This is a genomic window from Plantactinospora sp. WMMB782 (assembly GCF_049179135.1).
In the GTDB taxonomy this organism is placed as follows: Bacteria; Actinomycetota; Actinomycetes; order Mycobacteriales; family Micromonosporaceae; genus Plantactinospora.
The window spans coordinates 625,793-739,725 of record NZ_JBMHMC010000007.1 but is presented as its reverse complement, the minus strand read 5'-3'; the positions used below and the strand labels follow the sequence as shown (position 1 = coordinate 739,725).

General features: G+C 72.0%; 104 protein-coding genes, 7 pseudogenes and 1 riboswitch. Of the genes and pseudogenes, 62 read left to right on the top strand and 49 right to left on the bottom strand.

Annotated elements, in window-relative coordinates; all coding sequences use genetic code 11:
• Positions 1-32 precede the first annotated feature (32 nt).
• From ACN28A_RS05260 to ACN28A_RS05230, 7 genes are all read right to left on the bottom strand, one after another.
• Complete coding sequence (locus tag ACN28A_RS05260) at positions 33-1,157, bottom strand: hypothetical protein (protein WP_421392909.1); 1,125 nt, start codon at positions 1,155-1,157, stop codon at positions 33-35.
• 80 nt (positions 1,158-1,237) lie between these two features.
• A complete protein-coding gene (locus ACN28A_RS05255) occupies positions 1,238-1,672 on the bottom strand; it encodes a hypothetical protein (protein WP_421392906.1) in 435 nt (144 codons plus the stop codon).
• Positions 1,672-1,905 (bottom strand): hypothetical protein, encoded by a 234-nt coding sequence (locus ACN28A_RS05250; protein ID WP_421392905.1) that lies wholly within the window; start codon positions 1,903-1,905, stop codon positions 1,672-1,674. The genes ACN28A_RS05255 and ACN28A_RS05250 overlap by 1 nt, the downstream gene beginning before the upstream one ends.
• 288 nt (positions 1,906-2,193) lie before the next feature.
• Positions 2,194-2,871 carry a hypothetical protein gene (locus ACN28A_RS05245; RefSeq protein WP_421392903.1) on the bottom strand — a complete coding sequence of 226 codons (678 nt, stop codon included), beginning with the start codon at positions 2,869-2,871 and terminating at the stop codon, positions 2,194-2,196.
• The gene (locus ACN28A_RS05240) at positions 2,868-3,017 is read right to left on the bottom strand and encodes a hypothetical protein (protein WP_421392901.1); all 150 of its coding nucleotides are present in this window, start codon (positions 3,015-3,017) and stop codon (positions 2,868-2,870) included. The genes ACN28A_RS05245 and ACN28A_RS05240 overlap by 4 nt, the downstream gene beginning before the upstream one ends.
• Before the next feature lie 364 nt (positions 3,018-3,381).
• Positions 3,382-3,570: a hypothetical protein gene (locus tag ACN28A_RS05235; protein ID WP_421392898.1), complete on the bottom strand. Its 189-nt coding sequence runs from the start codon at positions 3,568-3,570 to the stop codon at positions 3,382-3,384.
• A gap of 555 nt (positions 3,571-4,125) precedes the next feature.
• Entirely contained in the window at positions 4,126-4,503 is a 378-nt protein-coding gene (locus ACN28A_RS05230; RefSeq protein ID WP_421392895.1) for a hypothetical protein, read from the bottom strand.
• Between the two features lie 83 nt (positions 4,504-4,586).
• Here ACN28A_RS05230 and ACN28A_RS05225 point away from each other — a divergent pair, with 83 nt between their 5' ends.
• Positions 4,587-4,754 (top strand): hypothetical protein, encoded by a 168-nt coding sequence (locus tag ACN28A_RS05225; RefSeq protein WP_421392893.1) that lies wholly within the window; start codon positions 4,587-4,589, stop codon positions 4,752-4,754.
• Positions 4,755-4,811: 57 nt separating this feature from the next.
• Here ACN28A_RS05225 and ACN28A_RS05220 read toward each other — a convergent pair whose 3' ends face one another.
• From ACN28A_RS05220 to ACN28A_RS05200, 5 genes are read right to left on the bottom strand one after another with little or no spacing between them, the layout of a single operon-like run.
• The gene (locus ACN28A_RS05220; RefSeq protein ID WP_421392890.1) at positions 4,812-5,390 is read right to left on the bottom strand and encodes an endonuclease domain-containing protein; all 579 of its coding nucleotides are present in this window, start codon (positions 5,388-5,390) and stop codon (positions 4,812-4,814) included.
• The gene (locus tag ACN28A_RS05215; protein WP_421392887.1) at positions 5,372-7,114 is read right to left on the bottom strand and encodes a helicase HerA domain-containing protein; all 1,743 of its coding nucleotides are present in this window, start codon (positions 7,112-7,114) and stop codon (positions 5,372-5,374) included. Before ACN28A_RS05215 ends, ACN28A_RS05220 begins: the two co-directional genes overlap by 19 nt.
• The gene (locus ACN28A_RS05210) at positions 7,111-7,845 is read right to left on the bottom strand and encodes a DUF2637 domain-containing protein (RefSeq protein ID WP_421392885.1); all 735 of its coding nucleotides are present in this window, start codon (positions 7,843-7,845) and stop codon (positions 7,111-7,113) included. Before ACN28A_RS05210 ends, ACN28A_RS05215 begins: the two co-directional genes overlap by 4 nt.
• A gap of 12 nt (positions 7,846-7,857) precedes the next feature.
• Complete coding sequence (locus ACN28A_RS05205) at positions 7,858-8,025, bottom strand: hypothetical protein (RefSeq protein ID WP_421392882.1); 168 nt, start codon at positions 8,023-8,025, stop codon at positions 7,858-7,860.
• Complete coding sequence (locus ACN28A_RS05200; protein ID WP_421392880.1) at positions 8,022-8,753, bottom strand: helix-turn-helix domain-containing protein; 732 nt, start codon at positions 8,751-8,753, stop codon at positions 8,022-8,024. The genes ACN28A_RS05205 and ACN28A_RS05200 overlap by 4 nt, the downstream gene beginning before the upstream one ends.
• 91 nt (positions 8,754-8,844) lie before the next feature.
• Between ACN28A_RS05200 and ACN28A_RS05195 the strand changes: the two are divergent.
• The 3 genes and pseudogenes from ACN28A_RS05195 to ACN28A_RS05185 all read left to right on the top strand — a co-directional run.
• Positions 8,845-10,449 (top strand): annotated as a pseudogene (locus tag ACN28A_RS05195) (ComEC/Rec2 family competence protein); the annotation flags it as partial.
• 233 nt (positions 10,450-10,682) lie between these two features.
• Positions 10,683-11,657: a DNA polymerase III subunit delta gene (holA, locus tag ACN28A_RS05190; RefSeq protein ID WP_421404161.1), complete on the top strand. Its 975-nt coding sequence runs from the start codon at positions 10,683-10,685 to the stop codon at positions 11,655-11,657.
• Positions 11,654-11,972, top strand: a pseudogene (locus ACN28A_RS05185) (hypothetical protein); the annotation flags it as partial. The gene holA and the pseudogene ACN28A_RS05185, both read left to right, overlap by 4 nt.
• 729 nt (positions 11,973-12,701) lie before the next feature.
• Here the strand turns inward: ACN28A_RS05185 and rpsT are convergent.
• The gene (rpsT, locus tag ACN28A_RS05180) at positions 12,702-12,968 is read right to left on the bottom strand and encodes a 30S ribosomal protein S20 (protein WP_278063644.1); all 267 of its coding nucleotides are present in this window, start codon (positions 12,966-12,968) and stop codon (positions 12,702-12,704) included.
• 133 nt (positions 12,969-13,101) lie between these two features.
• On the bottom strand, positions 13,102-14,091 hold the full coding sequence (locus ACN28A_RS05175; RefSeq protein WP_421392877.1) for a phosphotransferase family protein: 990 nt from the start codon (positions 14,089-14,091) through the stop codon (positions 13,102-13,104).
• A 261-nt stretch (positions 14,092-14,352) separates the two neighbouring features.
• Here ACN28A_RS05175 and lepA point away from each other — a divergent pair, with 261 nt between their 5' ends.
• From lepA to ACN28A_RS05155, 4 genes are all read left to right on the top strand, one after another.
• On the top strand, positions 14,353-16,233 hold the full coding sequence (lepA, locus tag ACN28A_RS05170; RefSeq protein WP_421392875.1) for a translation elongation factor 4: 1,881 nt from the start codon (positions 14,353-14,355) through the stop codon (positions 16,231-16,233).
• Positions 16,230-16,772, top strand: a complete 543-nt coding sequence (locus ACN28A_RS05165; protein WP_421392874.1) for an NUDIX domain-containing protein — start codon at positions 16,230-16,232, stop codon at positions 16,770-16,772. Before lepA ends, ACN28A_RS05165 begins: the two co-directional genes overlap by 4 nt.
• Positions 16,773-16,849: 77 nt before the next feature.
• Positions 16,850-17,137 carry a GlsB/YeaQ/YmgE family stress response membrane protein gene (locus ACN28A_RS05160; RefSeq protein WP_421392871.1) on the top strand — a complete coding sequence of 96 codons (288 nt, stop codon included), beginning with the start codon at positions 16,850-16,852 and terminating at the stop codon, positions 17,135-17,137.
• Between the two features lie 234 nt (positions 17,138-17,371).
• A complete protein-coding gene (locus ACN28A_RS05155; RefSeq protein ID WP_421392869.1) occupies positions 17,372-18,175 on the top strand; it encodes a hypothetical protein in 804 nt (267 codons plus the stop codon).
• 399 nt (positions 18,176-18,574) lie between these two features.
• Here the strand turns inward: ACN28A_RS05155 and ACN28A_RS05150 are convergent, their stop codons facing one another.
• From ACN28A_RS05150 to ACN28A_RS05140, 3 genes are all read right to left on the bottom strand, one after another.
• Entirely contained in the window at positions 18,575-19,477 is a 903-nt protein-coding gene (locus tag ACN28A_RS05150) for a phytanoyl-CoA dioxygenase family protein (RefSeq protein WP_421392867.1), read from the bottom strand.
• 223 nt (positions 19,478-19,700) lie between these two features.
• Positions 19,701-20,561, bottom strand: a complete 861-nt coding sequence (locus tag ACN28A_RS05145) for a hypothetical protein (protein WP_421392866.1) — start codon at positions 20,559-20,561, stop codon at positions 19,701-19,703.
• 93 nt (positions 20,562-20,654) lie between these two features.
• Positions 20,655-21,440, bottom strand: a complete 786-nt coding sequence (locus ACN28A_RS05140) for an enoyl-CoA hydratase-related protein (protein WP_421392864.1) — start codon at positions 21,438-21,440, stop codon at positions 20,655-20,657.
• A gap of 17 nt (positions 21,441-21,457) precedes the next feature.
• Here ACN28A_RS05140 and hemW point away from each other — a divergent pair, with 17 nt between their 5' ends.
• Complete coding sequence (gene hemW / locus ACN28A_RS05135) at positions 21,458-22,681, top strand: radical SAM family heme chaperone HemW (RefSeq protein ID WP_421392862.1); 1,224 nt, start codon at positions 21,458-21,460, stop codon at positions 22,679-22,681.
• A 55-nt stretch (positions 22,682-22,736) separates the two neighbouring features.
• Here the strand turns inward: hemW and ACN28A_RS05130 are convergent, their stop codons facing one another.
• Positions 22,737-23,486 (bottom strand): DUF4870 domain-containing protein, encoded by a 750-nt coding sequence (locus tag ACN28A_RS05130; RefSeq protein WP_421392859.1) that lies wholly within the window; start codon positions 23,484-23,486, stop codon positions 22,737-22,739.
• Positions 23,487-23,829: 343 nt separating this feature from the next.
• Here ACN28A_RS05130 and hrcA point away from each other — a divergent pair, with 343 nt between their 5' ends.
• From hrcA to ACN28A_RS05115, 3 genes are all read left to right on the top strand, one after another.
• Positions 23,830-24,852, top strand: coding sequence for a heat-inducible transcriptional repressor HrcA (gene hrcA / locus ACN28A_RS05125; protein WP_421392858.1), 1,023 nt, complete (start codon positions 23,830-23,832; stop codon positions 24,850-24,852).
• Positions 24,853-24,922: 70 nt separating this feature from the next.
• Positions 24,923-26,059 (top strand): molecular chaperone DnaJ, encoded by a 1,137-nt coding sequence (gene dnaJ / locus ACN28A_RS05120; protein ID WP_421404159.1) that lies wholly within the window; start codon positions 24,923-24,925, stop codon positions 26,057-26,059.
• Between the two features lie 46 nt (positions 26,060-26,105).
• Entirely contained in the window at positions 26,106-26,849 is a 744-nt protein-coding gene (locus ACN28A_RS05115) for a 16S rRNA (uracil(1498)-N(3))-methyltransferase (RefSeq protein WP_421392856.1), read from the top strand.
• Positions 26,850-26,922: 73 nt separating this feature from the next.
• Here ACN28A_RS05115 and ACN28A_RS05110 read toward each other — a convergent pair whose 3' ends face one another.
• The gene (locus ACN28A_RS05110; protein ID WP_421392855.1) at positions 26,923-29,445 is read right to left on the bottom strand and encodes a glycoside hydrolase family 3 C-terminal domain-containing protein; all 2,523 of its coding nucleotides are present in this window, start codon (positions 29,443-29,445) and stop codon (positions 26,923-26,925) included.
• A 71-nt stretch (positions 29,446-29,516) separates the two neighbouring features.
• On the bottom strand, positions 29,517-30,278 hold the full coding sequence (locus ACN28A_RS05105) for an SDR family NAD(P)-dependent oxidoreductase (protein WP_421392853.1): 762 nt from the start codon (positions 30,276-30,278) through the stop codon (positions 29,517-29,519).
• A gap of 218 nt (positions 30,279-30,496) precedes the next feature.
• Here ACN28A_RS05105 and ACN28A_RS05100 point away from each other — a divergent pair, with 218 nt between their 5' ends.
• The 11 genes and pseudogenes from ACN28A_RS05100 (at position 30,497) to ACN28A_RS05050 (ending at position 41,483) form a co-directional block, all read left to right on the top strand.
• Positions 30,497-30,847: a histidine triad nucleotide-binding protein gene (locus ACN28A_RS05100; RefSeq protein ID WP_421392851.1), complete on the top strand. Its 351-nt coding sequence runs from the start codon at positions 30,497-30,499 to the stop codon at positions 30,845-30,847.
• Positions 30,848-31,073: 226 nt separating this feature from the next.
• Positions 31,074-32,158, top strand: a pseudogene (locus tag ACN28A_RS05095) (IS110 family transposase); the annotation flags it as partial.
• A 140-nt stretch (positions 32,159-32,298) separates the two neighbouring features.
• Entirely contained in the window at positions 32,299-33,690 is a 1,392-nt protein-coding gene (locus ACN28A_RS05090) for a serine hydrolase domain-containing protein (RefSeq protein ID WP_421392849.1), read from the top strand.
• A 366-nt stretch (positions 33,691-34,056) separates the two neighbouring features.
• Positions 34,057-35,121: a PhoH family protein gene (locus ACN28A_RS05085; RefSeq protein ID WP_421392846.1), complete on the top strand. Its 1,065-nt coding sequence runs from the start codon at positions 34,057-34,059 to the stop codon at positions 35,119-35,121.
• 67 nt (positions 35,122-35,188) lie between these two features.
• The gene (ybeY, locus tag ACN28A_RS05080) at positions 35,189-35,656 is read left to right on the top strand and encodes an rRNA maturation RNase YbeY (RefSeq protein WP_278066311.1); all 468 of its coding nucleotides are present in this window, start codon (positions 35,189-35,191) and stop codon (positions 35,654-35,656) included.
• The gene (locus ACN28A_RS05075) at positions 35,656-37,089 is read left to right on the top strand and encodes a hemolysin family protein (protein WP_421392844.1); all 1,434 of its coding nucleotides are present in this window, start codon (positions 35,656-35,658) and stop codon (positions 37,087-37,089) included. The genes ybeY and ACN28A_RS05075 overlap by 1 nt, the downstream gene beginning before the upstream one ends.
• Positions 37,082-37,480, top strand: coding sequence for a cytidine deaminase (locus ACN28A_RS05070; protein ID WP_421392842.1), 399 nt, complete (start codon positions 37,082-37,084; stop codon positions 37,478-37,480). The genes ACN28A_RS05075 and ACN28A_RS05070 overlap by 8 nt, the downstream gene beginning before the upstream one ends.
• The gene (gene era / locus ACN28A_RS05065; protein WP_421392840.1) at positions 37,477-38,445 is read left to right on the top strand and encodes a GTPase Era; all 969 of its coding nucleotides are present in this window, start codon (positions 37,477-37,479) and stop codon (positions 38,443-38,445) included. Before ACN28A_RS05070 ends, era begins: the two co-directional genes overlap by 4 nt.
• Positions 38,446-38,513: 68 nt before the next feature.
• The gene (locus tag ACN28A_RS05060) at positions 38,514-39,353 is read left to right on the top strand and encodes an NAD-dependent epimerase/dehydratase family protein (protein ID WP_421392837.1); all 840 of its coding nucleotides are present in this window, start codon (positions 38,514-38,516) and stop codon (positions 39,351-39,353) included.
• An 81-nt stretch (positions 39,354-39,434) separates the two neighbouring features.
• A complete protein-coding gene (locus ACN28A_RS05055; RefSeq protein WP_421392835.1) occupies positions 39,435-40,091 on the top strand; it encodes an MOSC domain-containing protein in 657 nt (218 codons plus the stop codon).
• Between the two features lie 180 nt (positions 40,092-40,271).
• The gene (locus ACN28A_RS05050) at positions 40,272-41,483 is read left to right on the top strand and encodes an acyltransferase family protein (protein ID WP_421392832.1); all 1,212 of its coding nucleotides are present in this window, start codon (positions 40,272-40,274) and stop codon (positions 41,481-41,483) included.
• On the opposite strand, the gene ACN28A_RS05045 is transcribed toward ACN28A_RS05050, so the two are convergent.
• A complete protein-coding gene (locus tag ACN28A_RS05045; RefSeq protein ID WP_421392829.1) occupies positions 41,464-42,249 on the bottom strand; it encodes a DUF4097 family beta strand repeat-containing protein in 786 nt (261 codons plus the stop codon). The two genes, ACN28A_RS05050 and ACN28A_RS05045, sit on opposite strands and share 20 nt — an antisense overlap.
• 114 nt (positions 42,250-42,363) lie before the next feature.
• On the opposite strand from ACN28A_RS05045, the gene recO reads away from it, so the two are divergent.
• From recO to ACN28A_RS05025, 4 genes are all read left to right on the top strand, one after another.
• On the top strand, positions 42,364-43,203 hold the full coding sequence (recO, locus tag ACN28A_RS05040; protein WP_421392828.1) for a DNA repair protein RecO: 840 nt from the start codon (positions 42,364-42,366) through the stop codon (positions 43,201-43,203).
• Positions 43,204-43,211: 8 nt separating this feature from the next.
• On the top strand, positions 43,212-44,024 hold the full coding sequence (locus ACN28A_RS05035; protein ID WP_421404157.1) for an isoprenyl transferase: 813 nt from the start codon (positions 43,212-43,214) through the stop codon (positions 44,022-44,024).
• Positions 44,025-44,329: 305 nt separating this feature from the next.
• Positions 44,330-44,584, top strand: a complete 255-nt coding sequence (locus ACN28A_RS05030; protein WP_421392825.1) for a hypothetical protein — start codon at positions 44,330-44,332, stop codon at positions 44,582-44,584.
• Between the two features lie 353 nt (positions 44,585-44,937).
• Complete coding sequence (locus ACN28A_RS05025; protein ID WP_421392822.1) at positions 44,938-46,941, top strand: serine/threonine protein kinase; 2,004 nt, start codon at positions 44,938-44,940, stop codon at positions 46,939-46,941.
• A 23-nt stretch (positions 46,942-46,964) separates the two neighbouring features.
• Here the strand turns inward: ACN28A_RS05025 and ACN28A_RS05020 are convergent, their stop codons facing one another.
• From ACN28A_RS05020 to ACN28A_RS05010, 3 genes are read right to left on the bottom strand one after another with little or no spacing between them, the layout of a single operon-like run.
• Positions 46,965-47,765: an energy-coupling factor transporter transmembrane component T family protein gene (locus ACN28A_RS05020; protein WP_421392820.1), complete on the bottom strand. Its 801-nt coding sequence runs from the start codon at positions 47,763-47,765 to the stop codon at positions 46,965-46,967.
• On the bottom strand, positions 47,762-49,207 hold the full coding sequence (locus tag ACN28A_RS05015) for an ABC transporter ATP-binding protein (RefSeq protein ID WP_421392817.1): 1,446 nt from the start codon (positions 49,205-49,207) through the stop codon (positions 47,762-47,764). The genes ACN28A_RS05020 and ACN28A_RS05015 overlap by 4 nt, the downstream gene beginning before the upstream one ends.
• A 16-nt stretch (positions 49,208-49,223) precedes the next feature.
• Positions 49,224-49,817, bottom strand: coding sequence for an ECF transporter S component (locus ACN28A_RS05010; RefSeq protein WP_421392816.1), 594 nt, complete (start codon positions 49,815-49,817; stop codon positions 49,224-49,226).
• 96 nt (positions 49,818-49,913) lie between these two features.
• A riboswitch (TPP riboswitch) is annotated at positions 49,914-50,022 on the bottom strand.
• 156 nt (positions 50,023-50,178) lie between these two features.
• Here ACN28A_RS05010 and ACN28A_RS05005 point away from each other — a divergent pair.
• The 7 genes from ACN28A_RS05005 to ACN28A_RS04975 all read left to right on the top strand — a co-directional run bounded on the left by ACN28A_RS05005 (position 50,179) and on the right by ACN28A_RS04975 (position 56,520).
• Positions 50,179-50,928, top strand: a complete 750-nt coding sequence (locus ACN28A_RS05005; RefSeq protein WP_421392814.1) for a sugar isomerase domain-containing protein — start codon at positions 50,179-50,181, stop codon at positions 50,926-50,928.
• Between the two features lie 146 nt (positions 50,929-51,074).
• The gene (locus tag ACN28A_RS05000) at positions 51,075-51,581 is read left to right on the top strand and encodes a DUF6328 family protein (protein ID WP_421392812.1); all 507 of its coding nucleotides are present in this window, start codon (positions 51,075-51,077) and stop codon (positions 51,579-51,581) included.
• A gap of 222 nt (positions 51,582-51,803) precedes the next feature.
• Entirely contained in the window at positions 51,804-51,929 is a 126-nt protein-coding gene (locus ACN28A_RS04995) for a hypothetical protein (protein ID WP_421392810.1), read from the top strand.
• Positions 51,926-52,507 (top strand): RNA polymerase sigma factor, encoded by a 582-nt coding sequence (locus ACN28A_RS04990; RefSeq protein ID WP_421392807.1) that lies wholly within the window; start codon positions 51,926-51,928, stop codon positions 52,505-52,507. Before ACN28A_RS04995 ends, ACN28A_RS04990 begins: the two co-directional genes overlap by 4 nt.
• On the top strand, positions 52,504-54,459 hold the full coding sequence (locus tag ACN28A_RS04985; protein WP_421392804.1) for an EAL domain-containing protein: 1,956 nt from the start codon (positions 52,504-52,506) through the stop codon (positions 54,457-54,459). Before ACN28A_RS04990 ends, ACN28A_RS04985 begins: the two co-directional genes overlap by 4 nt.
• Positions 54,460-54,875: 416 nt before the next feature.
• Complete coding sequence (locus ACN28A_RS04980; protein ID WP_421392803.1) at positions 54,876-55,553, top strand: hypothetical protein; 678 nt, start codon at positions 54,876-54,878, stop codon at positions 55,551-55,553.
• A gap of 43 nt (positions 55,554-55,596) precedes the next feature.
• Positions 55,597-56,520, top strand: coding sequence for a serine hydrolase (locus tag ACN28A_RS04975; RefSeq protein WP_421392800.1), 924 nt, complete (start codon positions 55,597-55,599; stop codon positions 56,518-56,520).
• Positions 56,521-56,732: 212 nt separating this feature from the next.
• On the opposite strand, the gene ACN28A_RS04970 is transcribed toward ACN28A_RS04975, so the two are convergent.
• Complete coding sequence (locus ACN28A_RS04970) at positions 56,733-57,728, bottom strand: threonine ammonia-lyase (RefSeq protein ID WP_421392797.1); 996 nt, start codon at positions 57,726-57,728, stop codon at positions 56,733-56,735.
• A 193-nt stretch (positions 57,729-57,921) separates the two neighbouring features.
• On the opposite strand from ACN28A_RS04970, the pseudogene ACN28A_RS04965 reads away from it, so the two are divergent.
• Positions 57,922-59,898: pseudogene (locus ACN28A_RS04965) on the top strand (acyl-CoA dehydrogenase family protein); the annotation flags it as partial.
• A gap of 181 nt (positions 59,899-60,079) precedes the next feature.
• Here the strand turns inward: ACN28A_RS04965 and ACN28A_RS04960 are convergent.
• The 7 genes from ACN28A_RS04960 to ACN28A_RS04930 form a co-directional block, all read right to left on the bottom strand.
• A complete protein-coding gene (locus ACN28A_RS04960) occupies positions 60,080-61,048 on the bottom strand; it encodes an aldo/keto reductase (protein ID WP_421392795.1) in 969 nt (322 codons plus the stop codon).
• 229 nt (positions 61,049-61,277) lie between these two features.
• Entirely contained in the window at positions 61,278-61,610 is a 333-nt protein-coding gene (locus ACN28A_RS04955; RefSeq protein WP_421392793.1) for a helix-turn-helix domain-containing protein, read from the bottom strand.
• A gap of 54 nt (positions 61,611-61,664) precedes the next feature.
• Positions 61,665-62,279 (bottom strand): hypothetical protein, encoded by a 615-nt coding sequence (locus tag ACN28A_RS04950; protein ID WP_421392790.1) that lies wholly within the window; start codon positions 62,277-62,279, stop codon positions 61,665-61,667.
• 173 nt (positions 62,280-62,452) lie between these two features.
• Positions 62,453-63,490: a hypothetical protein gene (locus ACN28A_RS04945; protein WP_421392787.1), complete on the bottom strand. Its 1,038-nt coding sequence runs from the start codon at positions 63,488-63,490 to the stop codon at positions 62,453-62,455.
• Between the two features lie 401 nt (positions 63,491-63,891).
• The gene (locus tag ACN28A_RS04940; protein ID WP_421404156.1) at positions 63,892-64,359 is read right to left on the bottom strand and encodes a hypothetical protein; all 468 of its coding nucleotides are present in this window, start codon (positions 64,357-64,359) and stop codon (positions 63,892-63,894) included.
• Entirely contained in the window at positions 64,334-65,074 is a 741-nt protein-coding gene (locus ACN28A_RS04935; RefSeq protein ID WP_421392784.1) for an RNA polymerase sigma factor, read from the bottom strand. Before ACN28A_RS04935 ends, ACN28A_RS04940 begins: the two co-directional genes overlap by 26 nt.
• Positions 65,067-66,386, bottom strand: a complete 1,320-nt coding sequence (locus tag ACN28A_RS04930; protein WP_421392781.1) for a S8 family peptidase — start codon at positions 66,384-66,386, stop codon at positions 65,067-65,069. Before ACN28A_RS04930 ends, ACN28A_RS04935 begins: the two co-directional genes overlap by 8 nt.
• Before the next feature lie 188 nt (positions 66,387-66,574).
• On the opposite strand from ACN28A_RS04930, the gene ACN28A_RS04925 reads away from it, so the two are divergent.
• A complete protein-coding gene (locus ACN28A_RS04925) occupies positions 66,575-69,184 on the top strand; it encodes a CHAT domain-containing protein (RefSeq protein ID WP_421392779.1) in 2,610 nt (869 codons plus the stop codon).
• A 97-nt stretch (positions 69,185-69,281) separates the two neighbouring features.
• Here ACN28A_RS04925 and ACN28A_RS04920 read toward each other — a convergent pair whose 3' ends face one another.
• From ACN28A_RS04920 to ACN28A_RS04895, 6 genes and pseudogenes are all read right to left on the bottom strand, one after another.
• Positions 69,282-69,689, bottom strand: coding sequence for a Fur family transcriptional regulator (locus ACN28A_RS04920; RefSeq protein ID WP_278063579.1), 408 nt, complete (start codon positions 69,687-69,689; stop codon positions 69,282-69,284).
• 47 nt (positions 69,690-69,736) lie between these two features.
• Complete coding sequence (locus ACN28A_RS04915) at positions 69,737-70,036, bottom strand: ArsR/SmtB family transcription factor (RefSeq protein ID WP_203860160.1); 300 nt, start codon at positions 70,034-70,036, stop codon at positions 69,737-69,739.
• 118 nt (positions 70,037-70,154) lie between these two features.
• Positions 70,155-71,021 (bottom strand): annotated as a pseudogene (locus tag ACN28A_RS04910) (metal ABC transporter permease); the annotation flags it as partial.
• A 7-nt stretch (positions 71,022-71,028) separates the two neighbouring features.
• Positions 71,029-71,790: a metal ABC transporter ATP-binding protein gene (locus ACN28A_RS04905; protein WP_421392775.1), complete on the bottom strand. Its 762-nt coding sequence runs from the start codon at positions 71,788-71,790 to the stop codon at positions 71,029-71,031.
• Complete coding sequence (locus ACN28A_RS04900; protein ID WP_421392772.1) at positions 71,787-72,779, bottom strand: metal ABC transporter substrate-binding protein; 993 nt, start codon at positions 72,777-72,779, stop codon at positions 71,787-71,789. The genes ACN28A_RS04905 and ACN28A_RS04900 overlap by 4 nt, the downstream gene beginning before the upstream one ends.
• Before the next feature lie 106 nt (positions 72,780-72,885).
• Entirely contained in the window at positions 72,886-73,146 is a 261-nt protein-coding gene (locus tag ACN28A_RS04895; protein WP_421392770.1) for a hypothetical protein, read from the bottom strand.
• A gap of 102 nt (positions 73,147-73,248) precedes the next feature.
• On the opposite strand from ACN28A_RS04895, the gene ACN28A_RS04890 reads away from it, so the two are divergent.
• From ACN28A_RS04890 to dusB, 4 genes are all read left to right on the top strand, one after another.
• Complete coding sequence (locus tag ACN28A_RS04890) at positions 73,249-73,590, top strand: antibiotic biosynthesis monooxygenase family protein (RefSeq protein ID WP_421392767.1); 342 nt, start codon at positions 73,249-73,251, stop codon at positions 73,588-73,590.
• 407 nt (positions 73,591-73,997) lie between these two features.
• Positions 73,998-74,474 (top strand): hypothetical protein, encoded by a 477-nt coding sequence (locus tag ACN28A_RS04885; RefSeq protein ID WP_421404154.1) that lies wholly within the window; start codon positions 73,998-74,000, stop codon positions 74,472-74,474.
• A 208-nt stretch (positions 74,475-74,682) separates the two neighbouring features.
• Positions 74,683-76,062, top strand: coding sequence for a glycine--tRNA ligase (locus tag ACN28A_RS04880; protein ID WP_421392765.1), 1,380 nt, complete (start codon positions 74,683-74,685; stop codon positions 76,060-76,062).
• 58 nt (positions 76,063-76,120) lie between these two features.
• Complete coding sequence (gene dusB / locus ACN28A_RS04875; RefSeq protein WP_421392762.1) at positions 76,121-77,296, top strand: tRNA dihydrouridine synthase DusB; 1,176 nt, start codon at positions 76,121-76,123, stop codon at positions 77,294-77,296.
• A gap of 141 nt (positions 77,297-77,437) precedes the next feature.
• On the opposite strand, the gene ACN28A_RS04870 is transcribed toward dusB, so the two are convergent.
• A complete protein-coding gene (locus tag ACN28A_RS04870) occupies positions 77,438-79,192 on the bottom strand; it encodes a beta-N-acetylhexosaminidase (protein ID WP_421392759.1) in 1,755 nt (584 codons plus the stop codon).
• Positions 79,193-79,653: 461 nt separating this feature from the next.
• Between ACN28A_RS04870 and ppdK the strand changes: the two genes are divergently transcribed.
• Positions 79,654-82,377: a pyruvate, phosphate dikinase gene (ppdK, locus tag ACN28A_RS04865; RefSeq protein WP_421392757.1), complete on the top strand. Its 2,724-nt coding sequence runs from the start codon at positions 79,654-79,656 to the stop codon at positions 82,375-82,377.
• Positions 82,378-82,536: 159 nt separating this feature from the next.
• On the opposite strand, the gene ACN28A_RS04860 is transcribed toward ppdK, so the two are convergent.
• Positions 82,537-83,181: an NADPH-dependent F420 reductase gene (locus tag ACN28A_RS04860; protein WP_421392756.1), complete on the bottom strand. Its 645-nt coding sequence runs from the start codon at positions 83,179-83,181 to the stop codon at positions 82,537-82,539.
• A 124-nt stretch (positions 83,182-83,305) separates the two neighbouring features.
• Here ACN28A_RS04860 and ACN28A_RS04855 point away from each other — a divergent pair, with 124 nt between their 5' ends.
• On the top strand, positions 83,306-83,725 hold the full coding sequence (locus tag ACN28A_RS04855; protein WP_421392753.1) for a winged helix-turn-helix transcriptional regulator: 420 nt from the start codon (positions 83,306-83,308) through the stop codon (positions 83,723-83,725).
• Positions 83,726-83,858: 133 nt separating this feature from the next.
• On the opposite strand, the gene ACN28A_RS04850 is transcribed toward ACN28A_RS04855, so the two are convergent.
• Both ACN28A_RS04850 and ACN28A_RS04845 read right to left on the bottom strand, forming a co-directional pair.
• Complete coding sequence (locus tag ACN28A_RS04850) at positions 83,859-84,305, bottom strand: hypothetical protein (protein ID WP_421392750.1); 447 nt, start codon at positions 84,303-84,305, stop codon at positions 83,859-83,861.
• A gap of 488 nt (positions 84,306-84,793) precedes the next feature.
• The gene (locus ACN28A_RS04845; protein WP_421392747.1) at positions 84,794-85,300 is read right to left on the bottom strand and encodes a hypothetical protein; all 507 of its coding nucleotides are present in this window, start codon (positions 85,298-85,300) and stop codon (positions 84,794-84,796) included.
• Positions 85,301-85,523: 223 nt separating this feature from the next.
• Between ACN28A_RS04845 and ACN28A_RS04840 the strand changes: the two genes are divergently transcribed.
• The 3 genes from ACN28A_RS04840 (at position 85,524) to ACN28A_RS04830 (ending at position 87,577) form a co-directional block, all read left to right on the top strand.
• Positions 85,524-86,462, top strand: a complete 939-nt coding sequence (locus tag ACN28A_RS04840; RefSeq protein WP_421392744.1) for a helix-turn-helix domain-containing protein — start codon at positions 85,524-85,526, stop codon at positions 86,460-86,462.
• 48 nt (positions 86,463-86,510) lie between these two features.
• Positions 86,511-86,888, top strand: a complete 378-nt coding sequence (locus tag ACN28A_RS04835; RefSeq protein ID WP_421392741.1) for a hypothetical protein — start codon at positions 86,511-86,513, stop codon at positions 86,886-86,888.
• A 437-nt stretch (positions 86,889-87,325) separates the two neighbouring features.
• Entirely contained in the window at positions 87,326-87,577 is a 252-nt protein-coding gene (locus ACN28A_RS04830) for a DUF397 domain-containing protein (RefSeq protein WP_421392738.1), read from the top strand.
• Between the two features lie 175 nt (positions 87,578-87,752).
• Here the strand turns inward: ACN28A_RS04830 and ACN28A_RS04825 are convergent, their stop codons facing one another.
• Both ACN28A_RS04825 and ACN28A_RS04820 read right to left on the bottom strand, forming a co-directional pair.
• Positions 87,753-87,929 carry a hypothetical protein gene (locus ACN28A_RS04825; RefSeq protein ID WP_421392736.1) on the bottom strand — a complete coding sequence of 59 codons (177 nt, stop codon included), beginning with the start codon at positions 87,927-87,929 and terminating at the stop codon, positions 87,753-87,755.
• 489 nt (positions 87,930-88,418) lie between these two features.
• A complete protein-coding gene (locus ACN28A_RS04820; protein ID WP_421392734.1) occupies positions 88,419-88,922 on the bottom strand; it encodes a roadblock/LC7 domain-containing protein in 504 nt (167 codons plus the stop codon).
• Positions 88,923-89,362: 440 nt separating this feature from the next.
• On the opposite strand from ACN28A_RS04820, the gene ACN28A_RS04815 reads away from it, so the two are divergent.
• Together ACN28A_RS04815 and ACN28A_RS04810 are read left to right on the top strand one after the other, a co-directional pair.
• Entirely contained in the window at positions 89,363-89,716 is a 354-nt protein-coding gene (locus ACN28A_RS04815) for a VOC family protein (RefSeq protein ID WP_421392732.1), read from the top strand.
• 34 nt (positions 89,717-89,750) lie between these two features.
• A complete protein-coding gene (locus ACN28A_RS04810; RefSeq protein WP_421392730.1) occupies positions 89,751-90,989 on the top strand; it encodes a deoxyguanosinetriphosphate triphosphohydrolase in 1,239 nt (412 codons plus the stop codon).
• Positions 90,990-91,079: 90 nt separating this feature from the next.
• On the opposite strand, the gene ACN28A_RS04805 is transcribed toward ACN28A_RS04810, so the two are convergent.
• The 3 genes from ACN28A_RS04805 to ACN28A_RS04795 are packed head-to-tail and all read right to left on the bottom strand — an operon-like array spanning position 91,080 to position 94,031.
• Positions 91,080-92,273: a hypothetical protein gene (locus ACN28A_RS04805; protein ID WP_421392727.1), complete on the bottom strand. Its 1,194-nt coding sequence runs from the start codon at positions 92,271-92,273 to the stop codon at positions 91,080-91,082.
• Positions 92,270-93,637, bottom strand: a complete 1,368-nt coding sequence (locus tag ACN28A_RS04800) for a hypothetical protein (protein WP_421392725.1) — start codon at positions 93,635-93,637, stop codon at positions 92,270-92,272. Before ACN28A_RS04800 ends, ACN28A_RS04805 begins: the two co-directional genes overlap by 4 nt.
• A 1-nt stretch (position 93,638) precedes the next feature.
• The gene (locus ACN28A_RS04795; protein ID WP_421392722.1) at positions 93,639-94,031 is read right to left on the bottom strand and encodes a hypothetical protein; all 393 of its coding nucleotides are present in this window, start codon (positions 94,029-94,031) and stop codon (positions 93,639-93,641) included.
• 702 nt (positions 94,032-94,733) lie between these two features.
• Between ACN28A_RS04795 and ACN28A_RS04790 the strand changes: the two genes are divergently transcribed.
• Together ACN28A_RS04790 and ACN28A_RS04785 are read left to right on the top strand one after the other, a co-directional pair.
• The gene (locus ACN28A_RS04790; RefSeq protein WP_421392720.1) at positions 94,734-95,429 is read left to right on the top strand and encodes an SDR family NAD(P)-dependent oxidoreductase; all 696 of its coding nucleotides are present in this window, start codon (positions 94,734-94,736) and stop codon (positions 95,427-95,429) included.
• Between the two features lie 10 nt (positions 95,430-95,439).
• Positions 95,440-97,047 carry an MFS transporter gene (locus ACN28A_RS04785; protein ID WP_421392717.1) on the top strand — a complete coding sequence of 536 codons (1,608 nt, stop codon included), beginning with the start codon at positions 95,440-95,442 and terminating at the stop codon, positions 97,045-97,047.
• Positions 97,048-97,081: 34 nt separating this feature from the next.
• Here the strand turns inward: ACN28A_RS04785 and ACN28A_RS04780 are convergent, their stop codons facing one another.
• Both ACN28A_RS04780 and ACN28A_RS04775 read right to left on the bottom strand, forming a co-directional pair.
• The gene (locus ACN28A_RS04780; RefSeq protein WP_421392714.1) at positions 97,082-98,569 is read right to left on the bottom strand and encodes a cation:proton antiporter; all 1,488 of its coding nucleotides are present in this window, start codon (positions 98,567-98,569) and stop codon (positions 97,082-97,084) included.
• Between the two features lie 72 nt (positions 98,570-98,641).
• Positions 98,642-98,866 (bottom strand): potassium transporter TrkA, encoded by a 225-nt coding sequence (locus tag ACN28A_RS04775; RefSeq protein ID WP_421392711.1) that lies wholly within the window; start codon positions 98,864-98,866, stop codon positions 98,642-98,644.
• Between the two features lie 153 nt (positions 98,867-99,019).
• On the opposite strand from ACN28A_RS04775, the gene ACN28A_RS04770 reads away from it, so the two are divergent.
• From ACN28A_RS04770 to ACN28A_RS04710, 13 genes and pseudogenes are all read left to right on the top strand, one after another.
• Positions 99,020-99,859 (top strand): siderophore-interacting protein, encoded by an 840-nt coding sequence (locus ACN28A_RS04770; protein WP_421392709.1) that lies wholly within the window; start codon positions 99,020-99,022, stop codon positions 99,857-99,859.
• Positions 99,860-99,994: 135 nt separating this feature from the next.
• Positions 99,995-101,321 (top strand): annotated as a pseudogene (dnaG, locus tag ACN28A_RS04765) (DNA primase); the annotation flags it as partial.
• 71 nt (positions 101,322-101,392) lie between these two features.
• Positions 101,393-101,878: pseudogene (locus ACN28A_RS04760) on the top strand (DNA primase); the annotation flags it as partial.
• A 2-nt stretch (positions 101,879-101,880) separates the two neighbouring features.
• Positions 101,881-102,420, top strand: coding sequence for a hypothetical protein (locus ACN28A_RS04755; protein WP_421404152.1), 540 nt, complete (start codon positions 101,881-101,883; stop codon positions 102,418-102,420).
• Positions 102,421-102,671: 251 nt separating this feature from the next.
• Positions 102,672-103,604 carry an ABC transporter ATP-binding protein gene (locus ACN28A_RS04750; protein ID WP_421392706.1) on the top strand — a complete coding sequence of 311 codons (933 nt, stop codon included), beginning with the start codon at positions 102,672-102,674 and terminating at the stop codon, positions 103,602-103,604.
• A gap of 1 nt (position 103,605) precedes the next feature.
• Positions 103,606-104,418, top strand: a complete 813-nt coding sequence (locus tag ACN28A_RS04745; RefSeq protein WP_421392704.1) for an ABC transporter permease — start codon at positions 103,606-103,608, stop codon at positions 104,416-104,418.
• 67 nt (positions 104,419-104,485) lie between these two features.
• Entirely contained in the window at positions 104,486-105,295 is an 810-nt protein-coding gene (locus ACN28A_RS04740; RefSeq protein WP_421392702.1) for an ABC transporter permease, read from the top strand.
• Between the two features lie 221 nt (positions 105,296-105,516).
• A complete protein-coding gene (locus ACN28A_RS04735; protein ID WP_421392700.1) occupies positions 105,517-106,467 on the top strand; it encodes a YihY/virulence factor BrkB family protein in 951 nt (316 codons plus the stop codon).
• 190 nt (positions 106,468-106,657) lie between these two features.
• Positions 106,658-107,836, top strand: a complete 1,179-nt coding sequence (locus ACN28A_RS04730; RefSeq protein WP_421392698.1) for an ROK family transcriptional regulator — start codon at positions 106,658-106,660, stop codon at positions 107,834-107,836.
• 202 nt (positions 107,837-108,038) lie between these two features.
• A complete protein-coding gene (locus ACN28A_RS04725; RefSeq protein WP_421392696.1) occupies positions 108,039-109,778 on the top strand; it encodes a sugar ABC transporter ATP-binding protein in 1,740 nt (579 codons plus the stop codon).
• Entirely contained in the window at positions 109,775-110,905 is a 1,131-nt protein-coding gene (locus tag ACN28A_RS04720; protein ID WP_421392693.1) for an ABC transporter permease, read from the top strand. The genes ACN28A_RS04725 and ACN28A_RS04720 overlap by 4 nt, the downstream gene beginning before the upstream one ends.
• A 112-nt stretch (positions 110,906-111,017) precedes the next feature.
• A complete protein-coding gene (locus tag ACN28A_RS04715; protein ID WP_421392690.1) occupies positions 111,018-112,097 on the top strand; it encodes a substrate-binding domain-containing protein in 1,080 nt (359 codons plus the stop codon).
• 54 nt (positions 112,098-112,151) lie between these two features.
• Positions 112,152-113,327, top strand: a complete 1,176-nt coding sequence (locus ACN28A_RS04710; RefSeq protein WP_421404150.1) for a Gfo/Idh/MocA family protein — start codon at positions 112,152-112,154, stop codon at positions 113,325-113,327.
• The last annotated feature ends 606 nt before the right edge of the window (positions 113,328-113,933 follow it).

The following is a 113,933-nucleotide window of genomic DNA, read 5'->3' as shown; positions in this document are numbered from 1 at the left end:
GGGGCGGACCTCCCGCCCCCGTCATCCCTCGATCAGCCGGCTACCCGGGCGACAGCGTCAACCTCGACGACCATCCGCAGGCCGGACTTGAGCGAGTTGCTGAACTCTCGGCCGGGGGTCGGCTTCTCGGTGCTCGGCTCCTCGCTCACCACCCGCGCCCCCTCGACCCGGCCGATGCCGGCCGCGATCTCGCCAACCAGGTTGCCGATGCTGGCCCGAGTGAACTCGCTGAAGTCGCGGATGCCGTACTGCCGAGACGACAGGTCGAAGACAATCCGCACGGTGCGTCGGTCCTGATCCCCGTCCCGCCCGTCGCTGGCGACGGTCACGCTGTCGAGCGCCGAGCTGATCCTCTTGACGGCCGCCCTGTGATCCCAGAGACCGGTACCGCCGTACATGCCACCGCCGTACGGATCGGCGTTGCGCTGGTCGGACCAACCGCCCCGCTTGGTGATGTCGCCGATCAGGTCTAGGGCGAAGTCCCGCAACGCCTTGCTGTCGACGTCAACCGGCAGGGTGGGTAGGTCCGGCTTGACGTTGGACAGACGGACATCGAGGGTTACCCCGGCAGGGCTCGGGCTAGCCGAAGCGCTCACCAGTGCGGCGCCGCTGGACTCGATGGCAGCCAGACCAGCCAGCATGGCTGCACCGTCAACCGGTGTGCCGTTCGGCGTGACCACGGTGATGCCGACCCGGCCGGACATGATGCCGGTAGCCGGCTCGGTCTTCGTCGCCGTCGCCTGGTTGACGTACACACCCGGCTCGCTGCGGTCATCGGCATTGACCGTCACCGGGAACCCGTACGCCCCGAAGGCGAACGGGTCAGCCTCGATGTGCTTCGCGATGAACTGAGCCAGCGTCGGCGAGTCGATCGCCGCAGCGTGGTCGAGCGCCTTCTCAGCCGGAGTGACTGCCTTCCGAGCAGCCTCGGCGAGGTAGCCGAGACGGGTGATCTCAGCCTCGGCGGTTACCAGGTCGAGTGCGCTCACGCTGGCGTCGCCATGGGTCAAGCGGGTGATCAGCTCGGCGTGGGTTTCCTCGGCCTGCTCATGCTCGGTGCGTCGCTGGTCGACCAGGGCCCGAGCCTCAATCAGCTTCTCGGCAGCGATGTCGGTAGCGGTACGGGTGGTGGTGTTCTTCTTGGCGTTGGTAGCCACGGTGGGTTTCTCCTTCAGAGACAGTGAAGGCCGGCAGGTAGCCGGCCCGGGATGGGGTGGTACTGGTTGGGTTGGTGGTGTCAGTTGCCGTCATCCGAAGTCAGCCGAATCGACGTCTGCCAGACCTGATCGGTCCGGTAGAGCCCGAACTCACGGGCGTACTTCACCGGCCGATGCTGGCGACACCGGATCACAAGGTCGTCGTAACGTTCATCGGTGTAGCCCGGATGGATGCGCGTTCCCCGCTCGGGGAGCCACAGGTCCGGCAGCTCGGGCGCGAAGTATCCGTCATGGTGGAAGGCAACCACGGTGACGGCGATCCGAGCCCACACCCGGGAAGCAGACAGGATCGGCACATCCCGATTGGGTCGCCACAGGATGGCCGGCACGTTGCGGGGAGCCTTCATCCGACCGGACCCGGCCGGGTGCTCGACGACCTCGGCTAGGTGCGAGTACGCGGAACTGATCACCCCGCGCATGATGTCGATCAGGTCGACCGGGAGAACCGAGGTCATCACCGACCACCCCGAGCGGCAGCCTGAGCAGACCGGTAGAGCGCCGTTGCCTCGCTCAGCGCCTCGGTTGCCTCGACCAGCTCGGCGGGGGTGGCGTTGGGATCGGCTTGCACCTGAGCGAGTCGAGCAGCGGCGTCGCGCTTGACGTCATGGGCCAGGGCCCATCGCTGCTCGGCAAGGTTGCGGGCAGCCTCGCGCTCCTTCTTGGTGAGTTTGGGTGGAGGGGTAGTCACTGGTTGTTGTCTCCGTTCGGGTGGTGGTGATCGCCGGCAGAGTGAAGCGCCGGCAGGGTGATCAGGGAGGGTTGCTCTCGCGGTGCAGTGGCGAGCGCGGAGCAGAGTGCCCGGGTACCTCTGGGCAGAGGGCAGCGGCAGGAAGCTTCTCGATGGTGGGCCCGAACGGGCCCCAACCTGTTGAGCAGGTCTCCCGGGTGATGCGGCCTCCGGCCGCTCATGCTCTCGCCGCTGCCTGGCTGACCGGAGCGCAGCGGCACGGCGCGCGAAGCGCACAGCGCCCCTGGGCTACTGGTTCTCGCTCAGCACCAGGTCCCAGACATCGGCAACAGGCTCGGGAGCCTTGACCCTGACTGGCACGGCCGGCGTAGCCGGCTCGGGAGGTTCGAGACCATCCCAGACCGAGGGGGTCGGTTCCTCAACCTGGCTCGGTCGAGTGAAGATCCCGAGAGTAGCTGTCCCTCTTGTAGTAGATGTAGAGGTAGAGGTAGGTAGATGGCGGGACACTGTGTCCCTCTCAGTGGGACTCTGTGTCCCTCTCGGGGGACAGGGTGTCCCACTCGGCTCCGAGCGAGACTCTGTGACCTTCTCGTGAGTGGGACTCTGTGTCCCTCTCGGCTCGGTGCCCTCGGTCTGCGAGTGGGACTCTGTGTCCCTCTCGGCAACCTGGTCGGGCTGAAGATGGAACCACAGATCAACCCGCCGACGGCTTCGCTCAACCTGCCGGAAGTACTTCAGCACCTCGGGCTGATCATCGCCGAACGTCCGGTGTGCCGTCTTGCGGCTGAGTCCGGCATCGTCGGCGATCAGCTCAAGACTCGCTCTCACCTTGCCGTCGCCGTTGTTGGTCCGTAGGGCGGTGAACACAAGTAGCGCCTTCTGGCTGGCGGTCAGCTTCTCGTCTTCACGGACAGCACGCATGGTGCCGAGCACGTCGAACTCACTGCGGTCGCTCTGCTTGCTCACGTTGTCGAATCTCCCTGGGGGACCGTCAAGATCCACGTATCGGGTGCCAGTGGTATCAGCCAGCCCTTGATGATCAGTGCGTCGATGTCCTCGCGTACCTGCTCGACGCTCAGGCCGGTGTCTCGTGCCCACTCTTCGACGGTCATCCGAAACGGTGGACTGGTCATCGCTGGTCGCTGTGCTCCTGGTCGTCGGTTCCGTTTGCGCTTGCGGCTCACTGCTCGGTCACCTCCTGGTCCTCGTTGTCGTTGCGTCTCACAGCGCACCGAGCGCCGATAGCCAGGCGGGCAGTGCGGTCAGCACCCCGACCGCGCTGAGCAGGTGGGCAAGGGCGTACAGGGTGCGGTCAGAGAGGGTCACGGGTGGGTCTCCTTGGGTTGGTGGTACGTTGCTCACTGGGTGTATGTGCTCATTCGTCGCTGAGTAGACGGCGCAGTCTGGCTCGCTGTTCGGGGGTGAGGGGCGGTGCCTGGCTGGCGATGCGCTCGGCGATGCGCCGTAGTTCCTCGGTCAACGGCCAAGCTCTCGGGCGTACCGCTCAACCTCGGTGGTGGGGTACAGGGCTCGACCCATGCTGATGATGTAGGTCATGGGGGAGCGGTTCTCGCTGCGCTGGTTCCGCAGGGTGCCGACGCTTAGCCCTAGCTGTGTCGCTGCCTCGCGTGCGGTCAGGTAGTCGATGCCGTCGATGGTGATCACGGGTGGTGCCTCCTCCTGGTGGGTTGGTTGATGCCGGGGGCATCACTCGCTGGGGCCATGAAAAAACGCCGCATCCCCTGGTGGGACACGGCGTGCGTGGTGGTGCTCGGGTTGCTCGGTGGTGAACCCTCTACAGGTAAGACGGGTTGATCTTGGAGTTTTGACGAACACCGTGACCGGGCTCACCCTGGCTGGCCTGCTTCCCGGTTGAACCCTCTACGTAGGTATCGCCGTGATCTTGGGGTCTTACCGGGCATCGTGACCGGGCTCACCCTGGCTATCTGGTCGACTGGCCCGGCGGTTGAACCCTCTACTAGCAAGACGGGTTGATCTTGGGAGTTTTATGCACAGAGGTGACCGGCCTCACCTGGCTGCCTGGTCGACCTGCTTCCCGGTTGAACCCTCTACTACTAATTCCGGTTGATCTTGGAGTTTTAGCGGACGTCGTGACCCGGCTCACCTGGCATCCCTGGCTGGCCTGTCGCCCTCAGAAGCCCTTGACGCTCGACGCCTACACCTGACTACCCCCGCCAGCCGTTCACCCCGCAGCGGCTCTCAGTGGCTTCTGCGGGGTGCTGTGCCCTCGCTCCCGGGTGGCATCGACACCAGGCAGGAAGTCAATCGCACGTAGTGCCAGGACTCGGCGACAGCCTCGAAACCCTCGGCATCGACCACGTACCCGCGCAACAGTTGGAAGCCCTCACGTACCGGCTTCGCGCCGGCCGGAACGACGGTAACCCGTAGGCGGAGGTCTCCGAGGATTCGCGCCGTGCTGTCGTACGGCTGGAAATGGGCGAACTGCGGGGCATACAGGGTGTCGCCCGGCACGACAATCGGCCGGGGCTTCCGGCGGAAGATCGACAACCGGGCCGGCTTGGGAGCGCTATCGCTGGGCATTCCCTCATGGTGTCGCTTGACGTAGTCGACCGTCAACGGCTTCTGCTCTCGTCATCAGACGTTGTTGCTCCCGTAGCACATGCCCAGGTCTAGCGTCAAGAGCTGTGGACCTTGTTGGTGTGGCAGAGATTCGGGAGATGCTCGGCGGTATCAGCCGGCAGCGTGCGAACGTGATCACCAACTCCAAGGGGTTCCCCGATCCCGTCGCGAAACTGATCATGGGGAAGGTCTGGCGTCGGCGGGATGTGGAGAAGTGGATCAGGGAGAACCGACCCGACCAGGGCTGAGCACAGCGAGAGCCCGACCCCCTCGACGTGAGAGAGCCGGGCTCGCTGGTTCGCTGCCTACTCGGTGCCCACCCAGGCGACCAGGTCTGCTCTCGCGTACAGATCCGCGTTGCCGCTCTTGCCCCTCGGCGTAGGCGCCCTGCCGACCCTGCGCTGTAGGCGCTTCTTGGCAGCGTCCAGCTTCCACGGCACCACGCCAGCATCGATCGCCTGCCGCAGCGTCAGGAAGTCCCCGGTGGGGGTGGCCGACTCGGCACCGCCGACCAGGATGGCCGCAACCGCATCCCAGTCGATGTGCGGAACCGTCATGACGGCATCCCAGTCAACGGTTGGAGCGCCGTCGAGCGCGCCGAACAGGTTGCATCGCGAGCACAGCAGCCCACGAACACACCTTCCGCAAGAGCGGAGCGAACCCCTCCCCTCGGGGTACGGGCAGCATGCGTGATCGTGGTCGACGTGCAGGGCCTTCCCGTTCCGACCCTTCGCCCCTTGGCAGAAGGCGCAGACGTACCCCTGATGGGCCAGCAACGCGGCGTACTGCTCAATCGTGATGCTGTAGCGGGCGGCCAGGTTGTCTCGCCGTTGCTTCAGTCGCTCCGCGCGCACGCGGTCCCCGTTCACTTCGATGCCGCCCACTGCTCCAACTCCTTCCTGTCGTACACATCCACGCCGTCGCGCTTGTTGCGCGGTAGCGGCACGTCACCTACCCGGCGCTGCATCCGCTTCTTGGTCGCCTCGTACGACCACGGCAGTACGCCGGTAGCGCACGCCTGCTTGAGCGTCAGCCTGTTGTCCCCGAGGGCTTGATTAGCGCCCTTGACCAGGGCGGGGGACATGTCCGGGGACATCGCCAGCCGGCGAGCCTCGGCACTGGACAGGTAGGCAACCTGCACTTCGGTCGCCTGTCCGCCGATGACCACCTGCCACCGGCCGAGGGTCCGGGATGCTCGGGGCATGGCTGCCTCGGGAACCAGCATCTTCCAGTTGTTGGCGGTGTACCTGGCAAGGCACCGGATACCGAAGTTCTCTCGCGCCTCGGGTCCGCCGATCGCCCGAGCCGTGAGCATCTGCGCGATGGCCAGCACGTTGACCTTGGCACTGCGACCCATGAACAGCAGGTCAGCCAGAGCCGACACGGCAGGGGACCGCTTGGGGTCACCCTTGCCGCGCACCTCGGCCCAGAAGTTGACCAGTTGCCCGATGGTCGCGTTCAACTCCTCGGCGATGACCAGCACGCGGGGACCACAGTCCCAGTCTTCCGGCTCGTGCAGGGCCAGCGTGTTCCGTTCGTCGGCGAGCGTGGCCAGCTTGACCAGGGCGTCATGCATCTGCGCCGGCCGGGTGCAGTAGTCAACGCCAGCCAACCCGATGGCCCAGCGGTGCGAGCCTTTCCGGTCGAGGATGACCACCCGGCCACCCCGAGCCAACACCTGCACCGCGACCAGCTCGGCAAGCACCGACTTACCCGCACCCGTACCGGCACTTACCGCGATGTGCGGGGAGTCGTCCCGCAGAGACAGGATCACCGGCCGGTCGCCTGCACCCTGCCCGATGTAGAACTCCCATTCGGCTAGCCGGGGAAGCTGCTCGGCGACCTGGTCGACACCGACCCGGGCCGGGGGACGCTTGCGCACGGTCCAGACTGCCCGCACCCGTGGGCCCACCTGGTGCCACGTCTCGACCAGGTCGGCAACGGGGATCTTGCTGCCGATGATCGACGAGACAAGCTGCCGTTGCTCCCTGGTCAGGTACGGGGTGTCTGCCTCCAACTCGATACGCGGGCTCCGGTCACCGTCGACCGGACGACGGAACAGAGCCAGCTTGGACGTGACCGGCTCGGCTGCCCGCTGCATCGACCAGGCTGCCCGCTGAGCGCGCTCAGGAAGCCAGCGGATCACCGGCTCTACCCGCTCGCCATACCAGGCACGTACGGCAGTCTCAGCCGGTGACAGCGGCTTAGCGAGCCGGGGAGTGAGGTTGCCCAACGACGGATCAACGTGCAGGCGTACGCCGTTCTGCAAGCCCATCGCCGGGGCAAGGGCAGCCAGGGTAGGAGTGATGTACGCCCGGTTGAACCGGCGCATTGTCAGCTTCCGCCTGAGCCGGTAGCTCACCACCACGGCAGCCGAGCCGACCAGTGAGCCGACCTGCTCGGGGTGAGCCGTTGCCAGCAGAGCCGTAGTCGGTGCACCGAGCCGGATCACCTGACGCTGCCAGCCGGTGAGCCGACCGGGACCACGGCTCAGGTAGCGGTACCCCGCCCGACCGTCGAGGGGACGGCCGGACAGGTACCGGTAGACCACGCGGGGAACGGTGTGCTTGCGCCGTAGCCGGCGGATGATCCGCTCAAGCTCGGTCATGCCGTCACCCCCGCAAGCTCAGGCGTACGGCCGTTGACGGCAGTGTCCGCAGCTTCCGCCGGGGAAGGCGAACCGGGGGAGCGGGTAGGCCGGTAGCGCTTCACCGTCGCCAGCGACACCCCGGCAAGCTCAGCGATCCGGGCATGCGGCGCGTCCGGCTCGGCGAGGTGAGCACGCATCACCAGATCAGCGGAGGTAGCCGACCGGGGTACAACCCGCTTGGGCTGAGCCTTGCGGCTCGGCTCAGGCTTGACTGGCTCAACGGTCACCGGCTCGGGGGTCACCGGCTCGGGCTCGGCCGGCTCAACGGTGACCGGCTCAGTTACCTTGACCGGCTCGCCCTGGTCGACCGGCTCAGGCTGGATCAGCTTGCCCCGCCGAGACAGCACCTCGACGGCGAGCAGGAAGGCGACCGGGGGAACGGCGGCAACGGCACGAGCAGTCCACGTCGGATGAGCCGATGCGATGTTCGCTGCCAGCGTGGCGATGATGCCGAACGCCACGGCGAGCCGAGCAGATAGGCGAGGCTTCCGGCCGCTGCGCTTGTCGTCGAGCATCGCCAGCGTGCCGACCAGGATCAGCCCATCGATGGACAGGGGGAGTACGGCGGCAACCGAGACGTGCTCGCCAGCCTGCCGAGCGACCTTGAAGATGTGGGAGAACGATGCGTAGCCAGCGACCAGGGCGACCAGGGCAGTAGTTGCGCGGGAAGTGATAGAGGTGATGTTCACGGGGGACGCTCCTCAGCGGTGGGTGGGGACGCGGGGAACGTCCGAGCGGTGGGCGATGGCATCGGCAAGCTGGTCGGCGTGGCTGCCGACCGAGTACCGGGAGATGAAGGCGACCAGGGCGACGACCAGGGCAAGGCCACCCCCGGCAAGGGAGAGAGCCCAGATGGCAAGGGGAGTCACGCCGCACCCCCAAGCGCCTCGCTGCGGCAGACGGCGCAGGAACCGGCAGGCTGGCCTACGTGCCCCGGCTTGGGGCAGCGAGCGTCACCCGTAGCGGGCGGCAGGGCTGCACCCCTCGGCGGTTCCCAGCCACGACGGGCCGAGGTTTGGGGTTGATCCTTCGGAGAAGCAATCCGGTTTGACCCGGCATCCACAGGCGACCCGGCACCATCCCGCGCTGCCGCGCGGGTAGTTGGTTCTTGATGGTTCAAGGACGGTTTGTAGGAAGCAGGCTTCCGGCCGCTCTGCGCTGTGCTTCCGGTCGTCGTGCGCTGTGCTTCCGCCCGGTCGGGTACCGCCCGGAACTCTGCTTCCGCCCGGTTATCCACAGGCTGAGGGACCTCGGCCGAGCGCCCCGACACCGGCTCGGCGAACCGGTCGAGTGCGGCAGGGATCGGGCGGGTGCGCTCTACGGCCAGGTCCCACACCACCGGTCGCCGGTCAACGGGGATGAACGCAACGTGCCGCTGATCGCCACGGCGGATGATGCCGAGCCGTTCCAAGGTCGCAAGGTCGCTGCGTACCGAGCGGGTCGACTTCCGGGCGTAGTGGGCGAGCCGTTCCTGAGACGGGTACGCGGCTCGGCCGTTGGCGTGCGCGTGGTTGGCCAAGCCGAGCAGTACGGCCAAGCAGGATGGGGGAACGTCGGGCGCATCGTTCAGCGCCCACGAGACAGCTTCTACACTCATGGGTGGGCGGGACCTCACTTCCCGTCAAGGCCCCGGATCACAGGTGTTGGCGCACCTGCCGGGGCCGTTCTGCAACTCACCTCCCTAAGTGGCGTTCACTGGATCCAATGTGGCGATCGTGGTGGGGATGGTCCTGCTGCTGGCCCGCTGGGCCCGGGCCGGCCCCTGGCTCGCCGCCGTGCTCTGCGGGATCGCCCTGGTCGGCTTCGTCGTCCTGGCCCGGCCGTCGCCGAGCGTGGTCCGGGCCGGCACCATGGGGGCGATCGGCCTGCTGGGGTTCGCCCTCGGACGCCCCCGGGCGGCCCTGCCGGCGCTGGCCGGCGCGGTCACCGTGCTGGTGGTCGTCGATCCAGACCTGGCCGGTGACCCGGGGTTCGCGCTCTCCGTACTGGCCACCGGAGGTCTGCTGCTGCTCGCCCCCCGCTGGCGGGACGGGCTGCGGCGCCGGGGCGTACCGGCCGGTGCGGCGGAGGCGCTGGCCGTTCCGGCGGCGGCACAACTGGCCTGCGCGCCGGTGGTGGCCGGACTCTCCGGCACGATCAGCCTGGTGGCGGTGCCGGCCAACCTCCTGGCGGTGCCGGCGGTGGCACCCGCCACGGTGCTCGGGGTCACGGCGGCGGTGCTGTCCCCACTCTGGCCGGACGGTGCGCAGGGCGTCGCCTGGCTGGGCGGTTGGCCGGCGTGGTGGCTCGTCCTGGTGGCGCGGTACGGCGCACGCCTGCCGGCCGGGACGGTGCCCTGGCTGGACGGGGTGCTCGGTGGTCTGCTGCTCGGCGCACTGACCGTCGCACTGCTGGTCGCCGTCCGCCGGCCACCGGTGCGCCGGATCGTCGCGGTGGTGACAACTGCGGTGGTGGTCGGCGCGCTGCCGGTGCGGGTGGTCGCCACCGGATGGCCGCCGGCCGGCTGGGTGGTCGTCGCCTGTGCGGTGGGTCAGGGCGACAGCCTGGTGCTGCCGTTGGGTGCCGGCCGGGCGGTGGTGGTGGACGCCGGTCCGGACCCGACAGCCGCGGACCGCTGCCTGCGCCGCCTCGGCGTACGGAGCGTGGCCCTGCTGCTGGTGAGCCACTTCCACGCCGACCATGTGGGCGGGGTGGACGGCGTTTTCCGGGGACGGCGGGTGGAGGCGGTGATCGCCCCGCCGTGGCTGGAGCCGGTAGAGGGGCGCGGCACTGTGGAACGGGCGGGACGGGTGCGGGGCGTACCGGTCGGAGTGGCCGGCCCCGGCTGGACCTACACGGCCGGCCCGGTGACGCTGACCCTGCTCGGCCCGCCCTATCCGATCCGGGGCACCCGCTCGGACCCGAACAACAACTCGCTGGTCCTGCGCGCCGAGGTGGGCGGCGTCAGCATGCTGCTCACCGGGGATGCCGAGACCGAGGAACAGCAGGCGCTGCTGGACCTGCTGCCGGTGGCCCGGCTCAGGGCGGATGTCCTGAAAGTCGCTCACCATGGTTCGGCCTATCAGGAACCGGCGTTCCTCGACGCGGTACGTCCGGCGGTGGCGCTGGTGCCCGTCGGCGTCGACAACGGATACGGGCACCCGAACCCGGGAGTGCTGGCCCGGTTGTCCCGGTCCGGCGCCCGGGTACTGCGGACCGACCGGCACGGGGATCTGGCCGTGGTCGGGACCGGCGGAGAAGAGCTGTCGGTGGCCGTCCGGGGCCTCGATCCCGGTGACCCGGCCACCCGATGATTCCGCACCGAGTTCGTCGTCCGGTTCGCTGACTGTCCTACCGGGTAGACCGGCCTACCGTGTCGTAACGGGGTGTCGGCAACTTCCGGCGGTAGGCTTCGAGCCGGTCACCAGATCCTGGCAAGAATGCCAGGGTTAAGATAAATGTCTGGATTTGCACTAACTGCGGGGTCAGCCGCAGCGAGCCGGGTGACCAGGCCCGATGGACGCACACCGCGTGCGACGATGACCCCGTGACCCCCGCTAGCCTCGCTCCCGTCGTACTCGTGCTCGGTGACGAAGAACTGCTCGCCACCAGGGCGGTCGCCGCAGTGGTCGACGCGGCCAGAGCCGCCGACCCGGACGTCGACGTACACGACCATGAGGCGGGCGGATTGGGGCCGGGGGAGATCGCCGAACTGCTCGGACCGTCCCTGTTCGGGGGGCGGCGGGTACTCGTCGTCCGCGCTGGACAGGATGCCAGGAAGGATCTGGTGACGGCGCTGCTGGCGTACGCCAGGGATCCCGACCCCGAGGTGCAGTTGGTGGTGGCCCATGCCGGCGGAGCCAAGGGCAAGGCGTTCGCCGACGGCCTGCGGTCGGCCGGCGCGGAGGTCGTCCCGGCGGCGAAGCTGAAGGGGCATCGGGACCGGGTCGCCTTCGTCCGGGACGAGATCCGCCGTGGTGGCGGCCGGTGCACCGACGACGCGGCCGAGGCGCTCATCGCGGCGGTCGGCAACGACCTGCGCGAGCTCGCCTCCGCCTGCTCCCAGTTGCTGGCCGACACCGACGGGCGGATCGGCGTCGACACGGTTTCCCGGTACTACCGGGGGCGGGCCGAGGTCAGCGGCTTCACCGTCGCCGACGCCGCGATGGCCGGTGACGTGCCGGGTGCCCTGGAGGCGCTGCGCTGGGCGCTGCACGTCGGAGTGGACCCGGTGCCGATCGCCGACGCGATCGCCGACGGGGTGCGCACGGTGGCCCGGGTCAGCTCGGCGGGCCGGGGCAGCGCCTACCAGTTGGCGAGCAGCCTCGGCATGCCGCCGTGGAAGATCGAGAAGGCGCAGCGGGTCGGTCGGGGCTGGACTCCGGAAGGACTGGCCGACGCCATGTACGCGGCGGCCGAGTGCAACGCCGCGGTCAAGGGCGGTTCCGACGACCGGGGGTACGCCCTGGAGCGGGCCGTGGTCGCGGTCGCGGCAGCCCGCAGGGCAGGCGCATCGCGATGACCACAGCGACGGCGGCGGACGAGGAGCGGCTACGGCCGCTCTACGCCCGCGTGCTGCGACTACGGCACGTCGATCCGGGTGGGCTGCTCTGCTTCGTCTTCTTCGAGGGCACCGTGGTCCTCGGCCTGCTGCTCGCCCTCGCCGAACTGGTCCGGTGGTGGGAAGTACTCGTGCTGCCCGCGACCGTCGCTGCCATGGTCAAGGCCAACGACGTGGTGGCCGCGGCGGTGATCCGGTCGGCGGCCCGGGTGCCCAACCAGGAGCGGGAACGGTTCCGCCGGCAGATCCAGCCAGCCGTCGGGCGGGCCAGCGTGCCGAAGCGGTCGCTTGTCGAGTCCGGGCAGACCCACCGACTGACCGAGCCCGGCTCCGGCCCCGCCCCGGCGGTGGGCGCTCCGACCCGCCGTGCCGTTCCCGGTAACCGGCTGCCGGCCCGGTTCCTCGGTGCCCGACAGTTCGGCATGACCGCGGCGATGCGGGCCCGGCTGGACTTCGGCGCCCGGCGTCGGCGGCGCGGTGATCCGGCGGCGACCGGACGGACCGCCGCCGGAGCGGCCGACGGTGCCGGATCCGGCGGGGGAGCCGGTGCCACCGGCCAGGGCGAGGCGCGCCCGCAGCACGGTCCGCCGCAGGCCACCGGTCTACCGCAGCGCGACGGCGTACCCCAGAGCACAGATCTGCCGCAGACCGGCGCTCCGAAGACCGGCGTACCGCAGACCCGGCAGGCCGTACCGGCACCGTCCGCCGCCGGGACCGCCTGGGGCCGCAACAGTGGGCTGGCCGAACACCTGGAGCGGCGACCGGTCCGGCGCTGGCTCTCCCGGCCGGACCCGATCGACACCGGCCGGCAGTCGGCCAGACGCCGCTACCGCTGACCGGCGCGGCGGCGAGGTCGACCGCGGAACGGACTGGGCGACCGTGCGGCGGCGAGAGTGACCGCGGAGCACGTGTGGCCCGGTGGAAGACGTCTGGTCCCCTGCGGAACACGTGTGGCCCCGAGCCCGTCGGGCTCGGGGCCACACGTCAGGTGTGTGCTCCGTCTGGTCAGGCGGAGAGCGACTCGAGCCGCTTGGCGATCGCCGACTTGCGGTTCGCCGCCTGGTTCTGGTGGATCACGCCCTTGCTGACCGCCTTGTCGAGCTTGCGCGACGCGTCCCGCATCAGCTCGGTCGCCTTCGCGGCGTCTCCACTCTCGGTCGCCTCGTGGAACTTGCGAATGGCGGTCTTCAGCGACGACTTGACCGACTTGTTACGCAGCCGGCGCTTCTCGTTCTGCCGGTTGCGCTTGATCTGGGACTTGATGTTCGCCACGCGACAGCCTCGTCCTGGTAGCTAGGGTTACGTTTGCCTGTGCTGCGCGGACGGTGACGCACGTCAGAGTGCGCCGTGTCGGCACGCGCGAAGAGCCACGTTACCAGGTGCGCCCCGCCCGGACCAAAACAGCTCAGGTCGGTGCCCAGCCCTGTCGCTCGGCCAGCCAGCCGAGCGCGGTCTCGCCGCTCCACCGCTGGTGCGCCCGGGCGTGCGGCGCACCGCTGTCCGGGCCGGCCGCCGCGCGGATCAGCCAGTAGCCGGAGAGTGCGGCCAGCGCGGCGTCCAGCCCGTCGGGCGGGGCGTCCCGCGCCGCCGGATGGGTGGCGAACAGGGCGTCGGCGTCCAGCCCGCTGGCGTACGCGGTGACCAGCAGGCTGGCCAGGTCGAACCAGGGCGGCCCGAAACTGAGCCACGTCCAGTCGCAGAGCCAGGCGAGACCGGCCGAATCCAGCAGGACGTTGTCCACCCGCAGGTCGCCGTGGATCATCGACGGCAGGTCGGCGTACCCGGGTAGTCGGGACTCCAGCGCGGCCAGGTCGGCCAGCCGGTGCCGGGCGACCGCCGGCACCTCCGGCAGGGTCTCCCGACCGGCGGCCAGCTCCGCCCACCAGGCCAGGTCCGCACGGGCCAGGTCGGCGAGCCGGGGTACGCCCAGCGCCACAAGTTCACCCGGCGGCTGTCGCAGCGCTGCCGCCACCGTCGCGTACGCGTCGAGGGTCGCCGCCAGCTCGGCCGGATGCCAGGGCAGACCCGGCATCCGGCCGTCGATGGCGTCCAGGCAGATCACGTGGTACCCGGCGGCGGTGAGCGTCCAGCGCGGACGGGCCACGGCCAAGCCGGCCGGCAGTACGGCGGTGATCGCCGCCTCCCGGGCGTACCAGTCACTCAGGTGCCGCTGGTCGACCAGGGACGCGGCCTTGACGAAGACCCGGTCACCGGCCACCGTCTGGAGCACTCCGGCGAACCCCTGGGTGAACCCGCCACCGGCGGTGCTGGCCCAGTTGACCCGGGCGCCCAGCCGGGCGCCTATCGCCGTCCGCAACTCGGCCGGAAGATCGGCCCAGCCCGGCCGTACGGCGGTCGCGTCGTACGGCCGGGGTGGTACCGAGATGGCAGCCATGCCCCAAGTCTGCCCCGGTCCGATCGGGTTGCCGGGATTTCGTCGCCGCCCCGGCACTCGCGTCGCGGCCGGGCCCTGGTCACGGTGTGCCATGTCCGGTCTGCGGCGTTCCGGAGCGGCCTGACCGGTGTGGGGTGGCCACGGTGCGGTGGGCGTGGTGACCGAAGTCGCGACGGTGATCCGGCGGCCTCGGCCGGGCACCGTCGGGCGGCATGGGAACATAGAAGGCCCATCGTCGTCAGCCAAGCAGAACGGATCGCCGTGCCACCGACGCCCGACTCCGGCGCGAACTCTCCTGGTGCCACCGACCCCGGTCGGATCAGGAACTTCTGCATCATCGCCCACATCGATCATGGCAAGTCGACGCTGGCCGACCGGATGTTGCAGCTCACCGGTGTGGTCGATCCCCGGCAGATGCGCGCGCAGTATCTCGACCGGATGGACATCGAGCGGGAGCGCGGCATCACGATCAAGAGCCAGGCGGTCCGCATGCCGTGGACCGTCCGGGAGGGTGACCAGCAGGGCGAAGAGGCCGTGCTGAACATGATCGACACGCCTGGGCACGTGGACTTCACCTACGAGGTGTCCCGGTCGCTGGCCGCCTGCGAGGGCGCGATCCTGCTTGTCGACGCCGCCCAGGGCATCGAGGCGCAGACCCTGGCAAACCTCTACCTGGCGCTCGAGAACGACCTGCACATCATCCCCGTACTCAACAAGATCGACCTGCCGGCCGCGCAGCCGGACAAGTACGCCGAGGAGTTGGCGCACCTGATCGGCGGGGATCCGAGCGACTGCATCCGGGTCTCCGGCAAGACCGGCGAGGGGGTGCCGTACCTGCTCGACGAGATCGTCCGGCAGTTCACCCCGCCGGTCGGCGAGGCCGGCAACCCGGCCCGGGCCATGATCTTCGACTCCGTCTACGACGTCTACCGCGGCGTGGTGACGTACGTCCGGGTGATCGACGGCCGGATCGAGGCGCGCGACAAGATCAAGATGATGTCCACCGGAGCCGTGCACGAGCTGCTGGAACTCGGTGTGATCTCCCCGGAGATGCAGAAGGCCGGCGCGCTCGGGGTCGGCGAGGTGGGTTACCTGATCACCGGTGTGAAGGACGTCCGGCAGTCCCGGGTCGGTGACACGGTCACCATCAACGCCCGGCCGGCGAGCGAGCCGCTCGGCGGCTACAAGGATCCGAAGCCGATGGTCTACTCGGGTCTCTATCCGATCGACGGGTCGGACTATCCGGCGCTGCGGGACGCGCTCGACAAGCTGAAGCTCAACGACGCGGCGCTCAACTACGAGCCGGAGACCTCGGCCGCGCTCGGCTTCGGCTTCCGCTGCGGTTTCCTCGGCCTGCTGCACCTGGAGATCATCGGCGAGCGGCTGGAACGCGAGTTCAACCTCGATCTGATCTCGACCGCGCCGAACGTGGTCTACCGGGTCGCGATGGAGGACGGCAACGAGGTCACCGTCACCAACCCGAGCGAGTACCCGACCGGCAAGATCGCCGAGGTGTACGAGCCGGTGGTCCGGGCGACGGTGCTCACCCCGAACGACTACGTCGGCGCCGTGATGGAGCTCTGCCAGGGGCGGCGCGGCTCGTTGCAGGGGATGGACTACCTCTCCGCCGACCGGGTCGAGCTGCGCTACACGCTGCCGCTCGCCGAGATCATCTTCGACTTCTTCGACCAGCTCAAGAGCCGTACCAAGGGTTACGCCTCGCTCGACTACGAGCCCACCGACGAGCAGCGCTCCGACCTGGTCAAGGTCGACATCCTGCTCAACGGCGAGCCGGTCGACGCGTTCAGCGCGATCGTGCACAAGGACAAGGCGTACAACTACGGCGTCAACATCGCGGCGAAGCTGCAGAAGCTGATTCCCCGGCAGCAGTTCGAGGTGCCGATCCAGGCCGCGATCGGCAACCGGGTGATCGCCCGGGAGACGATCCGGGCGATCCGCAAGGACGTGCTGGCCAAGTGTTACGGCGGTGACATCAGCCGGAAGCGCAAGCTGCTGGAGAAGCAGAAGGAGGGGAAGAAGCGGATGAAGATGGTCGGCCGGGTCGAGGTGCCACAGGAGGCTTTCATCGCCGCCCTCTCCACCGGTGACTCCGGCGACGGCAAGGGTGGCGGCAGGAAGTGATTCCCCGGGGGTACGGCCCCGGCGCCTCCTTCTGCCCCCGGTGCGCGGCCGCCCTGCCCGGCCCCGCCCCGACCACCTGCACCCGGTGCCGCTACCAGCTCTTCGTGAACGCCCGCCCGACGGTCGGCCTGGTCATCCTGGACGGTGTGGATCGTGGCCGTGGCCCCGCCGGGGTGCGCTTCCTGGCCCTGCGCCGGGCGGCGGAGCCGATGCTGGGCCGTTGGGAGATTCCGGGCGGATTCTGCGACGGCTGGGAGCACCCGGCCGAGGCGGCGGTGCGGGAGGCCCGGGAGGAACTCGGGGTGTCGGTGACCCTCGGCGAACATCTCGGCATGTACGTCGGCAGCTACGAGTTCCAGGACGAGACGCTGCCGGTGCTCGACACGTTCTTCCTGGCCACCCTGGACGACCCGCGGATCGTGCTCAACCCGGCCGAGTCCGCCGAGCTGGGTTGGTTTCCCCTGGTGAGCCCGCCTCAACTGGCTTTCGCCACGATGGATGCGGCGGTTCGGGACGCGGTACGACGTCTGGGCAACTAGGTCGGTTTGAGATTTTGCGCCTTCGGGAACCTAGCAGTCACCACAACAACGTGTGACACATTCGAAGGAGGACGGCCGTGGAATTCACCGTCTGGGGTATCATCACCGCGCTCGTCGTCGGTCTCATCATCGGCGCCCTCGGCCGTCTGGTCGTACCAGGTCGCCAGGACATGCCGATCTGGCTGACCATGCTTATCGGTGTCGGCGCGGCGCTGCTCGGCACGGTCATCGCCCGGGCCGCCGGCATCGCGACGCAGACCGCCGGCATCGACTGGATGGAGCTGCTCATCCAGGTCGCCGTGGCCGCCATCGCCGTGGCGCTGGTCGCCGGAGTCGGCCGCCGTCGCCGAGTAAGCCGGTACTGAGCACCCCGCTCCCCGGTTCAGCAAGGGGCGTCGGCCGAACGGCCGGCGCCCCTGCGGCGTTTCCGGGCTGGCGCCGGCTGCCGGGAACCGCTAAATTCTCCACGGCCGTACGATCGATCGTGGTCGACCAGCCGACCCGGGCGACAGTTGTGATCGTCATTCGCATTTGCTCAAATGATCTCCTTATGTTACGCTCCGTAAGTGTCTACGGACTCTCTCCCGGGAAGCGCCAGGGTGTCATCTCGACAACTCTCCGATCTGCACCCCAAGGTCGCGTTGTACCTTGAGGCGTACACCCCCCTGGTCGAAGAGTGGTTCTCCGCCCTGCGTGTTTCGGGTGCGCTGACGGAATTGCGACGCGCGGCACCCGGCCGCGATCTCGTCGACAATCTGCAAAGCCTCGACCAGCTTTTCCGAGACCTGGTCGACGCCATGTTCGCGCATCCGACACCGGTGCTGGAGCACGCCCTCGCGGTGGTGGCCGCCCATCGCGGGGCGGTGGTCTGGGAGGACCAGATGGTGCCGCGCGCCGATGCCGGGACGGCGGAGCTGGCCGCCTCGCTGCGGCACAAGTTCAAGCGCAACATCAGCCTCGCCCTACTGGAGGCGCTGATCTGCCTGGAGTCCGCCCTCGCGTACGGGCGGGAGGGCCTGGGCCTGACCGGGGCGGCCCTGGAGCAGACGCTGCGCGGCAGCACCTCCATGTTGGCCAGCCTCTCCGTCCTGCACGACCAGCACGAGGTGGCTCGGATGCGGCAGTTGACCGGCGACCCGACGGAGATCCAGCATCCGCGGTTCACGGTGGCGGACATCGTCCGGGGCGCCTTCCGGATCGGTCCGGAGAAGTTCCGGGCCGTCGGCCCGGAGGGGCAGCGGAAGATCAGGTTCGGCAGCGTCGCGCCGCAGGACATCGAGCTGTCCAGCCCGACAATGAAGTGTCCGGCGCACCGGCTGACCAACGACGAGGGCCAGCCGTTGAACAACGAGCTCTGGGCGCTTCTCGTGGACGTCTACCGGTTGTCCGGCCGGTTGGCCTAGCGCGTTGGCCCGGCGCGCCCGAACGTACGGCCGACCGCAGGGTCGAACGTGAATGATCCGGCGATTTCATCGCATTAGCCGCCTGGGCGGCAGATGTGTTCCGGGCCACTTTCCGGCAGTCCGGCAGAATTGCCATTGCAATCGGTAAATTACCGACAGTTATCGTGTCGTCGTGAGGACAGCCGGCGGGCATATACCCGGACGCGCGTGTCACCACCAAGTCATCTTGATGACAGGGTGGTATCACGGCGAAAGCGAATATGACCTGTCCGCCGGGACCGGTCCTCGAGATGTCCAGATCGGTCGTCGGCGGGCGGCGGGCGACGGCGTTGCGACGAAACGGCGGTCCCACCGGCCCGGCTGGACCGGCGGAACCGCCGCGTCAGGTGGCGGGAGTCGTCAGCGCAGCCAGGGGATGCTGCGGTCGAGCAGACCGCGCTCCTTCAGCTCCTTGCGCAGCGGGATCTCGTCGTCGATGTAGCCGTCCCAGTTGATGCCCCAGTAGTTGGCGGTGTGGGTGCCCTCACCGATCAGCTGACGCTGCACCGGGGTCCGGTTCTTGTACCACTCGCCGTTCTTGTCCGGGTGCAGCTCGTCCAGCGGCCGGATCCACCGGTAGGTGTAGCCGACGAAGAGCATCTTCCGGGTGATGCTGGAGAGGTTTGTGGACCGGGAGTGCCACTGCCGCCGGTCGAAGATGAAGGCGTCGCCGGGGTTGGCGGTGATCTCGACCGTTCCCTCCGGGTCCGGGTTGTGCACGCTCAGGTCGGCCGGGCGCGGCAGCGAGTTCCACAGGTGGCTGCCGGGGATGACCTTGGTCGCCCCCCGGCCCTTCTCGGACAGGTCGGAGAGCACGTACGCGACCTTGAGCGAGAACATCGGCCGGGGCAGGTTCGGATCCATCGTCTCCGGGTCCGAGTTCTGCCGGTAGCCGTCCTGGTGCCAGCCCCAGTACGGCTTCTCCGGCTCCAGGGCCGGCGGGGTGACGTCCAGGTGGTTGTGGTGGGTGTAGATGTTCCACCCGGCCAGGCCCCACATGTACGGGAACGAGATCGGGTGGGTGAGCAGCTCGCCGAAGAGCTCGTCCCGCTCCACGAAGCCGAGCAGGTGCAGCGTGCCGTCCTTGGTGGTGTTGCCGGCCGCCTTCTCCTCGGCGTAGACCCGGTCGACCGCCGCCTCCAGAGCCGCCCGGTGGTCCTCGGTCAGGACATTGCGGAGCAACAGGAAGCCCTGCTCGTGGAACTCCTTGCGATCCGTGTCACTGATCGGCTCGTAGCCGGTGCGGCCGCCGTAGTCGAACACCGCGTCCCCTCCCCATAGGGTGAAACTCTTTCTGAGCACACAGGCTGCCGATCGTAACTCCCTTGGCAAGACCCGCAGTGCGGCGCTCGGCCGCCGGATCGACCCCGGTCATCCAGAGGTACGCAGGGCAGCGGGACCCTGACTCCACGTGGTCAGACGGCGGCTGAATGAGGGATTAAGGGGGCGTCTGTCCGTTTGTGCAATCACCGCCAGTTAGCGGTCGTCAATCGGCGAAGACCTCGGCGACCACCTGGTGCGGACTCGGCGGGCTGCCCTTGACCGGCGTCCAGGCCCCGCCCTCCGCGCTCCACTGGAGGTCGCCGAACCGGACCGTGCGTACCCCGTGGTCGTCGGCGTGCGACACCAGCCAGTGCGCGTAGCGCCAACCCACCTGCGGATCGGTCGTCGGCACGGCCAGACCGGTCAACTCGCCCGGTACCGACGTCTCCAGCCGGCCCCAGTCCAGCTTCAGCCCGGCGGTCAGCGCCGCCGCCGCCGCGTTCCCGCGCATCGCCGGCTCCCGGCCCACCGTGCAGGCCACCGCGCCGGTGGCGTTGCCGAGCAGCGCCCGGGTCAGCACCTCGGACTCGTCCGCCCACTGCTGGTAGGCGTTCGGGAAGGCCGACCGCTGCACCCGCTGCGCCGCGACCGTAACCTCCATCTGCTCCCAGCCGCGCACCCGCTTCAGCGCGTTGTAGAACCGGGTGGCGGCGTAGCGCGGGTCCCGGATCTGTTCCGGGGTGCCCCAGCCCTGGCTCGGTCGCTGCTGGAACAGCCCGACGGAGTCCCGGTCCCCGCTGGCCAGGTTACGCAGCCGGGACTCCTGGAACGCCGTGGCCAGCGCCACCACCACGGCCCGCTCCGGCATCTTGCGCCGGACGCCGACCGCCGCGATGGTCGCGGCGTTCGCCATCTGCTCCGCGTTCAGCGTGACCCGGCCGTCCGCCTCCACCACGCAGCCGGGCGCCGCCCGGGGGATCGGCAGCTTGTGGCCGTACTCCCGGGCGCCCAGATAGACGCCGAAGCCGGCAACCGCCGCGAGCGCCAGGCCGGCCGCCACCACCGCGCGAGTCTGCACCGCCACCCCCTGCCCGATATTGGGACACAGCCTACTTCGACCGCCGATAGTTCCCGGACCGCTACTTCGAGGGCCGGTCGTTCGGGCCGGTTGTCCCGGTCAGCTCCCGGGTACCCATCGGGCGGGTCGTTTCTCACCGAACGCGGCGACGCCCTCCCGACCCTCCGCGGAGTGGAAGTACCGCACCGACAGGTCGCGCAGCTCCGCCAGGCCCGCCCGGAAATCCGCCCCGGAGCCGCGCCGGAGCAGCTCCTTCGCCCCGGCCAGCGCGCCCGGGGCGCCCCGGACCAGCGCCAGGCAGTACGAGGCGACGGTCTCGTCCAGCGCCTCGGCGGTGGTGACCGTGGTGACCAGCCCGATCTCGGCCGCCCGGCGCCCGTCGAAGGTGTCCCCGGTCAGGTAGAGCTCGGCGGCGGCCCGGGGTTGCAGTCGGGGCAGCACGGTCGCCGAGATCACCGCCGGGATCACCCCGAGACGTACCTCGGTGAACGCGAAGGTCGCCTCCTGGGCGCAGACCGCCACGTCGGCCGCCGCGATCAGGCCGAGGCCGCCGGCCCGGGCCGGCCCGCCGATCCGGGCCACCACCGGCTTCGGGCACTCCCAGATCGCCCCGAGTACGTCACCGAGCATCGCCACCGGCACCGTGCCCTCGCGGTACGCCGCCGCGGTCTCCTTCAGGTCGGCTCCGGAGCTGAAGACCGGCCCGGTGTGCGAGAGCACCACCACCCGTACGTCGTCGTCCGCCGCCGCCGTGCCCAGTGCGTCGAGCAGTTGGGTCAGCAGGGTGCTGGAGAGCGCGTTGCGGTTGTGCGGGCTGTCCAGGGTGAGGGTCGTCACCCCGTGCGTGGTGGAGACCCGGACGAGCGGATCGGGGGCTGAGGTCATGCCGGCACACTAGTCGCATGCCAAAAGTCCTCCCGGCGGGCGAGCCCGTGCCCGACGACGGTGCGCTGCCCGAAGCCGCGCTGGCCAGGGTGGGTGAGCGTGGCTTCGGCGTCTACGTGCACGTGCCGTTCTGCGCCAGCCGGTGCGGCTACTGCGACTTCAACACCTACACCGCGACCGAACTCGGCGGTACGGCGGGCCGGGACGGCTACGCCGACCAGGTGCTCGCCGAGTTGCGCCTGGCCGACCGGGTGCTGGCGGACCGGCCGCCGGCCCGGGTCGACACCGTCTTCGTCGGCGGCGGGACCCCCACCCTGCTGCCCCCGGACGACCTGGCCCGGATCCTGGACGGCATCGACCGGACCTGGGGGCTGGCCGCCGACGCCGAGGTCAGCACCGAGGCCAACCCGGAGTCGGTGACCCCGGAGTCGCTCTCCGCGCTGCGGGCCGCCGGCTACACCCGGATATCCCTGGGCATGCAGTCGGTCGCCCGGCCCGTGCTGGCGATCCTGGACCGCCGGCACACCGCCGGCCGGGCGACCGAGGCGGCCCGGGAGGCCCGGGAGGCCGGGTTCGAGCACGTCAACCTGGACCTGATCTACGGGACGCCGGGGGAGCGGGCGGAGGACTTCGCGGCCTCGCTCGACGCGGTACTGGCCGCCGGGGTGGACCACGTCAGCGCGTACGCCCTGATCGTGGAGGAGGGCACCCGACTCGCCGCCCGGATCGGTCGCGGGGAGCTGGCGTACCCGGACGACGACGTGGCGGCGGACCGCTACCTGGCCGCCGAGGCGGCGCTGTCCGGGGCGGGTTTCTCCTGGTACGAGGTCTCCAACTGGGCCCGTACGCCGGCCGCGGCCTGCCGGCACAACCTGCTCTACTGGACCGGCGGCGACTGGTGGGGGCTCGGGCCGGGCGCGCACAGCCACGTCGGCGGGGTCCGCTGGTGGAACGTCAAGCACCCGTCGAGCTACGCGGCCCGGCTCGGTGCGGGGCAGTCCCCGGGGGAGGGCCGGGAGCTGCTCTCGGCCGGGGAGCGGCACACCGAGGAGGTGCTGCTGCGGTTGCGGCTCGCCACCGGACTGCCGCTGGCCGTCCTGGACGGGCCGGGGCGGGCGGGCGCGGTCCGGGCCCGGGAGAACGGGCTGCTGGACGGCGCGGCGTACGAGGCGGGGCGGGCGGTGCTCACCCTGCGCGGGCGACTGCTCGCCGACGCCGTCGTCCGCGACCTGCTGCCCTGACAGCGCGATGGCCCGCGCCGGGTGCGGCACGGGCCATCGTCGGAGGCTCGGGGTCTTACTTGGTCATGCGGATGGTCATCGGGTAGCGGTACAGCACGCCCTCGTTGGCCTTCATGCCGGCGATGATCGAGAAGATCAGCACCACCACCCAGGCGATGAACGGCAGGAAGATGAGCACCACGGTGCAGGTGCCGACGACGAGCGAGACGATCGAGATGATGCCCCAGGTGATCTGGAAGTTGAGCGCCTCGACCGCGTGCGCGCGTACGGTCGGCGACTCGTTGCCCTTGGCGAGCAGCGCCACGAGCGAGGCGATGAAGCCGACCAGGATGCCGCCGAAGTGCGCGATCAGGGCCCAGGTCTTCTCGTCGTTGTTGGCGTAGCCGTGCGGTGCCGGTGCGCCGTACGGGTTGCCGGGGTAGCCGCCCTGCGGCGGGTAGCCGGCGCCGGGGTATCCGCCCGGCGGCTGGCCACCGGGCGGCGGGTAACCGCCTCCGGGGGGCGGATAGCCCCCGCCGGGGGGCGGATAACCGCCGGGCGGCGGGTAGCCCCCGCCCTGGGGCGGGTAGCCGCCACCGGAGGTCGGGTACGTCCCGCCGCCCGAGGTCGGGTACGTCCCGCCACCGGACGTCGGGTAGGTGCCGCCGCCCGAGGTCGGCGGGGGCGTGCCGGGCGCACCGTACTGCGGTGCGGCGGGCGGGGGATACCCCTCGCCCGGCGGCGGGTACTGGCCCGGGTTCATCGGGGCGGTCGGGTCCTGCGGCGGACCGCCGTATTCTCCGGGAGGGCGGGGCGGTTCAGTCATGGGGTCACGGTAGGACCACCGCTCAACCGGCGCCAGCCGCCCCCCGGTCGAACCCGCACCAGCCGGGGAATCGATCCCGGCCGCACACCGATCGAATCCGCGCCGTTTGCCGATCGAACCCGGACGATGACCGGCGGTGCCCGCCCGGCCCAGCGGGGTAGGGTGTGCTGGCAAGCCTGTTGTCCAGCTTCGGACAGCCCCTCCAAATGATCATCGCGCGGGGGTACGCCTTGGTCGTAGACTGGCACTCGCTACAGTCGAGTGCCAGGCAAGCCTGGCCCGACCGTCGTGGTCGCCCCGGTCGTTTCGCCCAGCCGGGGCCGGACGTCGCAGGGAGGTGAGGATGGGTCTCGACGACCGCAAGCTCGACGTGCTGCGCGCGATCGTGGAGGACTACGTCGCCACCCAGGAACCGGTCGGCAGCAAGGCACTTGTCGAGCGCCACCAGCTCGGGGTCTCCCCGGCCACCGTCCGCAACGACATGGCCGTGCTGGAGGAGGAGGGCTACATCCGGCAACCGCACACGAGTGCCGGTCGGGTTCCCACCGACCGTGGCTACCGGCTCTTCGTGGACCGGCTCTCCCGGGTCAAGCCGCTGACCCCGGCCGAGCGCCGGGCGATCGAGCGGTTCCTGGTCGGCGCGGTGGACCTCGACGACGTGGTGCACCGTACGGTCCGGTTGCTCGCCCAGCTCACCCGGCAGGTGGCCGTGGTGCAGTACCCGAGCCTGGCCCGCTCCGCCGTCCGGCACCTGGAACTGGTGCCGATCTCCACCACCCGGCTGATGCTTGTCATGATCGCCGACACCGGCCGGGTCGAGCAGCGGCTGGTGGAGCTGCCGGCGCCGATCAGCACCGACGACGTGACCGAACTGCGCCGGCTGATCAATGAGCGGCTGGTCGGGAAGAAGCTCGCCGACACCCCGCCGCTGGTCCAGGCGCTCGTCGACGAGGTGGCCACCGGGCTCTGCCCGGCGATGACCACACTCGCCACGGTGCTGCTGGAGACCCTTGTCGAGCGGCACGAGGAGCGGATCGTGATGGCCGGCACGGCCAACCTGACCCGGGGCGGGCTGCTCGACTTCCAGGGTTCGCTGCGACCGATCCTCGAGGCGCTCGAGGAGGAGGTCGTCCTGCTCAAGCTGATCGGCGAGGTGGAGCCGAACACCCTCCAGGTGCGGATCGGCGACGAGAACGAGATCGACAACCTCCGGGGCACCTCGGTGGTCAGCACCGGATACGGTCCGGGTGCGACCATCGTCGGCGGACTCGGCGTGTTGGGGCCCACCCGGATGGACTATCCGGGCACCATCGCCACGGTGCGGGCCGTGGCACGCTACGTCGGCGACGTGCTGGCGCAGAACTGACCACCACAGCTCACCCTGACCTGACGACCGGCGGACGGTACGCGAGACAGACATGAGGACACGGAACGCAGTGGCCAAGGACTACTACGGGATTCTCGGCGTCGGCCGGGACGCCTCCGACGACGACATCAAGCGCGCCTACCGCAGGTTGGCGCGGCAGTACCACCCGGACGTGAATCCGGATCCGGAGGCACACGAGAAGTTCAAGGACATCAACGCCGCGTACGAGGTCCTCTCGGACGACCAGAAGCGGCAGATCGTCGACCTCGGCGGTGACCCGCTGGCCCCCGGTGGCGGACCCGGCGCCGGTCCCGGCGGTGCGGGCGGCCCGTTCGTCGGCTTCCAGGACATCATGGACGCGTTCTTCGGGGCGGCCGGCGGCTCCCGGGGCCCGCGTCCGCGTACCCGGCCCGGCGCCGACGCGATCCTGCGGCTCGAACTCGACCTGCCGGAGACCGCGTTCGGGGTGGAGGCGCCGATCACGGTGGACACCGCCGTGCTCTGCACCACCTGCACCGGCGCCGGCACGGCACCCGGCACCCACCTGGCCACCTGCGAGGCGTGCGGCGGGCGCGGCGAGGTGCAGTCGGTGCAGCGCACCTTCCTCGGCCAGGTCGTCTCGTCCCGGCCGTGCACCGTCTGCCAGGGCTACGGCACGGTCATCCCGCACCCCTGCCCGACCTGCGCCGGTGACGGGCGGGTGCGCACCCGCCGCTCGCTGACGGTCAAGATCCCGGCGGGGGTCGAGGACGGCATGCGGATCCGGCTGGCCCAGCAGGGCGAGGTCGGTCCCGGCGGTGGTACGGCCGGCGACCTCTACGTGGAGATCCACGAGCGGCCGCACGACGTCTACTCCCGCAAGGGCGACGACCTGCACTGCCGGGTCACGGTGCCGATGACCGCCGCCGCGCTCGGCACCCGGCTGACCATCAAGACGCTGGACAGCGAGGAGCCGGTCGACGTCAAGCCGGGCACCCAGCCGGGCTCGACGCTGCGGCTGCGTGCCCGGGGCGTGCCGCACCTGCGCGGTGCCGGCCGGGGCGACCTCTACGTGCACCTCGACGTGCGTACCCCGACCAAGCTCGACGCCGACCAGGAGCGGATGCTGCGCGAGTTCGCCAAGACCCGGGGCGAGGAGGTCGCCGAGCTGACCAAGCAGGGCGGCTTCTTCTCCCGGATGCGGGACGCCTTCAACGGCCACGGCTGACCCGCGCCGTCCCGCCCCGGGCCGGTGACCGGTTAACCTGCTCGCCGTGAGTGCGCCGCTGTTCCTGGTCGAGTCGCTGCCGCCGGGCGACTCCGTCACCCTCGACGGGCCGGAGGGGCACCACGCCGCGACGGTGCAGCGGCTGCGCCCCGGCGAGGAGCTGCTGCTCGCCGACGGGCGCGGCGGCACCCTGACCGCCGTGGTCACCGCCGTCGGCCGGGGCACCCTGACCGGCACGGTCACCGCCCGCCGGTACGCCGAGCCGCCCGACCCGCGCCTGGTGGTGGTGCAGGGCATCGCCAAGGGCGACCGGGCCGAGCTCGCCGTGCAGGCGATGACCGAGGTCGGGGTGGACGAGATCGTGCCCTGGTCGGCCGAACGCTCGGTGGTGCAGTGGCGCGGCGACCGGGGCGCCCGGGCCCGGGACCGCTGGGTGGCGACCGCCCGCGAGGCGGCCAAGCAGGCCCGCCGGCCCTGGCTGCCGGCCGTCGTCGGATCGGCCCAGGCGCCGGACGAGTCGACCCGGGCGGTGGCCCGGCGGATCGCCGCCGCGTCGGCCGGTTTCGTGCTGCACGAGGAGGCGGTGGACCGGCTCGGCACCGCCGAACTGCCGTCGACCGGCGACATCGTGCTGGTGGTCGGCCCGGAGGGCGGGGTGTCGCCGACCGAGCTGGCGGCGCTCGCCTCGGCCGGTGCCGTACCGGTAAGGCTCGGCCCCGAGGTGCTGCGGACCTCCACCGCCGGAGTCGCCGCGCTGGCCGTACTCTCGGCCCGGCTCGGCCGCTGGTGACCTGGCCTGGCCGGCTCGGCCGCTGGTGAACCCGGCCTGGCCGGCTCGGCCGCTGCTGACCCGGCCTGACCGGTCAGGAATCGAGGTCGACGGTGGCGGTCCGGCGCAGGTCGCCGAGGCTGTGTGCCGCCTCGACCCGGTACCGGCCGGTGCGGGTCCGCCAGCCGTCCGACTCCCAGACCTGGAAGGTGCGCTCCGGCAGCGGCACCCGGACCGTCACCGTCCCGCCGGGAGCGGCGGCGGCAGCGGCGAAGCCGGCCAGCCAGCGGACCGGACGATCCGGGTCGGCGACCTCGGGGCCGACGTACACCTGCACCACCTCGCGGCCGGGCCGGCGGCCGGTGTTCCGGACGGTGACCACCGCGACCGGCCCCGCCGCCGTCTCGTCCACCGTCAGCGACTCGTAGGCCCAGTCGGTGTAGCCGAGCCCGTGCCCGAACGGGAAGAGCGGCTCGGCCCGCCAGCCCCGGTAGCCGACGAAGACCCCGTCGGAGTATTCGAGCACCCCGTCGACCGGGGTGGTGGGCAGCGCCGGGCAGTCCTCGGCCCGGCGTGGCCAGGTGGTCGGCAGCCGTCCGCCCGGCTCCGCCCGCCCCAGCAGTACGTCGGCGAGCGCCACCCCGGCCTGCTGACCGGGAAACCAGGTCAGCAGGATCGCCGCCACCTCGTCCGCCCAGGGCATCAGCACCGGTGAGCCGGCGTTGACCACCACCACCGTGCGTGGGTTGGCCGCCGCCACCCGGCGGACCAGTTCGTCCTGCCGGCCGGGCAGCGCCAGCGTGCTCCGGTCGAACCCCTCCGACTCCACCTCCTCGGTGGTGCCGACCACCACCACCGCGACGTCGGCCCCGGCGGACAGCCGGACCGCCTCGTCGAGCAGCGCCTCCGCCGGGGACTCCTCGTCGAGCAACGTCTCCGCCGTGGACTCCCCGGCGGCGACGGCCGGCTCGGCGTGTCCGAGGGTGACCGACACGAAGCCCGGGTGGTCGCCGTCGACGATCCGCCGGCGCAGCAGCACCTCGACCGGCTCGCCGGCCCGGACCGGGATCTCGAACCGGCGCTCGAGGGTGCCCCGGAAGACGGTTCCGGGCTCCTCGGCCGGGTCGGCGAGCGGGCCGTCGAAGAGTTCCGCACCGTCCACGGTGAGGGTGAGGAAGCCGAAGCCCTCGACGGAGAGCAGGGCGGTGCCGCTGCGGCGCGGTGTGTGCACTGCGTGCAGTTCGACGCTTGCCAGCTCTTCCAGCGGCATCCCGTCGGGCAGCTCACCCATCCAGCGCACGGTGGCCCGGTCCAGCTCCGTCAAGTAGCGCTCGCGGCCGTCGGCGTCGCGCAGCGTCGCGGTGATCGGGGTCCAGGCGACACCACCGGCGGCCGGCAGCCGGAGCCGGGGATCGGCGCCGACCGCGTACCCGAGTTCGGTCTCCGGGAGCGCGGCGGTCAGCCCGGCGAGCGGCGAGATCGCGTGCGGCGGCGAGACGAGCGCACTGCCGCCACCCTGGATCCGGGCGTCGTCGGCGAGCGCGCCGAGCACCGCGACCCGGCGCAGCCGGCCGGGATCGAGCGGCAGCAGGTCGCCGTCGTTGCGGGCCAGCACGAAGGAGTTGACCGCGACCGCGTGCGCCACGGCGGCGCCGTCCGGCGGGCGCGGCAGGTCGGCCGGATCCACCGCCGGGGGCACGCCGTCGAGCAGCCCGGCCCGGCCGGCGAGCCGGAGCACCCGGCGTACCTTGTCGGCCACCTCCGTCTCGGCGACGGTGCCGGCGCGGACGGCGGCGACCAGCGCGGCGCCCCACGGGTCACCGACGGCCGGCATCACCACGTCGAGCCCGGCGTTCGCGGACGCCTCGGTACTCCGCGCCGCCGTCCAGTCGGAGACCACGACCCCGTCGAAGCCCCACTCCCGCTTGAGCAGGTCCCGCAGCAGCCCGGCGTGCTCGGTCATGGTGTGCCCGTTCACCCCGTTGTACGCCGCCATCACCGCCCAGACCCCGGCGGCGACGATCCGCTCGAACGGATAGAGGTAGACCTCCCGGAGCGCCCGCTCGGAGACCCGGACGTCCACGGTCATCCGCTCCGTCTCCGAGTCGTTGGCGACCAGGTGCTTCACCGTCGCCCCGACACCGAGATCCTGCACTCCGGTGACGTAGCCGACGCCGATCTCGGCGGTGAGCAGCGGGTCCTCCGAGTAGCACTCGAAGTGCCGGCCGCCGAGCGGGCTGCGGTGCAGGTTGACGGTGGGGGCGAGGAGCAGGTGGATGCCGTTGCGCCGGCACTCGGAACCGAGCATCCGACCGGCCTGCCGGGCCAGCTCGGGATCCCAGGTGGCGGCCAGCGCGGTCGGGCTGGGCAGGGCGATCGACGGGTTGTCCGGGGCCCAGCGGACGCCGCGTACCCCGATCGGGCCGTCCGACATCACGAGCGTGCCGAGCCCGATCCCGGGTACCGCCGGCAGGGTCCAGAAGTCCCGACCGGAGAGCAGCCGGACCCGGGTCTCCAGGTCGAGCGCGGCGAGCGCCCGCTCCAGCACCGCCTCGTCCCCGCCGGTCGTCGTCCCGTCCTTGCCGGTCGTCGTCCCGTCCCGCCGATCCACCGTCATCGTCGCGCCCCTTCCGCCGGCCGGATATCGATCATCCTGCCAGTCGCCAGCCCCGTTCACCGACCGCCGGCTCAGCTGCGCAGGTAGGAGGCGCCGTTGAGGTCCACGATGGTGCCGGAGGCCCACTCCGCCTCGGGCGAGGCCAGCCAGTGCACGGCGGCGGCGATCTCCGCCGGCCGGGCGACCCGGTTGAACGGGCTCTGCGCCCGGATCGCGTCGCCGCGCGGCGCCTTGAGGTGCTCGTTCGTCATGTCGGTCTCGACGAAGCCGGGCGCGACGGTGGCGACCGCGATGCCGTACGGGGCCAGGGCCACCGCGAGGGACTGGCCGAGCGCGTTCAGCCCGGCCTTGCTGGCGCCGTACGCCGGCTGGGTCGGCTCGCCCCGGAACGCGCCCCGGGACGAGACGTTGACGATCCGGCCGCCCCGCTCCCGCAGGTGTCGCGCCGCGCACCAGATGGCGTTGGCCGCGCCGAGCAGGTTGACGTCGAGGGTACGCCGCCACTGCTGTTGCCACTGCTCGTAGGAGGACTCGAAGACCGGGTGCCCGGCGTCCGCACCGCCGAAGACCCCGGCGTTGTTCACGAGTACGTCGAGTCCGCCGAGCCGGTCGGCCGCGTCGTCGACCATCGCGCGTACCTCGTCCGGGTCGGCGAGGTCGGCCCGGACCACCACGTGCCCCTCGCCGGGCAGGGCCGCCACGAGTTGCTCGGCCAACGGAGCCGAGTCGCGGTGGTGCACCGCCACCCGGTCGCCACCGGCGGCGAACACCGTCGCCACCGCCCGCCCGATCCCCCGGGACGCTCCCGTCACCAGCACCGCTCGTCCAGTCATCGGCCCATGATGCCGGTCGGTCCGATCCCCGCCGCGACCTGGTTCCGGAGAACCTGCCTGGTTCCGGAGAACGTGCCTGGTTCCGGAGAACCTGGCGCCGGTCGGCCCGGCCCGGCACCGGCCCGACGCCGGCGGGGTCGGTTCCGGAGAGTCCGGCTCCGGGCCACCCGGCCCGGCCGGTACGCGGGCGGGACCGGCAGCCCCTACGATTGGCGACGATGGAGACTGACTGCCTGTTCTGCCGGATCGTCGCGGGCGAGATCCCGGCCACCGTCGTCCGGGAGACCGACACCACGCTGGCGTTCCGGGACATCGACCCGAAGGCCCCGGTGCACGTGCTGGTGATCCCGAAGGAGCACTACGCGGACGTGGTGACCCTGACCGAGGCCGATCCCGGGCTGGCCGGCGAGGTGCTCGGCACCGCGGCGGTGGTGGCCGAGATCGAGGGACTGGCCGCCGACGGATTCCGGTTGATCTTCAACACCGGCCCGTACGGTGGTCAGGAGGTCTTCCACGCGCACGCCCACGTGCTCGGCGGCGAGCCGCTGGGTCCGATGCTCGCCCGCTGACAGAGATGATGTTCATGAGCACCTCCCGCCGGGGTCTGACCCACCCTCTGACTGACTTCGGGTCCTCAACGGGATTTGTCGACTCCGGTCGGGAGGTGCTCGTGCACTCACCGGACGTGGCGTTGTGACTTCATAGGAGCCTGGCCAGAGGCCCCATCTCTGTCTTGTCCGCGTTGCCCGGCTGGTGCGTGCCGCCCTGCCCCCAGTCACGAACGACAGGACGACGATGCCTTCCATTACACCTGATGACGCCGTGATCGAGGTCTTCGGTGGGGTCGACACCCACCAGGACACCCACACCGCGGCGATGATCGACCAGATCGGGCGGGTGCTGGGCACCTGGCAGTTCCCCGCCACCGTGGCCGGCTACGCCGACCTGCTGGTCTGGATGCGCGGGCACGGCCGGCTGGGCCGGGTCGGGGTCGAGGGCACCGGCGCCTACGGCGCGGGACTGGCCCGCCTGCTACGCGACGAGCACGTCAAGGCGATCGAGGTCGACCGGCCGGACCGCAAGACCCGCCGGTTCCAGGGCAAGTCCGATCCGATCGACGCGATCCAGGCCGCCAGGGCAGCCCTGGCCGGGGAACGCACCGGCACCCCCAAACAACGCGACGGCCGTGTCGAGGCCCTACGCAACCTGCGGGTGGCCCGCCGCAGCGCCGTCGACCAGCGTGCTGACACCCAGCGCCAGATGAAGACCCTGATCGTCACCGCTCCCGACGAACTCCGCGCCCGGCTACGCGGCCTGAGCGTCAAGCAGCTGATCGTCACCTGCGCGAACCTGCGGCCCGAGCGGGCCGATGCCGCCACCCCGGCCACCGCCGCCGAGATCGCGCTGCGGTCCCTGGCCCGCCGCCACCAGCAGCTGTCCGTCGAGATCACCGACCTCGACGAGCTACTCGAACCGCTGGTCGCTGCGATCAACCCCGGCCTGCTGGCCGCCAACGGCGTCGGCGCCGAGGTCGCCGGCCAGTTGCTGGTCAGCACCGGCGAGAACCACGACCGGATCGTCTCCGAGGCGGCGTTCGCCATGCTCTGCGGCGTCGCCCCGATCCCCGCCAGCTCCGGCAGGACCACCCGGCACCGACTCAACCGCGGCGGTGACCGGCAGGCCAACGCCGCCCTCTACCGCGTGGTGCTCTGCCGCCTGCGCTGGGATCCGCGCACCCGCGAGTACATGCAACGACGTACCAAGGAAGGCATGTCAAAGAAAGAAATCATTCGATGCCTCAAGCGATACGTCGCCCGCGAGCTCTACCAGGTCATCACCGCAAACGATCTCGAACTCGCCGCTTGACATCCATAGGAGCATCCGCACCGCCGCCGGTCATCCGGCACCGCCTCGCACCCCCGCACGTCACGCCGAGCGTAGGATCCACGATCTTGACGTGTGGAAGCGTGCGTGACGTGTGGAAGCGTGCTTCCTGACCTGCGGTAGCCGAGGGAGAGAGATGGCCGAGGTCGATCGGCGGTTGGAGCGGCTCGTCCGGCAGGCGCAGGCCGACTCCCGGATCCCGGCGGTCTCGGTCGCACTGCACCGGGCCGACCGGCCGCTCTGGACCTGCACGGTCGGCAGCACCGGCAACGACGCCCCGCTCGGTCCGGGCACCGCGTTCCGGATCGGCTCGGTGACCAAGACCTTCACCGCCGTACTCGTGTTGCAGTGCCGGGACGACGGCCTGCTCGACCTCGACGACCCGATCGGGGCGTACCTGGACGTGCCGGCACACGCCGAGCTGACCGTACGCCGGCTGCTGTCGCACACCTCCGGCGTGCAGCGCGAGCCGTACGGCGACATCTGGGACACCCTGCACACCCCGGAGCTGGCCGGATTCCTCGCCGACCTGGCCCGGGCCGAACGGGTACTTCCGCCGGCCCGCCGGTTCCACTACTCCAACCTCGGCGTCGCGCTGCTCGGCCAGGCTGTCGCGCGGCTGCGCGGCGGCGGCTGGGCGGAGGTGCTGGCCGACCGGGTGCTCACCCCGCTCGGCCTGGCCGACACCCACCAGGGGCCGCCGGCCGGTGCGGCGACCGGCTTCCTGGTCGACGCCTACTCCGACCACGCCCGGCCGGAGCCGAACACCGACCTCGGCGCGGTCGGGCCGGCGGCCCAGCTCTGGAGCACCGCCCCCGACATGGCCCGCTGGGCGGCGTTCCTGGCCGATCCGGCGGCGGTCGACCCGGCCGGTGCGGTACTCCGGCCGGACACCCTCGACGAGATGCGCTGGCCGCTGACCGTGACCGACGAGTCGCTCTGGGCCGCCGGGTTCGGGCTGGGCCTGATCCTGCTGCCGCAGCGGGACGACTGGGGGGCCGCCGAGCGGGTGCTGCACGTCGGCCACGACGGCGCGATGCCCGGCTTCCTGGCCAGCGTCTACGGCCGGCGGGGTGGTTCCGGCACGCCGGGCGCGATGGGCTGCGCGGTGCTCGGCTCCTCCGGCACCGGGGTGGCGGTGAACGAGCTGGCGCACCAGATCCTCGCCGCCTCGGCCCGGGACGATCCCGCCGACATCGTGCCGTGGGTTCCTGGCGAGCCGGCCCCGGAGGCGTACCGGGGGCTGCTCGGCCGCTGGTGGGGCGAGGGGTTCGAGTACGTCTTCACGTGGTCCGACGGCGCCCTGCGGGCCCGGGGGGCCGCCGACCCGGGCGGCCGGCCGCCGGCCGTCTTCGCGCCGCTGCCGGACCGGCCGGACGTGTTGCGGACGATCTCCGGCCGCGAGGTCGGCGAGCTGCTCCGGCTGACCCGGGACGAACGGGGCGAGGTGGTCCGGATGCACTGGGCCACCTACCGGTTCACCCGCCGCCAGGAGACCTTCGACCGCTTCGACTTCCGGACGGCCTGACCCACCCGTCCGCGACCGCACCCCGGCACCCACCGCACCCCCTCCCGGTCCCTTTCTCCAGGAGCCGGGTTCCGCCGCTGGCTGACCTGGACACGGTGGGCGTAACCGCCGCCCGGTTACGCCCAGCGTGTCCAGGTCAGCGGGTGGGACGATCATCCGGTGGGCCGGGTCGGGTCGGGCTGGCGGGTGGCCGGGGCGCGAGCTGCCCAGGCCGGTGGAGAGTGGCGGAAATGGGCAGCGTGCCGTCGGCGTTGAACAGATACGATGACTCCAACGTCCGCACGTCGCGCGACCAGCCGGGAGGTTCCCGGCGGCCCGGCGGCACCGAGATCGGAAGCAGGTGGCACAGGGCCTCGGGCCCGACCCATGACCGGTACCCCACCCCCCGGACAGACCCGGGTGCAGACCAGGATCACGGTTCCCGACCCCAAGATCATGGTTAATCTGCTCGGCGCGGGCGACGAGATCCTGCGGCTGATCGAGCGGTCGATCCCCAGCGACGTGCACGTCCGGGGAAACGAGATCACTCTCACCGGTGCCCCTGCCGACAACGCCTTCGCCGAGCGGCTCTTCACCGAGCTGCTCGAACTGATCGAGAAGGGCGAGACGCTGACCACCGACGCCGTGCGGCGTACTCTCGGCATGATCGAGCAGGGCGGCACCGAGCGCCCCGCCGAGGTGCTGACGCTCAACATCCTGTCCCGGCGCGGCCGGACCATCCGGCCCAAGACGCTGGGCCAGAAGCGGTACGTCGACGCGATCGACGGGCACACGATCGTCTTCGGCATCGGCCCGGCCGGTACCGGCAAGACCTACCTCGCGATGGCCAAGGCCGTGCAGGCGCTCCAGGCCAAGCAGGTGAACCGGATCATCCTGACCCGGCCGGCGGTCGAGGCCGGCGAGCGGCTCGGCTTCCTGCCCGGCACGCTCTACGAGAAGATCGACCCCTACCTGCGCCCGCTCTACGACGCGCTGCACGACATGCTCGACCCGGACTCCATCCCCAAGCTGATGGCCGCCGGGACGATCGAGGTCGCCCCGCTGGCATACATGAGGGGCCGTACGCTTAATGACGCTTTCATCATCCTCGACGAGGCGCAGAACACCACGCCCGAGCAGATGAAGATGTTCCTCACCCGGCTCGGCTTCGGCTCCAAGATCGTGGTGACCGGCGACGTGACCCAGGTCGACCTGCCCGGCGGGACGACGAGCGGCCTGCGCGCCGTCCGGGACATCCTCGAAGGGGTCGAGGACGTGCACTTCTCCCAGCTCGGCAGCTCCGACGTCGTGCGGCACCGGCTGGTCAGTGACATCGTGGACGCGTATGCCCGCTGGGACGCCGAGCGGGAGTCCCAGCAGGGCCAGGGCGTGCACGCCGTACCGGGACGGACCGCGCACGGCGGTCGGTCCGGCGGCGGCCGGCGCCGCTAGCCAGCCGACGGCCGGGCGCGGCACAGCCAGATCACCACAGCTTCCGACAGTGCATCAGGGGAACCAGTTGTCCATCGAGATCGCCAACGAGTCGGGGAGCAGCGTCGACACCGACGCCGTGCTCGCCGTCGCCCGGCACGCCCTCGACGAGATGGGAGTCAACTCCCTCGCCGAGCTGTCGGTGCTGCTCGTCGACGTCGACTACATGACCGAGCTGAACCACCGCTGGATGGGCGGGGACGGCCCCACCGACGTACTCGCCTTCCCGATGGACGAGGGCAGCGTCGACCACGGGCCCGGCGAGGTCAACGGCGGTGAGCCGGCGCTGCTCGGCGACATCGTGCTCTGCCCCGAGGTCGCCGCCAAGCAGGCGGCCGCCGCCGGGCACTCGGCCGACGACGAGCTGCACCTGCTGACCGTGCACGGCGTACTGCACCTGCTCGGCTACGACCACGCCGAACCTGAGGAGGAACGGGAGATGTTCGCGCTACAGGCGCGGCTCCTGGACAGCTGGCGCGCGACCCGGACCCAGTGATGCCTGACCATTTAGCCGCGCTGCCCGCGTCGTTGGCGTCGTCCGCCGGCGCCCCGGGCGGCCTTCCCGATCTCGTGCTCATCTTCTTCGCCGCCGGTCTGGTGGTGCTGGCCGGCATCTTCGCGATGGCCGACGCCGCGCTCGCCGCCGTCTCCCCGGCCCAGGCCGGTGAACTGGCCCGGGACGGCGTACGCGGCGCGCGTACCCTCCAGGTGGTCGCCGCCGACGCGGTCCGGCACATCAACCTGCTGCTGTTGCTGCGACTGCTCTGCGAGCTGACCGCGACCGTGCTCGTCGCGCTCGTCGCGGTGGACACCTTCGGCGCCGGCTGGACCGCCGCCCTGGTCACCGCGGGCGCGATGACGGTGGTCAGCTTCGTCGTGGTCGGCGTGGCGCCGCGCACCATCGGCCGGCAGCACGCCTACACCGTCGGCCGGGTCACCGCGCCGCTGGTGCGCTGGCTTGGCCGGGTGCTGAACCCGCTCGCCTCGCTGCTGATCCTGATCGGCAACGCGGTCACCCCCGGGCGCGGCTTCCGGGAGGGCCCGTTCGCCACCCAGGTCGAGCTGCGCGAGCTGGTCGACCTGGCCGAGCAGCGCGGTGTCGTGGAGCACGGCGAACGGCAGATGATCCACTCGGTCTTCGCGCTCGGCGAGACCATCGCCCGCGAGGTGATGGTGCCGCGTACCGAGATGGTCTGGATCGAGGCGCACAAGAAGCTGCCGCAGGCGCTGGTGCTCTTCCTCCGTTCCGGCTTCTCCCGGATTCCGGTGATCGGCGAGAGCGTCGACGACGTGCTCGGGGTGCTCTATCTCAAGGACGTGATCCGGCAGACCCAGGGCGACGACCCGGCCGCCGAGGCGCGGCCGGTCTCCGAGGTGATGCGGACCGCCACCTTCGTGCCCGAGTCGAAGCCTGTCGACGACCTGCTCTCCGAGATGCAGGCGGCCCGCACCCACATGGTGATCGTCGTCGACGAGTACGGCGGCACCGGCGGGCTGGTCACCATCGAGGACATCCTGGAGGAGATCGTCGGCGAGATCACCGACGAGTACGACGTCGAGCGCCCGCCGGTCGAGCACCTCGACGACGGCCAGGTGCGGGTCACCGCCCGGCTGCCGGTGGAGGACCTCGGCGAGCTGTTCGACGTCGAGTTGCCGGCCGACGAGGTGGAGACGGTCGGCGGCCTGCTCGCCCAGGCGCTCGGCCGGGTGCCGTTGCCCGGCGCCTCGGCCGACGTGGGCGGGCTGCGTCTGATCGCCGAGGGCACCACCGGGCGGCGCAACCACATCGACTCCGTACTGGTCCGCCGGCTCACCGAGGCGGACTCGCCGGAGCAGCAGCAGACCCCCACCGCCCCGGCGAGCCGGGGTGCCGAGAACACCCGGGAGCAGCAGTCCCGGGCCGAGGAGAGGCAGCCCGCCGATGCCTGAGCCGTCCGCCGCGCCGACGACCGCCCCGGTCGCCGGGCACACCCCGTCGGCGACTGTCGAGTTGACCGCCGAGGACACCAAGCTGGTGGTGCTGGCCCGGGGCGCCCGGGGCCGGGTCGGCGCGGTGGAGGGCGCGGCAGTACGCGACCAGGACGGCCGGACGTACGCCGCCGCCAGCGTCTCGCTGCCGTCGCTGACCATCACCGCGTTGCAGCTCGCGGTCGCCTCGGCGGTCGCCGCCGGTGCCACCCGGCTGGAGGCCGGTGCGGTGGTGACCGAGGCGTCGACGCTCGACGGCGCCGGGCACGCCGCCGTCCGCGACCTGACGGCGGACGCCCCGATCCACGTCGCCGCCCCGGACGGCACCCTGCTCGGCACGGTGCTGGAGTGAGCGCGTCCGAGGACACTCCCCGGTCCGCCGGCCGGCGCGCCACCGGTGCCCGGGAGGCCGGGCCGCGTGCGGCGGGTGGTCGGGAGGACGGTTACCGGGCCGGGTTCGCCTGCTTCGTCGGGCGGCCGAACGCCGGCAAGTCGACGCTGACGAACGCGATCGTCGGGCAGAAGATCGCGATCACCTCCAACAAGCCGCAGACCACCCGGCACGTGATCCGGGCCGTACTGCACCGGCCGGACTCGCAGCTCGTCCTGGTGGACACCCCGGGGCTGCACCGGCCGCGTACCCTGCTCGGCGAGCGGCTCAACGACCTGGTCCGGCAGACCTGGAGCGAGGTCGACGTGATCGGCCTCTGCATCCCGGCCGACGAGCCGATCGGCCGGGGCGACCGGTTCATCACCGGCGAGCTGGCCGAGCTGAAGGCCACGGTGCTGGCGGTGGTGACCAAGACCGACCTGGTGGACCGGAAGCGGCTGGCCGAGCAGTTGCTCGCGGTCAGCGAGCTGGGCGACTTCGCCGAGGTGGTACCCGTCAGTGCGGTCTCCGGGCACCAGGTGGAGACCCTTGTCGACGTGATGACCGGCTATCTGCCCGGCTCGCCGCAGCTCTATCCGGACGACATGCTCACCGACGAGCCGGAGCAGATCCTGGTCGCCGAGCTGATCCGGGAGGCGGCCCTGGAGGGGGTCCGGGACGAGCTGCCGCACTCGATCGCGGTGGTGGTCGAGGAGATGATTCCGGAGGACCGGCTGACGAAGATCTACGCCGACGTCTACGTGGAGCGTTCCAGCCAGAAGGCGATCGTGATCGGGGCGCGGGCCAGCCGGCTCAAGGAGGTCGGCATCCGGGCCCGGCAGCAGATCGAGGAACTGCTCGGCACCCGCGTCTATCTCGACCTGCACGTCCGGGTCGCCAAGGACTGGCAGCGGGACCCGAAGCAGCTCCGCAAGCTCGGCTTCTGAAGCCCGTCCGCGCCGGGCAGGGAACGCGCCGGGCAGGGAACGCGCCGGGAAGAGAAGAGGAGACGCGAATGGTTTCGCGGCTACTTGTCACCGGCTCGGCCGGGCGGGTCGGCCGGCTGCTCCGGCCCCGGCTGGCCGGCCCGGAGCGCATCCTGCGGCTGCTCGACCTCGCCGACCAGGCCGCACCGGGCCCCGGCGAGCCGGTGGAGGTCGTCCGGGCCGACATCTTCGACGAGGTCGCGCTGGCGGCGGCCTGTGCCGGGGTGGATGCCGTACTGCACCTGGCGGCGATCCCCACCGAGGAGAGTTGGGCGGAACTGCTCCGGGTGAACGTGACAGGCACGCAGCGGGTGCTGGAGGCCGCCCGTACCGCCGGGGTGTCCCGGGTGGTGCTCGCCTCGACGATCCACGCCGCCGGCTGGTACCGGCGGGCCGGCAGCACCCCGGAGCCGGCCGGCGTACCGGCACCGGAGGGCCCGGACGGGGTACCGGCGGCGGCGCCCGCCCGGCCGAACACCTACTACGGCTGGTCGAAGGCGGCCGTCGAGTCACTCGGCAGCCTCTACGCGGACCGGTACGGCATGACGGTCTTCGCGTTGCGGCTCGGCGCCTGCTTCCCCGAGCCGCCCGGGGTGAGCGGGCTGGAGAACTGGCTCTCCCCGGACGACTGCACGCGACTTGTCGACGCCTGCCTGCGGGCCGACACCACCGGCTTCCGGCTGCTCTGGGGGATCAGCCGGAACAGCCGGCGCTGGTGGTCGCTGGCCGAGGGGCGGAAGATCGGGTACGAGCCGCAGGACGACGCCGAGCGCTACGCCGACCAGGTCCGCCCGCTGGACGGCGAGGTCGCCACCGCCGGCCTGCTCGGCGCCCAGTTCTGCGCCTACCCGCTCGGCGAGCGGCCCTGACCTGCCCTGACCTGCCCTGACACGGCCTCGCGGCGCAAATCGGTGCCGGTCGAAGGACGGCAGTGGGTAGGGTGCGGATCCATGGGAAAAATCCTCTCGGTCAACCTGGCCGTGCCCGAGCCGAACAGCGCCAAGGCGGTCGGCACCACGGGCATCAACAAGCGTCCGGTCGACGGGGCGGTGCAGGTCCGGGCGCCCGGTCCGAAGACCGTCGGGCTGGGCAGCGGCCTGGTCGGTGACCAGATCTTCGACGTGGCGCACCACGGCGGCGACGACCAGGCGGTGTACGCGTACGCCCGGGAGGACTACGACTGGTGGGAGGCGGAACTCGGCCGGACGCTGCCCGGCGGACTCTTCGGGGAGAACCTCACCACGGTCGGGCTCGACGTGAACGGGGCGGTCCTCGGCGAGCAGTGGCGGGTCGGCGCCGAACTGGTGTTGCAGACCACCTTCGGCCGAATCCCGTGCGCCACCTTCCAGGTCAAGATGGGGTTGCCGCAGTGGTTGAAGACGTTCACCCGGGCGGCCCGGCCGGGCGCCTACCTGCGGGTGGTGCGCCCGGGGGAGGTGCGGGCCGGCGACGAGGTGACGGTGCTGCACCGGCCGGAGCACGGGGTGACCGTCGCGGAGGGGTTCCGGGCCTGGATGTCCGAGCCGGAGCTGCTGCCCCGGCTGCTGGCCGTCGAGGAGGCGCCGGAGGAGCTGCGGGCACAGGTACGGCGGCGGCTGGCCGGCTGATCCGCCGGGCGCACCCGGCGGACAGGTGATGGCTGTCGGCGTCGTGCAAGCCCGGGTCCGGGGCGTTCGCCGGAAGTTCCCGGAGGGTTCACCGCACGGCCCGCACGGAATCGGTTGCCTGCGACGGTACGCGGGGTAGGAAGGCATCCTGTCCCGCCGTCCCGACGACAAGTCAGGCTGATGCGAAACCGGTACTACGACCTGCTCCGCTGCCTCGCCATCGTCCGTGTCGTCGTCTACCACGTCACCGGCTGGGCCTTTCTCACCCTCGCCTTCCCCGCCATGTCGGTGATGTTCGCGCTGGGCGGTGCGCTGATGGCCAGCTCGCTGGACCGCTTCGGCCCGGCCGCGGTCGGGCGCCGGCTGCGCCGCCTGCTGCCCTCGCTCTGGCTGGTGGCGCTGGTCTTCGTGCCCGCCATGCTGCTGACCGGCCTGGCGCCGTCCTGGCGGCTGGTGTTCTGGGTACTGCCGCTGGCCGACCCGCCGGCCAACACCTGGGGCGCGCTGGTGCTGAGCGTGGTCTGGTACCTGCGCGACTACCTGTGGTTCGTGCTCGTCTCCCCGGCCGCCCGCTGGCTGTTCCGGCGCTGGCCGGTACCGACGCTGCTGGCGCCGTACCTGCTGCTCGGGGTGGTCGAGTTCGGGTTTCCCGACGCGCCGGGGGTGCTGCGGGACTTCGGGCTCTACTACGGGGCCTGGCTGCTCGGCTTCGCCCAGCACGACGGGCTGCTGCGCCGGCTGTCCCGCCGGCTGCTGTTCGGGATCGCCGTGCCGGTCGGCGCGGCCGGTCTCGGCTGGATCCTCAGCCATCCGGGGCCGCGCGGCTACGACCTGAACGACGTACCGCTGGGCAACGCGCTCTGGTCGGTCGCGTTCGTGCTGCTGGTCTTCGGCCTGGCCCCGCCGGCCGCCGCCGGGGTCGACCGCGCCGCCGCCGGGGTCGGCCGGGTCGCCGCCGGGGTCGGCCGGGTCGTCGGCCGGGTCGTCGCCGGGATCGACCGCCGGGTACGGCTGGGTCGGGCGGTGACCGTGCTGAACAGCCGGGCACTCACCGTCTATCTCTGGCACATGCCCTTCGTGATCGCCGTGAACGAACTGCTCTCCGGGCTGGGGCTGGCCCATTCCTCCGCGCTCGGCCTGGCGGCCCGGCTGGCCGCCGTCGCGGTGCTGGTGGCGGTCGCGGTGGCCGTCTTCGGCTGGGTCGAGGACCTGGCCGCCCGGCGCCCGCCCCGGCTGCTGCCCGCCGCCCCGGAGCGGACGCCCGCCCGCCCGGTGCGGACACCCGCCGTCCCGGTACGGACACCCGCCGTCCCGGTACGGGCGCCGACCGGCACCGGGAGGTTGCCGGCGCCGGTCGGGGAACCCGCCGGGTTCAGCTCGACCGGACGGTGATGTCGCCGCTGCCGGTCTGGAGGTCGAGTACGGCCTTCGCGGCCGGGTCGTTCGGCACCTTCACGTCGGTGTTGCCCGAGTCGGCGTGCGTACGCACCTGGTAGCCGCCGGCCGGTACGGTCAGGTCGATCGAGCCGCTCGACGCGTCGGCCTGGACCGGGCCGGGGGCGGCCAGGGTCAGCGAGATGTCGCCGGAACCCGTCTGCGCGTCGACCTTCCCGGCACCGAGCGAGCGCCCCTGCACCGATCCGGAGCCGGCCCGCGCCGAGACGGTGCCGGGCAGCCGGGTGAGCCGGATGTCCCCGGAGCCGGTCTCGACGCGTACCGGGCCGTCGACGTCGGTCACCGTGATGTCGCCGGAGCCGACCTTGATGTCCACCTCGGTCAGCGCGGTCAGGTTGACGTCGCCGGAGCCGTTCTCGCCGCGCAGCGCGACCCCGGCCGGGGCGAGGATGTCGTACGACACCCCGCAGTGCTTGCCGCAGTCGGTGTCCAGGATCAGCTTCGTACCCTCGATCCGGTAGGTCGAGTCGTCCGGCTGCGGGCCGCGGTACTGCACCACCCGCTCGATCCGGACGTTCTGCACGGCTCCGGTGCGTACCACCACGTTTCCGGAACCGGGGAGCACCTCGATCTCGGTGATTTTCACGTCCTCGGTGCGGTCGTAGGTGAGCCGCTGCTCGGCGAGGCCGTCACAGCCGGCCAGGGCGATCAGGGCGGCCAGGGCGAGCCCGCCGGTCAGGGCGGTGGTCCGGGAAACCAGCATGCCGAAAAGGCTATGGGGGTGGCGGAGCACGGGCATCCGGGTTCCGCCACCGGGCCACCCCGATCTGCGACCCTGAGAATTCTCAGGGTCGTACCGGCAGGGAACAATGGGCGGGTGCCCGGGTACCGCCGACAGCTCTACCGCGACGACGCGGTGGTGCTGCGCGTCCAGAAACTCGGCGAGTCCGACCGGATCATCACCCTGCTGACCCGCCGGCACGGCCGGTTGCGCGCGGTCGCCCGAGGAGTACGCCGGACCACCTCGCGGTTCGGTGCCCGGCTGGAGCCGTTCGGCCACGTCGACCTCCAGATCGCCGGTGACCCCAAGGGTGAGCAGGGCAGTTCGCTGCACTCGATCAGTCAGGTGGAGGGGATCCGGCTCTACGGCAAGGCGTTCGTCGCCGACTATCCCCGCTACACGGCGGCGAGTGCGATCGCCGAGACGGCGGAGCGGCTCACCCCGGTCGAGCGGGAGCCGTCGCTGCGGTTGTTCCAGCTCACCCTGGGCGGGCTGCGCGCACTTGCCGACGGGGAACACGCCAGCACCCTGGTGCTGGACGCGTACCTGCTGCGCGGGATGGGGCTGGCCGGCTGGGCGCCGGCGCTCGTCGGCTGTGCGGTCTGCGGTACGCCGGGCCGGCACGGCGCCTTCTCGGTACCCGCCGGGGGTTGTGTCTGCCCGGACTGCCGGCCGCCCGGCGCCGCCCATCCGGCGCCGGCCACCCTCGACCTGATGGCCGCGCTCGCCGCCGGGGACTGGTCGACGGCCGACGCCGCCGAGCAGTCGTACCGCCGGGAGTGCAGCGGGCTGGTGGCGGCGCACCTGCAATGGCATCTGGAGCGCGGGTTACGCTCGTTGCCGCTGGTCGACAGGGGATCGACAGCTGAGCGTACGGAGCGGGTGCGGCACGTCCCGCCGCCCGGTCCGGCGGACGTAGCGAAGGAAGCACAGTGATCCGTTCGATGACCAACCGGACCCGTCGGGAGCCGGTGCCACCCACTCCGCACCCGTCCGGGGCCCGGCCGCCGGCCCTGCCCGCCGAGGCGCTGCCCAGGCACGTGGCGGTGGTGATGGACGGCAACGGGCGCTGGGCCAAGCAGCGCGGCCTGCCCCGGACCAAGGGACACGAGCAGGGCGAGTACTCGCTCTTCGACACCATCGAGGGTGCGATCGAACTGGGCGTCCCCTACCTGTCGGCGTACGCCTTCTCCACCGAGAACTGGCGGCGCTCGCCGGACGAGGTGCGCTTCCTGATGGGCTTCAACCGGGAGGTCATCCGCCGCCGCCGGGACCAGTTGGTGGAGCTGGGGGTCCGGGTGGTCTGGTCGGGGCGGACCGGCCGGCTCTGGAAGAGCGTGATCTCGGAGCTGCAGACCGCCGAGGAGATGTCCCGGGGCAACTCGACGCTGACCCTCCAGTTCTGCGTCAACTACGGCGGGCAGGCCGAGATCGCCGACGCCGCCGCCGCGATCGCCCGGGACGTCGCCGCCGGCCGGGTCGACCCGGCAAAGGTCAACGAGAAGATGATCTCGCGGTACCTCTACCATCCCGAGGTGCCGCCGGTCGACATGTTCCTGCGCCCCTCCGGCGAGCAGCGCATCTCCAACTTCCTGCTCTGGCAGAGCGCGTACGCCGAACTGGTCTACCTGGACACCCTCTGGCCGGACTTCGACCGCCGCCACCTCTGGTACGCCTGCGAGCTGTACGCACAGCGGGACCGCCGGTTCGGCGGCGCGCTGCCCAACCCGGTGGCACCCGGCCCGGCATCCGGCTGAGCACTTCCGCCTCCCGGCCCGGACAGCCGGACCGCTCGGCCGGACCGGGTCGGCACGAATAAACAGGTGCGCCCGGCGGTGGGCCGGGCTATCGTGCAGGAATGCGGTACTGATGCCCCTCATCCGAGCCCACCCGCCCGCCCGTGTGCGCGGCGCGGGTGCGAGCGCTCCGGGCGTCCGTACCGTTTCGCCTCTTCGGCAAGCTGCCACCCGTGGGTGGCACGTCTCCGCGGACGGACGCCGCACCGATCCCGTCCCGCGCGCTGCCCGAGCAGGGCGCTCCGACCAGGAGGAGAGAACGCCGTATGCCTGCCAAACGAAAGTCCGGCAAGACCGCCCGCGCCGCCGCGACCGGCTCGCCGGCCCGGCTCGACCGGCCGGCGGAGGAGTCGATCGAACTCGCCACCCCGGTGGTGCTGCCGGACGACGGCCCCCGGGCCGCCGGACGGCCGGCGGCGCCGAAGTCCGGCCCGGTGCTCCGCAACGGTGCCGGCGCCGCCGGTGTCGGGCGTGGCCGGAACACCGGAGCCGGCCGCCAGTACGCCTTCCGGCGTAGCTGAGCCGGCCACCCGGCCGCACCGGCCACCGCACCGGGCCGGCGGTCGGCTGGTCCGGTTCGGCTGACCGGTCACGGATGCCCGCGCGGGGTCGTGGATGGACAGTGCGCCCCGCGCGGGCCCGTCGGCCGCCCCGTGTGCGCCGCCGATCGGGTACGGCTGCCCGCTGGATCGCCTGCGCCAGACAGGGCGGCTGCCGCGTCCCCCACCAGCTCACACAGGGGCTCGGGGTACGCCCAGCTCGGTCCGCCCACCGTGGACGCCCTCGGATCGCCCGTCGGGGCGGCCGGGTGTGATACTTACCCGACCTCCGGGCACGGGGTGGCGGTACTGGGCGGCAGTGGGGGCAGGTCGGGATGACGGGTGAGATCGCCGGCACACGGCCACTCCGGTCGACCGATCCGTCGCGGCTCGGCGGGTGGGAGCTGCTGGGCCGGCTCGGCGAGGGCGGCATGGGCACCGTCTACCTGGCCCGCGCCGCCGGCACCGGGCGGCTGGTCGCGGTCAAGATGATCCGCTACGACCTGGCGCACGACGCGGAGTTCCGGCGGCGGTTCCGGGGTGAGGTGAAACGGGCCCGGCAGGTGCCGCCGTTCTGCACCGCCGAGGTGCTCGACGCCGACCCGGACCACGACCCGCCCTACCTGGTCGCCGAGTACGTCGACGGACCCAGCCTGGCCACGGTGGTCACCGAACGCGGGCCACTGACCCCGGGCAACCTGCACGGCCTGGCGGTCGGGATGGCGACCGCGCTGACCGCGATCCACGGCGCCGGGGTGATCCACCGCGACCTCAAGCCGAGCAACGTGCTGCTGCCACCCGGCAGCCCGAAGGTGATCGACTTCGGCATCGCCCGCGCCGTCGCCGGCACCGGTGCCGGAACCCGCACGGACCAGGTGATCGGCACCGTCGCGTACATGGCGCCGGAGCGCTTCGAGCCGGCGACCACCGGCGTACTCACCCCGGCGGCGGACGTCTTCGCCTGGGGCGCCGTGGTCGCCTACGCCGGCACCGGACGTACGCCGTTCGCCGCCGAGACCCCGGCCGCGACCGCGGTGCGGATCCTGACCCAGCAGCCCGACCTCGACGGCCTGACCGGTCCGCTGCGGGACCTGGTCGAGCAGGCGCTGGCCAAGGACCCGGCGCAACGCCCGTCGGCGCGGGAGCTGCTGGACCGGCTGCTGGACGGTGGGCCGGGCCGGCTCGGCCGGCTGGGCGCGGTCGAGTCGGCGCTCGCCGGTCAACCCGAGCTGCGGGTCGCGGTGGAGCAGGCGCAGGCGGTGACCGATCAGCGGCCGCTGGCCGAGACGGCGCTGGCCGCCGGTTCGCGTCCGGATCCGGCCGGGGACCTGGGCGAGGCGACCACCCGGCAGGGCGGTCCCGAGGTGCGGGCCGCCGCCCGGCAGGCCGGCCCGGCGGTGTCGATGGCCGGAACGACGGCTGCCACCCCGGCGGGACCGGTTGGCCTGGCGGGAGCGGGTGCCCTGGCGGGATCGGCTGTCCCGATGGATGCCGGGGAACCGCCGGCCCGACCGCCGGGGCGTGGTCCGGCGAGGCGGCGGGGTTGGGTCGCCGTCCTCGCGGTGGGGCTCGTCGTGCTGTTCGGCACCTCCGTCGGGGTGGGCTACGCCAGCGGGTTCCTGCCCTACCAGGCATCCTCGGCCAGCTCGCCGACGACATCGCCCGGCACACCGCCCGGCTCGGCTACCGGTGCCGGCCCGGCCACGGAGACCAGCGGGCCGGCGCCGGGTACCCCGACCGCCACCGGAGCCCCGGACGGGCCGCCCTGGTCCGGCCCCGTGGTGGTGAGCGACCCGCTCACCAGCCGCCGGGGATGGCAGCCGAGGACGGACGACAGGCACGAGGTGAGCTGCGGGTTCGACGACGGGCTGGTGGTGACGAAGCGCGGTGTGGGGCCGTACCGGTGCCCGGGGCCGCAGGACACCTGGCCGGACGTGCAGGTGGAGGTCGAGGTGACCCTCGTCGAGCCGGACAGTTGCGCCGCGGTCTGGTTCCGGTTCACCGACCGCACCGGCGGGCACGCGCTGCGGATCTGCCGGGACGGCTACCACCTGGTGGCACACGGTGTGGACAGTACGAGCGCGATGACCCCGGCCGGCAGCTTCCGGTTCGACCCGGCACAGAGGTTGACCGCGGGTACCCCGGTCCGGGTCGGCATCGTGGCGCACGGCGAGGAGCTGCGGTTCTACCGCGACGGGCAACGCGTCGGCGAGGCGCGGGACGTCCAGCCGGTCGACGGGCGGGTGGTGCTCGGGATCTTCTCGATCGGGCCGGACAACGGCTCCGGTGGGCCGTACGAGGTCGTCTTCCGGGGCGTCCGGATCAGTACGCCGGACTGAGCGTCGGGCCGGAGTGCGCAGGGTCAGCGCAGCAGCGGCCGGAAGGTGCCGAGTGCCACGCTGAGCCCGAGCGCCGCACCGGCCAGCACTACCGCCCCGGCGATCACTGCGGCGTCCGCCGGGCCGAACCGCTGCCGGCGGGCGGCGGTACGCGGTACGCCGGAGTCGAAGCCCCGGGCGTCCATCGCGGCGGCCAGCCGGGTGCCCCGGCGGATCGCCCCGACCAGCAGGGTGAACGCGGTCGAGCCGAACAGCCGCAGCCTGGCCAGCGGGTTCCGGCCGGCCTCGATGCCCCGGGCCCGCCGGGCCAGGCTCACCATCTGCCACTCCACGGCCAGCAACGGCACCAGCCGGAACGCGGCGAGTGCCCCGATGGCGAACCGGGGCGGCGCCTTGACGTTCTGGACCAGCGCGTCGGCGAGGTCGGTCGGGTCGGTGGTGGCGAAGACGAGTACGCCGGGGAGCGCCACCGCGACCACCCGCAGCGCCATGCCCAGCGCGGTGCCGAGTACCCCGGTGGTGATCTCGACCGGACCGGCCTGCCAGAGCAGGGTGCCGGTCCGCTCGGCGGCGAAGAGCAGCAGGGTGCCGAAGATGCCGAGCGCGCTGAGCAGCAGCGGCCAGGCCCGCCGGGCCAGTGCCGCGTACCGGACGCCGAAGAGTGGCACGACGGCGAGCTGGAACCCGATGGCCACCGCCGGGGTCACCGGGTCGACAGTGGCGATCAGCGCGACGGAGAAGACGAGCGCGGCGGCGACCTTGGCCACCGGGTTGCGCCGGGCCAGCGGTGCGCCGGGGGCGGCGATCGGCTGGTACGGGATCATCCGGCCCGCCCCGGGGCGGCGGTGGCGGCCGGCGGATCGAGCCGGACGGTCCGGTCGGCAAGCGCGGCGACGAAATCGGCGTCGTGGGTGACCGCGACGACGCCGTGCCCGCCGTCGCGCAGCCCGGCGAGCAGGTCGACGAGTTCGAGCCAGGTACGCCGGTCCTGGCCGAAGGTCGGCTCGTCCAGCACCAGCAACCGGGGCGCGGTGGCCAGCGCGGTCGCCACGCTCAGCCGCCGCGCCTGACCGCCGGAGAGCGTGTACGGGTTGGCCTCGGCCAGCCGGTCCAGCCGGAGCCGGACCAGCAGCTCGTCCACCACCGACCGGACCTCCGCCTCCGGCCGGCCGGTCCGGCGCGGCCCGAGCGCCAGCTCGGTGAAGACGGTGCCGCTGACGAACTGGTGCTCCGGGTCCTGGAAGACCGAGCCGATCCGGGCGGCCAGCACCGGCGCCCGCCACCGGTGCGGTGCGCTGCCGGCGTGCCGGCCGGCCAGTTCCGGGGTGGCCGACAGCCGGCCGCCGCCGGGCCGGAGCAGCCCGCCGAGCAGCAGGGCCAGGGTGGACTTGCCGGCGCCGTTGCGGCCGAGCACCGCGAGCGCCTCGCCGGCGCGTACCCGCAGGTCGGTGTCGACCAGCCGGGGTGGCAGGCCGAGCCGGTCGGCGGTGAGCAGCAGGTCTCCGGTGCCGGCGGTCGCCCGGCGCGGTGCCGGCGGCGGCCCCGGCACCCAGACCCCGGCGGCGGCCAGTGCTTCGCCGTGCGCGGCGAAGACCTGCTCCGCGGGGCCGTCGGCCTGTATCCCGCCGCCCGGTTCGAGCACCACCACCCGGTCGACGAGCGGCAGTGACTCCGCCACCCGGTGCTCGACCAGGATCAGCGTGGTGTCGTCGTCGACCGCCGCCCGGACGGCGTCGCGGACCAGCGTGGCGCCGGCCGGGTCCAGGTTCGCGGTCGGCTCGTCGAGCAGCAGCAGGCCGGGCCGGAGGGCGAGCACTCCGGCCAGGGCGAGCCGTTGCTGCTCCCCGCCGGAGAGCGCGGCGGTGGACCGGTCGGGCCCGTACGGGAAGCCGACCCGGTCCAGCGCCTCGGTGACCCGGGGCCAGATCTCCGCCGCCGGTACGCCCCGGTTCTCCAGGCCGAACGCCACGTCGTCGCCGGCCCGGGCCATCACCAGCTGGGTCTGCGGGTCCTGGAAGACGATGCCGACCCGTTCCCGGGCCTTGCGCGGGTCGAGCCCGTCGATCTCGACGGTGCCGGCCTGCTCGCCGGAGTCCTCGGCGAGCAGCCCGGCCAGCGCCGCCAGCAGGGTGCTCTTGCCGGCGCCGGAGGCTCCGAGCAGGAGTACCCGCTCGCCGTGCCCGATCCGCAGGTCGAGGTCGCGGACCGCCCAGGCCCGGCGGCCGGCGTGCCGCCAGCCGAAGCCGCGCAGCCGTACCTCGCTCACGACGAGACCGCGCCGGTCAGACGAGGGTACGTTCGCGGCCGGCCGGGAACCGGTCCAGCACACCGGTCCGGGCCAGTGCCCGGGTGAGCGCCCAGCCGCCGGCTCCGGCCAGCACCGCCGCGCTGAGCACGGTGATCACGAAGACGGGCAGCCGGAACGCGGCGAAGTCGTACTCGGAGTAGTAGCGGAACTGGTCGAAGATCGCGGCGGCGAGTCCGGCCAGCAGGCCGGAGCCGACCGCCACCGGCAACCGGAACGAGCGGTAGCGGAGCGCCGCGAACGCCAGCTCGGCGCCGACGCCCTGGGTGGCGCCCTGGAGGATCGCGACGGTGCCCCACTGGCTGCCCAGCAGCACCGAGACGAGGGCGGCGAGGAACTCGCAGTAGAACGCCGCGCCCGGCTTGCGGATCACCAGGCCGCCGAGTACGCCGGGCACCAGCCAGATGCCGTAGATGACCGCCTGGGCCGGTGGGAAGAAGGTGAAGGCGCCCTCGGTGGCGCTCCAGACCACGTTCCAGGCCCAGAAGACGACGCCGAACGCGACCGCGATGACCGAGGCGACGACGATGTCGACGGTGCGCCATCTGGTGGTGTTGGTGGACTGCTGCACTGCGTGGCCTCCCAGTCGTCGCGTTCGTCGAGACGGTGGCTCGACGAACCGGCAGGACGCACGCCGCAGCCCGGGACGGCCCGGACTGCGGCGCGGCTGGAGACTCGACCGAACTCCCTGCGCTGGCATTACCCAGATCAGGTTCGAGGGTCTGCGGGTGGGTCCACCCGCACTCTCAGCGCTGTGCGCTCCCCTGTCGGATGTGCTGTTGTTGCGCAGACGGTACACCGGATACCGCTACGCCGACACCGGTGCGGCGGTGGATGTGGCCGCGCCCACCACGGCACGGGACGGGGTGTGCCCGGCACGGCGCGGGATAGGGTGGATGGCCCAGATCGTCCTCTCGAAGGGATCCGTGACCGTGACACTCAGCCCCGAGGGCTATCTCGACGTGGTCAGCGAGACGATCGGGCGGGTGGCGGCCGATGCCCGGGACGGCGTACGCCGGGCGGCCGACCTGGTCACCGCCGCGCTGCGGGCCGGGGGAGTGGTGCAGGCGTTCGGCACCGGCCATTCGGAGGCGCTGGCGATGGAGATCGCCGGCCGGGCGGGCGGCCTGGTCCCGACGAACCGGATCGCCCTGCGGGACCTGGTGTTGCGCGGCGGTGAACCGGTCGACATCCTCGGGCCGACCCTGGAGCGGGATCCGACGGTGGCCCACCGGCTCTACGAGCTGACCCCGGTCGACCCCCGGGACGTCTTCGTGATCGCCTCGAACTCCGGGGTGAACGGCACGATCGTCGAGTTCGCGTCGCTGGTCAAGGAGCACGGGCACGGGCTGATCGCGATCACCTCCGGGCAGCACTCGGCCCGGGTGGCGTCCCGGCACCCGTCCGGACGCAAGCTGGGCGACCTCGCCGACGTGGTGCTGGACAACGGCGCCCCGTACGGCGATGCGGCCCTGCCGCTGCCCGGCGGCGGTGCGGTCGGCGCGGTGTCGTCGATCACCGCCGCGCTGCTCGCCCAGCAGGTCGTGGTGGAGGTGGTCCGCCGGCTGGTCGAGGCGGGCGAAACCGCGCCGGTCTACCTCTCGGCCAACATTCCGGACAGCGACGACCACAACAACAGCCTGGAGGCCCGGTACGCCGGCCGGATCCGTCGGGGCGGCTGAGTTCGACAGAAGCACCGGCAGGGCCGGCAGTCCGGCACGAAACGGCCGGTAGCCTCCGCACGTCCGGCCGGCGGAACGTGCGTGCGTTTCGCGTCTGCTCCGTCCGGGCATCACTGCTGCCAACTTCGAGGCGGGGAGGCGCACAGGTGAGCGTGGAGACGGAGAAGCAGCGTTGGCAGCGCAATTTCGCCGACCTGTTGCAGGAACTGCGGGTCGCGCAGACCGGGGTGCAGATCCTGTTCGCCTTCCTGCTCACCCTGCCGTTCAGCAGCGGCTTCCCGGAAACCACCACCTTCCAGCAGGACATCTACATCGTCGCGCTACTGGCGGCGGCCGCGGCCACCGCGTTGATCATCTCGCCGGTCGCCTTCCACCGGGCGCTCTTCCGGCAGGGGCGTAAGCCGGAACTCGTCCGGTTCGCGCACGCCATGGCGACCGGTGGCCTGGCCTTCATGCTGATCGCCATGGTCAGCTCGGTGTTGCTGATCACCGACTTCCTGCTGCCCCGGCCGGTGGCGTTCGCGCTCAGCGGGCTGACCGGGCTCTGGTTTCTGACCTTCTGGGCCGCACTGCCGTTCATGCGCCGCAACTGGGGCGAGCCGGACGAGGACGAGGACACCGAGCCGGCGACGGCCCGACCCGACGCCGTCTAGTGGACTGAGCCCGCGCCTTCGATCACTCTCCGCAATCCATACTGGACAGTAGACCTGTTGGCCTGATCGGCCTGTCTACTGTGGCCGAACGGTGGAAATGCCGCAGCCAGTCGCCACTCTATTGATCATCGCTATCTTCGCCTGGGCGGGTCGCCCCCTACACCGGGACCCTTGACGGAGAGTTATACGCGGAACGACAACTACGGACCGCGAGAGGCGAGGATGAGCGAGGTTCTGGGGGGACTGTCGACCGGTGGTCCGGCGGCAGTGCTGGTGAGCCTGATCGGAGGGGTGGGCCCGCTGGCCCACGGCCCGCTGCGTCGAACAGACGAGGGCGGGGCGGCATGAGAAGCGGCGACAACGCGGTGGTGCGGGCCGAGTCGGCCGCCCGGTTGGGGGACCGGGGCCAGGCCGAGTCGGCGACCAGCTTCGAGGAGTTCTGCCAGCGCAACTTCGTGCTGGTCGAGCGGTTCCTGCTGGCCCGCTGCACGGACCGGGGGCTGGTGGAGGACGCCGTACAGGAGGCGTTCATCACCGCCCGGGACAAGTGGGACCAGATCCGCCACTACGAGAAGCCACTGGCCTGGCTGTACAAGACCGCCCGGTACAAGCTGCTGGTGGCGCAGCGGCGTCGCCGGCCGGAGCTGACGGTCAGCCTGGAGGAGGTGCCGCCGGAGCGGCTCGCCGAACCGGCCGACCCGGCGGAGGCCCGGGAGCTGCTGCGCGGCTGGCTGCGCCAGTTGCCGCCGAGGCAGGCCGAGGTCTTCGTGTTGACCCTGGACGGCTGGCCCGACCACGAGATCGCGGCCATCCTCGGCATCGCCTACAACACGGTGCGGGCGTACCGGCAGGAGGCCCGGCGCCGGTTGCGGGACCTCGCCCAGCAGGCGGGCTTCGAGACGCCCGCCGGAAGGGACCGGGGATGAACCTGGACGACATCCTCGCGCTGGCTTCCGACCGCACCCTCAGCGAGCTGGAACGGGCCCGCGCCCGCCGGGCCACCCGCCGGGTGCGGCAGGAGTACCAGCGGGCGGTCTCCGAGGGCCGCGACCTGACCGGCGACATCGAGGTACGCGACCCGCTGAGCGCCGACACCGACGAGGCGGCCCGGATCACCCGGGCGGCCCAGCTGGCCAAGCACGGCACCGTGACCTGGATCCGGTCCAGCGGGGAGCTGACCTGGTCGGACGAGATGGCCCTGATCCTCGGCCATCCGCCGGGCACCGTGCGGCACACGCTCGGCACGCTGACCCGGCTGGTCCACCCCGACGACCTGGACGGGGTGCGCCGGGCGGTCGAGTCGGTGTGGCGGGACCGGACCGTCCGGGAGACGACCTGCCGGGTGGTCCGCCCGGACCGGGTCACCCGGTACGTGCACTGCCACCTGGAGTACGTGGTCGACCCGGAGAACCGGCCGCACGGCATCATCGCCACCGCCCGGGACGTCACCGAGGTCGAACTCGCCCGCCAGGAGCAGGCACGGCTGGCCCGGCGCCGCGAGACCGTGCGGCCCGAGCTGGCCGGCCGGGACCCGGTCACCGGGCTCTTCCACCGGGCCCGGTTCGCCGACGAGATCGACACCGCCCAGCGGGGTGCTCCGGGCGTACTCCTGGTGGTGGCGGTGGAGCCGGTCGGCCCGGCCGCAGGCGGCGGGCCCGATGACCGACCGGGCGTCCGCCCGGACGCCGATGCCGACGGCGAGCCCGGCGGCGGCCCGGACGAGCAGGAACGGCTGGCGGTGGCGGTCGCCCAGGTCGTCCGCCGGGTCGCCCGGCGCTCCGACGTCTGCGGTCTGACCGGTCCGAACGAGTTCGGGGTACTCATGCAGCGCACCACGCTGAGTTCGGCCGGCGCGCTCGCCGAGGCCATAATCGACGGTATCCGCTCCCAGTCGTTCGTGCTGGGCCGGACCCGGCTGCTCGACGCCTGGGGCGGCCTGGTCCGCTACCAGGGGCGGGACGGCAGCCGGGGCGTCGACCTGATCGTGGACGCCGAGACGGCCTGGCGCCGGGCCAGGGCGACCGGGGTGGCCCGGGTCGCGCTGGACCAGCCGGCGGCCGAGGAGGAGCGCCGGGAGCTGTGCCGGCACCGGGTCCGGGCGACGGTGGCGGAGAACCGTTTCACCCTCTACACCCAGCCGATCCTCGACCTGCGGCTCAACCAGATCACCCGGCAGGAGATCCTGCTCCGGGTACTCGACGACGCCGGGCGGGCGCACTCCGCCTCGACCCTGCTCGGCGACGCGGAGCGGGTGGACGAGGTCCTGCCGATCGACCGCTGGGTCATCGACCGCACCATCGAACTCGTCGCCCGGGGCTCGGGTACCTCGCACTACCAGGTGAATCTCTCCGGCCGGTCGCTCGGCGACCCGCACCTGCTGGAGCGGGTGCAGCATCGGCTCCAGCAGTACGACGTCGATCCCGGCCAGCTCACCTTCGAGATCACCGAGACGGCCCGGATCGGCAACCTGACCGAGGCGCACAACTTCGCGCACGGCATCCGCGAACTCGGCTGCCAGCTCGCCCTTGACGACTTCGGCTCGGGGCACGTGCCGTTCAGCTTTCTCACCTGCTTTCCGGTGGACCTGGTGAAGCTGGGCGGCGAGTTCGTCACCGGCGTCGAGCATTCGGTGGCGAACCAGCGGATTGTGCGGTCGATTGTCGAGTTGTGCGGGTCGCTGGGCATCCGGACCGCGGCCGAACACGTCGAGGACGAGGTCACGATGAATCTGCTCCGCGACTTAGGGGTGGACTTCGCCCAGGGCTACCTGGTGGGCAAGCCGAAGCCGGTGGCCAGCCCGACGCGTGTGCTGCCGGCGCCGGCCGGGTCCGGGGCCGAAACCGACCGGGAGCGCGAGCTGCGGGCCGCGACCGGGTAGCCCCGCGACCGGGTAGCCCCGCGACCGGGTAGCCCCGCGACCGGGTAGCTCCGCCACCGGGTAGCTCCGCCACCGGGTGGTCGTAGTCGACCAGACCGCCGGCCCACCGTCTCCCGGGCCGGCGGTCGGTCCTCGCGACCGGTCTGCGGGGCCGGCGGGCCGGGGCGTCGGCGGCATATCCGCCCACTGATACCACGGCCGACCACCGGCATCGCCGCGCTCTGCCCGCTGGAAGGTGTCCGGGCTGGAGACTGTCGAGCTGCCCCGTCTGCGCGCCCGTCCACCCGCCCACCGCCCCGGGTCAGGCGTCTCCGGCACCCGCCCACCGTCCCGGGTCAGGCGTCTCCGGCGAGGGCGGTGGGCGTCGACCACCAGGCCATGCAACGTCCCGGGGGTGACCGCCGTCTTTAAGGGACGTGGAAACCCGAGTACGGCCGCTACCGGCCGGGACAGTCCTCCTCCTCCTGCTGGTGTTGCCGGTGGTGCTGGCTGCCGCGGGTTGCGCCGCCGAGCCGGCACCCCGACCCCCGGCCGCCGAGGGGACCCGGCTGACCGCCAGCGGCCCGGGGCAGCGGCCGGCAGCCCTCGACGTGGCGCTGCTCCGGCCCGACGGGTTGGGCGCCGGATGGCGGCAGAGTGCCCATCCGCCCGGGCCGCCGCCGTGGCCGTGGCTCCAGGCCGACTGCCCGGCGTACCGGGACGAGGACTATCCGGCCCAGCGGCACCGGGTCGGCGCCGTGCAGCGCCGCTTCCGGCACGAGCCGTCCGAACTGGTCGCGACGCAGGTCGTCGAGGACTACCAGCCGGGGTGGGCGGTGCGGGCCCTGGACGACGTACGCCGGGTCGTCCGAACCTGCGCCCGGTACGAGGCGTACGGCGCCACCGTCTCGTTCACCGTGCTGGAGACGGAACTGCCGCCGGAAGGTGGGCTGGTGGTGCAGGGCCGGATCGAGTCTCCCGGCTCACCGGCCCGGTCCACCCTGCTGGTGGCGGTACGCCAGCACGACCGGCTCTCCACGCTGAACGTCCCGGGGCCGGTGGACCCCGACACCGCGAACATCGTGGTGCGGAAGCTGGCGGACCTCCTTGACTAGCCGACCCGTGCCGGAGGATCGACCCGCGCCGGTTGGCCGACGGGTGCCTACCGGTCGATCCGGGCCGAGGCGGCGGGAGTTGCTCGCCGCCACCGCCGCCGCGCTGCTCGGCGCGGGCGCGGCCGGCACCGGGTTGGCGTACTGGTCGGCGGGTTCGCCGGATGCCGGTCCGCAGTCGGGGGCGGCGACCACCCCGGCCCGCCCGACGCCGAGCCCGACGCCGGACCATCCGGCGCTGGCGCGTACCCGGATCGCCCGTTACCTGCGCGGAGTCGGCGGCCGGGTCAGTCTGGCGGTGCGGGACCGGGTCACCGGGCTGGCGGTCGTCGCCGGCACCCGGCGCTACCAGACGGCGAGCATCGTCAAGGTGGACATCCTGGCGGCCCTGCTGCTGCGCCGCCAGGAGCAGCGCCGCAAACTCGGCACGGACGAGCGGCGGCTGGCCCGCACGATGATCGTGGTCAGCGACAATGCGGCGGCGAGCAGCCTCTACGCCACGATCGGCCACCGGGCCGGCCTGACCGCCGCGAACCGGATCCTCGGGTTGCGCGAGACCACCCCTGCGGCGAGCTGGGGGCTGACCACGACGACGGCAGCCGACCAGCTCCGGCTGCTGACCGTGCTCACCGGGCCGTCCGGCCCGCTCGATCAGGACGGTCGTGACTTCCTGCTCGGCCTGATGGGGCAGGTCGACGAGACCCAGGACTGGGGGATCACCGCCGCCGCCGGCCGGGCCAGCACCGCCAGCTATGTCAAGAACGGCTGGACGACGGTGGACGCGGACAACGGGCTCTGGTTGGCGAACAGCATCGGCCGGATCGTCGAGCCGGGCCGGGACTGGCTGGTCGCCGTACTCTCCGACCATCATCCGACGCGGCAGCAGGGGATAGCGGCGGTGGAGAAGGCCGCGCGGTACGCGCTTACCGAACTGCGGGCGATCCCGTCACCCGGTACGCCGGCACACTGAACCGGCCGGGCCGCCGCCCCCGGCCGCCTCGGGCAGGCCACTCCTGCCCGGTCCTCCGCGGTCACCTGGACACCAGATGCGTAACACCACCGACGTAGCGCACCTGGTGTCCAGGTCAGCATCGAAAGCTCGTGCGGCGTGCGGCGTGCGGCGTGCGGCGTGCGGCGTGCGGCGTGCGGCGCGTGGCGGTCGGGGTGGGGCGGGAAGTCGGGTCAGCGGCGGATCCAGTGGTGGTAGGCGGGCAGGTCGACGTTGCTGCCGCAGACGACGGTCACCACGTGACGGTCGGCGAACCGGTCGGGGTTCTCCAGGACGGCTGCGACGCCGAGGGCGGCCGAGGGTTCGACGACCAGGCCGGCGTGCTCCAGGAGCAGCCGCATCCCCTCGACGATCGACTCCTCCCGGACCAGGACCGCGTCGTCGGCCACCGCCAGGAGGTCGTCCAGCACGGCGGGGATGGGGTACCGGCCGGCGACTCCGTCGGCGATCGTGTCGGTCGAGTCGGTGCTGACGACCCGACGCTGGTGCCACGAGCGGGTCATCGCGGGTGCACCCGACGGCTGTACGCAGATCACCTCGACCGCCGGCGCCAGGGTCTTCAGCGCGTACCCGACGCCGCTGGCCATCGCGCCGCCACCGAGAGCGACAAGTACGGCGTCGAAGGCGGAACCCGCGCCGAACCGGCTGGGCCGGACCGACCTGGCGCTGTCCGCCAGTTCCAGGCCGATGGTCGCGGCGCCCTCGCAGGTCTCGATGTCCAGGCTGTCCTCGACCAGCCGGATGTCCCGCTGCCGCGCGAGGGTCGCGGCCCGTTCGCGGGCCTGCTCGAAGTCGCCGTCGACCAGTTCCAGTTCGGCACCGAGCGCACGGATCCGGTCGAGCTTGGCGGCGGGTGCCCGGCGGGACGCCACGACCGTCACGTCGAGGCCGCGGCGGCGACCCGACCAGCCGAGCGCCTGCCCGAGGTTGCCGGCGCTGGCGCAGACCGCGGCCGTACGGCCCTGCCCGGTCAGCAGGCTGGCGACGAGTTCGGTGCCCCGGGCCTTGAAGCTGCGTACCGGGTTCGCGGTCTCCAGCTTGATGCTCACCGTGCAGCCGAGGTGGTGTCCGAGCGGGTCGCACTGGTACAGCGGGGTGTCCAGGAAGAGAGGATCGATCACCCGGCGGGCCGCCCGGATCCGGTCGAGGTCGAGACGCGTGGCGAGCATGGCCAGGCAGCGTATCCGGGGCGCGGCTGCCGGGATCGGCATATTTGGTGCTACCGACGGGTAACAAAACCCGGTAGCGTTGACGGGGTATTCGCGCAAAGGACCTCAGGGGGTTACCGCTCCGGTAGCTGCCGTAGCCGGGCGATGCGGCGCGGGCACCCCCTTACCGCCGTACTCGATCGGAGGGATTGCCGTGACCACGACAGAGCGGAACAGGCCGGCGGCGAGCGGGTCGGACGGAGTCGGGCCGCTGCCGAAGGAGGCGGGACAGGTCTCCGAGCGGGAGGCCCGGCAGGTCGCCGAGGCGGCCCGGGAGACCGAGTGGGGCAAGCCGAGCTTCGGCAAGGAACTCTTCCTCGGCCGACTCCGGCTGGACCTGATCGACCCGTGGCCGCAGCCCGATCCCGAGCGCGCCGCGCACGCCGAGGAGTTCCTCGCCCGGCTCGACAGTTACGTACGCTCCGAGGTCAACGGTGCCGCGATCGAGCGGGACGCGAGCATCCCCGACGAGGTGTTCGCCGGGCTCGGCCGGCTCGGCGCCTTCGGCATGAAGATCGACCGGAAGTACGGCGGTCTCGGCCTGACCAACCTGCACTACTGCCGTGCGTTGACGCTGGCCGGCTCGGCCAGCCCGGCGATCGGCGCGCTGCTCTCGGCACACCAGTCCATCGGCGTGCCGCAGCCGCTCAAGATCTTCGGCACCGAGGAGCAGAAGCAGCGCTTCCTGCCCCGGCTGGCCGCCGGTGAGGTGTCGGCGTTCCTGCTCACCGAGCCGGACGTCGGCTCCGACCCGGCCCGGCTGGCCACCATCGCCGAGCCGACCTCCGACGGCACCGGCTACCGGCTCAACGGCGTCAAGCTCTGGGCCACCAACGGCACCGTGGCGTCGCTGCTGGTGGTGATGGCCCGGGTGCCCGCCTCGGAGGGCCGGCGCGGCGGGATCACCGCCTTCGTCGTCGAGGCCGACTCGCCGGGGATCACCGTCGAACGGCGCAACGAGTTCCTCGGACTTCGCGGCCTGGAGAACAGCCTGACCCGGTTCTCCGACGTCTTCGTACCCGCCGAGAACGTCATCGGCGGCGAGGGGCGCGGCCTGAAGATCGCGCTGACCACCCTGAACACCGGCCGGCTCTCGCTGCCGGCGATGTGTGTCGGAGCCGGCAAGTGGTCGCTGAACGTGGCCCGGGGCTGGGCCGCCGATCGGGTGCAGTGGGGCCGGCCGGTCGGCGGGCACGAGGCGGTGGCCACCAAACTGTCGTTCATCGCCGCCACCACCTACGGCATGGAGACCATGCTCGACCTCTGCTGCCTGCTCGCCGACGACGACCGCAACGACATCCGGATCGAGGCGGCGCTGGTCAAGCTCTACGCCAGCGAGATGGCCTGGAAGATCGCCGACGAGCTGGTGCAGATCCGGGGCGGACGCGGCTACGAGACCGCCGACTCGCTCACCGCCCGGGGCGAACGCCCGGCCGCCGTCGAGCAGATCCTCCGCGACCTGCGGATCAACCGGATCTTCGAGGGTTCGACCGAGATCATGCACCTGCTGATCGCCCGGGAGGCGGTCGACGCCCACCTCTCGGTGGCCGGCGACATCATCGACCCGGACGCCGAACTCGGCCAGAAGGTCCGGGCCGGAGCGAAGGCGGGTGCGTTCTATGCCCGCTGGCTGCCGACCCTCGCGGTCGGACGCGGCCAGAACCCCACCGGGTACGCCGAGTACGGCCCGCTCGCCGGGCACCTGCGGCACGTCGAGCGGTCGTCCCGCAAGCTGGCCCGGTCGACGTTCCTGGCGATGTCCCGCTGGCAGGGCAAACTGGAGCACAAGCAGAGCTTCCTCGGCCGGATCGTGGACATCGGGGCGGAACTGTTTGCCATGTCGGCGGTCTGCGTACGGGCCAACGCCGAGCGGGAGAACCGGCCGGAGGGCGTGGAACTCGCCGACCTGTTCTGCCGGCAGGCGAAGGTGCGCATCGCCGAGCTGTTCCGGGCTCTCTGGGATAACACCGACTCGGTCGACACGGCGGCGGCGGAGCGGATCCTCGCCGGCCGGTACGCCTTCGTCGAGGAGGGCGTGGTCACCCCGCCCGCCGACCTGCCCTGGGTCGCCGCCTGGCAGCCCGGCCCGTCGACCGTCGATGACGTACGCCGCCGACTGCCGAAGCCGGACGCGGCAAGGGCGGGCGTGGTAGAGCCGGAGTCGGCAAAGGCGGGTGTGGTAGAGCCGGACACGGTAAGGGTGGACCCGTCGGAGGCGGATGCGCCTGGGCCGGACACGTCGAAGGCGGACAGCGGCGGGTGAGCATGCGGTCGGGGTGGCCCGTGCCGGCCACCCCGACCGGTTCGTCCGGTCAGAAGAGCCAGGACTCCCTCGGGGCGGTGAGCGGGGCCAACTCGTCCCACAACTGGTCGGGGACCTCCCAGCCGGCCAGCCGGGCGGTCTCGGCGATCCGCTCCGGGCGGGACACCCCGACGATCGTGGACGTGATCCGTGGATCGCGCAGCGAGAACTGGAGCGCCGCCGCCGCGAGCGGTACGCCGTGTGCCGTGCACGCCGCCTCCATCGCCCGGATCCGCTCCAGCGTCGCGGCGTCGGCATCCCGGTAGGCGTACCTGGTGAACCGGTCCGGCCCCTTGGCCAGGATGCCGCTGGCGAAGGGCGCCGCGTTCACCACCCCGACACCGAGCGAGACCGCCTCGTCGATCAGGTCACCGGCGGAGCGGTCCACCAGGGTCCACCGGTTGTGCGTGATCAGCGCCGCGAAGTGCCCGGTACGCAGGTAGCGCGCCATCAGCTCCACCGGGCCGCCGGCCACCCCGAGGTGCTCGATGACGCCCTGTCGTCGCAGGTCCAGCAGCGTCTCGACCGGGCCGCCCGGCGCCATGCCCTGCTCGAAGCTGATGTGCTCCGGATCGTGCAGATAGACCAGCGGCAGCCGGTCCAGGCCGAGCCGTTCCAGGCTGCCCTCGGCGGAGCGGCGCATCTGCTCACCTGAGAAGTCGCCGGTCTCGAAGTCCCGGTCGACCTTGGTGGCCAGTACGAAGCCGTCCGGCACACCGCCGATCCGGCGCAGGGCGGCACCGATCCGCCGTTCGCTCTCCCCGTCGCTGTAGCCGGCCGCGGTGTCGAGGAAGTTGAACGGGCCGGTGAGCGCGGCGAGCGCGGTCTCGGTGCCGCGTTCGGCGCTGACGTCGTACCCGAAGAGGGCCGGCATGCTGCCCAGCGGGCCGCCGCCGACGCAGACCGGGGTGACGCGCAGGCCGGTGGCGCCGAGCGGGCGGCGGGGGAAGGCGTCCGGCGGTTGCTGGTGTGCGTACACGGAGATCCTCGACCTGCGGTGTCGGCGGTGCGTCGGCGTGCGGGTGACGGCCGGCGCAGCGGCAGACGATCATGTCGCCCGCCCGCACAGTCTGACCGCCTTGACCGGAGTTGGCCAGCGAGGGTGCCGTCGACAGTGGACCCGCGAGCGCGCGCACCGAGGACCGGCCGGGTGCACGGAGTCGATTCGGATCCGCCGGGTCCCGCCGGACCCACCCGGGACCGATTCGTCACGCCACCTTCAGCTGGATGTTGCCGATCCGGGCGACCACCTCCAGGTGCCCGCCGAGACCGGTGACGTACGCCCGCAACGTCTTGAGGCTCGTCGCCTCGCCGTTCTCGATCTGGCTGATCCGGGCCTGCGACACCCCCGCCGCCTCGGCGAGCTGCACCTGAGTCAGGCCGAGTCGCTTGCGGATCTCGGCGAGCTGGGCGCCGCTGACCGAGGTGAGCATCTGCTCCCGCATCCGGACACGCCGTTCCACCCGCTCGGCGCTGTCCCACCTGGGATCGGTCGCCCGAGCCTTGACCTGCACGTCACGCCAGTTCGACGGAGCACTCATCCTGGTCCTCCCCAATCTTGTCAGTTTCACATCCGTTGCCGTTGCGTCCAGAGGTCAGCGGCGTTCCGGGGCGGACCGTAGCCCGAGCGCCCGCAGTTCCAGCGCGGCCAGCGCCTCCACCGCCTCGGTGTCGCCCCGCCGCCACGCCTGCGCCACGTCCGGGTCGATCCGGGTGAGCTTGCGGATCGGCTGGTTCGCCAGCGCCCGCAGCGCCAGCAGGTCACGCCCGGCGGGTGCCGACCGGAGCGCCCGGGCCGCAGCCGCGCGCCGCATCCAGCGGACCCGCAGCGGCAACCATCCCAGCAGCACCACCCCGAGCGGGAACACCAGCAGGGCCAGCGAGAGCGCCAGCGCCAGTTCGCCGACCAGCTCCTGCTGGTCCCGGCCGGCGTCGGCCATCGCCCGCGCCGCCCCGGCGGCCTTCTCGAACGGCTCGGTCAGGTCGTCGCCGACCACCGGCACCCGGCCGACCTTGCCGCCCGCGTCCGCCAGGTTGTCGGCCAGCCCACCGCCGGCCCCCTCCAGCTTCTGTCCGGGTACGGCGAGTTTCTGCACCAGGTCGTGCAGCCACATCGCGGCCCGGACCCAGAGGTAGACCCAGGCGACGACGAGCAGGTCGGTGAGGAATTGGCGGGCGGCGGTCGGAAAGCGATCGGCGTAGATCCTCATGCCGGTCAGCGTGCCACGGCCGGGAACGCCGTGCTGGTGGGCCTGGACTGCCGGGGTTGTCGGACCGGACTGCCCGGCTCGTGGGCCCGGGCTGCCGGGCTTTGGGCCTGGGCCGCCGAGCTGGTGGGCCGGGGATGCGCACCCGGCTCACCAGCCCCCCGACGGCGGAGCTGTCAGCCCCGGGCCGACACGATGGTGTAGTCCACCCCGCCCAGCACGAACTTCTCGCCGAGCTCACGGGCCGGACCGACCTGCAACACCTGGAGTACGTACGGCTTCTGCGCCGCCTCGCCGGCAGCGAAGCTCAGCTTGACGACCGGGCGCTCCTCCGGATCGATCAGGATGTCCCTGATCTGCGCCCCGGCCGGATCGACCTCCAGCTGGCTCCGGCCGACCACCCGGACGCCCTCGCCCCCTCGACCGCCCCGCACCCAGCGCTCGAAGAGTTCCGGGCCGAGGTCGACCACGACCCGCACACCCGGCTTCACCTGGTCCGCAGGCCGGAACACGAGGTCGAAGTCCGCCGGCACCGGCAGTGCGTTGGCCAGCGCGTACGGCCGGTCCACCGGCGGCCCGCCCGGTGCGGCCGGAACTGTGTTGGCGTTCTTCCAGACGATGTTGTTGTTGTACTGCGTGTTGACCGACGTCGCCGTGCCCTCGAAGTTCATCGGGTCGGTCTCGGACTCCCAACGGAGCAGCAGGCAGAAGTGGCCGATGGACGGCACGTTCGACCACTCGATGGAGGTGACCGTCTCACCGGGCGCCACCGGCAGGCTCTTCGCGCCGATCGGGGTCCAGTGCGCCGGCCAGTTCGCCGCGCCACCCGAGGCGGTGTAGTACGCGCGCAGCGTGCCGGAGCTGGTCCCCGAGCCGTACGGGCCCGGGTTCCGGAGCTTGACGAAGATGTGGCTGGTCGATCCGACGACCGGGTTCGTGTGCGAGGCGCACTCGATTCCGCTGGGGCAGATCTTGACGTCCGGGCTGTTGAAGAAGGACGAATAGATCGCCCCGTGCGGCTCGTTCCCGACGTCCGACGCGATGTCCTTCATGAACGCGTCGGTACGCGCGGAGACCGCCGCGCCGGACCTCGACCCGTCGGCGATGTCGCCACCCAGGGCGACGCTGCTCGTCGAGACGGTCAGCAGCGCCGCCAGTACCGCGCCGAACAACAGTATGGGAGTTCGGAACAGGCGGGTACTCGCAGTACTCATGCGGGTTCCTTGTCTTCGGGGACACTGGGGCGATGAGAGAGTGAGGGAGCGCGATCCCTCGACTGCCGGCAGAAAGAGACTCTAATCCAGTGTCCGGAGTCGATGGAACAGGCGAAGAATTCGATTGCCGCGCGTGCCCGCATATGCCAGGGACGGAGTAATTCTCGAATAAGGTGGAATGCGGGGCGGAAGAATTACACGCTATTTTGTATCAACGGCGCTCGACGATCCTCCTGTACGGCCGCACCTTTTGGAGCCGCCGGCGCCCGCCCCTCGACCACGACGCCCTGGTCGCCATGGTCGGGCCGGTCGGGCCAGGCCAGGCGTGGAAGCCGACCCGGCGGGGCGCTACGGCTCCCGGCCGGATTCCGTACCCGTGGCGCTCGGCGGTCCGGGACGGGTCAGCGGAGCGAGACCCAACTGGTCGCCACCGAATAGTCCGAGGTACGGGCGTGCAGCTGGACCGGCCCGTCGGGCGGCGGACCCAGCGAGAAGAAGCCGACCGGATCCACCGACACCTCCTCGTAGGGGCCGTGCGGGGTACGGGCGACGACCCGGCCACCGCGGGCCGGTGACAACTGGCCGACGATGCCGCTTCCGGTCACCTCGATCGCGACGGCGACCGGACCGGCGTGGAACGCCAGGGCCCGGTCGGAGCCGGCGGACCGGGTGAGCCCGGCGGGTTCGAGGTCACAGGCCGAGTCGAAGGTCAGCTCGGCGATGGCCAGCTCGACGTCCAGGGTCCGCCAACGCAGCGCCGCGAACCCGGCGGCCAGGAACTCCTCCTCCGGCGGCGGTCCCGCCTCCCGTAGGGCCGTACCCAGCTCGCGCAGCAGGGCGTCGTCATCGGCCGGCGGCCACTGCCCCATTCCGGTCACCTCCGCTCCCCTCGGCGTCCGAGGACGACCCGACGAACGCGGCGAGCGCGGGGGAGTCGCGCAGCTTCCGCAGGCAGCGCGCCTGCGAGGGGCCGATGCTGCCGATCGGCATGCCCAGCCGCCGGGCGATCTCCCGATAGCTGGCCGGCGGGTCGGCGACCAGCAGGGACAGCAGTTCCCGGCAGCGTGCCGGAAGTTGGCCGAAGCCGTCCCGGAGTGCCTGCCGGCGTTCGGCCCGGAGCAGGTTCTCGTCCGGCGCCGTGAAGTCCGGCGGCAGCAGGGCGCCGATGGTCGCCTCGACGGCGTCGTCGAGCGGGTCGAACGGCTGGGTGCGTCGGCCGACCCGGACCAGCCGGTAGCACTCCCGTCGGGTGGTGGTCGCCAGCCAGGTCGCCAGGGCGGCCGGCTCGCGTACCCGGTCCAGGTGCTCGACCAGGCGCAGCCAGACTGTCTGGTTCACGTCCGCCGCGTCGGTGCGGTTGAGCCGGTGTGCCCGGATCACCGAGAGCACCAGCGGGGTGTAGCGGCGGACCAGTTCCGCCCAGGCGAACTCGTCACCGTTCGCGGCGGCGGCGACAAGCACGGTGAGGATCCCGTCCGGCGCCGGACCGTCCGTGGTCCGGCCGTCCGGCCCCGGACCCGGACTTCCGGAGCCGTGCGGCGGGCAGGCTTCGGGACGCGGGGTCCGGTCCGGGCGCTCAGTCAACGAGTACGCCATAGTCGGGATGCCAGGCGGGCTGGGCGAGCAGGAACTGGCGGGCCTGTTCGGCGTCGAGCCCGTTGCCGGTCATCACGGCGGCCAGCCGGCCCGAGACGTGTGCCGCCGCGAAGGAGGTGCCGGCCCAGCTCGCGTACCCGAGGAACTGCCTGGTGGGCAGGCCGGGCAGCGGCAGCCGGCCGTCGACGAAGGTGCTGGTCCGCTCGCCGACGGCACACGCGTCCACCCAGGAGCCGTGGTTGCTGTACGGGGCCGGCACCAGCCCGGCCGCGTCCCGGCTGACCGCGGCCACCGCGAGTACGTCGGGCAGCGCCGCCGGCCAGGCCGGCCGGCTGGTGCCGGCGTTGCCGGCGGACGCGACGACGACGCCGCCCTGCCGCCGGCCGGCGAGGACGTTCGCCAGCGGCAGTGGTGGCAGGTCGTCCTGGGTGAAACAACCGAGCGACAGGTTGACGATCGACACCTGGGGGTCGAGGGCGGCCAGCGCCGCCACCAGCATCTCCTCGTCACCGATGCCGGTCGGGTGCAGCGCCGGCTCGGGATCGAACGACACACCCGGCGCGGCCTGCCGGACCACCCCGGCGACGAAGGTGCCGTGCCCGCCCTGCGGACCGAGCACGTCGGTGTGCAGGTAGAGCGGGTCCTCGTCGTCGACCTGCGGCAGGTAGCTGCCGCCGAGCCACAGCGGGTGCCGGCTGTCGGCGAGCCGCCAGACCCCGGTGTCGCAGACGCCGACCGTCACCCCGGCGCCGTCCCGGGCGTGCTTCGGATCCGGCGCGGGCAGCGCGGCGGCGACCTGGGGCGGGCCGCCGGGGTTGCCCATGATGTTGCCGTAGCCGACCAGCAGGTGGTGCGGTTGCACCCGGGGGACCGGCTGCTCGGGCCACTGCCGTGGGTCGCGCAGCTTCGCCACCACCGCGGGCACCTCGGTCTCCCGGTCGAAGCGCAGCCGGGTGACGCCGGCGAACCGGCCGCCCGGGGTGGCCGGATGCCCGGCCTTCCGCAGCGCGGCCAGCACCCGTTGGGCGTCCGGGTCGGCGACCAGCAACTGCCGGGGGCGGTAGAGGAACTCCCGGCCGGTCTCGCCGTGCAGTCGCACCTCGGGATCGGCGGCCAGCAGTTGCTGGAACGCCCGCTGGTACGCGTCGTCGTCGCCCTCGCCCTCGTCCCCGGCACCGGCCGGGCCCGGTCGCAGTCCGGCGCCCAGCGGGGTGGCTGCGGCCAGCGCGGCCAACGCCAGGAGATGCCGACGGGAGAACCGACCGGTCGAACGCGGCGCGACGGGACGGTCAGGCGACACCGGTCCTCCAAATGAGCGAAGAAAGTGCGGTCGAAAGGTCAACTTCTCGGACGTTCCCGGCGGCGTCAATTCTTTTCCACCGATAGTTCATTGTCAATAATTGACGGGCTGGCGGACGGCCTGGAATCACCTCTTTTCGGATAACCGCACAGATTGACCGAAGGTCATTTATCGGGGATTCTATCCGGATGGGTGACAGCGTCGGCTCCGCCGCGGCGACGGCGCGGGCCGCGCTCGACGCCGTCCAGCGCTATCCCCGCGAGGCGATCGCCATCGGCCGCCGGGTGCTGACCACCGGACAACCCGACCCGGACGAGCGGTCCACCGCGGAACGGGCGATCGGGCTCGCTCTGCGGGAACTCAACGACCTGCCGGGAGCCCTGCGGCACCTGCGCCGCGCGCTGCGGGTCGCCGGGACGCCCCGGGTGGCGGCGCTGGCCAGGATGAGCCTCGGGTACGTGCTCGCCAACGCCGGCCGCACCTCCGCCGCCCTGGCCGCGGTCACCTCGGCACTACCCGAGCTGACCGGCGCCGACGCCGGGCGGGCCCGGATGCAGCGGGGCGTGGTGCTGCACTTCCGTGGCCAGTTCGAGGAGGCGATCCGGGAGTACGGGATCGCGGTGGAGATCGCCCGCCGGGAGGGTGACCTGCTGCTGGAGGCACGCGCCCGGAACAACCGGGGGCTGCTGAACGCGCACCGGGGCGCGACACCGGGCGCCGACGACCTCGGCTGCGCGGCCGCCATCTTCCAGCGGCTCGGACTGGACCTGGCCGCCGCCGACGTGCGATGGAACCTCGGCATCGCCGCCGGCCACGGCGGCGACATCCCGGGGGCGCTGCGCCGCTTCGCCGCCGTCGAGGAGGAGTACGCCCAGCTCAGGGTGCCTCGGCCGGCGCTGCTGCTGGACCGGTTCGAGCTGCTGCTCTCGGTGCCGCTCGTGGAGGAGGCGGTCGAGGTCGCCGGCCTCGCCGTCCGGGAACTGCGGCGGCGCGGAATGGCCTCGGATCTCGCCGAGGCGCTGCTCGCCCAGGCTCGGGCCGCGTTGCTCGCCGGTGACCTGACCACCGCCACCGAGTCCGCCGCCGCCGCCCGGGTCCGGTTCCGCCGCCAGGGCCGCCGCACCTGGGCCGCCTTCGCCCGGCACGTCGAACTGCGCGCGGAACTGCGCCGGGGTACCCGCTCGGCGGCGCTGCTGGCCGCGATGGTGCGTACCGCCGACCAGCTCGACGGCACCGGCTGGCCGGGACCGGCGCTCACCACCCGGATCGAGGCGGCCGGGCTGGCCGCCGCACTCGGGCGCACCGGGCGGGCCCGCGAACTGCTGGCGGTCGCGGCCCGGGCACGCCGCCGGGGAACGGCCTCCCGGCGGGCGCAGGGCTGGTACGCGCTGGCACTGTCCCGCCGGCTCAGCGGGGACCACCGGGGTGGCGCCCGCGCGCTGCGTCGCGGACTGGCCGTGCTCGACGGCTACCGGGCCGCGCTGGGCGCCACCGAGCTGCGCGCGCACAGCGGCGCACACGGCCAGGAACTCGCGGCCGAGGGAGTCGACCTGGCGATCAGTTCCGGTACGCCCGCCCGGGTGCTCGCCTGGACGGAGCGGTGGCGGGCCAGCACGCTGCGGATGCGGGCCGTCCTGCCACCCCAGGACGTCGGACTGGCCGCCGCCCTCGCCGAGCTGCGGATGGTCAGCGGCGCGCTGGAGGAGGCCCTGCTGGCGGGCCGGCCGGTGACCGCGCTGCGCGGTCGCCAGGCCCGGCTCGAACGGCACATCCGGGAACTGGCCCGGGGGGTCGACGGTGGCGGCGGTCTGCTGGCACCGCCGGGCCTGCGCGCCCTCGCCGGGGGACTCGGCCCGGCGGTACTCGTGGAACTCGTGGCCCACCGGGAACGGCTGCGGGCGGTGCTGCTCCGGGACGGCCGGGCGACCCTGCACGACCTGGGCCCGGTCGAGTCGGCGCTGCACGCGGCCCGGCTGCACCGGTTCGGCCTGCGCCGGCTGGTCGTCACCGGGGACACCCCGGACGCCCGGGCCGGGGTGGCGCACGCCTCGGAAGTGCTGGACCGGCAGCTCTTCGGACCGCTCCGGGCACACCTGTCCGACCGGCCACTCGTGCTGGTGCCGATCGGGGAGCTGCACGCGGTCGCCTGGTCCGGGCTGCCGACCTGTGCCGGGCGGCCGGTGACGGTGGCCCCGTCGGCGACGGCGTGGCTCGCCGCCACCCGGCGTACGCCGCCGGACGGCCCGCCGCTGCTGGCCGCCGGCCCGCGCCTGCCCGCCGCCGCGACCGAGGTGTGCCAACTGGCCCGGGTACTGCCCGGGGCACGCGTGCTGACCGGCGCGGAGGCGACCGCCGAGGCGCTGACCGGCGCGTTGGACGGGGCCCGGCTGGCACACGTCGCGGCGCACGGCACGTTCCGGGCCGACAACCCGCTCTTCTCCACACTGGAACTCGCCGACGGCCCGCTCACCGCCTACGAGTTGGAGCGGCTGCCCCGGCCGCCCGGCTGTGTGGTGCTCTCCGCCTGCGACTCGGGGCGCTCCGGGGTGCGCCCGGGTGACGAGGTGATGGGCTTCACCTCGGTACTGCTGGCCATCGGCGCCAGCAGCCTGGTCGCCACCGTGCTGCCGGTGCCGGCGGACCTGACCACCGCGCTGATGCTGGACCTGCACCGCCGGATGGCTGCCGGTGCCCGGCCGGCGGCGGCGCTCGCCGCCGCCCAGCGGGAGTTCGCCGCCAGCGGGGACGGCTCCGCGCGGGCCACGGCGGCGGCCTTCGTCTGCTTCGGCGCGGGCTGACCCGCGGTGTCCCGGATGCTGGCTGCCCCGCCGTGTCCTGGGTGCTGGCTGAGCCGCGGTGTCCCGGGTGGGGGCCGACTTCGCCGTTTCCCGGTGGTCAGCGCTTCGCGCAGTCCGGGCAGGTGCCGAAGATCTCCAGGGTGTGGCTGACGTCGGAGAAACCGTGCTTGTTGGCGACCCGGTCGGCCCAGCTCTCCACGGCCGGCCCCTCCACCTCGACGGTACGGCCGCAGGCCCGGCAGACCAGGTGGTGGTGGTGGCCCTCGCTGCACCGCCGGTAGAGGTGCTCGCCGCCCGGCGGTCGCATAACGTCGATCTCGCCCGCGTCGGCGAGTCCCTGGAGGGTGCGGTAGACGGTGGTCAGGCCGACCCGCTCGCCCCGGCTGCGGAGCATCGCGTGCAGGTCCTGGGCGCTGTGGAAGCCCTCGACCTCGCCGAGCAGCGCACTGACCGCGCTGCGCTGTCGGGTGTTGCGTACCGCCGCGCCGCTGTCCGTCGCCGCCATCTCGCCCTCCTCGCGTCGTCTCAGGTGCCTGCCGGACGTCCTGGGCGTCAGGTGGCTTCCCCCGAATGGCTCACCGCGTCCGCCACGATATGCGCGATGTGTTCGTCGACCAAGGTATAGGCGATTTCCCGACCGCGTCGCGAGCCGCGCACCACGCCGGCCCCGCGGAGCACCCGCAGGTGTTGGGAGACCAGCGGCTGCGGCGCGCCGAGGGTTTCCACCAGTTCGTGCACGCAGCGCTCACCGTGCGCGAGTTCGCTGACGATGGCGAGCCGGATCGGTGCGGCGAGTGCCCGCAGCAGCTCACCGGCGCCGGCATAGGCCTCGTAGGCGTTCGTGCTCGTCACCCTGTAACGGTAACGGTTGTTAACGCCGGGCCGCCGTTCGGTGCGCGGTGCCAAGGTCGACCGCCGCCTGGTCGACCGGGGTGGAACCGGCCGCCGGGGCCGGCGGTGCGGCCGGGCCGAGCAGCACGTCACAGGGTTCGACGTGCGGTTCCGGCGCGGCCACGGCCCGCCGCCGGGCCAGCGCCCGGCGTACCGCCACGCCGACGGACACCACCAGGAACAGGCCGATCGCCAGGATCACGATGGTGGCCCCGAGCGCGGTGTTGGCGGTGCCGGCCAGCCACACCCCGGAGCCGGAGGCGAGCAGGCCCAGGCCCATCGCGGCGACCATGGTGCCGAGGAAGCCCCGGGTGAACAGCTGCGCGGTGGCCACCGGCACCACCATCAGGGCACTGATCAGCAGCAGTCCGACCGCCCGCATCGCGATTGTCACGGTCACCGCCGTGGTCACCGCGAGCAGCAGGTTCAGCGCCCGGACCGGCAGCCCGGAGACCCGGGCGTACTCCTCGTCGTGGCAGATCGCGAAGAGTGCCGGGCGCAGCGCGACCATGGTGCCCAGGACCACCGCCGCGAGCACCACGATCACCACGAGATCCTGCGGCGACGTCGTGGTCAGCGAGCCGAAGAGGTACGCCAGCAGGTTGGCGTTGCTCCGGCTGCCGGAGAGTCCGACGAGCATCACGCCACCGGCGATGCCGCCGTAGAAGAGCATCGCCAGCGCGACGTCGCCGGAGGTGCGGCCGCGTTCCCGGATCAGCTCGATGGCGACCGCGGCGACCGCCGCCACGATCACCGCGGTCAGCACCGGGGACCTGTCGAGCAGCAGCCCGACCCCGACCCCGGTCAGCGCGACGTGCCCGACCCCGTCGCCGATCAGCGACATCCGGCGCTGCACCAGATAGATGCCGAGGGCCGGGGCGGTAAGCCCGATCACCAGCGCACCGACCAGGGCGCGGATCATGAACTCGTACTGGAAGATGCTCATGTCGCCCTCACTTGCCCCACATCCCGGTGGAGTCCTCCGGCGCGTGCGGGTGGACGTGGTCGTGTCCGGGCGCGGCGTGGTGCCCGACCGGTTCCGGGACCGCGCCGTCGTGCGCGATCGTCCCGTCGTGTACGACCACCGCCCGGTTGACCACCCCGGCCAGCGGCCCGAGTTCGTGCGCGACGAGCAGCACCGTCCCGCCACCGGCGACGAACCCGCGCAGCGCCTCGGCGAAGGCGTCCTGGCTGGCCGAGTCGACCCCGGCGGTCGGCTCGTCGAGGATCAGCAGCTCGGGTCGGCCGGCCAGCGCCCGGGCGATCAGGGTGCGCTGCTGCTGCCCGCCGGAGAGGGTGGCCACCGGGTCACCGGCCCGGTCGGCGAGCCCGACGGCGGCCAGCGCCTCGGCCACCGCCGCCCGGTCGCTCCGCCCCGGCGGCCGGAACACGCCCCGCCGGGCCAGCCGGCCGGAGGCGACCACCTCGGCCACGGTGGCCGGTACGCCGCTGCCGGCGCCCATCCGCTGCGGCACGTACCCGATCCGGGCCCACTGCCGGAACCGGCGCTGCGGGGTGCCGAACAGGGTGACCGCCCCGGCGGCCAGCGGCACCAGGCCGAGGATCGCCCGGATCAGGGTGGACTTGCCGGAGCCGTTGGCACCGAGTACGGCGACCACCTCGCCCGGCTCCACCCGCAGCGAAACGCCGCGCAGCACGGGACGGTCGGCGTAGGCGACCACCCCGTGCTGCACGGTGACGACAGGTTCGGTCATGAACATCCCAACGCGGTCCTCAGGGCGCCCAGGTTGCTGCGCATCACCGAAAGGTAGTCCCCGGTACTGTCCGGCTGCAGGCCCTCGATCGGATCCAGTACGGCGGTCTTCGCCCCGACCTCCCGGGCGATCGTCTCGGCGACCTTCGGGCTGACCAGGGTCTCGAAGAAGATCGTCGTGGTCCTGTGTTCCCGGGCCTCGGCGGCCACCTCGGCCAGCCGCTGCGGGGCCGGCTCGTCCTCCGGGGTCAGCCCGGAGATGCCGATCTGCTCCAGTTGGTAGCGCTGTGCCAGGTAACCGAACGCGGTGTGGCTGGTCACCAGCTCCCGGCGCTGGCAGGTCTTCAACCCCTCGGCGTACTCGGAGTCCAGCGTCTCCAGCTCGGCGCGCAACGTCCCGGCCCGGGTGGTGTAGTCGGTGGCCCGGTCCGGGTCGACCGCGCCCAGCCGCTCGGCCAGCCTGTCGGCGATCCCGGCCAGGCGGGTCGGGTCGAGCCAGACGTGCGGGTCCTTGCCGGCGGCCTCGCCCTCGTGCTCCTCCCCGGCCGCGCCCGCGCCCTCGTGCTCCTCCTCGCCCTGGTGGCCCTCCTCGCCCTCGTGCTCGTGTCCGCCCGCCGTCGCGTCCAGCAGCGGCGCCACGCCTGCCACGTCGAAGGCCCGGTCACCGGCCTGCTGCCGGACCGCCTCGTCCACGCTCGGCTGGAAGCCGGCCAGGTAGACCACCAGTTCCGCGTCGCTGACCTGCCCGACCTGGCCGGGGTTGAGTTCCAGGTCGTGCGGTTCGGCGCCGGGCTTGGCGAGGTTCGTCACCCGGACGGCGTCGCCGCCGACGCGCTCGGCGACGAACTGGAGGGGATAGAAGGCGGCGACGACGTCGACCCGGTCAGGGTCGGCACCGCTGCCGTCGCCCCCGCAGGCGGCGACGCCGGTCAGCGCGAGCAGGCCGGTGGTGGCGAGGGCGGCGGTACGGAGGGCGGAGCGGATCACCATGCCCTCTACTTTCCGCGACAATGAGAATGATTGTCAAAAACGCATGCTTGCATGAAACCGCCTCATGCGCCCCGTCGGGGGTGCCGGACCACCGGCGGGCGGGAGGTCATCCGGCGATCTTCACCAGGGCGGCACCGACCAGCAGGGTCAGGATCACCAGCCGGATGGTCCGGGTCGCCGGGCTCTGCACCGGCCAGGTGGTCACCAGCAGCGCGGCCAGCCCGGCGGCCAGGGCCAGCAGCAGCGCCCCGCCGACGATCCCCGGCGCGAAGAGGCCGAGCAGCACCAGCACCAGTGCGGCCAGGAACATCGTCGTCGGGTTGACCCGGGCCAGCCGGGTGAGCAGGGCGCTCTGCGTACGCTGCATCCCACAGACTCTACGAGATCCCGGTACCTCCGGCCGGTGGGCTGTCGCCAGCGACGCCCCGGCACATCCGGACGGACAGCGGGCCGGCGGCAGGAGGCGTACGTGTTGGTGACCAACCGGTTCGTGGTGGCGGAGGAGAGCGCCGCGACCTTCACGGAGCGGGCCCACGCCGCGCTGGCCGCCCTCGCCGCCCGGCCCGGCTACCGCCGGGGCGAACTGCTGCGGGCCCTCGACGACCCCCGGCACTGGTGCCTGGTCACCGAGTGGGAGTCGGTCGGCACCTACCGGCGGGCCCTCGGCGCCTTCGACGTCAAGGTCAACGCCACTCCGCTGCTCGCCGAGTCGCTCGACGAGCCGTCGGCGTACGAGACGCTGGCCAGCGCCGAACCGGACGGTCAGGTCGAAGTCACCCCGAGCGACCGGGCCGTCGACTCCGCCCGGTGACTCTGCCCGGTGATTCCGGCCGGTGGTGACCCGGGCACTACCCTTTCCCCATGACCGTTCCCGGGCCGCCCGGCGGGCCGCCGCCCCCACCCGAGTCCGTCCGGCCCGACGACCAGGCCCCGTCCGGTGCCCCCGTGCCGCCGCCCACTCCCGCCCCGCAGTCCGGCTACGCCCCGCAGTCCGGCTACGCCCCGCAGTCCGGCTACGCCCCGCAGTCCGGCTACGCCCCGCAGCCCGGCTACGCCCCGCAGCCCGGCTACGCCCCGCAGCCCGGCTACGGGCAGGCTCTGCCGGCCGTCCCGCCGGCGCCCCCGACCGGCCCCGCGCACCCGGCCGGCCTCGCGCCTCCGGCCGGCCCCGGGTACCCGGCCGGCCTCGCGCCTCCGGCCGGTCCGGCGCAGCCGGCCGTGCCGGTGCCGCCGGTCGGGCCCGGTGCCGAGCCGGTCTTCGCCGCGCCGCCCAGCGAGGGGCGTGGCGCGCGGCTGTGGCTCGGGCTCGGGGTGGCGGCCCTGGCCGTCGTGCTCTTCTGCGGCGGGGGCGGAGCCGCCCTGACCGGTCTGCTGGTCTTCGGCACCCAGGCGTTGAACGAGCAGGCCCGCTCGGTGGTCACCGACTACTTCGACGCCCTCGACGACGACGACCTCGACAAGGCGTACGACCTGCTCTGCGAGTCCGCACAGCAGGCGGAGTCGCCGGCCGAGTTCGCGCAGCGGGTGGGCGCCGAACCGGAGATCGCCTCGTTCCGGATCGGCGACGTGTCGCTGACCAGCGAGCTGAGTGTGCCGGTGGACGTGACATACGACAGCGGGGGGCAGGAGAGTCTCCGGGCGCTGCTCGACCAGGACCAGTCCAGCGGCGGGCTGCGGGTGTGCGAGATCAGATGACCGGCGTGGACGCCCGGCCGGGCGGCGGCGGTGGCACCGCCGAGGTGGAGTAATCTGCTGGGCTCGGGGACGCGGGCGGCCGTACCGTGGTGCGGAGCACCGCCCGAGCCAGGTCCGGGTGCCGTCCCTGCCCGCCGTCTCCGACCGTTGTCCCGTTGACCGCCCCGAAGATGTCCCCGCCGGCCGCCAGCCGGTGTAGGAGGTAGCCATGCCAGCCGACCGCATCGACGCCGTCGTCAGTCTCGCGAAGCGCCGAGGCTTCGTCTTCCCGTCCAGCGAGATCTACGGGGGCACCAGGTCGGCCTGGGACTACGGCCCGCTCGGCGTCGAGCTGAAGGAGAACGTCCGGCGCCAGTGGTGGCGCAGCATGGTGCAGCAGCGGGACGACATCGTCGGCCTCGACTCGGCGGTGATCCTCGCCCGGGACGTCTGGGCCGCCTCCGGCCACCTGGACGCCTTCGTCGACCCGCTCACCGAGTGCCAGTCCTGCCACAAGCGGTTCCGGGCCGACCACCTCGAAGAGGCGTACGCGGAGAAGCACGGCAACCCGCCGGCCTCGCTGGCCGAGCTGAACTGCCCGAACTGCGGCAACAAGGGCACCTTCACCGAGCCCCGGATGTTCAACGGCCTGATGAAGACCTATCTCGGCCCGGTGGAGAGCGAGGAGGGGCTGCACTACCTCCGGCCGGAGACCGCGCAGGGCATCTTCGTCAACTACAACAACGTCGCCGCCTCGGCCCGCAAGAAGCCGCCGTTCGGCATCGCCCAGGTCGGCAAGTCGTTCCGCAACGAGATCACTCCGGGCAACTTCATCTTCCGGACCAGGGAGTTCGAGCAGATGGAGATGGAGTTCTTCGTCGAGCCGGGCACCGACGAGGAATGGCACGAGTACTGGCTGCGCGAGCGCTGGAACTGGTATCTCGACCTCGGCCTGACCGAGGAGAACCTGCGCTTCTTCGAGCACCCGCAGGAGAAGCTCTCGCACTACTCGAAGCGGACCGTGGACATCGAGTACCGCTTCCGGTTCGGCGGCACCGAGTTCTCCGAGCTGGAGGGCATCGCCAACCGCACCGACTTCGACCTTTCCACGCACAGCAAGCACTCCGGCGTCGACCTGTCCTACTTCGACCAGGAGAAGCAGCAGCGCTGGGTGCCGTACGTGATCGAGCCGGCCGCCGGGCTGACCCGGGCGGTGCTCGCCTTCCTGCTGGAGGCGTACGACGAGGACGAGGCGCCGAACACCAAGGGCGGGGTCGACAAGCGCACCGTCCTCCGCTTCGACCCCCGGCTCTCCCCGGTGAAGGTGGCGGTGCTGCCGCTGTCCCGCAACCCCTCCCTGTCGCCGAAGGCGAAGGACCTCGCCGCCGCACTCCGCAGGCGCTGGGTGGTGGAGTTCGACGACTCGCAGGCGATCGGCCGCCGCTACCGCCGGCAGGACGAGATCGGCACCCCGTTCTGTGTCACGGTCGACTTCGACACCCTGGACGACAACGCCGTGACGGTACGCAACCGGGACAGCATGACCCAGGAGCGGGTCAGCCTCGACCAGGTCGAGCAGTACCTCCTCGAACGCCTGCCCGGCTGCTGACCCGGCGCCGCCGCCCCGGGCCGGACGACCGGAGCCGGAACGTGCCATGCTCGAACGCGTGACCTCGACCGACCTCGCGCCACCGGCCGCCGCCCGACTTACCCTGGGCAGGTACCCGGTCTGGCCGCCGGTGGTGCTCGCCCCGATGGCCGGGATCACGAATGTCGCCTTCCGGCAGCTCTGTCGGGAACAGGGCGGCGGGCTCTACGTCTGCGAGATGGTGACGACCCGGGCGCTCGTCGAGCGGAATCCGAAGACGCTCCGGATGGTCGCCTTCGGCGGCGACGAGCGACCGCGCAGCCTCCAGCTCTACGGCATCGACCCGGTGGTGACGGCGGCGGCGGTCCGGATGGTGGTCGAGGAGGACCTGGCCGACCACGTGGACCTCAACTTCGGCTGCCCGGTGCCGAAGGTCACCCGCAAGGGCGGCGGGGCGGCGCTGCCGTGGCGGCACCGGCTCTTCGCCCGGATCGTCCGGGCGGCGGTCGAGGCGGCCGCCCCGGCCGGGGTGCCGGTGACGGTCAAGATGCGCAAGGGCATCGACGACGACCACCTGACGTACGTCGAGGCGGGGCTCGCCGCCCAGGAGGCCGGGGTGGCGGCGGTCGCCCTGCACGGGCGTACCGCCGCGCAACGTTATTCGGGTACGGCGGACTGGGACGCCATCGGCACCCTCAAGCAGGCGCTGGACGTGCCGGTACTCGGCAACGGCGACATCTGGGAGGCGGACGACGCACTCCGGATGGTGGCGCACACCGGTGCGGACGGGGTGGTCGTCGGTCGCGGCTGCCTGGGCCGGCCGTGGCTCTTCGCCGACCTGTCGGCGGCCTTCGCCGGCAGCCCGGAACGCCGGCTGCCGGCGCTCGGCGAGGTCGCCCCGACCATGCGCCGGCACGCCGAGCTGCTCGTCGACTGGTTCGCCGCAGGTGACCGGCCGGAGACCGCCGAGCGGGACGGCTGTGTCGACTTCCGCAAGCACGTCGCCTGGTATCTGAAGGGTTTCCCGGTCGGCGGCGAGCTGCGCCGGGCGCTGGCGATGGTGAGCGGCCTGGCCGAACTCGACGACCTGCTCGGCAAGCTCGACCCGGCCGAGCCGTTTCCGGTGGAGACGCTCGGCCAGCCCCGGGGCCGGACCAACTCGCCGGGCAAGGTCTTCCTGCCGGACGGCTGGCTGGCCGACCGGGACAGCGCCGAGGTGCCGGCCGGCGCCGAGTTCGCCGACTCCGGCGGCTGACCCACCGCCGCGCCTGCCGGCTCTGGCTGCGCGGCTGTGGCGGGCTGCCGGCCCGGCCGGCTGTGGCGGGCCGGCGCTGGCCCGCCGGCCGGCGCTGGCGGCGGGTCGGTCAGGCGTCGGCAGCTGTCGGCCAGGCGTCGGTCAGGCGATCGGCACCGGTGGCTGGTCGTCGGCGGGCGGCGGGCCGCCGTCGGCGGCGGCCCGCGCCGTCGCACCGGCTGCACCCACCGTCGATCCGCCGGCTCTGGGCTCGGGTACGACCGGAGCACCCTCCCACGGCACCTCCGGCGAGCGGTGGAAGGTGATCCCCGCGGTGCTCCACCGCAGACCCTGGCCGGCCAGCCGCAGCCGGAAGTCTGCCCAGTCCAGCATCTCGGCAGGCGACCAGCCCAGCTCGGCGATGGCCGGCAGCCGGGGGAAGGTCATGAACTCGATGTCGGCGACGGTGCGGACCGTCTCCGTCCAGAGTGGTGCCTCGACGCCGAGTATCGCCTCGGCCGGCACCCCGGCCAGGTAGTTGCCGGGATCCCAGTCGTACGCGTCGCGCACCTCGATCAGCCCGGCCCAGTCCTTGCCGAGCGGGGTCGTCGGCGAGTACTTCATGTCGAGGTAGCTGCGGTTGCCGGGGGAGAGCAGCAGCTTCGCGCCGTCCCGGACCGCCGCCGCCACCGTCGGGTCCTCGTCCGTGGTGCCCCAGTACTGGACGACCCGGCCGGCGCTCCGCTCGGCGACGGCGAGCTGGTGCCAACCCAGCACCCGCTTGCCGTGCCCGGTGACGATCCGCTGGACCCGGTTCATGAACCGGGTGTAGGCGGCCCGGTCCAGGGTGAACGCCTCGTCACCGCCGATGTGCAGGTAGCGGCCCGGGGTGAGCGCGGCGATCTCGCCGAGCACGTCGTCGACGAAGCGGTAGGTCCGCTCGTTGTCCACGGCCACCGCGCTGAACCCGACGTCGGTGCCGGTGTACTCCGGCGGCGCGACGCCGTCCGGGGCGAGTTCGCCGTACGCGTTGAGGGCCGCGTTCGTGTGTCCGGGCAGGTCGATCTCGGGTACCACCGTGACGTGCCGGGCGGCGGCGTACGCGACGATCTCGGCGTACTGCTCCTTGGTGTAGTAGCCGCCGGGGCCGCCGTCCACCTCGGTGCTGCCGCCGACGCTGGCCAGCCTCGGCCACGAGTCGACGGCGATCCGCCAGCCCTGGTCGTCGGTGAGGTGCAGGTGCAGGTGGTTGAGCTTGTACCGGGCCAGGTGGTCGACGAAGCGCAGCACGTGCGGTACGGCGAAGAAGTGCCGGGCCACGTCGAGCATCGCGCCCCGGTAGCCGAACCGGGGGCGGTCGTCGATCGTCCCGCCGGGGATCGCCCACGGGCCGGGCTGCCGCCGGGCCGACTCGATCTTCGCCGGCAGCAACTGCCGCAGCGTCTGCACCCCGTAGAAGAGTCCGGCGGCGGTGCCGGCCCGGACGACCACGCCGGCGGCGCTGATCTCCAGCCGGTAGCCCTCGGGCGCCAGCCGGTAGCCCTCGGCCTCCAGTCGGTAGTCCTGGGGTGAACCTGAACCTGAACCTGCACCGGCTCTCGGCCGCCGGGACCGGTCCGGTGCCGTCCGGTCGCCGGTCAGCAGCAGGGTGATCCCGCCCGGTGGGTCGGACTGGCCGGCGGTGACCACCGGCAGCGGGTATCCGGTGGGGCGGCGCAGCAGTTCGGCGAGCTGGCGCCCGACGGCGCCCGCCTCGGGGCCGGGGCTGGTCCGGATCGTCGTGCCGGGGGTCAGGACGAACTCGACCCCGGCGGCCGGCTCGACCCGGGCGGGGGCGGGCAGTACGTCGGTGAGCCGGGGCGGAGCGTCGCCGGGGGTGCCGAGAGGGGATCGAGACGGAAAGGCGGTAGGTCGCACGGCAGATCTTCTCCGGGGGGAGCCGCAGGTGATTTCCGGGCAAATCTCATGAAACGTACGTTCGAAATGGCCACGTGTCAAGGGCTGGTCACCCTGTGGTACGAAGCTGGCTGTCGACACAGCTCAACGTCGCGGCGGTGCGGGTTCTTCCGGATCGCGAGCCGGATCGCGAGCCGGATTGCGAGCCGGGTTGCGAGCCGGGTGCCGGTCCCAGAGTGCCGCCGCCGGGCCCGGCTGACCGATCTTGCGCATGGGACCGTTCCCATGCAACCTCGCGAACACGTACAGGCTTCGCAAGTGTGCGGATTGTCACCGAACAGTCCCAACCCGCCCGCCGGTCGCTTAGCCTTCGCCCACCGGTAGCCGGCGGTTCCCCGCTGGTAGGGGCAGCCGCCCCCTGGGTACGTACCAGGGCGGCTAAAGCTTCGTTCAGTGTCGAACGGCGCACGTGGGAGGGTCCGTTGACAGCTCAGCAGACGGCGGGACGCAAGACGGCGGGACGCAAGTACGTCTACGACTTCACCGAGGGCAACAAGGATCTCAAGGAACTGCTCGGCGGCAAGGGCGCGAACCTCGCCGAGATGACGAACCTCGGACTGCCCGTACCACCCGGGTTCACCATCAGCACCGAGGCATGCCAGGCGTACCTCAGCACCGGAAACCAGCCCGACGGACTGGCCGACGAGATCGACGCGCACCTGGCCGCGCTGGAGGAGTCGATGGGCAAACGGCTCGGCGACCCGGCCGACCCGCTGCTGGTCTCGGTCCGCTCCGGGGCCAGGTTCTCGATGCCCGGGATGATGGAGACGGTGCTCAACGTCGGGCTCAACGACGCCAGCGTGGCCGGGCTGGCCGCCCAGGCCGGCGGCAACGAGCGGTTCGCCTGGGACTCCTACCGCCGGCTGATCCAGATGTTCGGCAAGACCGTCTGCGACGTGCCGGGCGAGGACTTCGAGCACGCGCTCGACGACGCCAAACGGGCCAGGGGTACCGAGAACGACCTGGACCTCGACGCGGGCGACCTGCGGGCGCTCGTCGACGCGTACAAGACGATCTTCCGCAAGCACACCGGACGGGACTTCCCGCAACCGCCCCGGGAGCAGCTCGCCCTCGCCATCAACGCGGTCTTCGAGTCGTGGAACGCCGAGCGGGCCGTGCTCTACCGCCGGCAGGAGCGGATCCCGGCCGACCTCGGCACCGCGGTCAACGTCGTGGCGATGGTCTTCGGCAACCTCGGCCCGGACTCCGGCACCGGGGTGGCGTTCACCCGCGACCCGGCCAGCGGATCGCAGGGCATCTACGGCGACTACCTGGCCAACGCCCAGGGCGAGGACGTGGTGGCCGGGATCCGCAACACCGTACCGCTGCAACAGCTCGAAGAGCTGAACAAGCCGGCGTACGACGAGCTGCTGGCCATCATGGCCAAACTGGAGGAGCACTACCGCGACCTCTGCGACATCGAGTTCACCATCGAGCGCGGCAAGCTCTGGATGTTGCAGACCCGGGTGGGCAAGCGGACCGCCGCGGCGGCGTTCGTGATCGCCGCCCAGCTCGTCGACGAGGGCCTGATCGACCTGGACGAGGCGCTGCACCGGGTCAACGGTGCCCAGCTCGCCCAGCTGATGTTCCCCCGGTTCAGGCTCGACGACGCCCCGGCCCCGCTGGCCGGGGGCATCGGCGCCTCGCCGGGCGCCGCCGTCGGCAAGGTGGTCTTCGAGGGGAAGCGGGCGGTCGAGCTGGCCGAGGCCGGCGAGGACGTCATCCTGGTCCGCCGGGAGACCAACCCGGACGACCTGCCAGGCATGATCGCCTCGCGCGGCATCCTCACCTCGCGTGGCGGCAAGACCAGCCACGCCGCCGTGGTGGCCCGGGGGATGGGCAAGACCTGCGTCTGCGGCGCCGACGCGATCGACGTGGACGTCCGGGCCCGGAAGTTCACCGTGCACGGGCGGACCGTCGCCGAGGGGGAGGTCGTGTCGATCGACGGCACCACCGGCAAGGTCTACCTCGGCGAGGTACCGGTCTGGCCCTCCGAGGTGGTGCGCTACTTCGAGGGCAGCGTCGACGGCGGGACCACGGAGGATCCGCTGGTGGCCGCCGTACACCGGATCATGGCGCACGCCGACGCCAAGCGGCGGCTGGGCGTGCGGGCGAACGCCGACACCGGCGAGGACGCGGCCCGGGCCCGGCGGTTCGGCGCAGAGGGGATCGGCCTGTGCCGCACCGAGCACATGTTCCTCGGTGACCGGCGCGCGCTCGTCGAGCGGCTGATCCTGGCCCGCACCGACGACGAGCGGCGGGCGGCGCTTGCCGAACTGCTGCCGTTGCAGCGGGCCGACTTCGTCGAGGTCCTCCGGGCGATGGACGGCCAGCCGGTCACCGTCCGGCTGATCGACCCGCCGCTGCACGAGTTCCTGCCCTCGCTCGAGGAGCTGGCGGTGCACGTCGCGGTCGCGCACGAGCGCGGCGAGGACGCGGCCCGGGACGAGGCGCTGCTCAGTGCCGTTCGCCGGATGCACGAGCAGAACCCGATGCTGGGCCTGCGCGGCGTCCGGCTCGGCCTGGTCATCCCGGGGCTGTTCGCCATGCAGGTCCGGGCGATCGTCGAGGCGGCGGTGGAGCTGGCCAGGGCCGGCGGCACCCCGAAGCCGGAGATCATGGTCCCGCTGGTCGGCGCGGTGCAGGAACTGGAGACGGTACGCGCCGAAGCGGAGAAGATCATCGCGGAGGTGACCCGGGAGCAGGCGGTCGAGGTACTGATCGGCACCATGATCGAGGTACCCAGGGCCGCGCTGACCGCCGGCCAGATCGCCGAGGCCGCCGAGTTCTTCTCCTTCGGCACCAACGACCTGACCCAGATGGGTTGGGGCTTCTCCCGGGACGACGTGGAGGGCGCGTTCTTCTGGCGCTACCTGGAACTCGGCATCTTCGGCATCTCGCCGTTCGAGTCGATCGACGCCGACGGGGTCGGCCGGCTCGTCCGGATCGCCACCGACGAGGGCCGGGCCGCCCGCCCCGGCCTCAAGCTCGGGGTCTGCGGCGAGCACGGCGGCGACCCGGAGTCGGTGCACTTCTTCCACTCCGTCGGCCTCGACTACGTCTCCTGCTCCCCGTTCCGGGTGCCGGTGGCCCGGCTGGAGGCCGGGCGCGCGGTGGTCGAGTCGACCGGCTCCGACAGCCGCTGACCGCCGCCCTGCCGCAGACTCGTCGGCCCGGTGCCGGTGGGACCAACGCCGCTCCCACCGGCACCGGACCGACGCCTGGCCGCTGACGCGCTCGACGCCCGCCTGCCGCCGGCCCCGACGCCCCGTTCGCCGCCGGTAGGTCTCGGTGATCGGTGGTCGTCAGCGGGCGACCGCCAGGCCGAACGGCACCGGTCCGAGCGCCGCCACCAGCGGCCGGACCATCAGCACGAAGCTCTCCGGCCACCATGCGGTGGACAGCGCACCCAGGTCGACGATCCACTCCGCCGGCCAGTCAAGCTCAGCCAGCAGGCCGGCGGTGACCGCCTTCGCTGCCCGGTCGTCGCTGGAGAGGAAGACCGACAGCGGTGTCGCGAGGCTGGTCGGAGCGGTCATCAGCTCGGCCGGCCCGACCGTGTTGAGCGTCTTGACGACCCGGGTCTCCGGCAGCGCCCGCTGGATCTCCTCGGCCAGGCTGCCGTCCGGATAGCACAGTGCACCGGCCAGGCCGTCCGGGCCCGGCTCGACCGCGTTGGCGACGTCGACGAGTACCGCGCCGGCCAGGGGCATGCGCAGGGTGCGCAGCACGGCCACCGACACCGCGCCGGGCAGCGCGTTCACGACGATCCCGGCCGAGGCCGCCTCCGCCAGGCCGGTTCGGCGGGGCCCGCCGGCCGAGCCGTCGAGCCAGGGCGGCGGACGGTCCGGATCGCGGACTCCCACCCGTACCTGGTGGCCGGCCTCGTGTAGCCGGGTCGCCAGCGCCCGGCCCACGTTGCCGGCGCCGAGAATTCCGATCGTGTCCATTCGTGCCTCTCCGTCCCGGGTCGTCCGGCGGCCGCTGGTCACGCCGCCTTCGCCAAAGCTAGGTTCGGCGGGCAGGACCCGGAAGTAGGCACCTTCCGGTGCCCAAGGTACGCGGAGGTAGCCGATGACCACCCAGACCGCCACGCAGCGCCGGGCGCGGAACCGGGCCGACCACCGGGAACGGCTGGCGAACTGCCCGACCCAGCGGGTGATCGCGGTACTCGCCGACAAGTGGGTCGCCCTGGTGTTCAAGGAACTCGCCGACGGTCCCCGGCGCTCCGCCGAGCTGGCCCGGGCGATCGCCGGGGCGAGCCAGAAGATGCTCACCCAGACCCTGCGTGGACTGGAACGCGACGGCCTGGTCGCCCGGACCGTCGAGCCGGCGGTTCCGGTACGGGTCGGCTACCGGCTGACGGAACTGGGCCGGAGCCTGCTGCCGGTGCTGGCCGGGATCACCGGGTGGGCCGACCGGCACGCCGCCGACATCGACCTGTCCCGCCGCCGCTACGACGCCGGGCTGTCCGCGCCGACGCCCGCCACCTGAGCTGTCAGCTGGTTCGGCGCGCCCTGCCCGACGAATCGGTCCGCGCCGCCGCCGGATCGGCACGCCTGCGGCACCTCCCGCGGTGACCGGCACCCGCCGGCCACCGCGGTGCACCCTCGGGCCCGGCGGACCGCTAGGCGGTGTGGTTGCAGTCCGTGGTGAGCCAGTACAGCGTCTCCGTGTAACTCAACCCGTCGTCTGTTGTCCAGGTCTGCAGGGTGAGCCTCATCTGTCCACCGAGGCAGGTGTCGAAATGGGTGGTCCCGTTGTTCGCCGACATTGCCTTCAAGAGCACCCAGGAACCGCCCGCATTGCGGTCTATCACCACGCTGACGTTATATCCGTCCCCGGTGTAATCGCTGAGCGAGAAGCGGTTCTGGCTGTGCGTGTGATGGCCGTACGAGAAGTTGCCGCGCGGGTTGCCGAGGCTGTCGTACATCCGGGTTGTCTGGGCCTCGTCGTGCCCGAACGCTGGTCGGCCCGTGGAGAACACCAGAAGTGTCGGCAACATCAGAAGTGCGGTTAATGCCGACAGCGCGGCGCGCAGCCCACGGTTTTTCCTGACGGTACCTGTCGTCATAGCTCTACCCATCGTCACGCCGACTCGATGTCGGCTATTTCCGGACTCTGCGCGCAGGACGGCGCGCGTGCGGTTTCCATGACTTTTGCCTACCTTGATGCGTGTGCCTCGTCAAATCCGGACGATGGGCGATACCGAGCCGAACAGGCAGTCTGTAAACCTGGTGAACAGTGGTGGAAATTGCGCTTGGCCAGCGGGCGGGCGCATCGGGACCTCGTACGGTTCGTGCGGTTCCCGCCCTAGCGGACGCGGCAAATGTGTGATCTTGCAGGTGCGACGACGCAGATCCAGTCCCGGGTCTGCTCATCGATCCGTCTCAGTGCGCCCCCTCTCCATGTTGGGGACAGCGCATCGAACCCTCGCTCGTTGAACGCGTGGATCACGTCGCGGACGTAATCCTCGGTGAGCTTCAGCAGGTGGGCGTGCCCGGCACCGGCTGCCCCTGGGCCGACATCAACACCACGGGTGGCGCACCGCAGCGACGGACACTAGCCCAGCATGATCTGTGTCAGGACACCTAGCACGGCGCCGAGGACAAAGGTCCACCATGCGGTGCGGTTGCCGGATCGCCGCAAGGCGTCGAGCTGGAGACCGAAACTGTCAAGCCGCTCGTGCAGCGCGATCGCGTCGGGCTGCGGGCGGGCGTTCTGCGGACGGGGCCCCTGTTTGGGTACCTCCCCGAAGGCGGCCGCCAGGGTGTTCGCCGCCCGTTCGAGCCCGATCGTCGTCCGCCGGGCGAGGTCCTGGGTAACGATTAGGCTGCGCGTGGCGAGAGCGCCTACAGCCGCGGCGATAGCTGTGGCCACCAGTAGGAGAAGGGTGCGCCCCCACGAACTGGTGCCGAGCGGTGCGTCGATGGCCAGGGCCAGATTGATCGCGAGACCGACCGCCGCACCTCCCGCCGCGAGAGCGAGAACAGTGGGAGTGAAGCGCGCCCTGGGTCGGAGTGCGGGCAGCGGCGGGCCAACGTCCACTGCGCTCTCCTTTGTGTCCATACCGAGGACGGTACCGCCTGTCGGTGTCACGCTCAACCTCGCGGTCTGCTGGTTCCCAATATGCTGGATCACAGTCTGCTACCTCGCAAATTGGAGGCTCACCGTACGGATTGGTAGAGGTCCATTTAGGTCATATTTGTCCAGTCTGAACCTACGCCTGCGTGAGCTGGATCACCTGAGGGACGGTAGCCCCTGTTTTGGAGGTAGCGACACTGCACGTAGCATGTTGGTGTACAGCGCTTTTGTCGATCTCTACGAAGGTCCCCCCATGATCAAGAATGCTGACCCTGAAGTGCAGCGGCGTCGTCTTCGAGTCGCGCTCCGTGACTTTCGGCAGTCGTTGAAGCTGACTCAGAAACAGGTAGCGCTCGCGTTGGATTGGTCGCCGTCGAAGCTGCTGCGCATCGAAACCGGCGAGTCGAGTATCTCGGTGAGTGATCTGACCGCTCTGTTGGCGCACTACGGCGTTACCGACCCCGACCGAGTGCAATCGCTGGTGGACACGGCCAAGGTGGCGAAGCGTCAGACTTGGGCGTCTTACCGTGACATCATGAGTCCAGCTCTGCTTACGTACCTGGGTTACGAAAGTTCGGCATCGTTGATCCGACAGTTCCAGCCACTCGTGATTCCAGGTCTGCTGCAGACCGAGGAGTATGCGAGGGCGATCATTCGGGCCCACTCGCCCAAGGCGCGGTCCGAGGCGGATATCGAGCGGCTCGTCCAAGCCCGTATGGAGCGTCAGGAACTGCTCACCCGAGAGGACCCGCCCGAGCTCTTCTGCATCATGGACGAAGCCGTGGTCCGTCGCGCCGTCGGTAAGGGCGGCGTCATGGCTCGTCAACTCGAGCGGCTCAAGCAGCTCGGGGAGCATCCCAATATCAATATTCAGATCGTCCGCTTTGGAGCTGGCGAGCATCCCGGCATGCTGGGGGCGTTTACCATCCTGGACTTTCCGGATGCGGTCGATGATGACCTGGTCTACCTGGAGAGCGGACGAGGAGAGACGATCAGTGGCCAGGAGGGCGTAACCCCCTACATCGAAATGTTCTTCGAACTTGAGGATCTGGCGACGCCAAAGGCCAGGTTCAACGACGTCATGGACGAGATGATCAGCAGCGTCACCGGGCCGGCAACGTACAGCGAGCCGGTTCCGACGGCCTGACAAGACCAGACAGCGGTTCGCGGAGGGACGAGGATGGCTTCCTCGCACATGTCAGAGGAGCAGGTGGAACGGCGGGCTGTCCCCGATCCCGCCGCGAACCGGAACGTCGAGCGGCTCGCCTTGGACGGAGGTGTCCGGCGAAAGACATGGAGTCGCCTCGACTGGCGTGCGTTGGTACTGGTGCTTACGCCGTTGATGAGCCTGGTCGTGGTGGTGTTCTACCTGCGGCTCGACCCGGGACGTTGGCTGTCCGCCGCGCTCGTCATGGCGGCGATCGCGGTGGTATCTACGCTGCAGTCCCGGCTCCGTCGTGGGGTGTCAACGCTGACCAGGACGATGTTTCGACGGAAAGCGTTGCACCAACCATCGGAGTCCCAGCCGCATGAGGAGGCCTGCGACGAGGATCAGTATGCTAGCGATCGTTAGCTCGGTCGGTTGGGAGAGATCTTTGTCCACCATGGCGGCAGCCTCACCCGACGCGGCGGACAACCCGACGACGATCGGCCCGATGACGAGCACGTATGCCAGCTGCTGAATAATGTTGGGTTGGTCGCCGTCACGCTGAGGGCTCTCCGACGGACGGGGGGCCGCGACTCGTGAGTCTTTCGGCATGGATCACTCCTCACGTCTCGCGCGTCATGCGGCCAGGCAATGTTCGGTGCCTCATCCTGCCTGCGGGCCTGGGGCAGTCGCATCCTAGCATCCAACGTCATGCATAACTGGACATGTCGCCCATACGAGTAGCCTCTCGCCGTTATGATCGTGCGCGGTGTAGCCGCGATATATAACAATGTCTATACTTTGATTGCTCGTGGTTGACGAGCCTGGACTGGCTGCGCGGCGACTCGAATCGTCCCCGGGGCGTGACCGGGTGGATCGGGGGCCTCGCTGGATGTGGGGAGACCTTGGTGTTGAAGGCGACGCAACCACTTGTCTGGCATAAAAGCACGCGCAGTGCGGGGGGCGAGTGTGTGGAGGTTTCGATCGACGAGAATCATGTTTATGTGCGTGATTCAAAAGCGCAGGCGGTAGTGCTCTCCTTCGATCGCGCTCGGTGGGCGATGTTTCTGTCGCCGATGCGAACGACGAGGTTTCCATCGGATCCTTGCGCGTGAGCTGCCCCTTGCTTCTCCTCAAGTAGGGAGACGCTCTCGGCTGGGGGCCAGTCGTCGGGGTAGCTGACGAGTTGGCGCCACGCCCGACGACACCAGCCCGACAGGCGGCTTGGCGGTGGTGATCACACCTGCAGCAGTTGCCGCATACGCGATAAGTCCGGATCGACCAGGGAGATCAAAGATGTCGATCGGGAAGGCTGGCGGGCAGGACCGAACCGAGCGCCTCCACCTTCGTGATCGTGGCCGCGTCGCTGGCCGGGCGAAAGCGGCCGAGAGGCTTCGCGCCGAGGGCTTCACCGGTCGAATCGTGCTGGTCGGCGAGGAATCGAGTCACCGTACGAACGACCGCCACTGTCCAAACGGCACCTGCTCGGCACCGATCTTTTAGAAAGGCGTTCGTGTACGAGCCGGTACGCCGAGCACCGGACCGAACTGCTGCTGGAGGCGCTGCGCCACCGCCCTCGATGCGGCGGGCGGACGCTGAACTTGGAGGGCGCCGAGCCGCTGCGCTACGAGAAGCTGCTGCTGGCTACCGGCTCCCGGGTGCGTACCCCTCGACGTGCCCGACGCTGACCTGCCGCAGGTCGAGTTACCTGCGGACCGTCGAGCACGCCGACGTACTGCTGCGGCGTGCTCCGATCGCGGCCGGGTGGTGGGGCCCGCTGGATCGGCCTGGAGGTGACCGTCGCAGCCCGTAGCCACAGCTGCCCGGTCACCGTCATCGACCGGGACGATGTGCCGCTGCTCCGGTTGATCGGGCCCGAGGGCGGGCGCTCTTCTTCGACCTGCACCTCGCGCATGGCGTCGACTTTGGTTCTGCCATCCGGCGGTCCGGCGGTCCCTACTGCCGGCCGGGGGAGCGCCGGCCGCCGGGGGAGGACCAGAGGCCGGCGGGAAGCGCGGCCATCGGAGTACGGGTGGCCAGGGGTGCGTCCGGGTCGGTGGCCGGCGGGATCGCGGTCGCCACCGTCGGCTGTCGGAGGGCGTCCCAGAGCGCGCCGAGTCGCTGGGCGGCCTGCCGGGCCTCGGCGTGCAGCCGTGCCAGGTCGGTGTCCGGATGGACGACGGTCAGGATCCCGTTCTCGCCGGCCGGATAGACGACCACGCAGCCGTCCGCGCCCCGGACCACCGACTCCCGCAGCGGCCCGTCCCCGACCAGCTGGGCGAAGCGGTCACCGATGCCGAGGTTGGCGGCCGAGAGGGCGGCGACGTGGTGCGGATCTGTCCCGGGCAGGTCGCCGGCGATCAGCAGCCCGTCCACGGCGGCCAGCAGGGCACCCGATATCTCCGGCACGGCGCGCCGCAACCGGTGCAGTTCGGCCAGCAGGGCGGCATCAGTGTTCACTGGTGACTCTCCTTCGGCGTTGGTCCGTGCCGCTGGACTTTGCTCGGTGCCGTCGCTTTTCCGCCGGTGGCCTCGTTGCCGGTCGACGTCGCCGGGTGCCCTCCGGGAGTCGCTGCCGGGTGCTCGTCCGGCCCGACCCGCCTGGTTCGGGGCGTCGAGGGGAGCGCCGCCCGCTACTCGCCGATCACCCTCGCCGTCGGTGGTTCCGGTCCGGTGACCTACCGACTCCGGCACGCTACACCGAGCAAGGTCTCGGCGTCGTCCCGTGACGATCGGCAATCGTGCGACAACTCTCGGCTGTTCGGCTGTTGTGCATCCAGACGCAGGTCAACCGCGTAGTGTGTCGGAGCGTCCGACGGCGCGCCGAGCCGGGAACCCGGGCGTAACCTGATCGACACCCGAACGTCGTTTCCCTCGTGACGAGTGACGGAGTGTGGCCCATGGGCAGCGTGTGGGAGAACCTGGTGGTCGACGCGGCCGATCCGGCCCGGCTCGCCCGCTGGTGGGCCGAGGCACTCGGCTACCAGATCGTCAACGAGCTGCCGGACGAGGTCGAGATCCGCCGGACCCCGGAGACGCTGCCCGGCCTGGTCTTCGTGCCGGTGCCGGAGGGCAAGGAGACGAAGAACCGGCTGCACATCGACCTGCGCCCGGCCGACCGGGAGGCCGAGGTCGAGCGGCTGGTCAACATGGGCGCCCGGCACGTCGACGTCGGGCAGACGCCGGACGTGGGCTGGACGGTGCTGGCCGACCCGGAGGGCAACGAGTTCTGCGTACTCGCCCAGCGGGGTTGACGGGGGCGGGGTCGCCCGGGTGAGGATCGGTGACGTGCGCAGTCAGCCCGACGCGGAGCGCCGGGTGGCCGAGCCGGCGAAGGACAGCGGCTACGGGCGGAGCCCGTACCAGCGGGACCGCGCCCGGGTGCTGCACTCGGCGGCGTTCCGGCGGCTGGCCGCGAAGACCCAGGTGCACACCGCCGGCACCGACGACTTCCTCCGGACCCGGCTCACCCACTCGCTGGAGGTCGCCCAGATCGCCCGTGAGATGGGCGGCCGGCTCGGTTGCGACCCCGACATCGTGGACGTGGCCGGGCTGGCGCACGACCTCGGGCACCCGCCGTTCGGGCACAACGGCGAGGCCGCGCTCGACATGCTCACCGCCGACTGCGGCGGCTTCGAGGGCAACGCGCAGACGTTGCGGGTGCTGACCCGGCTGGAAGCCAAGGTGTACGGTCCGGACGGCACCTCCGCCGGGCTCAACCTGACCCGGGCGGCCCTGGACGCCGTCTGCAAGTACCCGTGGCCACGCCGTTCGGGGCAGCGCAAGTTCGGGGTGTACGCCGACGACGCCGACACCTTCGACTGGCTGCGCCGGGGCGCCCCGGACGGCGACGTACGCTGCCTGGAGGCCCAGGTGATGGACTGGGCCGACGACGTGGCGTACTCGGTGCACGACGTCGAGGACGGCATCCACGGCGGCTACCTGCGGCTGCGCCTGGTTCAGCTGCGGGGCGACGCCGACGAGCGGGCGGCACTCTGCGCCGACGTCGCCGGACGGTACTCGACCGAGTCGGCGGACTACCTCGCCGAGGTGCTCTCCGGGCTGCTCGCCGACCCGGTGCTCGCCCCGCTGCGCGACTACGACGGCAGTCACCGGGCGCTGGCCGCGTTGAAGGCGAGCACGAGCGTGCTGACCGGACGCTTCGTCGCGGCGGCGGTCGAGGCGACCGAGCGGCGGCACGGCACCGGCCCGCTGCGCCGGTACGCCGCCGAACTCGTCGTACCCCGGCGGATCCGCGCCGAGTGTGCGCTGCTCAAGGGGATGGCGCTGCGCTACGTGATGCGGCGCCCCGGTGCCCGCCAGTGGTACGAGCGGCAGCGGGAGATCCTGACCGAGCTGGTGACGGCGCTGCTGAACCGGGCACCGGACGCGCTCGACCCGGTCTTCGCGCCACTGTGGAAGGCGGCACCGGACGACGCCGCCCGGCTTCGCGTGGTGGTCGACCAGGTCGCCTCGCTCACCGACCCGGCGGCGGTCGCCTGGCACCAACGGCTCGGCGCCGGCTGACCGCGACCGCGTTCCGACCGGCTGACCTGTACCGCGTCCCGACCGGCTGACCGCGACCGTGCCGTCCGCTGCCGGTTGGCCGCGACCACGTCATCCGGTGAAGGTGAACGTCTCCGTCACCATCAGGTCGAACTTCTTCAGCAGGTCTGCCGCGCCGGGCTGCTTCGGCGCGCTCTCGTAGGCGATCGTGTAGACCCGGCCGTTGGCCGGCAGGACGTACCGGACGACCACGCTGCCCTCGATGCCCCGCCCGCTGAGTTCATCCTCGACCATGACGGCGGAGTGCCGCTTGCCGGCGACGCCGCCGACGGTGACGTCCCGGACCTCGATGTCGTCGAAGCTCTCCTCGTCGTAGGGCCCGCTGAACGCCTGGTCGGGTTCGTCGACCCGGATCCAGACGAGGTAGAAGAAGAAGTCGGTGCCCAGGCAGCCGGGCAGCAGGTCGGGGGTGTGCGCCAGCCAGACGCTCGACTCGCACTCCTGCACCAGCCACTCGGGCGGATGGCGCAGCGAGTAGGCCTGCCCGGCGTTCCGGTACGGCTTCCAGTCGGCGGTGGGGTCCGGGGTGGGGATCGCCACCGGAGCGGCGTCGGGCGAGCGCGGGATGGTGAACTGCTTGAGCACGGCGGTGAGATCGTCGGCGGTTTCCGGGAAGGTCGGCTCCGGCGCGCCGGTGGCCGAGGCCACCTGGGTCAGCACCGGGCGCTGCTCGGCCGGCACCTGGTAGCCGACGAACCTGAAGTCGAGGTCGAGTCCGGCTTCGCCGACCCGGTCCCGGATCGCGGCGGCCACCTTGGCGGGGTCGGGGTCGCACCCGTCGACGCCGTGCCGGGAGACCACCACGATCCGGTTGCCCTTGCTGCCCCGGAAGGGGTACGGGTCGGCGAAGTCGTCGATCGCCGCGAGGATGCCGGCGAGCAGCGTCGGCTGGCCGTCCGGGGTGAGCCCGCGTACCGCCCCGGCGATCTCCGAGGCCCGGCCGGTGCCGACCGCCACCACCTGCGCGGTGTTGCCGGCGTCGGCGCAGCGACCGCCGAACCGGCGCAGCGACAGCGCGTCGTCGTCGGCGGAGTTCTGCGCCGCGGCGCCCACCGCGGCGGCGATCTCGGCGAAGTCGCCGCCCTCCGGATCCACCGAGGTGTCGACGAGCAGCGCGGTGCGGTATTCCGGAATGGAGCGGACCACCAGGAAGGCACCGACCCCGAGCACGGCGACGACAACCACCGCCACCGGCAGCAGGTAGCGCCGCCGACGTCCACCCGGGCGGTCGGGGACGGTGCTCATCGGGTACTCCTCGGAGCCTTGGCGCGGAGCGCGGCCAGTGCCTCGTTCATCGCCTGCACCTCGTTGTTGTAGTCCGTGGCGACCCGCTCGAAGGCGGCGTGTTTCGATCCCAGCGGTGTGCCGGACCGGGCGGTTCGCACCAGCTCGTCGGCGGATTTCACCACCCGTTGCTGCTGGGCGCGGAGCCGGGACGCCCGGGCGTGGATGTCCCGGGCCGTCGCGTTCCTGGCCCTGCCCTGGAGGTCCTCGAACTCGGTGTCGGTGCTCGCGATGGCGGTGCGGGCCCGGTCCAGGGTGCGCTCGGCCGTGTCCAGCCGTCCGGTGCCGACCGCCGCCACCGCGCTGTTGACCTGTTCGACGGTGGGGTTGAGGATGTCGACGATCTCCTCGGCGTTGCGGAGTACCGGCTCGATGTTGGTGAACCAGTCCAGGGCCGCGTCCAGTTGCCCGGGGGTGTCCACGAACATCGGATCCGGGGCGCCGGCACCGCTGGCGAGTCGGGTGAGCTGCTCCTGCTGGTCGTCCCGCACCTGGTAGCCGATCATCCGGAACTCGATGGCCAGGCCGGCGGCCCGGATCCGGCTGCTGATCTGCTGCTGGACGAACGCGGTGTCACTGTCACAGGCGTCGGTGCCGTTGCGGGTGACCACGATGATCCGGTTGACCTGCTTGGCCCGCTGGGCGAAGGGCTTGGAGAAGTCGGCGACGGCCTCGACGATGCCGCGCTGCAGCGTCGCCCGGGCGCCCTGGTCGATGCTGCCGACCGCGTCGGTGATCTCCTGCCGGTTGCCGGTGCCGAAGCCGACCAGTTGGCTGGTGTTGTCCTGCGCGCCGCACTCGCCACCGAAGCGGCGCAGCGCCAGCGCGTCGCTGTCACCGGAGTTGTCGACCACCTTCCTGAGCGAGTCGGCGATGGTGGCGACGCCCTCGGCGGTGCCGGCCGCGGTGGTGTCGATCAGGAACTCGGTCTTGTAGGTAGGCGCGAACTGCGGGAGTACCCAGGTAACGGTGAGCACACCGGCACCGGCGAGTACGACCAGCGCCAGGGTGCTCAGCAGGGCTGTCCGGACGCTGCGGGGCAGGTTCAGCCGGAACACGTTGCGCTGCCGGCCGTGGTCGCCGATCAGCACTCCCTGAGCGTGCCGCAGGTCGATCGGGCCCGGCTGCCCCGGCACGCCGGCACCCCGGCGCGGCCCGTCCGGCTCCGGCGACGCGCCTGCCGGCCCGGCCGGCGTACCGGCGGACTCGGCCTGCGTGCTGTCGGGTGTGGGTCGCGTGGTGTCGGCTGTGGGTCGCGTGCCGGTGGGTGCGGGATGCGTGCCGGTCGGCTCGGGCCCGGCGGCGCCCTCGGGTCGAGCTGCCATGTCAGGAGAACGTGTTGGTCTGGGTGCCGTGATCGCCCAGGTAGACACCCTGGGCGCCGCGCAGGTCCGTGCTGTATCGCGCGGCCGACTCTCCGCTGGCCGGGAAGGTCAGGGCGAGCACCCGGAGCGCCGCCTCGGCCAGGTCGCGGTCGTGACCGGCACCCGCCGTGGTCAACTCGGCCACCAGCCGGCCGTACTGGCCCACCGGATCGGCACGGTAGGCGTCCACGACCTCCGCGCCGGGACCGTCGTCGCCGTGGCCGCCGCCGAGTCGGCGGCGCACCAGGGCGACCAGGCCGGTGTAGGCATCCTGGACGGCCGTCGACGCGGCACCGGAGACCCCGGCCGCGGCACCGGCCACCAGAGCGGTCACCACGACGGTGATGGGATCCATCAGATCAGGCTCCTGTTGCGAGACTGGCGGAGGCGGGATTCGTGCTGCCGGCGGGGCGGTTCGCAAGAAAACGAATGGCGGATCTGGCATCTGCCCGCACCGGAGGTGTCCGGGAAAAGCATTTCGGTAGCTGCTCGTCGTCAGGGTCGGTCGCCGGACGGGAATCGTCGACCAGGTCAATGGTTTATCAGTCCAATGTGGGCGGTCAAGCTCCCTGACGCCAACCTGACAGGAGGTGTCCGAAGGTGGCAGGCGTCAGGTCGTTGGTCCGGCACGGGTCGGCCGAACGGGGAATGCCGCACCGGCAGGCGGTCGAAGAAAATGCCGCACCGGCAGGCGGTCGAAGAAAATGCCGTATCGGCAGGCGGTCGCAGAATGGGCGCCAGGTGAGGGTGTCGCCGCCCGGATGCCTGGCCGGCCGGGTCGCGGGAAACGCCGCCGGAGGTGGAATCCCGAACCAGCGAATTCTGCGCCCGGACCCGCCGACCGGACTGACCTGGACCGACCTGCTGCCGCGCCGGGTCCCCACCTGACAGGACGAGCTGGTTCCGATAGCCGACCCGGTGTCCGGATTCGCCGGCCGATCGAGGCGGGTCGTGGCCGTGCCCGGCTCCGATTGGCCGATCATGGCCGCACGTGCCGGCCCCAGGTGGAAACCTCCTTGGTAGGACCGCGTCGTCGAGGTGAGAACCGGAGTGGATCATGGATTCCAGGACGTTCGTGGTGGACGGCGGCACCAGCGGGCTCGGGCTGGAGGTCGCCCGGATCCTCGCCGCCGACCACCGGGTCGTGATCCTCGGCAACGTACCCGGGGAGGTGTCCCGGACCCGTGACGAACTGGGCTGCGACGGCATCGTCTGCGACATGTCCCGCAGCGACCAGGTCCGGGACGCGTTGGCGGAGGTCGTCGACCGGTACGGCCCGATCGACGGCCTGGCGCACTGCGCGGCGATCTGGGCCGGCGGCCGGCTGGAGGAGCTCTCCCCGGAGACGATCCGCCAGGCGGTCGAGGTGAACGTACTCGGCACGGCGTACCTGCTGCACGAGGCGCTGCTGCGGATGCGCGAGCAGGGGTACGGCAACATCGTCTACGTCAGCGCGCTCGCCACCGACGTGCCGCGGCCGGGCATCCCGCTCTACCGGGCGACGAAGAGCTTCGGCACCAGCCTGGTCGAGTCGCTGGCCGAGGCGCAGGGCACAAACAGCATCAAGGTGATGGAGATCCACCCCGGCCCGATGCCCACCAGGCTCCAGGAGCGGGTCGGCGCCGAGTTCCTCGACACGGTCTACGCCGAGCCGGCGCAGGTGGCGACCGAGGTCGTCCGGCTGCTGCTGCTCGGCGGCGACGACCTGTACGTCTCCGGCCAGCGGGTGCTCCGCGCCGACGGGCGTTGGTGACCGACCGGCGATGGTCAGCGCCGGGCCGGCGTCCGCCGAGCCGCCACCCTCGGCATGGGCGCCCCTGCGGGTGGCGACCTACCGCAACCTCTGGGTGGCGATGCTCGTCGCCAACATCGGCACCTGGATGCAGACCGTCGGCGCGCAGTGGCTGCTGATCGACGAGCGGAACGCCTCCACCCTGGTCGCCCTGGTGCAGACCGCGAGTACCCTGCCGATCCTGCTGCTCGCCCTCCCGGCCGGCGCCCTGGCCGACACGCTCGACCGGCGGCGGCTGCTGATCGCCGTGCAGTTCTTCATCGTCGGGGTGGGGGTGGCGCTCACCCTGCTCACCGTGACCGGGCGGATGCCACCGGCGCTGCTGCTCACCCTCACCTTCGCCTTCGGGGTCGGGCAGGCGCTCACCCTGCCGGCCTGGGCCGCGATCATCCCCGACCTGGTGCCGCGCGACCTGTTGCGGTCCGCCTCCGGGCTCGGCTCGATAAGCGTGAACGTGGCCCGCTCGGTAGGCCCGGCGGTGGCCGGGCTGCTGATCGCCAGCCTCGGGGTACCGCTGGTCTTCGCCCTCAACACCCTGGCCTTCCTCTTCTTCGCGCTGACCCTGCTCCGCTGGCAGCCCGGCAACTCCCGCTCGGTCGAGGTGCCGGAACGGTTCACCGCCGCGCTCCGGGCCGGCGGCCGGTACGTCCGGCACTCGCCGATCGTGCAGCGGCTGCTCTTCCGGGCGCTGCTCTTCCTGGTCCCCGGCAGTGCGCTCTGGGCGCTGCTGCCGCTGATCGCCAACCGGCGGCTCGGCCTCGGCGCCGGCGGGTACGGCATCCTGCTCGCCGCGCTCGGTGCCGGGGCGGTGGTCGGCGGCCTGGTGCTGCCCTGGGTCCGGTCCCGGTTTCCGCCGAACCTCTTCCTGCTGGCCGCCGGGCTCACCTACGGGGCGGCCATGCTGGTGGTGGCGCTGGTTCCGGTCGAGGCGGTGGTGCTGGTCGCCCTGGTCCCGGCCGGCCTGGCCTGGGTGACGGTACTGGCCAACCTCAACGCCGAGATGCAGCTCTTCCTCCCCGGCTGGGTACGCGCCCGCGGCCTCGCCGTCTACCAGGTGGTGTTCGCGGGCGGGCAGGCGGTCGGCGCGCTCGTCTGGGGTGTCGGCGCCGACGTGGCCGGCCTGGTCCTGGCGTTCCTCGTCGCCGCGGTGCTGATGATCCTCGGCGCGCTTACCGTGCGGATGTGGCCGCTGCCGGACCTGCGGGCCGTGGAGCACGACCCGGCGACGCACTGGCCCGACCTCGACCTGGTGCACGAGCCGGACCCGAGCGTCGGGCCGGTGATCGTGGTGCTGACGTACACGGTTCGCCAGGAGCGGCGGGAGGAGTTCGTCGCGGCGATGGAGGAGGTCCGGGCTGCGCGGCAGCGCACCGGCGCGTCACGCTGGGGCCTGTTCCGGGAGGGCGAGTCGGCGGACCTGTTCGTGGAGGTCTACGAGCTGCCGTCCTGGGACGAACACCTGCGCCAGCACGGCGGCCGGCTGACCAAGGCGGACCAGGCCGCCGAACTGCGGGCACTGGAGTGCGCCGACGGGATACCGCAGGTGAGCCACCTGCTGCCGGCCCAGGCCAACCCCTGACGGTGCTGGTCGCCAGCCGTCAGTTGGCCGGGGCTCAGGATTCCACCGGCTCTCTCGGGCCGATCGGCTCGCGCACCAGCGCGCCGTCGACGTAGCAGTACTGCCAGTCCTCGCGCGGCTCGAGCGAGCGGATCAGCGGGTGTCCGGTCCCGGAGAAGTGCGCGGTCGCGTGCCGGCCCGGCGAGTCGTCGCAGCAGCCGACCGTGCCGCAGGTCAGGCACATCCGCAGGTGCACCCACTCCTCTCCGGCGTCCACGCACTCCTGGCAGGCGTCGGCGTCGGTCTCGGTGATCTGGATCCGGTCGAGGTGCGTGCAGGCGGTGCTCATGGTCTCCTCGCGGACGTACCGGAAGCGGGACCGGAGCAGCTGGTCCGGGATGATCCGGGCCAGGTAGCGGGACTGCGCCGCGAACATCGGGCTGAGTACCGCCAGGACCAGCACGTAGAGCGCGACGAACGGGCCGATCCGGCCGTCCAGCCCGGCGCCCAGCGCCAGGGTGGCCAGGATCAGCGAGAACTCGCCCCGGCCCAGCATGGTCAGCCCGACGTTCGCCGCTCCGCGCTGGTTGAACCCGAAGAGCCCGCTGGTGATCAGGCCGGAGCTGACGTTCGTCAGGATGGTGACCGCGACCGCGATCGCCACCGGTACGGCCACCGAGCCGAGCGCCCCGACGTCGATGCTCAGCCCGAAGCCGACGAAGAAGACGGCGGCGAAGACGTCCCGCAGCGGCAGGACCAGTCGCTCGACCCGTTCCCGCAGGGCGGTCCGGGCGACGACGAGGCCGATCATCAGCGCCCCGATCGCGTCCGAGACGCCCACCTCCGCCGAGAGCCCGGCGACCAGCACCACCAGCCCGACCATCCCGATGGCCAGCAGTTCGTCCTCGCGACTGCCGATCAGCGCGCCGATCGCCCGGGCGCCCCACTTCGCCACCGCGACCAGCAGCAGCAGGTAACCGAAGCTCATCCCGATGTGCAGCGCGATGTCGGCCGGGGTGGAGGCGCCGGCCAGGATCGGCGAGAGCAGCGCCAGGTAGAGGGCGAGGAAGAGGTCCTCGATCACGATGATGCCGAGAATGATCGGGGTCTCGGCGTTGGCCAGCCGGCGCAGCTCGATGAGCAGCTTGGTGGCGATCGCCGAGGAGGAGATGCCGAGCGCCCCGGCGATCACGAACGCCTCGGAGGTGCCCCAGCCGAGGGCGAAGCCGAACACCAGGCCGGCTCCGACGTTCAGCCCGATAGCGCAGCCGGCGGCGATGAAGAGCCGCTTCCCGCTGCCGAAGACCTGGCGTACCGGGAACTCGACGCCGAGGTTGAACAGCAGGAGCACCAGGCCGATGGCGGCGAGCAGGGCCAGGTCCTCGGGGTGGGCGACGAGTACCGGGCCGGGGGTGGCCGGGCCGAGCAGGATCCCGGTCAGCATGAAGAACGGCACGCTGGGCAGGCCGATCCGGCGGCCGGCCCGGGCCAGCAGGCCGGCGACCAGGACGATCGCGCCGAACCCGATCAGGTCGGCGTGCATGGGGTCTCCAATCGGGTGGCGTCGCGTCCGGTAGGTGGCCCGGGGTGATGTCAGGCGTGGCGGGGTGTGCCGTCAGGCGAAGAAGGTGCCGGCGAGTACGGCGCCGACCTTGCGGGACTGCTCCTCGGAGAGTTCGACAACGGCGGTGGGCTCGTCCGAGCGGGAGGTGAAGACGTAGAGATCGCGGGTGCCGTCCCGGCGTACCACCACCGAGACGCGGGTGCCGCCGTGCCCGAGGTCGATGTCGTAGCGCTTGCCGATGCCCGGCAGCTCCTGCACGTGTACGCCCTGGCCCATAACCTCTCCCCAGACGTGGCCGTCCCCCACGGGCGGGCCGAGGGTCGGCGACCGGCCGGTCAGGGGTGATCCGTGCCGCAAGCCTACGTCCCGGGCCGGCGGGTCGACGGACCCCGGCCTGCGGGATCCGCCAACTTAGGCTAGCCTAATCTAATGGCGGAAAGTTCGAACGGTTCCGGAGTCCGGTATGCCACCGTACTGCGCACGTCGTGGCTCACCCCGCACATGATCCGGGTGGTGCTCGGCGGGGACGGGCTGGCCGGGTTCGCGGCCGACACCTACGCCGACCACTACGTCAAATTGATCTTCCCGCCGGCCGGCGTCGACTACCCGGTCCCGCTCGACCTCGACCTGGTCAGACGCGAGCTGCCCCGCGAGCAGTGGCCCCGGCTGCGCACCTACACCGTGCGGGCCTGGGACGCGGCCGCCCGGGAGCTGACCCTGGACTTCGTCTACCACGGCGACGAGGGGCTGGCCGGCCCGTGGGCGGCGGGCGCCCGCCCCGGCGACCGGGTGATGTTCCGGGGGCCCGGCGGGGCGTACGCGCCGGACCCGCTGGCCGACTGGCACCTGCTGGTCGGCGACGAGAGCGCCCTGCCGGCGATCGGCGCGGCGCTGGAGCGGCTGCCGCACGGCGTACCCGCCCGGGTCTTCGTCGAGGTCGCTGGCCCGGCCGAGGAGCAGCACCTGGCCACCAAGGCGGACGCCGAGATCGTCTGGGTGCACCGGGCCGGCCGGGTCGTCGGCGAGGCCCTGGTCGAGGCGGTACGCGCGGCCACCTTTCCGCCGGGCGGGATGCACGCCTTCGTGCACGGCGAGGCGTACTTCGTCCGGGAGCTGCGCCGGATGCTCCGCGCCGAGCTGCGGGTGCCGAAGGAGCGGCTCTCCGTCTCCGGCTACTGGCGGCGCGGCGACGACGACGAGAGCTGGCGCTCGGCCAAGGCCGACTGGAACCGGCAGGTCGAGGCCGAGGAGTCCGCGACGGTCGGCTGAAGTCCTGTCGCAGCCTCTCCGTCGGCGGCAGTCGCCGCGTCTGCACCGGTGGCAGTGCCCTTCCGGCGCACCGCCACCCCTTCGCCGTGCACGTCGGTCCGGCAGGGCAGGATGTAGGGCCGAGGGGGTGAGGCGGTGGCCGGGCGGATCCGCGACGAGGACATCGCGCTGGTACGCGAGCGCACCTCGATCGCCGACATCATCTCCGAGACCGTCACGCTGAGGTCGGCCGGCGGCGGCAACCTCAAGGGCCTCTGCCCGTTCCACGACGAGAAGACTCCGTCGTTCACCGTCGCCCCTGCCCGAAATGTCTATTTTTGTCATGGTTGTGGGGCCGGCGGGGACGCGATCAAGTTCCTGATGGACGCCGAGCACCTGACCTTTGTCGAGTCGGTCGAGCGGCTCGCCGACCGGGCCAACCTCCAACTGCGCTACATCGAGGCCGGTCCGGCGCCGGTCCGGCCGCAGCAGGGCCAGAAGCAGCGGCTGGTCGCCGCGCACACCGCCGCCGCCGAGTTCTACGCCGGCCAGCTCGGCACCGCCGGGGCCCGGCCGGCCCGGGAGTTCCTGGCCCAGCGCGGCTTCGACCGTACGGCGGCGCAGACGTACGGCTGCGGCTTCGCCCCGGACGGCTGGGACCTGCTCACCAGGCACCTGCGGCAGCAGGGCTTCACGGCGCAGGAACTGGTCACCGCCGGGCTGGCCAAGCCGGCCCGGTCCGGCTCGTTGATCGACAGGTTCCGGCGCCGGCTGCTCTGGCCGATCAAGGACCTGACCGGCGACGTGATCGGCTTCGGCGCACGCAGACTCTTCGACGACGACGACGGCCCGAAATACCTGAACACCCCGGAGACGCCGATCTACAAGAAGTCGCACGTGCTCTACGGCATCTCCCAGGCGAAGCGGGAGATCGCCCGGCAGGGGCGGGCGGTGATCGTCGAGGGGTACACCGACGTGATGGCCTGCCACCTGGCCGGGGTGCCGACGGCGGTGGCGACCTGCGGCACGGCGTTCGGCGCGGACCACATCTCGGTGTTGCGCCGGCTGCTGATGGACACCGACTCGGTGGCCGGCGAGATCATCTTCACCTTCGACGGCGACGCCGCCGGGCAGAAGGCGGCACTGCGGGCCTTCGAGGACGACCAGCGCTTCGTCGGGCGTACCTTCATCGCGATCAGCCCGGACAACATGGACCCGTGCGAGCTGCGGCTGGCAAAGGGCGACCTGGCGGTGCGGGACCTGGTCGCCCGCCGCGAGCCGCTCGTCGACTTCGCGCTGCGCCAGATCCTCGACCGGTACGACCTGGACACCGTCGACGGCCGGGTGGAGGCGATGCGCCGGGCCGCGCCGCTGGTGGCCCGGCTCAAGGACCGGGAGAAGCGCCCGGAGTACGTCCGCAAGCTCGCCGGTGACCTTGGCATGGAGATCGAGCCGGTGCAGCGGGCGGTGTTGAACGCCGCCGCCGGACAGGGGACCGGGCAGTCCCGCCGGGGCACCGGGACCGAAGCGACCCGGCCGCAGCGACAGTTCGTCGAGCCGGTCATCGACAACCCGCAGTCGCTCGTGGAACGGGAGGCGCTCAAACTCGCCCTCCAGGTGCCGGTGCTGGCCGGCCCGATGTTCGACGCGCTGGCCGCCGAGGTCTACCTGCACCCCGTGCACCGGGTGGTGCGGGCCGCGGTCGAGGCGGCCGGCGGCGCGGCGGCGGCGACCGCCGGCGCGGTCTGGATCGAACGGGTCCGGGACGCCTGCGGCGACCTGGCCGCGGCGGCGCTCGTCGGCGAGCTGGCCGTGGAGCCGCTGCGGCTGGACGGCGACCCCGATCCCCGGTACGTCTCGATCACGCTGGCCCGGCTGGAGTGGGGCTCGGTGACCAGCCGGATCCGGGACCTGAAGTCGAAGGTGCAGCGGGTCAACCCGACCGCCAACAAGGACGAGTACTTCGCGCTCTTCGGTGAGCTGCTCTCCCTGGAGCAGCACGCGCGAGCCCTGCGCGAGCAGGCGATGGGGGGTCTGTGACCGTGGAGGCGTTCAACCTGTTCCGGCGGGGCCGGAAGCTGCCGGCCGATCGACGGCCGGCGCTGGAGCCCGGCGAGCGGGTGCTCGACTGGGCCCGGGTGGCCGACGGCGAGGAGATCGTGGTGGTTACCGACCGTGGGCTCTGGCTGCCCGGGGAGGCGGCCCGGCTCGGCTGGCACGACGTGCACAAGGCGGTCTGGTCGGGGCGGGACCTGGCGGTCACCCCGGCCGAGCTGGTCGAGGAACGCGCCGACTACCGGGTGGTGGCGGACGCGGCGGTCCGGACCTACCTGCTCGTCGATCCGGGTGACGTGCCGCACCAGGTGCGGGCCAGGGTGACCCGGTCGGTGGGGTACACGGCACACCACCGGTTGCCCGACGGTGGCGGCCTGCGGATCGCGGCCCGGCAGGTGCGCGGCGTCGACGGGCTGACCTGGACGGTCCGCTACGACCCGGGTACGCCGGTCGACGATCCCGCCGTGCTGGCCGAGACCGACCGCCTGGTGGCGGCGGCCCGGTCCGGGACCGACCCGGACCTCTGAGCCGGTGCGGTCCCACCGCGACCGGTGGCGGCCGCCGTGGGTGATCCGACGAGCCGGTGCGGTGTCACCGCGACCGGTGGCGGCCGCCGTGGGTGATCCGACGAGCCGGCGCGGTCGTCACCCCGACCGGTCGCGGCGCCGTCGGTGATCCGACCCGGGGTGCGCCCGCCGCTGGTCGGCCGGGGTGACCCGGACGGCTGTGCGGCGAAACTCGGTGGGGCGTGTCGGACCCGGCGGTTATGGTCGAGCCCGTGGCTAGGGACGGGATTCTCATCCAGGCGCGAGGACTGGTCAAACGGTTCGGGGATTTCACCGCCGTCGATGGGATCGACGTCGACGTGCGGTCGGGGGAGGCGTTCGGCTTCCTCGGCCCGAACGGTGCCGGCAAGAGTTCGACGATGCGGATGATCGGCTGTGTCTCGCCGCCGACCGACGGCGAGTTGCAGATCATGGGGATGGACCCCCGGCGGAACGGGCCGGCGATCCGGGCCCGGCTCGGCGTCTGCCCGCAGTCGGACAACCTCGACCCGGAGCTGACCGTCCGGGAAAACCTGACCACCTATGCCCGCTACTTCGGCATCCCGCGCCGGGTGGCCCGGGAGCGCGCCGCCGAGCTGCTCGACTTCGTGCAGCTCGCCGAGCGGGCCGGCAGCAAGGTGGAGCCACTCTCCGGCGGCATGAAGCGGCGGTTGACGATCGCCCGCGCCCTTGTCAACGAGCCGGACATCGTGCTGCTGGACGAGCCGACCACCGGGCTGGACCCGCAGGCCCGGCACCTGGTCTGGGAGCGGCTGTTCCGGCTCAAGCAGCAGGGGGTCACGCTGGTGCTGACCACCCACTACATGGACGAGGCCGAGCAGCTCTGCGACCGGCTGGTGGTGATGGACGGCGGCCGGATCGTCGCCGAGGGTTCACCCCGGGCGCTGATCGAGCGCTACTCGACCCGTGAGGTGGTCGAGCTGCGGTTCGCCGGTGAGAGCCAGGAGGCCTTCGCCGGCAAGCTGGACGGGCTGGCCCAGCGGATCGAGGTGCTGCCGGACCGGATCCTGCTCTACGTCACCGACGGCGATGCCGCGGTGGCCGAGGTGCACGGCCGGGCGTTGACCCCGGCCAGCGTGCTGGTCCGGCGCAGCAGCCTGGAGGACGTCTTCCTGCACCTGACCGGCCGGACCCTGGTGGACTGAGATGGCCCTGGTGGAGACGTCGCCGGTGACCCGGCCGCAGGCCGGTGTGGTCGGCCGGTTCCGCGCGCTGGCGGTGCTCGAATACAACCTGGTGGCATACCGGCGCACCTGGCGGGCCGGCGTCTTCTCGTCGTTCCTGCTGCCAGTGCTCACCATGCTCGGCTTCGGGGTGGGCGTCGGGGCGTACGTCGAGGGGCCGGTGGCCGGGGTGAGCTACCTCGACTTCCTGGTGCCGGGACTGATCGCCTCGACAGCGCTCCAGGTGGCGATCGGCGAGTCCACCTGGCCGGTGCTCGGCCACTTCGAGTGGACCAAGATCTACATGGCGCAGGCGGCCACCCCGCTGCGGGTCGCCGACCTGCTCGGCGGCCAGCTCGGCTTCGTGCTCTTCCGGGTGCTCAGCAGCAGCTCCGCCTTCCTGCTGGTGGCGGCGGCGTTCGGCACGCTGCACTCGCCGTGGGCGCTGGCGACCCTGCCGCTGGTGGTGCTGATCGGGGCGGCGGTGGCGGCTCCGGTCTTCGCGTACAGCTCCTCGATCCGCAGCGACAGCTACCTGGCGCTGCTGTTCCGGTTCGCGGTGATCCCGATGACGCTCTTCGCCGGGGTGTTCTTCCCGGTCGAGTCGCTGCCGGCGGTGCTGCGCTGGTTGGCGTACGCCTCGCCGCTCTGGCACGGCGTCGACCTGTGCCGGGCCGCCACCCTCGGGGTCGCGCCGGCCTGGTCGGTCACCGGTCACCTGCTCTACCTCGCCGCCTGGGCCGGCGTCGGCTGGTGGCTGGCGCACTCGGCGTTCCGCCGCCGGCTGGTGGTCTGAGTCGCGGTCTCCGCCGTCCGCCCCCGTCCGGTTCCCGGCCGTTCTAAGCAGCAGAGAGAGGCTTGTCGTGGTCAGCACCGTCCTGCCCCGGCTGATCAGTTTCGAGGGTGCGCCCCGGCGGGCGGCCTCGGTGACCGAGCGCAACGTCGCGGCGTTGAAGTCCGCGTACTGGGTGGTGCTGATCTCGGGCTTCTTCGAGCCGCTGCTCTATCTGCTCTCCATCGGCGTCGGGGTCGGGGAGCTGGTCGGCGACCTGACGCTGCCGGGCGGCACCGTGGTGTCGTACGCGGCCTTCGTGGCACCGGCGATGCTGGCCGCCTCGGCGATGAGCGGGGCGCTGGCCGAAACGACATTCAACTTCTTCGGCAAGATGAAGTACATGAAGCTGTACGACGGCATCCTCGCCACCCCGGTGCGGCCGTTCGAGATCGCCCTCGGCGAGCTGGCCTGGGCGATGCTCCGGGGTAGCCTCTACTCGGCGGCTTTCCTGGCCGTGATGGTGGCGCTGGACCTGACCAGCCCGGTACGCGCACTCGTCGCCTTTCCGGCCGCCGTACTCGTCGGCTTCGCGTTCGGCGGGCTGGGCATGGCGCTCTCCACCTTCATGCGCAGTTGGCAGGACTTCGACCTGATGGGCTCGGCCCAGTTCGCCCTCTTCCTCTTCTCCGGAACGTTCGTCCCGGCCGAGGCGTATCCGGCGGTGCTGCGCTGGCTGGTGGAGGTGACGCCGCTCTACCGCGCGGTGCACCTGGTCCGGGGCATCACGGTGCAGGGCGGCGGCTGGGCCGAACTCCTCGACGTCGGCTACCTGCTCGGACTGACCGCGCTCGGCCTCTTCGTCGCCGGCCGCCGGATGGGCCGGCTGCTCTGCAAGTGAACCCGGGCGGCGGGTCGGGACGGATCGGGGGCAGGGCGTGCCGGGAGGAGGGTTTGCCGGGACGGGACGTGCCGGACTCGACGTGCCGGGCCGAGCCTGGCCGATAGGCCGGACGCGACCACTTCCGGATGACTACTTTGAGTAGTTGGGCGGCTTTGAGTAGTTGGGCGGTCGCGCCGGCTGTCGGTGGTCGGCGGCGGGATGCCGGCGGGGAGGGCGGGATGAGCGGCAGGCGGACCTCCGGGTCGCCGTGGCGGCTGCCCCGGGGCGCCTGGGCCGCGGTGCTGCGCCGGACCCTGCGGGAGGCGCAGGCGGACAACCTCACCGACTGGGCGGCGGCGCTCACCTACTACGGCGTGCTCTCGCTCTTTCCGGCCCTGCTGGTCCTGGTGGCGGTGCTGGGCCTGCTCGGCGACGCGGCGGTGCGCGGGGTGCGCAACGTGGTCCGGGACGTCGTGCCGGCGGCGTCGGCCCGGGACATCCTGCTCACCGGGATCGACCAGGTGCAGGGGAGCACCGGGGCCGCCGGCGTGGTGGCGGTGCTCGGCATCCTCGGTGCGTTCTGGACCGCGTCCGGCTATCTCGGCGCCTTCACCCGGGCGGCAAACGTCATCTACGACGTGCCGGAGGGTCGACCGCTGGCCCGGACCCTGCTGCTGCGGATCGGCCTGACCGCCCTGGTCGGGCTGTTGGTGTTGGTCGGCCTGGTGCTGCTGGTGTTCAGTGGGCGGCTCTCGGCGCAGGTGGGCCGGCGGCTGGGCGTCGGCGAGGCCGGCGTGACGGCCTGGGACGTCGGCAAGTGGCCGGTACTCGTGCTGCTGGTCAGCCTGATCTTCGCCGTGCTCTACTGGGCGGCACCCAACGCGCGCCGCCGGTTCCGCTGGCTCAGTCCCGGCGGCGTCTTCGCGGTGCTGGTCTGGGCGGCGGTCTCCGCCGGCTTCGCGCTCTACGTGAGCTACTTCGCCTCGTACAACCGCACCTACGGATCGCTGGCCGGTGTGATCGTCTTCCTGGTCTGGCTCTGGCTCTCCAACGTCGCCATCCTGCTCGGTGCCGAGCTCAGCGCGGAGCTGGAACGGGAGCGGACGATCCGGTTGGGCGGGCCGGCGGACCGGGAGCCGTACGTCCCGCTCCGCGACGACCGCAAGCTCAGGAAACGGGATGGCGGGTGATCGGCGAGAGCGCTCCCTCGGTCAGCCAGCCCTTTCCTTGATCAACAACTAACTTTCGTCCGTTGGGACAAAAGTTAGCGTCATCTTGGATGAAGCTCTAGACACGCCCTTCTGAAGGCTCCTACTGTGTCGAGCACAACGCGCTGACGTTGCGTCGACGTGAACGGATGCCTGACGGAGGTGAGTCCCTGTGCGCACCCCCGAGGCGCTGCACCTGCGGCTGCTCAGGCTGTTGCGCGACGAGGGCGCGGTGTCCCGGGCCGAACTCGCCGACCGGTTGCAGATCCCCCGGCCCCGGCTGCTGGCCGAGCTGGAGCGGCTGGTCGGCCTCGGCTACGTGGCGGAGGCCGGACTCGCCGCCTCCCGGGGCGGGCGCCGCTCCACACTCGTCGAACTCAGCCCCGACCTGCGGTTCGCCGCCGTCGACCTGGGCGCCAGCTCGATCGACGTCGAGGTGGTCAACGGCCGGCTCGAACCCGTCGCCGCGTACGCCGAGCCGACCGACATCCGGATCGGCCCGAAGGCGATCCTGCAACGGGTGAACGAGTTGCTGCACAAGGCCCAGGTCGACGGGGCGTACGAGCGGCTGCACGCCGTCGGTATCGGCGTACCGGGGCCGGTGAGCTTCCGGGACGGCGTACCGGTCTCCCCGCCGATCATGCCCGGCTGGGACCGGTTCCCCGTCCGGGAACTGCTGACCCGGGAGCACGGCTGCCCGGCGGTGGTGGACAACGACGTCAACATCATGGCCATCGGTGAGCGGCACGGCGGCGTGGCGCACTCGGTCGACGACTTCCTGTTCGTCAAGATCGGCACCGGCATCGGCTGCGGGATCTACCTCTCCGGCGAGGTCTACCGGGGCACCGACGGCTGTGCCGGCGACATCGGGCACATCCAGGTCGACTCGCACGGGCCGATGTGCTCGTGCGGCAACGTCGGCTGCCTGGAGGCACTGTTCAGCGGTGCCGCGCTGGCCAAGGAGGCGACCACGGCGGCCCGCAGCGGCGCCTCGCCGGCGCTGGCCGAGCGGCTCTCCGCCACCGGCACGGTCACCGCGCTCGACGTCGCCGAGGGCGCCATCGAGGGGGACGTCACATGCATCCGGCTGATCCGCGACGGTGGCCGTCGGGTCGGCGGAGTACTCGCCGGCCTGGTCAGCTTCGCCAACCCGTCGATGATCGTCATCGGCGGCGGGCTGGCCCAGCTCGGCCACATCCTGCTGGCGGAGATCCGCAGCGTGGTCTACCGGCGCTCGCTGCCGCTGGCCACCGGCAACCTGCCGGTGGTGCTCTCCGAACTCGGTTCCCGGGCCGGGGTCGCCGGGGCGGCCGTGCTCGCCACCGACGTCGCGTTCGGGGAGGCGTCGTGACCGGCCGAAGCACGGGCGACGGCCGGCGGTGGATGCCGCGACCCGCACCGGGCAGCCGGGCCGACGTCATGACCGCCCGGAGCGCGGGCGACGGTCGGACCGGTCGGCCCCGACCGGTGGAAGCCGCCGGGCGCGCCATCCGACCCCGGCCAGCGGACCGGCCGGGAGACCGGGCCGGCGACGAGCAGACCGAGGGGACGTCATGACCGCAGCCGACGAGCGACCCAGCCCGGACGGGCGATCCGCCGCCGACGAGCAGGCCGCCGCCGGAGCACCCGTTCCCGCACAGCGGACGGCTGCCGGCGGGAGGAGCGGAACCGCCGCGGCCGGCGCGGAAGGTACGGCCGGCGCGGATGCTCCGGACCCGACCGCCCCGGCCGGCGACCCGTCGCCGCCGGTGACCGTGCCCGCCGACACCGTCTCCGGCGAGGTCGTGCTGCGGCTCACCGACGTGGTGAAGACCTTCCCCGGCGTACGCGCCCTGGACGGGGTGCAGCTGGAGGTGCGGGCCGGCGAGGTGCACTGCCTGCTCGGCCAGAACGGCGCCGGCAAGTCGACGCTGATCAAGGTGCTCTCCGGCGCCCACCAGCCCGACTCCGGTCAGGTGGAGTGGCTCGGCGAGCCGGCCTCCTTCGGCAACCCGCAGGCCGCGATGAGGGCCGGGATCGCCACCATCTACCAGGAACTCGACCTGGTCGACGACCTCTCGGTGGCGGAGAACACCTTCCTCGGACACGAGCCGCGCCAACTCGGCTTCGTCCGCCGTGGCTACATGGCCCGGCAGACCCGGCAGATCCTGGCCCGGCTCGGACACCCGGAGATCCCGCCCCGCCGGATGGTCCGCTCGCTGCCGTCGGCCGGCAAGCAGATCGTCAGCATGGCGCGGGCGCTCTCGCACGAGGCGCGACTGATCATCATGGACGAGCCGAGCGCGGTGCTGGCGCACGACGAGGTCGGCAACCTGTTCCGGATCATCCGGGAGCTGACCGCACAGGGCATCGCGGTCATCTACATCTCGCACCGGCTGGAAGAGATCCGCGAGATCGGCGACCGGGTCACCGTACTCAAGGACGGCCGGACCACGGCGGCGAACCTGCCGGCCCGGACCACGCCCACCCGCGACCTGGTCAGCCGGATGACCGGCCGGACCATCGAGTACGTCTTCCCGGACCGCCCCGCCGAGGCGCCGGCCGCCGAGAAGCTGCTCGAGGTACGTGAACTCGGCCGGGAGGGCGAGTTCGCCGACGTGTCGCTCACCGTGCGGGCCGGCGAGATCGTCGGGATCGCCGGGCTGGTCGGCTCGGGCCGGTCCGAGCTGCTGGAGACCATCTTCGGGGCCCGCCGGCCCACCTCCGGCACGGTCACGATGGCCGGCCAGCCGGTCCGGCCGGGCAGTGTCGGCGCCGCCGTCCGGGCCGGGATGGGGATGGCGCCGGAGGAGCGCAAGAGCCAGGCACTGCTGCTCGGCGAGCCGATCTACCGCAACGTCACGCTCGCCACCTTCAGCCGCTGGGCCCGGCTCGGCTTCACCGACGCGGGTCGGGAGCGGGCCGAGGCGGAGGAGGTCGCGCAGCGGCTGGAGCTGCGGCCCCGGGACGTGCGGCGACCGGTACGCACGCTCTCCGGCGGCAACCAGCAGAAGGTCGTGGTCGGCCGCTGGCTGCTCGGCGGCACCCGGCTGCTGCTGCTCGACGAGCCGACCCGGGGCGTCGACGTCGGCGCCCGGGCCGAGCTCTACCAGGTGATCCGGGCGCTGGCCGCCCAGGGCGTCGGCGTACTGCTGGTCTCCAGCGAGGTGCCGGAGGTGCTCGGCCTGGCCGACCGCGTACTGGTGATGCGGGAGGGCCGGGTGGTGCACGAGGCACCGGCCGGAGAACTCGACGAAGACACCGTGCTCGACCTCGTCATGGCGGGGTCGCTTATGGAGGGGGCGCCAGCGTGACCGAACGTACCGAGACCGCCGCGCCGGCGGGAACGGCGTCGCCCGTGGACCGGCCCGCGCCGGTGTCACCGGCGCCGGCCGGAGCGCCGGCGCCACACGGAGCCGGTGCGGCCACGAACGGGAACGGCCGGTGGGCCGGCGAGGCGGGTGAGAACTTCCGCCGGAACCTCGGCCTGGTCGGGGTGCTCGTGGTGTTGATCGTCATCGGCATCGTCACCCGGCCCGACCTCTACGGGGACCCGGCCTGGGTGCGGTCCAACGTCTTCTCCATCCTCACCCTGGCCTCGGTGGTCGGTGTGGTGACGGTGGGCATGACCTTCGTGATCATCGGTGGCGGCATCGACCTCTCGGTCGGCGCGATCGTGGCGCTGGCCGGGGTCTGGAGTACAACTCTCGCGACCCAGAGCTACGGCGCCGGAGGGATGATCTTCACCGCGATCGTGGTGGCGATCTGCGTCGGGCTGGTCAACGGGCTGCTGATCTCGTACGGGCGGCTGGTGCCGTTCATCGCCACCCTGGCCATGCTGGTCGCCGCCCGGGGGCTCGCCACCGAGATCTCGGACAGCCAGACCCAGGTCTCCAACAACGCGACGATCAACGGGATCGCGAGCACGGACATCCTCGGCATCCCGATGCTCGTCTTCATCCTCGCCGCGGTGGTCGCGGCCGGCTGGGTGCTGCTCAACCGCACCACCTTCGGCCGGCGTACGGTCGCGGTCGGCGGCAACCCGGAGGCGGCCCGGCTGGCCGGCATCAACGTACGCCGGCACAGCATGCTGCTCTACGCCCTCTCCGGCCTCTGCTGCGGGATCGCCGCGATCATGCTCACCGCACAGGCCAACTCCGCGCAGGCGGCGATGGCGAACCTCTACGAACTCGACGCGATCGCCGCGGCGATCATCGGTGGCACGCTGCTCAGTGGCGGCCGGGGCACGATCATCGGCTCCCTGCTCGGCGTGATCATCTTTGCCACCATCACCAACCTGTTCGCGATCAACGGCCTCTCCACCGAGGCGCAGAACATGGTCAAGGGCGGCATCATCGTCGCCGCCGTACTGGTCCAGCAGTTCCGGTTCAAGTCGGTCACCCAGCTCCTCGCCCGCAACAAGCTCACCTCGACGAACTGACGCACCGCAACAGATCCGGTGGCGGCTGCCGCCGGTGGTCGTCTCCGGCCGCCGGCGTGCACCGCCACCCACCCTCACCCCACCCGAAGTCGACATAAACCAGGAGGTCGTCATGACCCAGCACGATCCGCTCCGGCCGGTGCGCGACCTGTCCCGCCGCCGGCTGCTGCTCGGCGGAGCGGCGGCGGGCGCGGGCGCCCTGCTGCTCAGCGCCTGCACCAGCAACGACACCGGCGGCGGCGGGAACGAGCAGGTCAAGGAGGCGGACGACGCCGCCAACCCGAACAGCGCCCCGGGCCAGAAGGTGGTCATCGGCTTCTCCGCCCCGGCCGCCGACCACGGCTGGCTCGCCGCCATCACCAAGAACGCCGAGGCGCAGGCGAAGGTCTACTCCGACGTGGAGTTCAAGACCGTCACCGCCGGTGCCGACGCCGCCGCCCAGCGGGCCGCGCTGGCCACGCTGATCTCGCAGAAGCCGAACGTGATCGTCATGCTGCCGCACGACGGCAAGGAGCTGAACGCCTCCGGGCTGGAGGCGATGAAGGCCGGCATTCCGGTGGTCAACCTGGACCGGGCGTTCCCGGACGCGCTGGCCTACCGGCTCCAGATCAAGGGCGACAACTACGGCATGGGCGTGGCGGCCGGCCGCTACATCGGCGAGCAGATGAAGGCCAAGGGCATCGCCAACCCCATCATCGGCGAGATCGCCGGCATGGACGAACTGGAGCTGACCAAGGAGCGGACCGCCGGCTTCAACGCCGAGCTGGCCGTCTACGGCTTCAAGGTGGCAAACCGGCGGGCCGCCCGGTTCACCGCCGACACCGGCCAGGCCGAAGCCTCCCAGCTGCTCCAGGCGCTGCCCAAGATGGACGCGGTGTGGAACCACGACGACGACCAGGGCATCGGGGTACTGGCCGCGATCAAGCAGGCCAACCGTTCCGAGTTCATCATGGTCGGCGGCGCCGGCTCCCTGGCGGCCATCCAGGCCATCGCGGCCGACAACAGCGTCCTGAAGGCAACCGTCACCTACAGCCCGTCGATGGCCTCGTCCGCGATCTCGCTGGCCCGGCTCATCGGTCAGGGGAAGGGCATGTCCGACCTCGTCGAGCTGCAGGTGCCGAAGGAGATCACCTTGGCCTCCGAGACGATCACGAAGGAGAACGCGAGCCAGTACACCAAGCTCGGGTTCTGACACACCGGGGGGAGACCCACCTTGTCCACGAACGAGAAAGAACTGCGGGTCGGCATGGTCGGCTACGCGTTCATGGGCGCCGCGCACTCACAGGCGTGGCGCACCGTGAACCGCGTCTTCGACCTACCGGTACGCGCCCGGATGGCCCTGATCTGCGGCCGTGACGAGTCGAAGGTCGCCGACGCGGCCGGCCGGCTCGGCTGGGACGGGCACACCACCGACTGGCGTGAGCTGATCGCCCGGGACGACATCGACATCGTCGACGTCTGCACACCCGGCGACAGCCACGCCGAGATCACCATCGCGGCCCTGGAGGCGGGCAAGCACGTACTGTGCGAGAAGCCGCTCGCCAACACGGTCGAGGAGGCCCGGGCCATGGTCGCCGCGGCGGCCAAGGCCCAGACGGTGGGCGTACGGGCGATGTGCGGGTTCAACTACCGCCGGGTGCCCGCGGTCAGCCTGATGCGCGAGCTGGTCGCCTCCGGCCGGCTCGGCGCCATCCGGCACGTCCGCGCGGTCTACCTGCAGGACTGGATCACCGACCCGCAGTTCCCGCTGGTCTGGCGGCTGCAGAAGGACAAGGCCGGGTCCGGTGCGCTCGGCGACATCGGGGCGCACATCATCGACCTGACCCAGTTCGTGACCGGTCAGCGGATCAGCGGGGTCAGTGCGATCACCGAGACCTTCGTGAAGGAGCGGCCGCTGCCGGCCTCCTCCAGCGGGCTGGCGGCGTCGGCCGACGGTGCCGGTGCCACCATGGGCCAGGTCACCGTCGACGACGCGGCGGTCTTCGTGGCCCGGCTCGACGGCGGCGCAATCGCCACCTACGAGGCGACCCGGTTCGCCACCGGCCGGCGCAACGGCCTGCGGGTCGAGATCAACGGCTCGCTCGGCTCGGTGGCGTTCGACCTGGAACGCCTCAACGAGCTGGAGTTCTACGACGCCTCCGAACCCGGGGTCGAGCAGGGTTTCCGGCGGATCCTGGTGACCGAGGGCGACCACCCGTACATGGCGGCCTGGTGGCCGCCGGGGCACATCATCGGGTACGAGCACTCGTTCACGCACGAGCTGCGGGACTTCCTCGAGGCGATCGCCAGCGGCTCGGACCCGACCCCGTCCTTCGCCGAGGCACTCCAGGTCCAGCTCGTACTGGATGCCGTGGAGCGCTCGTCGGACCAGGGTTCGTCCTGGACCGAAGTGGAGGCGGTGCCCGCCGCGGTCACCGCGTAACGCGTTCGTCCGGGGTACCCCGGCCGCCCGCACGTCGTGGCGCGCGGCCGGCACCGCCGGAGACAAACCGTCCACCCCGTCGGGTGGGCCGGCCCCGGCACAGCGGGCCGGCGGACCCGACCCGAGAGCTTTCCGGAACGGCCGGCGAGGGTCCGGTCGCGGTTGCGCCCCGCGACCGGAGCAGGTCGAACCGGAAGGAGTACGCACACGCCCGGCGGAGTCCGCTCCACACCGGGGGTGTGCGGCAGGTGACACGGCCGTCCGGTGCGGCCGGACCGGGATTCCCCGGCCACACCGGACGCCGGAACCGCCCCGGCCACCAGGGCCGGCGGCAGCACCGCACCGGCCACCCCGGCCGGTCGTACGACCGCACCGGCCACCCCCGGCCGGTAGGGCACCACCCGCACCACGGCAGCAGCACACCGACCACCCCCCGGCCGGTGGGCACCACCACACCGGACGACCCCCCGGCCGGTGGGCAGCGCCGCACCGTCGCGGCCCCGCACCGTCGACCATGGACCGTCCCGCACCCTCGACCATGGACCGCACCACACCGCAGCGCACCGCGACCACGCCCGCCGTCCGGGCTGGCTCGCGCCGACGACC

Coding starts and splice junctions, on each gene's coding strand:
- ACN28A_RS05255 (WP_421392906.1), bottom strand. CDS start 1,672: ATGACCTCGGTTCTCCCGGTCGACCTGATCGACATCATGCGCGGGGTG.
- ACN28A_RS05240 (WP_421392901.1), bottom strand. CDS start 3,017: ATGACCGTCGAAGAGTGGGCACGAGACACCGGCCTGAGCGTCGAGCAG.
- ACN28A_RS05215 (WP_421392887.1), bottom strand. CDS start 7,114: ATGACCGAGCTTGAGCGGATCATCCGCCGGCTACGGCGCAAGCACACC.
- ACN28A_RS05200 (WP_421392880.1), bottom strand. CDS start 8,753: ATGAGTGTAGAAGCTGTCTCGTGGGCGCTGAACGATGCGCCCGACGTT.
- ACN28A_RS05175 (WP_421392877.1), bottom strand. CDS start 14,091: ATGGCTGCCATCTCGGTACCACCCCGGCCGTACGACGCGACCGCCGTA.
- ACN28A_RS05140 (WP_421392864.1), bottom strand. CDS start 21,440: ATGACCTCAGCCCCCGATCCGCTCGTCCGGGTCTCCACCACGCACGGG.
- hemW (WP_421392862.1), top strand. CDS start 21,458: ATGCCAAAAGTCCTCCCGGCGGGCGAGCCCGTGCCCGACGACGGTGCG.
- ACN28A_RS05130 (WP_421392859.1), bottom strand. CDS start 23,486: ATGACTGAACCGCCCCGCCCTCCCGGAGAATACGGCGGTCCGCCGCAG.
- hrcA (WP_421392858.1), top strand. CDS start 23,830: ATGGGTCTCGACGACCGCAAGCTCGACGTGCTGCGCGCGATCGTGGAG.
- ACN28A_RS05110 (WP_421392855.1), bottom strand. CDS start 29,445: ATGACGGTGGATCGGCGGGACGGGACGACGACCGGCAAGGACGGGACG.
- ACN28A_RS05105 (WP_421392853.1), bottom strand. CDS start 30,278: ATGACTGGACGAGCGGTGCTGGTGACGGGAGCGTCCCGGGGGATCGGG.
- ACN28A_RS05100 (WP_421392851.1), top strand. CDS start 30,497: ATGGAGACTGACTGCCTGTTCTGCCGGATCGTCGCGGGCGAGATCCCG.
- ACN28A_RS05090 (WP_421392849.1), top strand. CDS start 32,299: ATGGCCGAGGTCGATCGGCGGTTGGAGCGGCTCGTCCGGCAGGCGCAG.
- ACN28A_RS05085 (WP_421392846.1), top strand. CDS start 34,057: ATGACCGGTACCCCACCCCCCGGACAGACCCGGGTGCAGACCAGGATC.
- ACN28A_RS05075 (WP_421392844.1), top strand. CDS start 35,656: ATGCCTGACCATTTAGCCGCGCTGCCCGCGTCGTTGGCGTCGTCCGCC.
- ACN28A_RS05070 (WP_421392842.1), top strand. CDS start 37,082: ATGCCTGAGCCGTCCGCCGCGCCGACGACCGCCCCGGTCGCCGGGCAC.
- ACN28A_RS05060 (WP_421392837.1), top strand. CDS start 38,514: ATGGTTTCGCGGCTACTTGTCACCGGCTCGGCCGGGCGGGTCGGCCGG.
- ACN28A_RS05055 (WP_421392835.1), top strand. CDS start 39,435: ATGGGAAAAATCCTCTCGGTCAACCTGGCCGTGCCCGAGCCGAACAGC.
- ACN28A_RS05050 (WP_421392832.1), top strand. CDS start 40,272: ATGCGAAACCGGTACTACGACCTGCTCCGCTGCCTCGCCATCGTCCGT.
- ACN28A_RS05045 (WP_421392829.1), bottom strand. CDS start 42,249: ATGCTGGTTTCCCGGACCACCGCCCTGACCGGCGGGCTCGCCCTGGCC.
- ACN28A_RS05035 (WP_421404157.1), top strand. CDS start 43,212: ATGACCAACCGGACCCGTCGGGAGCCGGTGCCACCCACTCCGCACCCG.
- ACN28A_RS05030 (WP_421392825.1), top strand. CDS start 44,330: ATGCCTGCCAAACGAAAGTCCGGCAAGACCGCCCGCGCCGCCGCGACC.
- ACN28A_RS05025 (WP_421392822.1), top strand. CDS start 44,938: ATGACGGGTGAGATCGCCGGCACACGGCCACTCCGGTCGACCGATCCG.
- ACN28A_RS05020 (WP_421392820.1), bottom strand. CDS start 47,765: ATGATCCCGTACCAGCCGATCGCCGCCCCCGGCGCACCGCTGGCCCGG.
- ACN28A_RS04995 (WP_421392810.1), top strand. CDS start 51,804: ATGAGCGAGGTTCTGGGGGGACTGTCGACCGGTGGTCCGGCGGCAGTG.
- ACN28A_RS04990 (WP_421392807.1), top strand. CDS start 51,926: ATGAGAAGCGGCGACAACGCGGTGGTGCGGGCCGAGTCGGCCGCCCGG.
- ACN28A_RS04985 (WP_421392804.1), top strand. CDS start 52,504: ATGAACCTGGACGACATCCTCGCGCTGGCTTCCGACCGCACCCTCAGC.
- ACN28A_RS04970 (WP_421392797.1), bottom strand. CDS start 57,728: ATGCTCGCCACGCGTCTCGACCTCGACCGGATCCGGGCGGCCCGCCGG.
- ACN28A_RS04955 (WP_421392793.1), bottom strand. CDS start 61,610: ATGAGTGCTCCGTCGAACTGGCGTGACGTGCAGGTCAAGGCTCGGGCG.
- ACN28A_RS04950 (WP_421392790.1), bottom strand. CDS start 62,279: ATGAGGATCTACGCCGATCGCTTTCCGACCGCCGCCCGCCAATTCCTC.
- ACN28A_RS04945 (WP_421392787.1), bottom strand. CDS start 63,490: ATGAGTACTGCGAGTACCCGCCTGTTCCGAACTCCCATACTGTTGTTC.
- ACN28A_RS04940 (WP_421404156.1), bottom strand. CDS start 64,359: ATGGGGCAGTGGCCGCCGGCCGATGACGACGCCCTGCTGCGCGAGCTG.
- ACN28A_RS04925 (WP_421392779.1), top strand. CDS start 66,575: ATGGGTGACAGCGTCGGCTCCGCCGCGGCGACGGCGCGGGCCGCGCTC.
- ACN28A_RS04920 (WP_278063579.1), bottom strand. CDS start 69,689: ATGGCGGCGACGGACAGCGGCGCGGCGGTACGCAACACCCGACAGCGC.
- ACN28A_RS04905 (WP_421392775.1), bottom strand. CDS start 71,790: ATGACCGAACCTGTCGTCACCGTGCAGCACGGGGTGGTCGCCTACGCC.
- ACN28A_RS04900 (WP_421392772.1), bottom strand. CDS start 72,779: ATGGTGATCCGCTCCGCCCTCCGTACCGCCGCCCTCGCCACCACCGGC.
- ACN28A_RS04895 (WP_421392770.1), bottom strand. CDS start 73,146: ATGCAGCGTACGCAGAGCGCCCTGCTCACCCGGCTGGCCCGGGTCAAC.
- ACN28A_RS04880 (WP_421392765.1), top strand. CDS start 74,683: ATGCCAGCCGACCGCATCGACGCCGTCGTCAGTCTCGCGAAGCGCCGA.
- ACN28A_RS04860 (WP_421392756.1), bottom strand. CDS start 83,181: ATGGACACGATCGGAATTCTCGGCGCCGGCAACGTGGGCCGGGCGCTG.
- ACN28A_RS04855 (WP_421392753.1), top strand. CDS start 83,306: ATGACCACCCAGACCGCCACGCAGCGCCGGGCGCGGAACCGGGCCGAC.
- ACN28A_RS04850 (WP_421392750.1), bottom strand. CDS start 84,305: ATGACGACAGGTACCGTCAGGAAAAACCGTGGGCTGCGCGCCGCGCTG.
- ACN28A_RS04845 (WP_421392747.1), bottom strand. CDS start 85,300: ATGGACACAAAGGAGAGCGCAGTGGACGTTGGCCCGCCGCTGCCCGCA.
- ACN28A_RS04840 (WP_421392744.1), top strand. CDS start 85,524: ATGTTGGTGTACAGCGCTTTTGTCGATCTCTACGAAGGTCCCCCCATG.
- ACN28A_RS04835 (WP_421392741.1), top strand. CDS start 86,511: ATGTCAGAGGAGCAGGTGGAACGGCGGGCTGTCCCCGATCCCGCCGCG.
- ACN28A_RS04815 (WP_421392732.1), top strand. CDS start 89,363: ATGGGCAGCGTGTGGGAGAACCTGGTGGTCGACGCGGCCGATCCGGCC.
- ACN28A_RS04805 (WP_421392727.1), bottom strand. CDS start 92,273: ATGAGCACCGTCCCCGACCGCCCGGGTGGACGTCGGCGGCGCTACCTG.
- ACN28A_RS04800 (WP_421392725.1), bottom strand. CDS start 93,637: ATGGCAGCTCGACCCGAGGGCGCCGCCGGGCCCGAGCCGACCGGCACG.
- ACN28A_RS04795 (WP_421392722.1), bottom strand. CDS start 94,031: ATGGATCCCATCACCGTCGTGGTGACCGCTCTGGTGGCCGGTGCCGCG.
- ACN28A_RS04790 (WP_421392720.1), top strand. CDS start 94,734: ATGGATTCCAGGACGTTCGTGGTGGACGGCGGCACCAGCGGGCTCGGG.
- ACN28A_RS04785 (WP_421392717.1), top strand. CDS start 95,440: ATGGTCAGCGCCGGGCCGGCGTCCGCCGAGCCGCCACCCTCGGCATGG.
- ACN28A_RS04780 (WP_421392714.1), bottom strand. CDS start 98,569: ATGCACGCCGACCTGATCGGGTTCGGCGCGATCGTCCTGGTCGCCGGC.
- ACN28A_RS04775 (WP_421392711.1), bottom strand. CDS start 98,866: ATGGGCCAGGGCGTACACGTGCAGGAGCTGCCGGGCATCGGCAAGCGC.
- ACN28A_RS04770 (WP_421392709.1), top strand. CDS start 99,020: ATGGCGGAAAGTTCGAACGGTTCCGGAGTCCGGTATGCCACCGTACTG.
- ACN28A_RS04745 (WP_421392704.1), top strand. CDS start 103,606: ATGGCCCTGGTGGAGACGTCGCCGGTGACCCGGCCGCAGGCCGGTGTG.
- ACN28A_RS04735 (WP_421392700.1), top strand. CDS start 105,517: ATGAGCGGCAGGCGGACCTCCGGGTCGCCGTGGCGGCTGCCCCGGGGC.
- ACN28A_RS04725 (WP_421392696.1), top strand. CDS start 108,039: ATGACCGCAGCCGACGAGCGACCCAGCCCGGACGGGCGATCCGCCGCC.
- ACN28A_RS04715 (WP_421392690.1), top strand. CDS start 111,018: ATGACCCAGCACGATCCGCTCCGGCCGGTGCGCGACCTGTCCCGCCGC.
- ACN28A_RS04710 (WP_421404150.1), top strand. CDS start 112,152: ATGGTCGGCTACGCGTTCATGGGCGCCGCGCACTCACAGGCGTGGCGC.